The organism is Mesorhizobium sp. M1066, from assembly GCF_040318635.1.
Lineage (GTDB): Bacteria > Pseudomonadota > Alphaproteobacteria > Rhizobiales > Rhizobiaceae > Mesorhizobium.
On sequence record NZ_JAMYMR010000012.1, the window covers coordinates 1 to 115,343 of the forward strand.

Genomic DNA, 115,343 nt, shown 5'->3' on the forward strand with positions numbered 1-115,343 from the left:
CCTTGCCCAGCATGAAGGTTGAATCAGATTTGCACGCCTAAGGGAATCCCAAGCCGATTCAGTCTCATTTCATCCCGCTCTAGTCCGTTGCTGGCACCACATTGCCGAGCCTCATCGGCCTGGCAACTGACCGATCATGTTGCAATCGACCGTGGGGCCGGAACGCTCGGTGTACGCGGCGTAGATTACCTGATCCATGTTCATGGAGATTTCACGAACCAGCTTTCGACGGACCGCGGTGACGAACATTGCGGCATCGGTGACGCCGATTGCAAATGCGTCCGGTCCGCCGATGACGCAGCGCTCGAAATAGGATTGCAGCCTGGAGGGGTCGTACCGCGCAAACCCGTCGGCCTCGCCAATGCGGGGTAGTGCGATAGGCAGCCCGTTGATCGTCACACCTTCCGCGAGAAGAAATTGCCGGATGGGCTCAATGAGTGCTCCGGCATTGTTCGGTCCGTCGCCGGATACGTCAATAACACGGCGCGGGCTGCGCAAGCCGCTCTTCGCGAACAGTCCATTCGCGGCCTGCAACGCGCCGGAAATCGACGTTCCCCGGCCTTCAGTCAACGACAGAGCAGCGAGCCTGTCCGCCAAAGTCAGAGCATCCTCGCGGCTTTCGACAATTGTCCACGGCACGATGACGGTTTGCTGACTTGGCCCCGCCCACTCCAGATAGAGCAATGCGATTCTTCCCAGTTCTCCCGCCTTGATTGCCATCGCGACATCCGCGTGGCGGAAAGCATCAACATAGCCGTCGCGCTGCACTTTTTGCTCAATTCTGCTCATCGACGGCGAGACGTCCACGGCAAGGATCAATTGCAAATCGACTTCGGCCAGGCCGCGCGCGGGACGGTCCGTCGAGTGAGCCTGTGGCGCTGTCGCGAAGAACAGGGTGAGCAGGAAGGCGCCCGTTAGCCGCAGCACTGGTCTTGCACCCATGCTTCCAATCCGTACTAAGCAGTCCATAGCGAACCTCTCTCACCGACAATGGAATGTGGAATTGTCGGTCCGGGGCATTTGCCAAGTCACGAACGGCTTACGATCATTCGCCGAAATCAGAGCTCCCCGCACGGGCTGGATGATGATTAGTCTTCGCAGCGCGAAACCGTGCTAGTATGGACTGCGGCTTCGTGCTTGAGGGGAACCGGCTTGAATAGCTCGCCGCCCACAACGTTCGTACTCAACGGCGTCACCGCCGACGTGAGCAGGGAGACCTTGCGCGACCAGTTCAACAGGACAATCGCAGTTCGCCACCAGACCTTCGCGGTACTTCGCCACCTTCTGGAGAACGCTGATCGCGTCATCACCAAGGATGAGCTGATGAAGGCGGTCTGGAACGGGCTAGCCGTCACCGATGACAGCCTGGTCCAATGCATTCACGAGATCCGTGCGGCGCTCAACGACAGTCGCCAGGCCGTCGTGCAGACAGTGCCGAGGCGCGGTTACAGGTTGGTCCTTCCCTCAAATGCCCGACCAAGAATGATTACAATTCTGGCGGCAGAATTGGCCGCCGAGGTCCGGCCGGCAGGCAAGGATGAGCGGAGCATTGCTGCACCTACCCCGGCCTATAGGCAGGTCCTTGATCGGCTGCTGATAGAACATGCCGGTCGTGTCTTTGCGAGCGTCGATGAGACAGTCCTTGCGGAGTTTGCTGGCCCCGTCGAGGCGTTGCGGTGTGCGAACGAGATCCAGTATGAGGTCGATAGACGGAACTGCGGGGTTCCCGAGACAAAGCGGCTGCGCTTCCGCATCGGCGTTGACCTCGGTTACGTCGTCGCCGAGGGCGAGCACCTCAGGGGCGAGGCCGTCGAGGTCGCAGCTCATCTTCAAGCCTTGTCACGCCCCGGCGGGATTTGCATCACGGAAGCGGTCCGCTCCCAGGCTCAGGACCACCTCTCGCTGGAATTCATCGATCTCGGCGAGCACAAACTGAAGGATGTCGCCCGTGCCTTGCGCATCTACCGCGTATGTCTTGCGTCCGAGGAACCGGTCAGATTGCCATTTCGCGGTCTCGATGCCTTCGAATTCGAAGATGCCGATCTATTCTTTGGCCGAGCGCGGGCGATTGCCGCCTGCACTGCCAGACTGGAGCAGCAGACAGCAAGCGGCACGGCATTCCTGCTCATCTACGGAATGAGCGGTTGTGGCAAGTCTTCCCTCCTGCGCGCTGGCCTGCTGCCGTCATTGACGCGACCTGGAGCCGTGGCAGGCATATCCTTGTGGCGCCGCTGCCTGATCCGCCTCTCCGAAGGACCCGATGCATTCGCTGTGTTGGCTGCGGCGCTGCTTCACGGCGCCGCTGTGCCGGAGCTGTCCTCAGAAGCAACAGCCGCGGAGTTTGCTCGACTCTGCAGGAGCACGCCGGATCGAGCCCTGGCGATGGTCCGACAGGCACTTCGCAAGGCCGCCGGGCCGGCCCGCTCGCAGATCAGACTGCTTGTGGTCATCGATCAACTAGAGGAGCTGTTCACGACGGAGAAGCAGCCGGCGATGCGCGAAGCCCTTGTGCGGTTCATGGCGGTGCTGGCCGCGAGCGGACTGGTGTGGGTGATAGCGGCGATCCGTTCGGATTTTTTTCACCGCTGCGGTGAGGTCCAAGGTTTCTCAGCGCTCAAGGACGGCCTCGCCAGCTACGAACTTCTGCCACCAACCGGCCCAGAGATCGCGCAGATGATCCGCGAACCTGCGGTCGTGGCCGGGCTCCGCTTCGAGGAGAGTGCCGAGTTGGGGCGGCTCGATGACGTGCTGCAGGCGGCAGCAACTGCCGACCCCGGATCATTGCCGCTTCTCGAGTTTGTCCTCGACGCGTTGTACCAAGCCAGTGGCGACCGACGCGTTCTCACCTTTGCGCACTATCGTGCGCTTGGCGGGCTCGAAGGCGCAATCGCGCGCCGCGCCGACGAAGTCCTGGACTTGCTGCCGCCCGGGATCCAGGAGGCCTTGCCCGCGGTGCTGCGCGCCCTCACCACGGCGAACCTGGGCGATGAAACGGTCACGGCACGTGCGGCCCTGTATACCGAAGTCGCGGGCACTCCCGCGCGATCGGCCCTCGTCAGGGCATTAATCGACGCCCGGCTCCTCGTCAGCGACGAGGACGCCGCAGGGCATGTCTTCGTTCGTCTTGCGCATGAGGCACTGTTGAGCCGTTGGCCGCGTGCCGGTGACATTGTGAATACAAACCGCAACTTCCTCGCGACGCGCGAACGCCTGAGGGCTGACGCCCACCGATGGCACCTGGAAAGCAGGAACCGAGAGCTTCTGCTTCCGTCCGGCAAACGTCTGGCGGAGGGAGAAGAGTTGATGCTGTCAAGGCGGGAGGAGGTCGACGATGCCGTCCTTGAATACATCGAGGAGTCCTTGCGTGCCCATCGGCAGAAGGAGGAGAAGGACCGTCACGCAGAGCTGGCGCTGATCGAGGCCGCCGAAGAGGCAAAACGCGAGCGCCTGGAGCGCGAGGCCGAGCGCCGGAGCCTCGCGGCTGCCGCAGCAAACCGGCTTGCCCGACGGACACGGAACGCCGCTATCGTGGCAATAATGCTCGCTCTTATGGCGGGTGCAGGCGCACTGGTCGCGTTCAAAGCGCGGGAGGAAGCAAGAGACCAGCGCGATCAGGCGCTGCGCAATCAGTTCCTTTCGCTCTCGTTCCTCTCGGAGCGGTCCGCCGCGGCAGGCAACACCGAGGCTGCGATCCGGTTGGCGCTTGAGGCGCTACCCTCGAAAGAGCAACCCGAGCGGCCATATCTCTTCGAGGCGGAGGCAGCTCTCTTCAAGGCGCTGCTGGCGCACCGGCAGATCAAAATCCTCCGCCCTGGCGCCGGTGTGGCGCATGCGGCATTCAATCCTACAGGTGATCGCATCGTCACCACATCCTATGACAGGACTGCAGCAGTCTGGGACATCTCCAGCGGTGCCGAAACTGCAATTCTAAAAGGTCATGAAGGGGCCGTGGAGAGGGCCGAATTCAGCCCCGACGGGAGCCGTATCCTGACGGCCGCGAGGGACGGCACGGCACGTCTCTGGGACGCCGCCTCGGGAGAGCAGCTCTACATCCTGCGGCCGGTAGGCAATTACCCGACGGCAATCTTCAGCCCGGATGGCACCCGGGTGCTGACGGCGGGAGAGAACAGCGATGCAACGCTCTGGGATGCTCGGACCGGAAAGAAAGTCCTAGGTGTGAGCAGCGACGCATATACGCGTGCTGCTTTCAGTTCAGACGGCCGCAGCTTCGCGACGGCAGGCAAGCATTTTATTTCCATCTGGAATACCGTAGACGGCGTGCTGACGCGGTCGATCCGAGTGACCTCCTGGCCCTACACCTTGGCGTTCAGCCCAGACGGAAGCCGGATGGTGGCCGGCCCGTGGGGTTGGCATTCACACCGCGACACTTCCAGCCTTTTCGATTTGTCGAAACGAACGGAGATCGCAAAGTTGGCCGGCAGCAAGAGCGACACGCAATTGAACGGCGTGATTTTCAGCCACGGGGGTCAGCAGATCGCCACCATATCACTGGATGGCACTGCCCGGATTTGGGATGGAGCGTTGGGAACGCCGGATGATGTGCTCGGCCAGGAGGTTTCAGGGTTGAAACCTGACATCGACACAGATGAACGCGATTTGGAGATGAACGGTGCTTTCACCCCGGACGACCGCTTCCTTGCGACCGCCTCGATCAATGGGCCGATCCGCGTCTGGGACGTTGAACGCGCCTCGTTGGTCACGACCATCGCCGGTCATGAATCCTTGGTTGAGCATCTGGAATTCAGCCCGGTCGACAGCAACATTCTTCTCACTGCTTCACACGATGGCACCGCTCGGCTGTGGGATGTCGACGGTGCCCTGACGACGGCGCTCTCACATGAATATCGCCCGACTTTCGCGGTCTTCAGTCCCGACAACGTCCACCTGCTGACCGGCGGCGGCGACAGCGCAGCGCACCTGTGGGATGTCGTGAGCCGGCGCGAGATAAGCCGCCTCGACACGCACGAGATCATTCAAAGCGCCTCGTTCAGCCCAGATGGGAGGCGCGTCGCCACGGCGTCTCTTGAGGGCGTGGTCCGAATTTTTAACGTGGCCACGGGACACGAGACCGCCCAGTTCCGATCAGATGCCGGACTGATCAAGATCCAGTTTAGTCGCGATGGCAAATCGCTTGTTTGCGCATGGATCAACGGCACCGCCCAACTGTGGGACGCGACGACCGGAGCCGAACTGGCTGTCATCCATACAAGCATCAATCTGCCGCAAGCCATTCTTAGCCCTGACGGACGTCGGATCCTCTCGGCCAGGGAAGACAATGTGGGACACCTCCTCACGACGAGCGGAGCCGAACTACGTGCTCTTGTCGGGCATCAGGATCGCATCACGGCAGGGGCCTTCAACCCTGACGGTCAACTCGTCGCCACGGGCTCACTTGACCACACGGCCCGAATTTGGTCGACCACCGAGGGGACAAGCGTTAGAAGGCTGGAGGGACATACCGGCGCGGTGACGGTAGTCGCCTTCAGTCCCGACAGCCAGTCGCTGCTGACTGCTTCACGCGATGGAACCGCCCGGATCTGGAGCGTCGCAGGCGGTCCGGAAAGGGTTCTCAGGGGCCACAGCGGCGGCCTGGACAGCGCCGAGTTCAGCCCCAATGGCTTGTATGTCGTGACCGCGTCGACCGAAGATCGAACGGTGCGGTTGTGGGCGGCGCAATCGGGGCGCCAGATTGCCGTCCTTGGGAGCCAGGACGAAGCAACCTTTCGACCGGGCTTTACACGCGCAGCTTTCAGTTCCGACGGCACCCATGTCGCGATTGTTTCCGGCGAACAAAGAGTCAGCATCGTTCGCGTCTTCCAGACACCCGACGAGCTTATTGAATTCGCCCGGCGTACCGTCCCTAGCGAACTGACCCCTTGCGAGCGGCGAAGCTTCTTCCTTCCTGAAGTCCCTGCAAACGGCACCTGTCCGGGCTGAGGCGACAACGGTCAGACTTTGTGGCCTTCTGGGGCCGCCAGTCCGGCCCCAAACGTTACGACCGAGTGAATCAATCTGGATCCGGACGGCGTGGCGCATAAGCTTGGGATTTGGCTTGCCCGTCGGATTGGCTCGGGTCCGACCACGATCATAGCGTTCACTTGTGATGTCTGCTTTTGGAAAGCGACGGAGGCGACCTTGAAGGCTGCAACGAGGCGCGAACCTTTGCCAATTGTCGCCGCAGCTTTGACCCTGTCGCTTACCTCATTTCAAGCCGCTGCCCGGCCCTGGACCGCTTTTAATGCGCGCCACCAGGAACGGCGTGGCTCCGCTGACGTTCTCCCGGTGGCAAGGTGAGATTTTCAGTGAACAGGCATTTTTCGCGGACGAATGTCGAACAAGGCGGTCACACGGATGACAACGGGTTTGCGATAGAGCAGGGCGGCCCGCCATCATCAGCAATTGCGGCAGCGCTGGCCGGCGGCCTGGAAACCAGTCCTGACAAGCACATCGTCCACATAGCTGCCTCGGAACGCAGTGCCGAAGAGATCGCCGTGGCTTTGCGTCAGTTCCTGCCCCTCAGGGATATCACCTTCCTGCCCTCCTGGGATTGCCTCCCCTACGATAGGGTGTGGCCAACACGCGCAAATATGGGGCGGAGGCTTTGTGCGCTCCGTGAGATTGCAACGAGGCCCGATCGTGCGCGCATCGCTGTAATGTCGATCGAAGCCAGTCTGCAGCGCGTGCCGCCTCCTCGGGCCGTCGCTGGCGGTTTCACTGTTCTGGAGGTGGGGCAAAAGGTCGACCGGGACGATTTCAGAACCAAGTCCGAAGCAATCGGCTATGTCGTCGACGAGCGGGTTGACGAACCGGGTGAGATAGCTTTTCGCGGCGAGCTCATGGATATCTTTCCCGCCGGCGACGATGGACCCGTTCGTATCGTCGTCGGTTCGGACGGCTGCGTCCGCGAAGTCAAGACTTACGATCCCACCAGCCAGCTCAGCGAACAGATGCGTCGCTCGATCACCATCGGACCGGCATCCGAGCTGATTTTTGAAGCCGGGGACCATCTCGAGTTGGCAGCCATGCGCGCGGCCTCGATCGAAGAACGGCTCGTCGCGTTGTATGGCGGCATGCCATCGGTCTTCGATGCAACATCCAGCGCCTCGATCTCCTTCCTTGAAGGACTCGACGGTACGCCGCTCGATCGAATTTTGGATCTGATCGAGGATGCACGTCGTGCCAGGCAGGAGTTTGCCGGGCCGGCAAAACCCTTGCCGATGCAATTTTACCTATCGCGTGACGAGTGGGATGCTGCCGTGCGTGGCCGCCGTATGAGACTTGCCGCTTCTGCCTCTCGAGTTCCAAAATTCTTTCACCGAACTCGGCCCGGGCATGAGTTCGCGGAATTCGTGACAGCGCAAGCGAGCGCCGGGGTCACCGTGGCGTTCACCGGCGATGTCTCTGAACTGCAGCGAGCAGATCGCCTGCTCCACAGAAAGCTAGGCCGGCGGGCTGAGCAAGCGTCGGACTGGCCGCAAATCCTTTCGGCAGCGAAAGGCTCTCTTCTGAAGGCTGAATTCGTGCTCGACGAAGGGTTTGTCGATGCGCAATCCGGCATCGCGGTGGTGACCGCAACGGACCTATTTGGTCCCGCCTTGAACGTGGACGTCAGCGTGGCCACGACTATGTTCGAACCCGAGTTGCGCATTGGCGATGTCGTCGTTCATGAAGATCATGGCTTGGGCGTGCTCGCGGCAGTCGAACAGGTCGATCTGGCCGGCCAGCAACAGGATGTCGTCAGGCTGGAATATCATGGCGGGGCTTCCTTGCTGGTTCCGGTCGATGAGTTTGGGCGGATATGGCGCTACGGCTCGGAGCCAGATGCAGTACCGCTCGATCGTCTTAGCGGCGAAGGCTGGCGCAAGCGACGCGAAGCTGCATTGCACGAGATCGACAGGCTGGCCAAGCGCCTGGTGGACCTTGCCAAAGTCAGGTCCAGCCAGCCTGCCGAGATCATAAAGCCCTCCCGCGCCGACTTGGCCCGATTTGCAGCAAAATTTCCCTATACCGAGACTCGGGACCAGGCCGCAGCCATCCGCGCCGTACTCGACGACCTGTCGTCGAGCAAAACAATGAACAGGCTGGTCTGCGGCGACGTCGGCTTCGGCAAGACAGAGGTGGCCCTGCGCGCATGTGCCGCCGCCGCCCTCTGCGGGAAACAGGTTGCGGTCATAGCGCCGACAACGGTGTTGGCACGCCAGCACTACGAGACGTTCAGCCGACGTTTCACAGGAACGGGCCTACAGGTCGCCCACCTTTCAAGAATGGTCGGGGCAGCGGAAACAAGAGCGACGAAAGAGGGCCTGCAGAGTGGGCAGATTGCGGTCGCGGTGGGTACTCAAGCGCTGGCGGCCAAGAGCGTCAACTTTGCCAATCTTGGGCTGCTGGTGATCGACGAGGAGCACCGGTTTGGTGCCAGGTTTAAGCACGCCCTTCGAACCATCGCGCCCCGCCTTCACACGTTGAGCATGAGCGCCACGCCGATACCCCGGACGCTCCAATCGGCGTTGTCGGGCATCCAGGATGTCAGCGTTGTAAACTCTCCGCCCACCAAAAGGCGTCCGGTCCGCACGATCCTGGCAGTGTTCGATCCAGCATCGGTGCGCGCCGCCCTTTTGCGTGAATTCCACAGGGGCGGACAGAGCTTCTTCGTAGTCCCGCGCATCGAGGACATCGCCCCGGTCTTCGAGCAGCTCAACAGACTAGTGCCGGAACTCGGAGTTAAGACGGCGCATGGCGAAATGAAAGGCAGACAGCTGGACGAAGTCATGGTCGGGTTCGCCGACGGGGATGGCGACGTCTTGTTGAGCACCGACATTATCGAGAGCGGGCTCGATGTGCCGCAGGCCAACACCATCATTGTGTGGCGAGCGGATCGGTTCGGTCTTGCACAGTTGCACCAGCTTCGTGGACGGGTCGGTAGACGAGCAGTGCAGGCCATCGCATTTCTTCTGACCGAGCCTGGCGTTGAACTGGCCGACAGCACCAGGGCTCGGCTATCGACGATGCTTGCGCTCGATCGGCTCGGCTCCGGCCTTGCTATAAGTCAAAGGGACCTCGACCTTCGCGGTGCAGGAGATCTCTTCGGCGAAGATCAGGCCGGACATATGAAGCTGATCGGAACGAGCCTTTACGAGCACTGGCTTGAACGGGCGGTCTCAAGGGCTCGAGGAGGGGCCGATCCCGACTGGCAACTTGCCGACATCAATGGCCCAGGAAAAGGGGCTTTTCCCGAAAGCTATGTCAACGAGCCTACTGTGCGTGTCGGCCTTTATGCGCGGCTATCGCGTATGCGTTCGGAATCGAGCCTCGATGGATTCAGCGAAGAGCTTGAGGATCGCTTTGGAGACATGCTTGGCGAAGTAGCGGGTTTGCTCGAATTTACCAGGTTGCGAATAGCAGCATCGGAACTGGGCGTCAGCAAAGTCGATGTGGGTCCCAAAGCCATTGCGATCACCCTGCGAAAAAAGCCGGTGGCGTCCCAATGGCGCAATAAAAAGGCATTGGGCTTGGAGTACCGAAACGGCCGACTGATTTTCAGGCCGATCCAGCCACGCGTCTCAGCCATCGATGCCGTTCGCTCTGCGCTAGATGCGATACGCGCAGCCCAGCCAAAGGACGAGATCTGACGAGCCTTTAGTCTCAACCGGCGGCGGCACGACAATGCGACCAGCTTCATATCACCTCGGCCAGTCGCGGCAGCTTGGCTCGGACGATGGCAGCGGGTTGTATGGCTCAGCTGGGGATCGTTGCCGGCCCGCGCCAATTTTCATTTCGGCGGCACGGCGATCTCCCTGAACAGGTCAGCCAAGGTGTCCAGAGCTTGACGCATGCCAATGCCCGCAGCCGCCGCCTCATGTCCGCTGATGATCATCTGCGGTTTTAGCGCAGCCAATTGCTTCACAGATCTTCCGCCGCGTTCAGTCCGGCGTGAAGTAGCGCGGCGGACCGTGCATCTCGAGATCCTGAACGGCGACTTCGTAGGCCGACTGCTGACCCGTGGTGATGAACGCATCCCCCCACGATCAACGAGCGGTCTTCCTCGCGCCAGAGCGAGACATGCCCGGGAGCATGTCCGGGTGTGTGCAGCCATCGCCATCCAGGCATTTGCCGGAAGCGACCCGTCGGCCGGCAAGATTTGCAACCTGCTGCCAAGATCGATCGGCCCACGTGGAAAGCGCGGCGAAAGCAGTGCCATCAGTCCACCTCCCACCCAAGGATCCGGTGGCGAATAGAACTTGGTTCAGTTAAGAAAGGGGCGCTCGAGTGATGCGCGTAGACAGGTATAATGTATCTGCAAGGTCCAGGACCGTGCCCACATGGTCGAAAGTGCGTCAAGATGATCGCGGCAGGCCGCGCGCCGGGTCCTGAATCGCCTTTCCGCAGCCGCAACGAAGCTGCTTCGGGACATGGCAACCCCGTGTCAATCAGCACCCGGTTCCGATCTCGCTGCCTGGAGCGCCGAAGAACACGAAGTTCAAAATTGATAGCCGCAGATAGGCCAAATCGGGTGCGATGCTCCACCACCGTCGCCACGATCCTCTCGCCTGGCGTGGTCGATCTCGGAAAGTCGAATTTGAACAGTCATACGATCCCGTGCCTCTGTTGATTTGTACGGTACAGAGAACCCGGTCGATTGTTCGACGGGGTGAATATCGCCCCAAAGTTGGTTCGGCGCACTTTGTTCCTGCTCGCCATCTTGCCACGCGGCCGGGGCAACCGACCACCGGAACAAACGTTGGAACAACCGGTTCGGCGGCCGAGAATGGGAGGCAGCTTACCCGAGCGGATGCAGTTTTGCGCCACGGGGGGCGCCTTTCCGAACAAGGTCGAGGTCGCAGCGTCCGCCGATGGGACATTTCGAACTGACCGGAGTGCGGCACACGGACGGGCACGAAGTGGGACCTTCGGTTACGGGAGCGTCGCGCTTCGCCAGTTTTTGCGGGCGGCAAATGGCGATGCACGAAGTTCCGCGATCGCGGTGAGCAGCAATTTGAGGTGATTTGACATTAAGCTTCTTTGGTTGCGCACGGGAGAAGCCCATGGCCGTAGGCTATAGTGAGCAGCCGGAAAAATGATCGCGGTTTTAGAAAATCGGGATCGATTGTTACAGGCGATTTTGGTCAAGTGGCACTCGTCTTAAACGCTACTGTTGCTCTGCGCTCGATCGAGGATCTGGAGCGGAACTCCCCTGTCCACGGCAAAGTGTCAAAAAACGGTCGCGCACGACAGTCACGCAAGTGGAAAGCCGCATGACAAGGCGCCTCATTCAGCCCGCTATCCGCTCGCCTTGGCCATTGAAGAGATGAACGTTCTCAAGGTCTGGCGCCAGCCAGATGGATTGGCCGGGGACCACCTTCACTCGTTCGCGCAACAGTGCGCTCAGCGTGTTGTCGCCGGCTTCGGCAACGATCAGGGTTTCCGAGCCGGTGGGCTCGACCGCTTCGACCACGGCCGGCACGCCGCTGTCGGAGAGCCTGAGATGTTCGGGCCGGATGCCCCAAGCAAGCGCGCTTTCGCTCTTTTCCAACACCGGTGATGGAAACACGGTGCCGTCACTGGCCTTGAAGCCGGCTGACGTGGCCCGGCCTTGCAGGATGTTCATTGACGGCGAGCCGATGAACTGGGCAACGAACAGATTGGCCGGCCGGTCGTAGAGATCGAGCGGGGCGCCGACCTGTTCGACGATGCCGCCATTCATGACGACGATCTTGTCGGCCAAGGTCATGGCTTCGACCTGGTCGTGCGTGACATAGATGATGGTGGTTCCCAGCCGCTGGTGCAGCGCCTTGATCTCGGTGCGCATCTGCACCCGCAGCTTGGCGTCGAGGTTGGAGAGCGGTTCGTCGAACAGGAAGACTTTTGGGTCGCGCACGATGGCGCGGCCCATGGCAACGCGCTGACGCTGGCCGCCGGAAAGCTGGCGCGGATAACGCTCGAGCAGGTCCTGGAGTCCGAGGATCGTCGCGGCGCGCATGATCTTAGCGTCGATCTCGTGCCTGTCGGCCTTCTTGAGGATCAGCGCGAAAGCCATGTTCTCACGCACCGTCATGTGCGGGTAGAGCGCATAGTTCTGGAACACCATGGCGATGTCGCGCGATTTTGGCGCGATGTCGTTGATGACCTTGCCTTCGAATGCGATCTCGCCCGCCGTGATGTCCTCCAAGCCGGCGATCATTCTCAGCAAAGTGGACTTGCCGCAACCGGAAGGGCCGACCAGGATGACGAATTCGCCCGAGGCGATGTCCACCGACACGCCATGGATGACCTGCGCCTTGCCATAGGCTTTCTCAACGCCTGATATGGTGACCGCACTCATTCTGTTGCTCCGTTTGTTTTGCGACGAGTGGCACCGTCAGAAAGACACCTTGTCGCCGCCCTTGAGCTGCAGCATCTGCCGCGCGTCGTCAGGGGTGGCCACGGAGGCGCCGAGCCCCTCGATGATCTGTCTCACCTTGCGCACCTGCTCGGCGTTGGATTTCGCCAATTGGCCCTTGCCAATCCACAGCGAGTCCTCCAGCCCGACACGCACATTGCCGCCGAGCGCGATGGCCTGGGTGGCGATCGGCAGCTGGCTGCGCCCGGCGCCCAGCACCGACCAGTGATAGTCGTTGCCGAACAGGCGATCGGCGGTGCGCTTCATATGCGCGACATCCTCGGGATGAGTGCCGATGCCGCCGAGGATGCCGAACACGCTCTGGACGAAGAACGGCGCCTTGACCAGGCCGCGCTCGACGAAATGCGCGAGCGTGTAGAGATGGCCGATGTCGTAACACTCGATTTCAAAGCGCGTGCCGTTTCGCGCACAGGTGCGCAGGATGTGTTCGATGTCGCCAAAGGTGTTGCGGAAGACCCGGTCGCGCGACCCTTCGAGATAAAGCCGTTCCCAATCATGCTTGAATGTCTTGAAGCGCTCCAGCATCGGATAGAGGCCGAAATTCATCGAGCCCATGTTGAGCGAGGCGACTTCCAGCGCAAAGGTCGCCGCCGGCTTGACCCGCTCCTCGACGCTCATGGTTGCCGCGCCGCCGGTGGTGATGTTGATCACACAGTCCGAGCGCTGCTTGACCACCTGCAGGAAGGGCGCAAAGGCCTCGGTCGATTGATCCGGCCGGCCGTCGGCGGGGTTGCGCGCATGCAGATGGACGATGGCAGCACCTGCCTCGGCCGCGCCGATCGCGGCGTCGGCGATCTCTTGCGCGCTCACCGGCAGATGCGGCGACATCGACGGCGTGTGGATCGAGCCGGTAACCGCGCAGGTGATGATGATCTTGTTCTGGTTGGCCACTTGAAGGGATCCTCGTCTATTTTGACCGCGGCTTATTTGACCGCGCCTTGGGTGATGCCCGAGATGAACTGCTTCGACAGCATGATGTAGAGCAGGGTGATCGGCAGCGCCGCCAACGTCAGCCCGGTGAACAGCACGCCCCAGTCGGTGGTGAACTCGCCGACGAAGACGGTGAGGCCCTGCGGCAGCGTCTTGAGCTCATCCGAAGTGATCAGCACCAGCGGGAAGAAGAAATCGTTCCAGATCGGAACTGCGTTCTGGATCGCGACGATGACCAGGGCCGGGCGCGCCAGCGGCAACATGATCGAGCGCATGATGCGAAATTCGCTGGCGCCGTCCATGCGCGCCGACTCTTCCAGTTCGCGCGGCAAGGTCCGGAGAAAGCCGGTCATGATGAACACGGCCGAAGGAATGCCCATGGCGACATAGACCAGCACCAGGCCGGCATAGCTGTCGACCAGGCCCAGTGAATCCAGCTGGATGAACAGCGGGATGATCGCCAGTTTCAGCGGCACCGTCATGCCGCTGAGGAAAAACATCAGCACCAGCGCGCTCAGCCTGAACTGGTAGCGGGCAATCGCATAGGCGGCCATGGTGCTGAACAGAAGGATCAGGGCGACGGCAGCCATGGTGATGCCGACGGAATTGGCGAGGTAGCGGACGAAGTTCGTTTCGTTCCACACCCGCTCGGCATTGGTCAGCGAAAAGCTCGACGGCAAGGCAAAGGGGGAGCTGAATATCTCGGCATTGGTCTTGAAGGACGACATCACCATGACGAACAGCGGATAGATCATGATGACGGCGTTGATCGCCAGCATCAGCTGGATGGCGCCGTTTTTCAACAACTCGCCTGGTTCCCTGGTGCCGACGGTTGCGCTCACAGTTCAATCTCTCGACGGCGCAGGTAGCGAAGCGCGATTGCAGTGACGCCGGCAACGATGATGAACATCATCACGGCCAGTGCGCTGCCCTGGCCGAAATCCTGGATGCCTGTCGTCGTCGAACCGAAGGCGGTGCGGTAGAAATACAGGCCGAGCACGTCTGTCGCGCCGCCGGGCGAACCGGTGAGGCCAGCCATGACATAGGGGATTTCGAACCAGTTGAAGCTGCCGATGAAGGTCAGGATGGTGACGATGGTGACGCTTGGCGCAATCAGCGGCCAGATGATCTTGGTCATCAGCACATAGTCGCCGGCGCCATCGAGGCGGGCGGCTTCTATCACGTCTTTGCTGACGCGCTGCATGCCGGCCAGCAGCACCAAGGTCGGGAAGCCGAGCCAGTGCCAGATGTTGGCGAACAGGATACTGCCGAGTGCTGTGTGTTCGTTGCCGAGCCACGGGATGGCGCCGATGCCGACAAGTGCCAGCGTCTGGTTCACCAGACCGAACAGCGGATGCAGGAACAGCTTCCACAAGAAGCCGACGATGACCGCCGACAGCACGACCGGGAGAAAGACGATGACCTGGTGGATGCGGTGGCCGGGGAGTGCCTTCAGCAAGGCATAGGCGAGCAGGAAGGCGGTGCCGTTCTCGAACACCATCAGCGACAGGAAGGCGATGATGTTGTGCTTCAGCGCATTGTAGGTCCAGTCGCTATAAGGCTGTTCGAACAGCACCTTGCGGAAGTTTTCGAAGCCGATGAATCCGGTCGGCTGCAAGCCGTTGAATTCGTAGAAGGCAAGGCGAAAGGCCGACAGCAGTGGCCAGAGCACGAACAGCGCCATGACCACCAGTGCCGGGGTCAGCAGAGATGCGATCCAGAGCGACCGGCGCCACGGAAAGGCTTTTGTGGTGTGGCGCAGGCCGATGTCCATGTCACTTGCCCTGGAAAGGCTTGTACCATTTGGCGAGGCCGTCGGTCAGGTCGGCGGCCAGCTGGTCCGGGGTGATCGAACCCGACATCATCTTGGTGATTTCGCCCTGCAGCAGCTCCGATCCCGTCGGCTTCTCGAAACGGAAGTAGACGACATTGATATGCGGCATGGCTGTTTCGTTCAACTTGGCGACGTGGGCGAGCAACTCGTCCTTGATGACGACGCCCTTAATCGGCGAGATGTTGCCGAGGAGCGCAGAGAACTTGTCGCCGAACTCCTTGGTGCCCATCCAATTGACCAGCTTCAGCGCGGCCTCCTTGTTGGCCGACTTGGCGTTGACGGCATAACCGCCGTCGAAGAACTTGGTCACCTGCGGCACGTTGCCAGCCTTGGCCATTGGCGGCGCGACGAAGTCCATGTTGATGGCCGGGTTCTGCGTCCGGTAGCTGGCGATGTCGAAGCTGCCGCCGGCCAGCATCGCCGCCTTGCCGCTGATGAACAGCTGGCCGGCGGTGTCGTAGTCGATGCCTTCGAAACCGGGAGGCATGTAGTCGCGCAATTCGAGCAGCTTGCCGAGGGCCGCGACATAGCGCGGGTCCTTGAAGGTGGTTTTGCCCGATGTCAGGTCGCCGACAAAGTCCTGGCCGAGGAACGGGTTCGTGAAGATGGCCACGAACATCTCGTTGAACCAGCTGGTGCCCATGCCGTTGGCCAAGGGATAAATGCCTTTTTCCTTCAGCGCCTTGCTGACAGTTATGAACTCATCCCATGTGGCCGGCGGGGTCAGCCCGGCTTTTGCAAAGACTTCCTTGTTGATGAACAGGCCGAGCGTCTGCGAGGCGAAGGGCAGGGAATAGACCTTCTTGTCGGCGCGGTAGGTGCCGGCCACCAGCGCATCGGCGGGCTGGTTGGCGAGTGAAGGCACCGTGGTCAGATCCTGCGGCTCGAAATAGCCGGCCTTCACGAACTGCTCCAGCCAGCCATAGGCGTGGGTGTGGATGACGTCGCCGCCCTTGCCGGCGGCGAGCGCTGTCGAGACGATGGTCGGATAGTTCTCGTCCGGGAAGGACTCGAACTTCACATGAATGTCCGGGTTGGCCTTGGTGAAATCGGCGAAAAGTTCATTGTAGGCAGCCTTGTCTTCCTGGCGCCAGGTCCAGAACGAGATGTCGGTGGCATGCGCCACGCTGGCCGCCATTCCCCATGCGAAAGACGCGGCCGCGAGGGCCAGCCCAATCCTTCTCCTGCTCATGTTGCAATCTCCCAATGCGCTTGATGCGCTTTTTACGACCATTATCAAATCATAGTTCTTGCCGTCTGGAAAGATAGTTTGTAAAGTTTCCTAACTAACAGGGATTTGGACGCGGCAACCCGCTTCGTCCGGCGTGCGTGGTGGATATCGGTGACCCAGAAAATCATTGCAGGCGTGGATATAGGCGGCACCAAGACGCGTATCATGGCGTGCCGCGGCGAGCGTACGATCGCCGACGAGGTGCTGGTGACGGAGGCCTGGCGCATCCGCCGGATGGAGACCGATGCCGAGACGCTGGCTGGGATTGTGGACAGATTGTGCGGCGGCGTTGCGCCCGCTGCGCTCGCCGTAGGCGCGCATGGCTGCGACACGGGCGAACAATGCCTTCGCTTCCAGGCGCTGTTGGCCAGCAGGACCGGCGGTATGGTGCAGGTGGTCAACGATGCCGAACTGATGGTACCCGCTGCTGGCTACATCAATGGCATCGGCGTGGTCTCCGGCACAGGCTCCATCGCGGTGGCACGCACGGCCGATGGCAAGATGCTGGCGGCCGGCGGCTGGGGCTGGATCCTTGGCGACGAGGGCAGCGCGCCGGCCTTGGTGCGCGAAGCCGCGAAGGCGATCCGCCACAGCCTCGACCGGGGCCAGGATGGCGACCCGCTGATTGCTGCGCTGATGCGCGAACTCGATACCGACGACCAGACCAAGATTGGCATTCTGCTCAACGAAACGCGTGGTGCGACGGTCTGGGGCCGTTATGCCAATGCGGTGTTCGATGCGGCGATCGTCGGCTCGGCTCTCGCCATCCGCGTTATCAGGGAAGGTGGGGCAGGGTTGGCCGCATTGGTCGAACTCTTGATCGAACGCGGCGCCAATCCAGCCCTTGTCGTAGCTGGTGGTGGCGTCATCTCGGAGCAGCCGATGCTGATGACGGCATTCGTCGAGGCCATGGCAAAGGTGTCGCCGTCGAGCCAGGTGCTGCTGCTGCGCGAGCCGCCGGTGCTTGGCGCGGTCGCTTTGGCCCGGCGGCTGCTCGTCGGCCAAGGGCTGTCCTCGCAAACTGGAGTCGTTTGAATGATGAAGCGTATCGGCTATCGCCCGGCGGTGGCGCGCCAGACGGAAAGTCTCGAAATCGGCAGGCGGTCGGTGGCCGCGTCGCTGGACAACCTGGATATCAGCGCTTTTGCCGGCAAGACAATTGGGCTTGCCGGCATCGGCGCCAGTTACCAGGCGGCGCTAGCCGGTGCATTCTACCTCCGCGCCTCCGGCATCAAGGCTTTTGCCTATACGCCAACCGATCTTTACGGCCGCACGGATGCGGCTGCAGATGCCTTCATCGCACTTTCCGCCTCCGGGCAGAGCCGCGAGATTTTCGATGTCATGCGGGAGGCACCGGGCTCGCCGCGCCTGGCGGTCTGCCGTGGCAGCGACAATCCGCTGGCTCATCTCACCGGCGCGGTGCTGGCGACGGATTCGGGTGCCGACAATGGGGCCAGTTCGACCGGCTATACCGGGACCTTGCTGGCGCTCGGCATGTTGATCGACAAGCTCGCCGGCAATAGCTTCGACTGGGCGCGTTTGCCCAGCGCGGTCGCGACTGTTGTATCTGGTGCTCAAAGCGCTGCCGGGCAGGCGGCCGGGCTGCTGCAGGGCAGAACATCCATCGACATCGTGGGCGCCGGTGTCGGCTTCGTCAATGCCGGCGAGGCGGCGATGCTGATCCGCGAGGCGGTTCGGGTGCCGGCCTCGGGCTGGGACACGCTGAACTACCTGCACGGGCCGATGGAATCGCAGGATGCGGCAACAGGACTGATCGCCATCGGCGATGGCCGCGAGGTGAAAATCGCGCAGGATGTTGCGGGCTTCGGCTGCCCCTCCGTGCTGGTGACGCGGCGCAGCGATGTCGCTGTAGCCGACAGGCTGGTGCTGATCTCGATTCCGGCGCTCGGCAACGCCATCGCCGATGCCATACTGGAAATCGTCGCCATCCAACTCATAGTCGGCGACATGCAGGACGCGGCCGACCTCACCGACATTACGTTCCGCTACCGCCAGACCGATACCAAGCTGAAGCCGTGGTTGGCGACCGAAGTCTGACGCCGCTGTCCGATCGTGGAAATTGCCAAACCGCCTGGCAATGGGGCATTGAGGACGGGATGCGGCTTTTCGAGTCGGGGCGGCGATTGCGCTTTTACCGACTGGAGACAGGATTTCAGGCAAAAGGTCGAAGGGCTGAGATGGCGGCTGCGGAAATCCCCAATCTGACCGACAGCGCCCGCGCCGTGCTGCGTGTGCTCGCCGCACAGGGGCCGGTGACGCGGCCGAAGCTCGGCGCCATACTCGACCTGTCGAAGCCGACCATGTCGGCGGCGGTATCGGAGCTGAGCGCCCTCGGTCTCGTTGCCTCGCGAGGACTGGAGCGTGGCGCCATTGGCCGCACTGCGACGATCTATGGCATCGGCCCGGGTGCGGGCTACGCGATGGGCATCGATATCGGCGCCGCTCAGGTGCGCGCCGTCGCCTATTCAATGGATGCTGAGAAGCTGGCGTCGGTGGAAGAGCCGATACCGGAGCCGATGGCCGGCAATGCCGACGAGGTCGGCGCCGTGGTGCTGTCGGTGGCGCGTGCGACCATGGCCAGGGTGGCCAAGAGTTTTCGTGCGCTGCGCGCCATTGCGGTGGCGGTGCCGCGCATCGTCTCCAACGATCGTTTCGACCGGCCCGGCGGGCCGTCAGCCGTGCTTGGCCTGCTGCGGCGCAGTGTCAAAGTGCCGATCATCCTGGAAAACAACGTCAATTGCGCGGCCATCGGCGAGATGCACTTTGGCGCCGCGCAAGGCCACCAGACCTTCGCCTTTCTGCAGGTTGGCGTGCGGGTTGGCCTCGGCTTCATTACCGAGGGGCGTTTGTTTCGCGGAGCCGGCGGTGCTGCCGGCGAAATCGGCCGCATGCCGTTTCCGTGGTCGGCCAGCGAGACGCCCTATCGTGAAGGGCTCGAACATTATCTCGGCTCGCGGGCGCTCGTCGAGCGCTGTCGTGTAGACTGGCCCCCCGGGGAAGGCGCGCCGCCCGACTCGGCCAAAGATCTGTTCGCGCGCGCGCTTGAGGGCTCACCGCCAGCGGAAGTGGCCGTCGCGCGCCATGCCGCCGATATTGGCAGGTTGGCGGCCGGCTGCATCGGCATGCTCGATCCCGGGCTGATCGTGCTTGGCGGCGGTGTCGGCAGAAACCCGCTGATGACGGAAAACGTCGAACGCGTAGCAGCAGAGCTTGCATGGTCAACACCTATCGCTGTCAGTTCCTTGGGGGATGACGGGACCGCGCTCGGTGCCGTGAAGCTGGCGATCGATTACACTCTCGGGCTGATGCTGCGCGAAGGGCGTCACCCGGCTGTGGTGCTGCCCCCAGCGTCAAACGTGGAGCGTTAGAGGTGGTGTTGTGGAGCACAGTATCTCGTCGTCGCTGAGCAGTGCCTGCGCTCACCTTGCCAAAGAAACGCCTGATGGACGAGAACGACCGGGTCATATGGATTTCGCTCATTGCGGTGTTCGGGAACGTTCGGAGCAGGGATTCAGGTGGTTTGGGCCGACCGCGAGGCCCAGAACTTGCCCCAGACCAATAGTCGCCCTCGACCTCCTGGTTGAGATGCGGCGTCAGGCTCGTTTCAGACGATCAAGAGGTCGGCTTCGAGATTATGGTCGAAACTGATCTGCTCGAGGCTCGAAACTGCATCAGGATTGATTGGGGCCGCTTGGGCCTCTGGTCCTGAGGCAACGCCTATTTCATCATATCAGGCTGCGGAAGCGTCAATGTGGCGCTCGCGATGCCGAGGAGATATTGCTTACCAGCGTTGATGCACATGGGGCTTGATGTCCTGGTCGTAGACGTCCCGGATCTTGCCCATGAGTTCATCGGACAGCGGCGGGATGTCCGCGGCTTCGGCGTTGGAACGGGCCTGTGTGGGATTGCGGGCGCCCGGAATGACGACGCTCACCGCGTCGAACATCAGGATCCAGCGGAGCGCGAATTTCGCCATCGTCGTGTCGCCGGAAACCAGCGGCCGGATGTGCTCGACCGCAGCCAGGCCCACCTCATAAGGCACGCCCGAAAACGTCTCGCCGACATCGAAGGCCTCGCCATTGCGGTTGAACAGGCGATGGTCGGTGGTCTCGAATTTGGTGTCGGCCTTGAACTTGCCCGATAGCAGGCCGCTGGCCAGCGGCACACGGGCAATGATGGCCACGTCGTTCTTCTTCGCCTGGTCGAAGAACAATTCCGCCGGCCGCTGGCGGAAGGCGTTGAAGATGATCTGCACGCTGACGACGCCAGGATATTGCATCGCCTTCAGCGCCTCTTCGACGCGCTCGACGCTGACACCATAATTGCGGATCTTGCCTTGCTCGACGAGCCGGTCGAGGCGCTCGAAGACCTCTGGATGATAGTAGAGGTCGGTCAGGGGGCAATGCAGTTGCACGAGGTCGAGCGTGTCGGCCTCGAGATATTTGAGGCTGCGGTCGACCCAGTCAGCCAGGTTCTTCTGGCTGAAGCCCTCGACCGTTTGTGACGGCAGCCGCTTCCCGGCCTTGGTGGCGATAAACGGCCGCTCGCCGCCCCGTTCCTTCATCACCCTGGCGATCAGCTTCTCCGAGCGGCCGTCGCCGTAGACGTCCGCAGTGTCGATGAAGGTGACGCCGGCGTCGAGGGCGGCATGCAAAGCGGCCACCGCGTCGTCGTCATTGACCTCGCCCCAGGCGGCGCCGATCGCCCATGAGCCAAAACCGACTTCGCTGACTGATCTGCCGGTGCGGCCGAATTTCCGTGATTGCATCTTGCTGTTCCTGACTGCGGCTTGCCGGCGCTTCCGGCTCTGCGAATTCTGATTTTCGGGGAGCCTCTTATCGGATGGCAATGCGATTGACATCCCCGTTCGTAAGATTTACCAGATTACAGGGTTGTATGACAACCCGGTAAGACTGCAATCTTTTGGAGTCGGGAGGATCTCAAATTGAAAACCGTTCTTAAACTGGGCGCAGCCCTGTGCCTCGGCGCGCTTGCTCATCCGGCGTTCGCTGAAGACAACATTGTCAAGATCGGCGTCGTCGCGGCGGAATCGGGCTCGTTCGTGTCCGCCGGGCATACCTTGCCGGCGGGCGTCGGCCTTGCCGTCAAGCAGATCAACGATGCCGGCGGCTTCAAGGTCGGCGGCAAGACCTACAAGCTCGAAATGGTCAAGCGCGACGACCGCACCGACATCGCGACCGCTATCGCCGCCACCCAGGAGCTGGTGCGCGACGTCAAGGTGCAGGCGATCTTCGGCTCCGAAACGCATGACTTCACCCTGGCAATGGCCAAGATCACCCAGCCGGCCAAGATCATCCATTTCGCCGGCAATTCGACGCTGGCGAAAATCTTGACGCCGGACTCGGTCAAGCCCGGCGGCGAGGATCACTATCTCTTCCAGTCCGAACCGCAGGAATTCCAGCGCTCCGGCTCGACCGCGCGTGGCGTGCTGACTCTGCTCGAACCGCTGCTCGGCTTCAAGCCGAAGAAGTCGGTGATGATCGTCGGCAATGACGCCACCGGCCAGTTCCTGTCGTCCTACTATTTCAAGGCGCTGAAGGCCGAGGGCCAGGACGTTCCCGACATCATCTTCTACCCGCCTGACACGACCGACTTCTCGCCCTTCCTGACTCGGGCCAAGAGCCTCAATCCGGATGTCATCCACTTCTGGTACAATGGCGATTCAACGCTGACGGCGCTGCCGCAGGCTGTCGAACTGGGCGCGGCCAAGAGCTACTTCCTGTTCGGTGTCGACCCCGGCATCTGGAAGGAAAAGCAGTTGTCCGCCGATGTGCCGGTGGCGATGAGCTGCGTTCCTGTCTGCTGGGGCGAATCGTCCAACCCGAAGTCCAAGGCCTATTTCGACGCCTACTTCGCCGCCGGCGCGCCACACGGCGTGACCTCTTCGGTGTCGCTGCTCTACCACGACTATGTCCACTTCCTCGTCGAAGCCTGGCAGAAGGCCGACAGCTTCGATCCGGACAAGACGGTGGACGCGCTGCTCAGCCTGCACCATCAGGGCGTGGTTTCGGATGATTTGACCTTCAATCCGACGCATCAGGTCACCCATGCCACCGAGGTCTGCGCGGCGGCACCCGGCGGCGCCATCTCCTGCGCCATGCAGCAGCCGCCGGCCGAAGCGCCGAAGAGCTGATCCATCATCCCTGAGTTGGCGGCGTCATCCGCCGCCACTCCTTGTTCTTGCAGACAGGTCTCGATCGCCGTGGATATTTTCATCCAGCAAATCCTCAACGGCCTTTCCATCGCCAGCGTCATCACGCTCATCGCCATCGGCGTGACCCTGATCTTCGGCCTGACCGGCATCATCAACTTCGCCCATGGCGAATTCCTGATGATCGGCGGCATCGTTACCTGGCTTGCCGTCAGCGCCGGCCTAGGTTTCCCCTTGGCGGTGGTGCTGGCCATCCTCGCGGTCGGCCTGATGGGCTACATCCTCGAGCGCTGTCTGTTCCGCTTCACGCTGGAGCGGCCGACCAATGGCTTCATCGTGTCGCTCGGCCTCATCGTCGTGCTGCAGCATGTCGTCGTGCTGTTCTGGAACCCCAACCAGAAGAGCATTCCGCGTCCGCTGACCACGGTCTGGGAGGTCGGCGGCGTGCGCATCGCCTCGGTGCGCGTCATGGTCATCCTGATCACCATCGTCGTGGTGGCGCTGAGCTTCCGCATGATCACGGCAAGCCGCTATGGCCGCGCGCTGCGCGCCAGCGTCGAGGACCGCGATACGGCGGCGCTGATGGGCATTCCGGTGCGCCGCTACATCACCGGCGTGTTCGTGCTCGGCAGCGCGCTGGCCGGCCTCGGCGGCGCGCTGTTGATTGCGCTGTTTCCGATCACGCCGTTCACCGGCGGTACCATGGTGATGAAGGGCTTTGCCGTGGCGCTGATCGGCGGGCTCGGCAACATCTATGGCGCCGTCGCCGCCGGTCTCATCCTCGGCATCGTCGAAGGCTTCAGCGCCGGCTACGGCTTCTCGCAATGGACCGACGCCAACTCCTTCGTGCTGATGATCCTGGTGCTGATCGTGCGCCCGCACGGCCTGTTCGGCGGCACCAGCGGACCCCGGATGGCGTCATGAGCATCGCTCCGAAGGCGTTGCGCTCGCTGCTTCCCGTGCTGGTCATCCTGGCGCTGATCGCTGCCGTGCCGTTGTTCTCGCCCAGCAACCGCTTCCTGTCGCTGGCGATCTCGGCCGGCATCAACGTCATCGCGCTTTACGGCCTGTCGGTGCTGTTCGGCCAGACCGGCATATTGTCGATGGGCCATGCCGCACTTGTCGGCGTCGGCGCCTACGCGGCAGCGATCCTCGCGCGGGATTTTGGCGTCGGCTTCTGGGCTGCACTGCCGGCGGCAGCCGTTGCGAGCGCAATATTCGCCATGATCGTCGGCATTCCCTCGTTGCGCGTCGGCGGCCATCACTTCGTCATCATGACCTTCGCCTTCGGGCAGCTGCTTGCCATCGTGCTCACCAATGGCGGCGACTATACCGGTGCCGCGACCGGGCTTGACTTAACCGGCCACGTCACTCTGTTCGGCGCCGACATGACCGACCTCACCCGCTACTATCTGATGGTGGTTGCCTTCGTGACCGCAGCGGCGGTGGCGAGCTGGGCGATCATCCACTCCTCCTATGGCCGCACCCTGCGCGCCGTCCGGGAGAACGAAAAGCTGGCAGCGTCGCTCGGCATCAATGTCGGCCGGCACAAGATCGGCGCCTTCGTCGTCAGCGGCGTCTTTGCCGGCATTTCCGGCGTGCTGCTCGCCTATTTCCTCGGCCACATCTCGCCCTCGCAATTTTCCTCCTTCCCCAGCATCTATCTGGCGCTGATGGTGATGATCGGCGGCGCCAGGCGGATCGAGGGACCGCTCGCCGGCGGCATTCTCGTCGCCTTCCTGCCGGAGGTGCTCAACCTCGACCCGGTCCAGTCGCGCATTGTCTATGGCGTCTGCCTGATCGCGGTGATCATGCTGTTGCCCGACGGGTTGATCGGCGGCATCGTCCGAGCGCTCCGCGCGGCATTTTCGGGCAAGCCGAAACAGGAGACGGAAGAGCGCGACGCAGCGGAGGCGCGGCAATGAGCCCGATCCTGGCGATCAGCGGCCTCAGCAAACAGTTCGGTGGCGTCACTGCACTGGCACGCGTCGACCTCGCCATCGAAGAGGGCGAAATTCTCGGTGTCGTCGGTCCGAACGGCTCGGGCAAGACGACCCTGTTCAACGTCGTCACTGGCGTCCACAGACCGAGCGGCGGCAGCGTGGCGTTTCGCGGACAAGACATCACCGGTCTCAAACCGCATGCCATATCGCGGGCCGGCATCGGCTACACCTTCCAGCAGGCCATGGCCTTTGCCGGACTTGGTGTGCTGGAGAATGTCCAGATCGCCGGCGAGCATGCACGGGCAGGGGATACTGCCAATCCATGGCCGACACCGCAGGCGCTGCTCGACTTCGTGGGCTTGGGCGCGCTCGGCGGCGAAAAAGCTGCCGTGCTGCCCTTCGGCAGCCTGCGCCTGCTCGGCCTCGCGCTGGCGCTCGCCACGCGTCCGTCGCTGCTCTTGCTCGACGAGCCCGCCGCCGGCCTCAACGACCGCGAAACTACGGCCCTGGTCGGGCTTGTCCGCCAGCTTCCCGGGCAGGGGATCACTGTTTGCGTCATCGATCACGACATGAAGCTGATGCAGATGTTGTGCCGGCGCCTTGCCGTGCTCGATTTCGGTTCCAAGATCGCCGACGGGCCGACCGAAGCCGTGCTTGCCGACCCCAAGGTGCTGGACGTCTATCTCGGAGGCGAACTGTGAGCCTGCTTGCCGTCTCCGAAGTGGTCACCGGCTATGGCCCGACCATCGTCAATCGCGGCGTGTCGCTGACGCTGGAAAAAGGCGAGATCGTCACCATCCTCGGCCCCAACGGCGCCGGCAAGTCGACGCTGCTGAAAGCCATCGCCGGCTTGATCCGGCCACGCGCCGGCGGCATCACTTTCGACGACATCGATGTCACCGGGCTTGCCGCCGATGTCATGGCCAGGCGCGGCGTGGTGCTGGTGCCGGAGGGCCGCAAGATCTTCGTCGACATGACCGTCGAGGAGAATTTGCGCCTTGGCGCCTATGCGCGCCGCGACGAGGCCGCCGTCGAAGCCGATTTCGAGACCATGCTGGCCTTCTTTCCGATCCTGGCCACCAAGCGGCGCGACCGGGGCGGCTCGCTGAGCGGCGGCCAGCAGCAGATGCTGGCCATCGCGCGCGGGCTGATGACGCGGCCCAGGGTGCTGTTGCTGGATGAACCGTCGCTCGGCCTGTCGCCGCTCCTGGTCAAAGAGATCAAGGCGATCATCCTCGATATCGGCGCGCGCTTCGGCGCTTCCGTGCTGCTGGTCGAGCAGAATGCGGGCCTTGCACTCGCCGTCGCCTCGCGCGGCTATCTCATGCAGAACGGCCGCATTGTCGTCTCCGGGCCGATCGCTGAATTGCGCGACATGTCGCTGATGCGCGAACTCTATCTCGGCGGGGTCGCCGGATGAATCCTTCAGTCGTGTCCGGCCCCTCAGTCGTGGCCTGCTTTGTCGCGCAAATCCTCGAAGCGAGCATAGCTCTTGGTCAGATGGCTGCGCATGGCGCGCCGCGCCGCATTGACGTCTCTGGCTTCGACCGCGGTGAGAATGGCGCGATGCTCGCGCTGCATGCGGTCGAGATATTTCTCCCGCTCGGCCTCGGTCATCCGGTCGAGCCGCGTCCACTGGCGCGGAATCATGGCGCTGCCGAACGTGTCGAACAGCCGGGTGAAATTGCCGTTCTGTGTCGCCGCGAGAATGGCGCGGTGGAAACCAAAGTCCTCTTCCGAGCCGGAGCCGCCGGCACGCACCGCCGTCTCCAGCGCGTCAAGCTTCGCGCTCATCTGCGCCAGTGCTGTCTCGCTGCGTCGCTTGGCGGCAAGGCCGGTCGCTTCCACCTCGATGCCCATGCGCAGTTCCAGCACGCGCAGCACCTCATCGATCGATTCGAGATCGTCGGGCAGGACGGAAAACGTCTTCGGCAGCGGGTCCTTGGCGACGAAGGCGCCGAGGCCCTGACGCGTGGTGATCAGGCCGCGCGCGCGCAATGCCGCCAGCGCCTCACGCACCACGGTGCGGCTGACGCCCGTGGCCGCGACGATCTCCTGCTCGGTCGGCAGCCGCTGGCCGGGTGCCAGGCCACCGGATTCGATCTGCGCAATCAGCGTGTTGACGAGCCCGGTCCTGAGATTGGGCGCCTGCGGTATGGCATCGAAAGTCATGGGCTCCGCCATCGGCGCGACTCCGGTTCGATTCTTGTTCAAAGGATTGCATCGACTGGTGCCCGCCGCAAGGTGACGAAAGGTGAGCCCGCCAGCGCGGGACATAGGAGGATTGCATGAAGGAACGAATCGGCTTCATCGGCCTGGGCAGCATGGGCGCCGGCATGGCCGACAATCTGCTGCGCAAGGGCTGGCCGCTGACGGTGTACGTGCACCGCAGCCGCACCGCAGCCGACCGCTTGATCACAGCCGGCGCCACCGAAGCCGCAAGCCCGCGCGAGCTCGCCGGGGCCTGCGACATCGTCATCCTCTGCGTCACCGGCTCGCGTGAGGTCGAGATGCTGGTCAAGGGCCTGGACGGATTGGCGGCGGCAGCCAAGCCGCTGCTGATCATCGACTGCTCGACTTCCAACCCCTCATCGACGACAGCACTTGCCGCCGACCTCGCCACGCAAAGCATGACGCTGATCGACGCGCCGCTGGCGCGCACGCCCAAGGAAGCCGCCGAGGGCAAGCTCGACGTCATGGTCGGCGGTCCGGCCGAGACCGTCGCCCGTGCGCGGCCGGTGCTCGAAGCCTTCGCCTCGCGCGTTGTCCACACCGGCCCGACCGGCAGCGGACACACCATGAAGCTGCTCAACAATTTTGTCTCGATGGGCTATTCCGCCATCTATTCGGAAGCGCTGACACTGGGCGCCAAGGCCGGGTTGACGCCGCAGGTCTTCAACAGCGTCATCTCAGGCAGCCGCATGGATTGCGGCTTCTACCAGGCCTTCTTCGATTTCGTGCTCAACCGCAACGAAAACGCCCAGCGCTTCGCCATCGCCAACGCGCTGAAGGACATGACCTACCTTGCGTCGTTCGCCCAAACTGCAGGTGTCGCCAACCCGATCGGTGCGGCGGTGCGCAACGGCTTTGCCACTGCGGTCACGACAGGCCATGGCGAGAAGTTCGTGCCGGCGCTGTCGGATATTGTCGCGGGGTTGAATGGGGTGTCGTTGGTGGAGCCACCGGGGGCATGAAATCGCGTGAGGCTCCGGAGTGGGGGGGCTGCCCTAGACGCGCAATCGGCGTGGTTCAGGCGAGGCCGACTGGCCAGGACTTTATCCCCCAGCCCGCCCACGCACCGCCTTTCGCAATCTCGAATGCCGCACCGGAGATGCCATCTCCGGCACCAGCGCTGCCTTCGCAGCGATCTCCCCATCATGCAGCCCAACCCGCAGCGCCGCGCCGGCCAGATGGTCGCGCATCGCCGCTTGCGCGCCCTCCACATCGCCGGCGCGGATGGCGGACAGGATGCGCTCGTGCTCGCCGAGCGTGATGCGGGCCATGTCGTCCGATTTCTGCTGGTTGCCGGCGGCGAGGATGCTCTCTCGAACACGCTCGGAAACGAAGCCGAGGAACTGGCCCATGTAGCCGTTGCGCGTCGCCTGGGCGACGGTGCGGTGGAACTCAAGGTCGCTGCGCAGCCAGGCGACGCTGCCATAGGGTGCCGCACGCATGCCGGCCAGCGCTTCGCCCATCGCGGTGAGATCGGCCTCGGTGCGCCGCTTTGCGGCAAAGGCCGCCGCCTGCACCTCGAGGATGCCGCGCAGTTCGAACAGATTTCGGAACGAGTCGGCGCGCTGCAGCGCCTCATAGTCGATGGTCAGCACCGTTGGGTTGCTGCTCTCCACCACGAAGGCGCCGCGCCCCTGCTGCGACCAGATGCGGCCTTCCGAGCGCAGCCTTGCGATCGCCTCGCGCACCACGTTTCGGCTGACGCCGAAGGTCGTCGCCAGCGCCTGCTCGGTCGGCAGCTGGTCGCCGGGCTTGAGGCGCCCTTGCGCGATCTCGCGCGAGATGGAACTCGCTACCAGGGTGGAGAGATGCGGACCGCGGTTGACCTTGTCGAGTTTCAGCGTCATCGCTCACCTATAGTTGACGGCTGATGTGGACGCCAGAATGCGGCCGTTGCTCAAGATGTGGCGCGGATCGAGCGCCTCCTTGATGCCTGCGGCAAGCTCGAGCGTCACCGGATCGATGCGTTCGAGGAACGCCTTCTGCTTGACCCGACCAATGCCATGCTCGGCGCTGATGGAGCCGCCATAGCGGTCAACGACGGCAAAGATCTCCGCCTCCGCCTCCTCGAACAGATGCTCGATCGCTTCAGCGGTCATGCCCTCCGGCGGCACGACATTGAGGTGGATGTTGCCGTCGCCGACATGACCATAGGTGACGGCCAGCGCGTCAGGTCGTGTCTGTTCCAGCGCAACCAGCGCGTCGGTGACGAAATCCGCAAGTTTCGAGATCGGCACCGAAACGTCGGTGCGTAGATAGCGGCCGCCGCGCCCCTGGCGCTCGACCATGATCTCGCGATAGAGCCACAACCGTTCGGCCTGCGCCCGCGTCGAGGCGACGATGCCGTCCTCGATGATATCGGCAACGCCGCCGAGAAACCCCAGAAGCATGGCGGACAGGTCGATCAGCCCGCCGGAGGAAACCTCGATCAGCACATAGGCCGGATAGGGCTTGGTCAGCGGGTCTGGAAAATCCGCACCCTCGCGCATGGTGATTTCTATGCCGCCGCGCAGGATCAGTTCGAATGCGGTGAGCAGGTCGCTGCAGTCGCGCCGGGCGCGCGCATAAAGCGCCATCGCATCCTCGACCGAGCGTAAACCCACGAGTGCTGTTTCAATCTGCGTCGGCTTGGGAAACAGTTTCAGCGCTGCGGCAGTGACGATGCCGAGCGTGCCTTCCGAGCCGATGAAGATCTGCTTGAGGTCGTAGCCGCGATTGTCCTTGCGCAGCACCTTCAGCCCGTTCCAGATCCGGCCGTCGGCCAGCACCACTTCCAGGCCCAGCACGAGGTCGCGCGTCATGCCGTAGCGCAGCACGTTGAAGCCGCCGGCATTGGTGGCGACGTTGCCGCCGATGCGGCAGCTGCCTTGCGCGCCGAAAGTGATCGGCAGCAGGCAGTCGCTCTGCTCGGCGGCGCGCTTGGCATCCTCGAGGATGCAGCCGGCCTCGACCACCATGGCGAAGTCGATCGGGCTGATCGAGCGGATCCGGTTCATGCGCTCCAGCGAGATGACGATCTCGCCGCCATCCGCCGCCACGGCTGCACCGACGAGGCCGGTCAGGCCGCCTTGCGGCACGACGGGAATACGCTGCGCATGGCAATACCGCATCAGCGCCGACATCTCCTCGACCGAGGCCGGCCGCGCCACCGCCAGCGGGCGACCGAAATGGTCGCCGGACCAGTCGCGGCTGTAGCGCGCCAAATCCTCGTCCGCGGTCAGCAACCCGCCATTCGGCAGCACGCCGGCAAGGGCTGCGATCAGGGATGCGGAAGGGGGCGGCGCGGCATTCATGAATGGACTCTGGACCCCAGGGGAAAACGACTGGACAGCCACCGTTCTTGTCGTGTTATCATACAACCCTGATTTAGAACATCAAGCGAAGGCATGTTCCCGCCAGCCGTTTGATGTGGATGGTCAGACCAGCAAATCACCTGACACGGAGGACTTACCCAATGAGCGACGCCCCAGGCTTCCGCTATATGCACACCATGATCAGGGTGCTCGACCTCGACAAGTCGATCGCCTTCTACACCGAGGTTCTTGGCATGACCTTGCTGCGCCGGGAGGACTACCCCGGCGGCAAGTTCACCAACGCCTTTGTCGGCTACGGCCCCGAGGACAAGGAGGCTGTCGTCGAGCTGACTTTGAACTGGGGCAGGGAAGAGCCCTACGAGATCGGCACCGGCTTTGGCCATCTGGCACTCGGCGTCAACGACATCTACGCCGTCTGCGCCGAGTTGGAGAGGCGCGGCGCCAAGATCCCGCGCAAGCCCGGGCCGATGCAGCACGGCACCACCCACATCGCTTTCGTGGAAGATCCGGACGGCTACAAGATCGAACTGATCGGCCTCGACACGATGTGATCTCATCAGGCGGGGTCGCATCGAGCCTGTGATGCGGCCCCGTTCTGTCCGCGCTTGCTTGGGAGGCGTTGCGGATCGATCTGTCACTTGATGACCGCGATCTTGCTGCGGTCGATGGTGATGGCGACGGCGGCGATGAGCACCGCGCCGAACACCATATTTTCCAGGAAAATGTTGACGCCGACGAAGGTCATGCCGATGCGCACAATCGAGATGATCAGCGCGCCGACGGCCGTGCGCGCCACGCCGCCCAGCCCGCCGGTGATGGCGGTGCCGCCGACGATGACGGCGGCAATGGCCGGCAGCAGCAACTGGTTGGCGAGAACCGGCGAGCCGCTCGACAGCCGCGCCGCCAATACCACGCCAGCGACAGCGGCCAGCATGCCGGAGGCCGCGAAGGCGATGATCTTGGTGCGGTCGACATTGATGCCCGCCGCCCAGGCGGCCGGCTCGCCGGCGCCGACAGCAATCGCCTGGCGGCCAAAGCGCGTGTAGCGCAGCGCCAGGAAGGCCGCGATGCCGATAACCGCCGAAATCAGCACCACCACCGGCACGCCGCCGAGCGTGGCGTTGATCCAGGCGGTGTTTTCGCGGCCGCCTTCCTCGATGGTGATGGCGCGGCCGTCGGAGACCCACAGCGCGATTCCGGTGACCACGCCGCCGGTGGCGAGCGTCGCCACGAAGGACGGCACGCGCAGCTTGACATGGACGATGCCGCTCAAGGCGCCGAAGGCGAGACCCGACAGGATCGCCACCGGGAAGGCGGCGAGGCCGAGCGAGGGCAGCAATTGCGCCAGGATGACGCTGGCCAGTGAGGCGACCGCCTGGATCGACAGGTCGATGCCGCCGAGCAGGATGGCGAAGGTGACGCCGGTTGCCAGGATGAACAGCACGGCGGTGTTGGCGAACAGCAGGGCGACGGTTTCGCCCGTCAAAAAACCGGGCGCGGCGATCTCGATGATCAGCAGCAGCACAACAAGCAGGACCAGCGGAATGGCGCCCTGCGTCCACTTGCCTTCGAAGATACGTCTGAGGGAGAAAGCTTCATTCATCGGCTCACACCATCGCTCGCAACAGGTCGACCTGGTTCGGCTTACTGCCGGGACTGGCGTTGAAGCGCGCGGTGATCTCGCCGTCGCGCATCACCAGCACCTGGTGCGACAGGCCGATGGTTTCCTCCAGCGTGTCGGAAATCAAAAGGATCGCCACGCCTTGCGCGGAGAGATCGCGGACCAGTTCGTAGACCTCCTCCTTGGCCCCGACATCCAAGCCACGCGTCGGATGGTCGAGCACGAGGATGCGCGAGCCTGCCGTCATCCAGCGCGCCAGCACCACCTTTTGCTGGTTGCCGCCGCTGAGCTTGCGGCAGGCGGCATCGGGGCCGGGCGCCTTGATGCGCAGCCGTTTGATCCAGTCGGCGGCGAGCCGGCGCTCCTTGCCATAGTCGATGGCGCCATGGCGCATGACGCTGGAGAGATCGGCGAGCGAAATGTTCTCGGCAATCGACAGGAACATCACCAGCCCTTCAAGCCGCCGCTCGCGCGGCACATAGCCGATCCCCTTGCGCACCGCCGGCTCCGGCGAGGCGAAGCGCACGGCATCGCCGGCGATTTTCATCTCGCCGGCATCGTGCTGCAGGAAGCCGCCGATGGTGCGCGTGACCTCCTCGCGGCCGGAGCCGACGACGCCGGCAATGCCGACAATCTCGCCAGCCCTGATTTTCAGGTCGACGCCGTGATAGGCACCGTTCGCACCAAGCCCCCTGGCCTCGACCATGACCGTCTCACGCGGCGCCTGCTGGCGGGCCTCGCGATAATATTCCGCCTGCAGCCCGCGCCCGACCATGATCTCGTGCAATTCCGGCGCGGTGACCTCGGCCGCGCGGTGTTCGGCAACGACCGCCCCGTCCTTCATCGTGTAGACGCGGTCCGATATTGCCAACACCTCGTCGAGACGATGCGAGACGAAGACGAAGCTGGCCCGGGATTTGAGCGAGCGCACGCGGGCGAACAGCACCTCGATGTCGGCGGCGTTGAGCACCGAGGTCGGCTCGTCGAGCAGGATGAGCAATTGCCGTTCGACCACTTCCTCCAACGTCAGCGCCTTGGCCAGCTCCACCATCTGGCGGGCCGCGAAGGTGAGTTCGGAGGTGCGCGCCGTGACATCGATGTCGATGCCGATCTTGGCCAGTTGGCGACGTGCCGCGGCGTTCATGGCGCGCCAGTTGACGATGCCGAAACGGGTGAAACGGTCCTCCTCGCCGAGATAGATGTTTTCGGCGACGGTCAGATTGAGCACAAGCGACTGCTCCTGGAACACCATGCCGATGCCATGTCGGGCCGCATCGCGCGGAGAGCGCATGCGAAGCTGTTCGCCGTCCAGCGTCAGGCTGCCGCCATCCGGCCGATAGCTGCCGGCCAGCACGCGCATCAGCGTCGACTTGCCGGCGCCGTTCTCGCCGATCAGCCCGACCACCTCGCTGGGCCGGACCTCGATCGAAACATCGCGCAAGGCCTGGACGCCGGGAAAATTCTTGATGATGTGGGACGCCTGCAGCATGGCGCTCACTTGACGATCCTGAGGCGGACGCGGTCGAGCGACAACGCCACCGCGGCGATGATCATCAGGCCCTGTACCGTCTGCTGGATGTAGGGCGAGATGCCGAGCAGGATCATGCCGTTGGCAAGCACGGTGACGATCAGCACGCCGATCAGCGTGTTGACGACGCCGCCTTCGCCGCCGGTCAGCGCCGTGCCGCCGACCACGACGGCGGTGACGGCGGCAAACAGCCTGCCGTCGCCGATGACGGCATGCGACTGGCCAAGCTGGGCGGCGGCAAGCACGCCTGATATGCCGAAGAAGAAACCGGCCAAGGCAAAGGCGGTGATGCGCACGCGCACCACATTGACGCCGGAGAGCTTGGCGACGTCCTCGTCGCCACCGATCGCCAATATGTGGCGCCCGAGCTTGGTGTGGTACTGGATGACAGCGGCGAGCAGGAAAGCGCCAAACGCGACCCAGACCGCCACCGGCAAGCCAAGGAAACGGTGCAAGGCCAAGTCGCGGATCGAGGCGTTGTTGAGCCGGATCGCCGAGCCGCCCAGCATATAGACCGACAGGCCAAGGCCGATGAACCACATGCCGAGCGTGGCCATGAAGGAGGGGATGCGCAGCATGGTCTGGACGAGGCCGCTGACGAACCCCATCGCGGTGCCCGCGACGATCGCGGCGAGCACGGCCCACCAGCCATAATCATTGCCATTGCTGTCATTGGCAGCAAGCAGCACCACCACCATCGCCGACACCGACAGGGTTCCCTCGACGGAGAGGTCGATGCTGCCCATCAGGATGATGAAGGTCAGCCCCATCGCCAGCGTCAGCGGCACTGCGGCCGAATTGGCAAGCCGCACCAGATTGCGCAGTTCAATGAAGTTGGGATTGGCGATCGCGATGAGCACGCACAGCACGATCAGCACCGCCAGCGGCGCCAGGCTGCGCCAGCGCCTGCCACCGAACACAGTGGCGATGGGGCCGGGGAGAAATGTCATAAGCGTCGTCCGCTCGATGTCCGAAACGGACTTCAGGGGTTCTGTATGGATTGTCAAGAAACCGCTTCCCGTCTGCTGAAAAGGGGAGCGGGCCGCCAGGGAGCGGCGGCCCGCTCCGGCGGTCAGGTCCGGATGGCCCCGGTCACCCGACCCCACAGGTCGTTCCAGTCGATCTCCGGCTTCGCGTCGACATTGGTCTTGTAGTATTCCTCGACATTGTCGTGCGAGATCAGCACCGCCTTGCCGTAGAATTCGCGGTGTTCCGGCGGCTCCTTGACCGGGTCGAATTTGCCGATCTTGGCGTTGTAGCCGATGGCCAGTCCCATGCCGCCCTGCCAGAACGGATCCGAGGTGACGGTGCAGGCGAACTCGCCCGTGCGCACCGCGTCGACCGCAGTCTTGATGCCGTCGACACCCACGATCGGCACCTTGCCGGCAAGGTTTTCGGCGCGCAGCGCTTCGAGTGCGCCGGAGCCCATGTCGTCATTGGCGGCCCAGATGCCCTTGATGTCGTCGCCGAAGCGGGTGAGCAGATTGCCCATCAGGTCGAAGGCCTCGGTCGATTTCCAGTTGGCGACCTGGAAGTCGAGCAGCTTGATGTCGGGATTGGCGGCCAGCGCCGCGTCGAGACCCTTCTTGCGCTCGATCGCCGCCGTCGTCGAGATCAGACCGCCGAGCGCGACGATGCCGCCCTTGCCGCCGATGGTCTTGAACAGGATCTCGGCGATGGTCTTGCCGCTCTGGATGCCGTCGAACTCGATATGGGAAACGTAGTTCGGGTTGAAGTCCTTCGGGTGCAGATCCGGCGGCTTGTTCCACTGCGTCACGACATAGGCGCCGGCCTTGGCGCAGGCCTCAACGATCGGGCGCGCATCAGGCGTGTCGTTGGGGTCGGAATTGAGCACCATGTTGCCGCCGGTCTTGGCGAGCATTGCCTTGATGTCGGCGATGCCCTTCTCGCTGTTGCCTTCCGAAACCAGCGTGACATGTTCGAGCCCGGCCCATTTGGCATAGGCCTCGGCGCCGGTCTTCCACACCGCGTGGTAGGGGTTGGATAGCGAACGGATCGACGTCACCAGCGTCGGCTTTTCCTGCGCACGCAGCACCCTTGGCATGGCGAGCGCCGCCACGCCGGCGGTGGCGCCCATCATCAGCGTCCGGCGGCTGACCGAAAGCGTACAATCTGTCCTGACCTTCATTGTTCAAACCTCCCGATTGAAATCTGTTTCCCGCCCGGCGGCATGCGCGGGGAGCGCGGCCGGGCCTTCGATCGAAGTGTTGTCAAGTTCCTCCACTTGTACGACAACCCTTCAACACGATAACCATACCCTTTCTCTTGACGCGGCACAAGCGACTTGAGATCGTTATGCGCAGGAGGGCGAGGCAATGATTTTGCCTGCGCAAAGGAGTGAGAATGCCGGATTACATAATCGTCGGCGGCGGCTCGGCCGGCTGCATCCTGGCTGCCAGGCTGAGCGAGGATCCGGACCTGTCCGTCATCCTGCTCGAGGCCGGGCCGCCCGACACCGATCGCTACATCCATCTGCCGGTCGGCTTCTTCAAGATGACGGCGGGGCCGCTGATCTGGGGCTACGACACGGCGCCCGGCAAGGCGATCGACGGCCGCACCATGGTCTATCCGCAGGCGCGTGTGCTGGGCGGCGGCTCCTCGATCAACGCCCAGGTGTTCACCCGTGGTTGCCCGCAGGATTACGACGGATGGGCTGTTGACGATGGCTGCGCGGGCTGGAGCTACGCCGACGTGCTGCCCTATTTTCGGCGGTCCGAGGGCAACGACACCTTCGCCGGCCCGCAGCACGGCATCGACGGTCCGCTCGGCGTTTCCAGCGGCGCGCCGCATCCACTGACCCGCGTCTTCGTCAAGGCGGCGCAGCAGGCGGGTCTTCCGTTCCGGGCCGATTTCAATGCCGGAGAGCAGGAAGGCGCTGGCTTCTACCAGACGACGACGCGCCACGGTAAACGCAGCAGCACGGCGGTTGCCTATCTCAAGCCGGCGCTTGGTCGCAAAAATCTGACGCTCCGCACCGACGCCACTGTCAGCCGCATCGTGGTTGAGAATGGCCGCGCCATCGGCGTCGAGATCGTCGTCAACGGCCGCACCGAGCGGCTCGGCGCCGAGCGCGAGGTGATCGTCACCGCCGGCGCCATCGGCTCGCCGACGCTTTTGATGCTGTCCGGCATCGGCCCGGCCGCGCATCTCGGACAACATGGCATCAAGGTGGTCCACGACTCGAGTAACGTCGGCCAGAACCTGCACGATCACATGGATGTCGATGTCGTCGCCGAACTCAACGGGCCGCACGGCATCGACCGCTACAAGAAGAAGCGCTGGCAGGCGGTCGCCGGCCTCGAATACGCACTCTTCGGCAAGGGGCCGGTGGCCTCCAACATCGTCGAGGCCGGCGGCTTCTGGTGGGGCGATCGGACGGAGAAGACGCCCGACATTCAGTTCCACTTCCTGCCTGGCGCCGGCGTCGAGGAAGGCATCGGCTCAGTTCCCGGCGGCAATGGCTGTACGTTGAATTCCTACCATGTGCGGCCCCGCTCGCGCGGCAGTGTTACGCTGCGATCCGCCGATCTGCGCGATCCGCCAATCATCGATCCCAATCCCTTCGCCGAACGCTACGATCTGGAGCGCGCCGTCGACGGCATCGAGATCAGCCGCGAGATACTGTCGCAACCGGCCTTCGCCAAATACATCAGCCGCGAGCACCTTCCGGGCGCGGCAACGCAGGGACGTGCAGCACTCGAAGCCTTCGCCCGCGAGCATGGCCGCAGCGCCTATCACCCGGTCGGCTCGTGCCGGATGGGTGGCGATGCGCAGAGCGTCGTCGATCCGGAGCTTCGCCTGCGCGGGCTGCAGGGCCTGCGCGTCTGCGACAGTTCGGTCATGCCAAGCATCGTGTCGTCGAACACCAATGCCGCTGTCGTCATGATCGCCGAGAAGGCCGCCGATATGATCGTTGGGCGGAAGCTGCCGCCAGCGTAAATAGATCACTCGTCCGAGAACATCGAGCGCGGCGGAAAGTCGGCACGGCTATAGTCGACGACGATGAATTTGCCGCCCTGGTATCGCTCGACAACCGGGTTGTCCGTCACCTTGCCGCGGACGCGCTCGGCCTGGCCGTCGGAACTGTCGAGCGGCGTCCAGCCGATCTTGTGCCTGGCATCACGGCGCCAGAAACCGCGGCTGTTGTTGGACTGCCCCCAGATCACCGAGCAGTCGACGTGCTCGGCCTCGGCGCAACGTTCGATCAGGCGGACAAAGTCATCGTGAGATATCCAGGTCGACAGGATCCTTTCGTCCGGAACCTCAGGCAGTACCGAGCCGATACGGATCAGCACGCTTTCGACCGCATGCTTGTCGAAGTACAGGCGCGCCAGCATCTCGCCATAGGCCTTCGACAGGCCGTAATAGCCGTCCGGACGCAACAGGCAGTCCTGGTCGAGGATCTTCGTCCGCTCGTAGAGGCCGACGGCGTGCACGGAGGAGGGGAACACAACGCGTGCCCGCTGGCTGCGTGCAGCTTCGTAGATGTGGAAGCTGCCGCGCAGGTTGGGACCGAGCACCGTCTCGAAGGATTGCTCGGTCGATACGCCGCCGAAATGCAGGATCAGGCCGCAGCCTTGTGCCAAATCGTTCACCGCCTGCTGGTTCTCGAGATCGACAATGTCGAAACTTGCCTTGTCCGGCAGCGGGATGGGCAAGGGCACGACATCGGTGAGCCGCAAGGTCCAGCCCAGTGCCGCCAGCCTGACTGAGAGCAGGCGCCCGATCGTGCCGGAGGCGCCGGTCAACAGCACCGGTTTGTCGGAGAGAGCCAATCCATGTCCTTTCATGGTCGCGGCAGACATGGTCGCGCAGGCCTGCCAAGGCGAATGGAGATCGCGCGCGACCAGTGCGGCACAAATCTTATCATATCACCGTACAAATAATCGGTTGCCACCAACAGCGGTTCGTTTATTGCTGGATGGCGATGAAACGTTCCTTTGGCCTTCCCCCGCAGATCAGCCGCACGGCACAGGTAGCCGATTGGTTTGCGCGCGAAATACGCGCCGGCCATCTGACCAGTGGGGAGAAATTGCCGACCGAACAGGAGCTGATCGCGCAATTCGGGGTGAGCCGCACGGTGATCCGCGAAGCCATGGCCTCGCTGCGCTCGGAAGGGCTTGTGGTCAGCCGCCAGGGGTCGGGCGTGTTCGTCGCCGACCATGAGGCCAACACGACGTTTCGCATCGTGTCCGACGAGCTTCACTCGCTGACCGAAGTCCAGAACGTGTTGCAGCTTCGGCTCGCCGTGGAACTGGAAGCCGCCGGCATCGCCGCCGAGAAGCGCGGCGACGACGATCTTGCCCGCATGCGCGATTGCCTCGACGCCATCGATGCATCGATCGCCGCCGGCGAGAGCGCCATCGAGCCGGACTTTGCCTTCCACCGGGCGATCGCCTCGGCAACCGGCAATCCCTATTTCGAACGCTTCATGCATTTTCTCGGACCGGTCATCATTCCGCGCCAGTCGATCCGCCCAAGGGCCGAAACCCCTGAGCAGCGGCGGCTCTACCTCGAACAGGTCCAGATGGAGCACCGGCGGATTTATCAGGCCATCGAGCGGCAGAATGTCGAAGCCGCTCGCTTCACCTTGCGCGAACATCTCGAAGCCGGCCGCGAGCGTTATCGCCGCATGGTCGATGGTTCGGTCCGGTCGTAGCACCGGATCAGACCTGATTGTCGATGTGTCCCCGCGGCCCATCGGATTTCACACCAGCTCTCCGACCGGCATGTTGCAGGACTGCATGAGTGCCGCTAGCTGCCGCTCCTCATCCACTGTGAGGTCGAGAAGCGGTGACCTGATCGGGCCGCAATCGATCCCGGCAATGCGCGCGCCAGCCTTGACGATCGAGACGGCATAGCCGGCGCGCCGGTTGCGGATGGCGAGATAGGGCAGGAAGAACGACCGGATGATATCGCCGACCTCGGTCGTGCGCCCGGCGCGCAGAGCGTTGAAGAAACGCAGCGCCATTTCGGGCGCGAAATTGTAGATTGCCGAGGAATAGGTCGTCATGCCGATCGCTGCCGCCGCACTGGCATGAACTTCGGCCGTCGGCATGCCGCCGATGAAGATCAGGCGGTCGTCCATGCGGTAGCGCAGCGCGGTGAGCAGCTCGATGTCGCCGACGCCGTCCTTTAGGCCGATCAAGTTCGGGCAGTCCTGCGCCAGCCGGTCAAGGGTCTCGGGCGTCAGCACCGCATTGTCCCTGTTATAGGCGATCACGCCGATGCCGACGGAACGGCAGATGGCGGTCAGATGCCGGCGCAGGCCGTCCTGCTCGGATTTGACCAGATAGGGCGGCAGCACCAGCAGCCCGTCGGCGCCATTAGCCTCGGCGGCCTTGGCAAACTCTACCGCCATATGCGTGCCGTAGCCGACGCCGGCAAGCAGCGGCAGGTGATCAGGCACCTCGTCAGACGCTGCCCGCACGACGCGCTTGTATTCTTCCAGTGTCAGCGAAAAGAATTCGCCCGTGCCGCCGGCGGCAAAAAGCCCGCTTGCTCCGGCAGCGCCTTGGCTGGCGACATGGGCGCGATAGCCGTCCTCGTTGAAGCCGCCGTCATCCTCGAAGAAGGTCAGCGGAAAGGACAGCAGCCCGCGGCCAAGGGATCTGGTCAGTTCGGTGGGTGAGAACGTCAAAACAAGTACTCCGTGTATGGGCTTGGCGGACCGGCTCGGCCGGCAATGGTTTCGATCGTGGTGTGTGGTGGCGACAGGGTCATAGGATGCCCGGCCGTACTTCGGCCGCGGCGGCGTCGATCGCCTTGCGGCCGAGGCCCGACTTGACGATGCGGATCAGTTCTTCCTCGCTTGTGTCGGCCGTGGAGGCGTCAAGCGCGACCTCGCCCGAATGCAGGAAGTTGATGCGGTCGCAGACTTCGAAAATCTGGTTGTAGTTGTGAACGATCAGGATCACCGAGACCTGGCGCTGCTGGCGCAGGTTTTGGATCAGGCACAGCACATGCGCGCTCTCGCGCACGCCGAGCGCCGCCAGCGGTTCGTCGAGGACCAGGATCTTCGGCGACGAATAGATCGAGCGGGCGACCGCAATGCATTGCCGCTGCCCACCCGACAGGAGATCGACCGTGCTGTTGACGCTGGGGATCGTGATGCCCAGCGTATCGAGATAGAGCTGCGCCTGTTCGCGCATCTTCCTGTTGTCGAGCAGGTTCAGGCCCAGGAAGCGCTTGTGGTACTCGCGGCCCAGGAACATGTTGTGGAAGACGCTGAGATCGCCGATCAGCGCCAGGTCCTGATAGACGGTCTCGATGCCTTGGGCGCGGGCGTCGCGCGGCGAGGCGAAACGCACCTCCTTGCCTTGCGAGACGATGGTGCCGGTGTCGGGCTGGTGGAAGCCGGACAGGATCTTGATCAGCGTCGACTTGCCGGCGCCGTTGTCGCCGACCAGCGCCAGGACTTCGCCCTGGCGCAGCTTGATCGAGACGTCGACCAGCGCCGTGACGGCACCGAAACTCTTGGAGATGTTGGACATCTCCAGCACGACGGGTGCATCGGGGGCGAGCGGTGGAATGGCTGGCGAACTCATAGGCGCCTCCGTGTGCGCAGGCGGTCGACCTGGATTGAGAGGATCATCGCGGCGATGATGGCCGCGCCGAGATAAATGTCGGATACGGTGGCTTGGGCCCCGATCATCACCAGGCCGTTGTTCAGCGAAGCGACGACGAAGGCGCCGATCAGCGCGCCGATGACAGTGCCGGAGCCGCCGAGCAACGAGGTGCCGCCGATGACCGCGGCCGCGATCGCCTGCAATGTGAGAAACGGGCTGCCGGCCTGCGGGTCGGCCGAGGTGAACTGGGCGGTGTTGATGATGCCGGCAAAGGCGGCACAGCCGCCGGCGATCATGAAATTGTAGATCTTCATGCGGTCGGTGCGCACGCCGATCTCGCGGGCGCCGATGATGTTGGAACCGGTGGCGATGGTGTGCAGGCCGAAAGTGGTGCGGTTCAGCACCAGCGCCAGCACCAGCACGACCAGCACCGCCCAGAGGAAGGGCGTGAAGGCTGTCACGCCGTGCCACGACAACAGGCCATCGGCCGGCTGGTAGAGGCTCTGCCCGAAGATGGCATTGAAGGGCTGCTCGACCGGCGCCACGATCGGCTGGCTGTTGTAGATCGACACGACAATGCCTTGCAGGAAGAACAGCATGCCGACGGTGGTGATCAGCGATGGCACCTTGAAGCGCACGGTGATGATGCCGTTGATGGCGCCGACCAGTATACCGATCAGCACGCCGATCAGTGCGCCGACAGCGAGCGGCACACCGTATGTGACCGACAGCAGTGCCATGACATAGGGCGCGATCGAGAAGATGGCGCTGAGCGACAGATCGATTTCGCCGGTGATCATCAGCATGACTTCCGCCGCAGCGATCAGGCCGAGCCGGCCGGTGTCGCGCAGCACGACGCTCATGAATTGCGGTGACAGGAATCCGCCATCGCTGCCGAACTGGAAATAGACGACCAGGACGATGGCGACGACGGCGATGCTGGCCTCGCGATAACGGGAAAGCAGGATGAGCAGCCTTTCCGTCATCGTATGGGGGACCTTGACGCCGACGGTGGCCTTCCCGGCTTTTGCGGTTTCGCCCGTTTTTGAGGCTTGGACTGGCGGCACTCTTGTGTTCCTGGTTTCGAATTATGGGCGGAAAGGCGGATCGGCAAAAAGCGCGACGACTGCTGGCAGCCGGCGGGGCCCTCGCCACGTCATCGGAAGACGACGCGGCGAGGGCAGGGGTTTTGCCTGCTGGACAGCGTCAGGTCGGCTCGACGTCGCTGCGACCCTCGAAGCGGGACTTGCCGACATAGGCGTCGACATTGTCCTTGGTCACATAGGCCTGGCTGGTGTCGCTGTTGGCCGGGCCGACAAGACCGCCCGAAAGCTTGTAGAGATACATCTGCTGGACCGGCAGGAAGCCCTGCAGATAGGCCTGCTGGTCGGTGGTGAAGTTGACGTCGCCCGACTTGATGAAGTCCAGCGTCTGCGGGAACAGATCGAAACCGGCCACGGCGCCGCCGGCTTTCACCAGGCTGTATTTGTTGGAGATGAAACCGCAGGCATAGGTGTCGGCCCCACCGGTGCCGAACATGCCCTTCACGTCCTTGTGGCTGAGATAGTAGCTCTCGACGCGCGAGATTTCTGTTGCGGGATCGGGGCCGGTGTTGACGACATCGTAGGTGACGCCGCTCTTGCTGTCCTTGATCGCCTGGATGTAGCCGTCGAGGCGGGGCTGCGTGTTGAGCGAGCCGGGAACGCCGATCGACAGCATGACATGGCCGCCCTTGGGAATCAGCTTCAGCCACTTCAGCGCCGAATTGTAGCCGGACTGATAGAGCGGCTGGCCGACATAGGAGAGCCGCTTGTTGGGGCTACCGACCGGCACGTCGGCGTTGAAGGCGACGACCGGAATGCCGGCTTGCGCGGCCATGTCGGTGGCGGCGTCGAAGGCCGTCGGGTCGATCAGGCACACCGCAATGCCGTCCGACTTCTGCGCGATCGCGGTCTGCATGGCGCTGACCATTTCCGAGACGACGTTCTTTTGCGAACCCGTCCACTGGTAGCTGCAGCCGAAAGCAGCGCAGGCATCCTGCATGCCGTAAACCGTAGGCGTGAAGAACTGGTCCAGCGTCACATGGCAGACGAAGTGGAACTTGTAAGGCTTCTTCGGCAGCCCGGGCGATGAATCGGCGGCTCGTGCCGCGCTGATGCCGCCGGCAAGACCCGCTCCCAGTCCGCTGGCGAGCCCTGCGGCACCGAGGCCGAACTTCCCCGCCACTGCGAAAGCACTGCGCCTGGAAATGGCGGCATTCGCCATCTCCATCTGATTTTTCGTTTCGTCGTCCATGCGTTCCTCCCTATTCGTTTGCGAGCCTGCACCTTTGTCGTCTTGTTACATTGTTATATGACAAATTTTATGTCAATGCTTTTTGGACCCCGGTGCTGCGACGCCTTCCCGCCGCCTGAACACGGCGCGGGAGGGCCGCCGCTTCGCCGGCACGATGGAAGACCAAAGATCCCAGGAGAGAAAATGGCTGAAATCGAATTCAGGACTGTTAGCAAGGGGGGCCTAAAGGTGACGACGATCGGGCTCGGCGGCACCGGGCTGGGCAACATGTACCGCGCCGTCAATACCGATGCGGCGGTGAAGACCGTGCAGGCGGCCTATGACAACGGCATCCGCTATTTCGACACGGCACCTGTCTATGGCTTTGGCGTCAGCGAGACCCGGCTCGGGCTGGCCATCAAGTCGTTGCCGCGCGCGGACATCGTCATCTCGTCGAAGATCGGTTACGACCTTGTGCCGATCCCCCCCGAAGAGCTGAAGCTGGCGCTGTGGGATCAGCCCGGTTCCTTCCGCGCTGAGTTCGACTATTCGCGCGATGCGGTGATGCGTTCGCTCGAAGGCACGCTGAAGCGCCTCGACACCGACTATGTCGACATGGTCTCGATCCATGACCCGGACGAGGCCATTCATTTCGGTCCCGGCGAGGATCCCTATGCCCGGAGCCGCTTCCGGGAAGCGATGGACGGCGCCTATCCGGCGCTCGACGAATTGCGCTCGCAAGGCGTCATCAAGGCGGTCGGCGTCGGCATCAACCAGTGGCAGATGCTGTCTGACTTCGTCGTCGCCGGAGCCTTCGACTACTTCCTGCTCGCCGGCCGCTACACGTTGCTGGAGCAGGAGCCGCTGGCGACCTTGCTGCCGCTCTGCGAACAGCGCGGCACCAGAATCATCATCGGCGGCCCCTACAATTCCGGCATCCTGGCAACAGGTGCGGTGAAGGGCGCCACCTTCAACACCAGGCCCGCACCCGAGTCGGTTGTCGAACGCGTCCGTCGCATCGAGGCCATCTGTATCAGCCACAAGGTGTCGCTGCCGGCGGCCGCCATCCAGTTCCCGCTCGGCCACCACCTCGTGTCGAGTGTCATCCCGGGTGCAAGGTCTGCCGATGAGCTGAAGGAGAATATCGGCTATCTGCGAGAGGACATCCCCCCGGCCCTATGGGTGGATCTTAAGCGCGAACGGCTTATCGAAGCTGGTGCACCTGTTCCTTGATACAACGAGCGACTGAAATGGCGTTGTCCGACGCACAGTAGCGAGAGGAAACGTAACATTGAAATGCTAACCATTCTGGTTCGTGGCGCGCGTAAAAGCGGGTCTACCTTGCACCCGTATCTCCGAGAGTTGAGGTCTTGTGGGGATCACAAGCCCACCAGAGGGCCTGCAGCTCCTCTGTGGCGACCAAAACATGATCAAGTCACGCCCGCGCCGGCCGGCGAGAGGACCCGCGTTCCATCATCCTTGCGATACGGCTGTCCTGCGGGTCGGCTGAGATTTAGAAGCATGCGCCGATACGATGGGCCGCATCCTGCTTGAACTGGGAGGAACACGATGTCGGACAGTGCGGCGCGACGCCTGAGCGGGATGTTCTATCGCATCTCCATTGCGATCGAGGCGGGGAAGGATGACCTCTCGGACTTGGATGGCGCCATCGGCGACGCAGACCATGGCATCACCATGTCACTCGGCTTCCTGGCGGTGAACGCCGAGTTGGCCAAGCTCGACCTCGACCACATGCTTGCGTCGGAAATCTTCTCCGCTGCCGCATCGGCCTTTCTCGATGCCGTAGGCGCCTCCACGGGCCCGCTTTATGCGACGGCGTTTCGAAAAAGCGGCACAAGCCCTGAAACAGGATGAACGGCTTTCAGCCGCCGGCCAGGCCGCCATCATTGAAGCCATCACGACCGGCATCAAGAAGCGCGGCAAAGGGCAGCGAGGCGACAAGACGATGCTGGATACCTGGATCCCCGCAACGGAAGCAGCCGTCAATGCACGTGCCCGCGCTGTCGGAAGCCGGGAGATGTGGAATAGCATCCTGCAGGCTGCGGAAGCCGGTGCAAATTCGACACGGTCCATGGTCGCTACCCGCGGAAGGGCGGCCCGGCTTGGGGAGCGATCCTAGTCTAAACATGCAGCATCGTGCCGATCGCGCACCTGTCAAGCTAAACTGCAATCAGTCATTTTCCCGCCTAGAGTCTTCCCCATTTTACGGAACATATCCGTCGCTTGTGAAGTAGTTGTTGCATTCGGCGGGCTCGATCGTTGTGACGAGGTGGCCAATGTGGCGCCAAGTGTCCTCAACGGTACGTTTCTGAGCTTGGCGCATCCAGTGTTTGATCGTAAGCGGTGTTCTGACGTTGACTATCCTAGTGAGGACGTCGGTGAGGTAGCCGAGGAGCCCTCGACGCCGTTGGGTTTGCAGGTTTCGATCCGTGAGGTGACCACGGCCCAATGCTCGGCGCCGGTTCCGCCCCCGAAAGGTGCCCCGGAATACCGCTTACGTCCAAGCAGTCTTGACCTCTCAAACGGCGGTAAGGTGTGCAAAAAGGATGGTCGGACACCAAATCGCCGCCTCACACCCTCAGCACTAGCGCGCCGGTAGTTCGCCGAGACACCAAATCGCGATGGGCGGCCGCAGCCTGAGCAAGATCGTATCGCCTCGGCGAAGCGACCCTGACAATCCCCTGTCGTAACACGGCAAAGAAGCGGTTTACGTGCGATGCGAGTTTCTGCGGTGTGTCGGTATAGTGCGCATAGTTGGGCCGCGAAAGTGTGATTGACTTGGTGGCGAAGCGGCCGATGTCCCAATTGCCGACCGGCCCCGAAGCCTGGCCGAAACTGATGAGATGGCCACGCACGGCAAGGGCTGCGAGCGAGCCCGCGAAGGTGTCGTTGCCGACCGCGTCATAGGCGATATCGGCGCCTGCGCCATTGGTCAGCCGCATGACCGCCTCGGCGAAATTTTCGCGGGAGTAGACGATGAGATGGTGCGCGCCGAGACGCTCGACGATGCGCGCCTTGTCATCGCTCGACACCGTGGCGATCACCGTCGCGCCGAGATGACGCGCCCATTGCACCAGCAACTGGCCGATGCCACCGGCTGCCGCATGGATCAGAACGATGTCGCCGCGCTTCACGGCATGGACATCATGCAGCAGAAAACTGGCGGAAACACCCTTGAGTAGGCCGGCTGCCGCAATTTCGTCGCTAATGTCGTCGGACAGATGGATCAGCAATTCGGGCGCCATGTTGCGCCGCTCGCAATAGGCGCCGACCGGCGGACAGGCATAGGCGACACGGTCGCCAACCGCAAACCCCGACACCGCCGAGCCAATTACCTCGATGACGCCGGCGGCCTCCATGCCCGGCACGCCAGGCGGTTGCAGAAGATCGAAGAGACCGGTGCGGCAATAGACGTCGATGAAATTGACGCCGATCACCGTATGACGGATCTGCACCTCGTTCGGCGCGGGCGGCGGTAGTCCGATTTCCTTGAGCTGCAACTCCTCCGGGCCGCCATAGCGCTCGACGACGATCGCCCTGGTTGTCGCGGCCTGGCCAGATGATGCAAGGGTTGGGGCGAAACGCGGCACGCTTGCGGATGGCATCTGGGTGACTACTGCTGCCGGAGATGGTCTTGCATCGACCGGCGAGCCCACACTTCCACGTCGCAGGAGATTGCGCACGGCCGCGAAGCCGGCCTGATAGATGCCTTCGCTGACCAGCTTGACCAGTTCGTCGCGGCGATGCGCGGGCGGGTCGAACTCCGAGCGCCATTCCCAGAAGGTGGCGTTGCCGTCGGTCACCGGCTTCAGCCGCACCGAGGCGACATAGCCCATCAGCGGCAGCGGCGCCTCGAGCAGGCAATAGCTCAGCCGCCGGTCCTTGTCGGACAGCGCCAGCAATTGTTCACGCAGTTCGCCACCGTCGGCCAGCCGGAAATGCCGAACCGAGCCGACCGCATCGACCGGCTCACCGCCCTCGATCTCGCTGAAGGAGATTGCCGGGTGCCAGCGGTCATGGCTGTTGAAGTCGCGCAGGATCGCCCAGACTTCTTCGATCGGCGCATCGATAATCGTGCTCTGGCGAACCTGAACCATTGGCAGATATCAGCGCCCGAACCGATGTTTCAATGCGGTCAAGGCTGTCTGGAACACGCCATTACCGATCTGGTGCATCAATGCTGCTTCGCGATCGGGCGCGCAGTCGAACTCCGCTTGCCATTCGGCCAGCGTCAGATTGCCGTCGGTGATCGGCGTCAGCGACAGGGTGGCGACATAATTCTCCACTGCCATCGGGCTTTCCAGTATGGCGTAGCTGCAGGACAGATCGTAGTCCGACAGCGCCAGCAGTCTTTCGCGAATGCGCCCGCCATCCCTGAGCGTGAAACTTCTGATACAGCCGATCTGGTCGGCTTGCGCATTCTGCTCGATGCGGCTTTCGGCAGCGAACGGCGCCCAGCCCGGCAAGCCATTGAAGTTGCGGACGAGCTTCCAGACTTCCGCCGCTGGCGCGGGAATGACCGAGGATACATAGACCTTGGTCATTTCACGCCGCCGCCGGCATCATGGAGAACCTGGCGCGGGGGGCGACGCATCGCTGACTGCGCGGCAATCCCGTCAGCGGTCGCGATCGTCATCATCAACTTCCTTACCCGTCTTGCCCTTGCTCTTCTTGTCGCGCGTCAGGCTCGAAATGTCCTTGGCATCGCGCAGCACGTCGGTCATGCGGCCGAGCGAACCGCCCTCGATGCCGATCTCCTTCATCAGATTGTCGATCATCGGCGCCTGCACCCGGTAGCGCAGCGCCGAGTCGATCACTTCGTCGGTGACGTTGCGGTTGCCGCCCTGGCCGCTATTGATGCCGTCGACATGCAGGATCTTGATGCCCTCGATCTTTTCCATCGGCTTGACGCTTTCGCGGATGATGCCTTCCATGTGGTCGAGCAGCTTGCCGCGCAGGCGCCCGGCCCGCGCGCCCTCGGAAAGAATGTTTTCAGCCTCGTTGAGCTGGCGATGGCCGGCGGCGTCGACCTCGTAGCGCTGGGCCGCGGCAAGGGCGTGGATCTTCTCCGCTTCCGCCGAGGCGACGGCGGCGATCTTCTGCGCTTCGGCGAGGCTCTTTGCCGCCTTCATCTCGGCATCAGCGGCTGAGACGATGCGCAAGGCCTCGCGCTCGGCCTCGCGTTGCGCACCGATCAGGTCGGTCAGCTTGCGGCGCTCGGCGATCTCGCGTTCACGCGCGGTGAACGCCTGCTCCTCGGCCTGGACGGCCTTGGCACGCACGGCTTCGGAAGCCGCGATCGCCGAGGAGCGCTCCTGCGTCTTCTTGGCAATGTCGATGGCCTTCTGGATCTCAGCGATCTCGATCTTCTGGTCACGGTCGACACCAAGTTGCCTGATGTCGCGATCCTTGATCAGGCGCGCTTCCTCGATGCCGCGCTCGGTGGTGATGCGGGCGCGCTCGACCTCCTCGCCGGCCGAAATCTCGGCCTCCTCGAAAGCCTGGCGCTTGGCGATCTGCAGCGCTTCGAGATGGCGCTCCCGTTCAATCCGGACCTCGTCGACGACCCGTTCCTGGGCAATCCGCGCGGTCTCGGTCGCCTGGTTCTCGACGATCTCCGCACGACGCTTTTCCGCCTCGGCCCTGGTCACTTCAAGCGCCTTTTCGGCGAGCGCGATCTGGCGTTCCAGCTCGGCGACTTCGAGCTGCTTCCTGCGTTCAATCTCGAGCTGGCTCTGCGTGCCTTCGCGTTCGATCCGCGCCTTTTCCAGCGACAGCTCGAGCGCGATCTGCTCGCGCTCGGTCAGTTCGCGCATCTTCATCTCGGTCTCGTCGAGCGAACGGCGCCGCGCGATCTCCCGGCGCTGCGTGTCCTCCTCGCTCTTGATGCGTTCTTCGGTGATGTTGCGCTCCTGGTTGAGACGCGACTTTTCCACGGCTTCGCGCGACGACAGTTGCGCCTGCTCCGATTCCTGGTCGCGCAGCGCGCGCTCGATGGCAAGTTCCGAGCGCTGCGAGGCACGGCGGATCTCGACTTCGCGCTCCTGTTCGAGGCGGGCATATTCGGTGTCGCGGTCGATTTCCAGAACCTTGCGCTGGGTGTCGAGGTTCTGGTTGCGGATATCGACCAGCGTGCGCTGCTCGATCTCGTTGCGCATCCGGCGCCGCGTCTCGATCGACTCCGTCAACTGCGTCAGGCCTTCGGCATCGAAAGCGTTGGACGGGTCGAAATATTCGAGGCTGGTCTGGTCGAGGTCGACGATGGCGACGCTCTCCAGTTCCAGCCCGTTGGCGGCAAGCGATTCCGAAGCGAGCTTGCGCACTTTGGCGGCGTAGTCGCCGCGCAATTCATGCATCTCTTCAAGCGTCATCTGGGCGGCAACCGTGCGCATGGCGCCGGCGAACTTGCCTTCCAAAAGTTCGCGCAGACTGTCCGGCTGCAGCGTGCGCCGCCCGAGCGTCTGTGCGGCGGCGGCGACCAGCTCGCGGCTGGCGCCGACACGGACGAAGAACTCGGCGATCAGGTCGACCCGCATCCGGTTCTTGGTGATCAGCGCAAAGCCATCCTCGCGGCGCACCTCGATGCGCAGCACGTTCATGTTGACCGGCGTGATCTCGTGCAGCACCGGAATGACGAAGGCGCCGCCATTCACCACCACCTTCTCGCCCATGAAGCCGGTGCGCACGAACGCCGTCTCCTTGGTCGACCGGCGATAGAGCCATCGCAAGACGTAGACGGCGATCACCACGACGACCGCGACAATGATCAGCCACAACAGGAAAGCGCCAAAGGTTTGCGCGTCCATGATCTATCCTCCCCAAGACAATGCGGTCGGCGCGAGGCGACCGATTTCAAACATCCACCCGCAGGGTGGTGAAGTCCAATTTTTCATGCCCGCCTCTGCAGCTTCGGCGTGATCGCGTGGAATGCAGCGATCGCCGCGTCGACGAAGGGCGCGTCGTTGATGTTGGCCCGCACCCGTTCGACATGGCGCAAGGGCGTGCGGCGAACCGTCTTCTCGATCGCCTCGAACAGAGCGTTGTCGGCTTCCGGATCATGAAAGAGCTGGCCTGGCGCATCGAGCATCGAGACGCCGCCTTCGGGCAGCAGGAAGCGCACCGGGCCATTCATGGCGTTGAGCCGGGCGCCGATCCATTCGCCAAAGGCGCGGTTTTCGTCGCGCGTCGTGCGCATCAACGTCACGTTTGGATTGTGGATGACGAATTTGCGGCTGCGAAATTTCTCCGGAACGCTGTCGCGCGGGCCGAAATTGACCATGTCGAGCGCGCCGGTCGAGCCGACATAGGGCAGTCCGGTGCGGATCGCAGCACCAAAACGATCCGCCGTCGCCGGGAAGACACCGCCGACGATCATGTCGGCGACTTCCGTGGTGGTGAGATCGAGGAAGGCCGACAGCAGTCTGGAATCGCCAAGATTCTCCATGGCCCGTCCGCCGATGCCGGTGGCGTGGAAGACGAGGCAGTCATAGTCGGCCTCAAGGCGTTTGGTCACCGCTTGCACGGCGGGCGTGGTGACGCCGAACATGGTGATGCCGACAGCCAGCCGCGCCAGCTTGCGCTTTGCCTCCCACGCCTCGGCATTGGGCAGTTGCGCGACCATGCCGGCCATCGCATGCGCGGCGTTGGACAGCACCTGTTCGGTGATCGAGTTCAGCCCCTGCACATCGGCAACCGAATGAAACATCATGATGTCGGCGCCGCCGACATATTTGGCAACATCGCCGGCCGCCACCGTCGAGACCATCAGCTTGGGGATGCCGACGGGCAGCACACGCATGCCTGCCGTCGCCAGCGTGGTGCCGCCGGAGCCGCCGGCCGAGATGACGCCACCGATGCGCGGCTCGCGCTCGGTCCAGCGCGCGAAGGCGTCGGCCATGGCGCTGACCGAGCCGCCGCGATCATTGGTGAAGACGGCGGATGATCCGCGCGGGTGCATGCCGGCGACCTGCATGGCGGGCACATCGGCGCTGGTCGGTTTTCCCGATGTCGACAGGTCGACGGTGCGCACCGGGATGCCGAGCGACTTCAACCTGTCGGCGACGAAGCGCAATTCCTTCCCCTTGGTGTCGAAGGTGCCGACCACCAGCACGGTCCGGCCGATACGCTCGGCAAAGGGGATGGCGAAGACCTTCTTCAAATCGTCCTGCGGCGCCGTCTTGTCGACCGCCGCCTGCCGCAATTCGGTGACCGGCACATTCCAGCGGTTGGGCAATTCGGTGACCGGACGATAGACGCCACTCTGCGGCATCGGCTCGGCCGCGCCGGCGCCAGTGCGATCGACGCGGTAGACTTCTGCCAGTTGTTGCTCTGCCTGCGCGGCCTCCGTCGGCGTGACGGGCGCTTCCTCGGCATGGCGGCCGACACCGAGCAGCCGCTGCTGCAGCTCACGATCAGCGGCAAGTGCCTTTGCCTCCATCAGCCGGTTGATGCGGCCGTTGACCATGATGGCGACCTGGTTCGACACCGCGGTCGCCACGCCGATGTTCTGCTCGATGACCAGCACCGCCATCTCGCCTTCGGCGGCGAGGTCGACCAGCATCTGCTCGACCTGGTCGACGATGATCGGCGCCAGGCCTTCGGTCGGCTCGTCCATGACCAGCAGCTTCGGATCGCTGAGCAGCGCGCGTGAAATCGCCAGCATCTGCTGTTCGCCACCCGACAGCTGCGAGCCGCCATTGACACGGCGTTCTGCCAGGCGCGGAAAGGTCTGGTAGACGCGCTCGACGGTCCAGCGGGCATCGCGCCTGTTGCCGGCGGCAAGCCGCAGATGCTCGTCGACCGTCAGGCTCGGCCAGACGCGGCGGCCCTGCGGCACATAGCCGACGCCGAGGCGGTGGATCTCGTGCGGCTCGAGCGCCGATATCTCGCTGCCATCGACACGGATCGAACCGGAGCGCGCCCGCTTCAGCCCGACAATGGTGTTGCACAGCGTTGACTTGCCCATGCCGTTGCGGCCGACCACGGACAGCACGCCGCTTTCCAGCGCTAGCGAAACACCCTGCAGCGCATGGCTTTCGCCGTAGAAGACCTGCAGGTCTTCTATCCTGAGAATGGCCTTGGTCGGTTTGCCTGAAGGGCGATCAGCCATGCTGGCCCCCGAGATAGATCTCCTGGACCTCTGGATCGGCCTCGATCTCTTGCGGCGTGCCTTCCTTGAACAGCCGGCCATTGTGCATCATCGAGACATATTCCGAGACGCGCAGCGCGACGTCGAGATCGTGCTCGATGATGATGTAGCCGATGTGCTTCGGCAGCGCGTTGAGGATGGCGACGAGGTCGCGGCGTTCGGTTGGTGAAAGACCTGCCGCCGGCTCATCGAACAGGATGAAGCGCGGTGCGCCGGCCAGCGCCAGCGCGATCTCCAGCTGGCGTTGCTGGCCGTGGCTCAGCGTCGCCACCAGCGTGTCGCGATAGGCTTCCAGATGCACGGCGTTGAGGATCGATTCCGCCTGCACCATGTTGACGTCTGATATGGCCGGACGCAACAGCGAAAACCGGCGGCGCGAGACGCCGCGGCAAGCGAGAAAGACGGAATCGAGGACCGACAGGCCCTTGAACAATTGCGAAATCTGATACGTGCGCCGCAGGCCGCGCCGGATGCGCTCATGCGGCGGCAGGTCGGTGATGTCCTCGCCGAAGAAGCGGATGCGCCCTGATGTCGGCAGAAAATCGCCGGTCACGGCGTTGAACAAAGTGGTCTTGCCGGCGCCGTTGGAGCCGAGGACCGCGCGGCGTTCACCGGCCGCGATCCTCATATTGATGCCCGAGAGCGCCACCAGTGCCCCGAAATGCCGCGCCACGCCATCGAGCTCCAGCGCATAGGCGCCGGAGCTCTGGAGACGGTTTGCTGCGAAGCTTTCGGTCACTGGCGACTACACTCGAAGTCCGATGTTACGGGCAGCTCGGATTGTCGCGGTTGACCGCGCCGAGCTTCATGAACTCGTCTTCGGGAATCCCGAGCGTCTGGTTGACCTGCGGCACCACCTTGACCAGCTTGTTCATGAGATTGCCGTCGGCACCTTCGGTGACCTCGGTCAGGAAGATGTCGGCAATCGCATTGCGGTTCTTGTCGAGCGACACTTTGCCGGTTGGCGTGTCGAAGGACAGCTTCGACAGCGCATCGCGCAGCTTCTTGCCGCCGTCGGATACATCGCCACCGACCTGGTCGAGACCGAGCAGCGTCGCCTTCATGTCGACATAGTAGCCGTGCGCGAAGAGCGAGGGCGAGGGAAAGGCGCCCGGCTGCTTTTTGTAGGCCTCGACAAACGTCTTCCATGCCGGCGCGTCATTGGTGTCTGCGGTCGGCCCGGCCGACGGCGTGCCTTTCAGCACATCGCGCAGCTTGCCCTTCGAGGTCAGCACCGTCTGGTCGACGGTGATCGAGCCACCGATCAGCGGTGCGGAGCCGCCACCCTGCTGGTACTGGGTCAGGAAGTTGACGGCGTCGGCGCCGCCGAGCGCGACGTAGATCGCATCGACGTCTTCAGGAATGGCAGCGATGACTGACGAAAAGTCCTTGTTGCCGATCGGCACCCAGGACTTCGACGGCACATGGCCGCCGGCCTTGCAGAATTCGGCCATGAAGCCGAACACCTGCGTGTAAGGGAACGAATAATCCTCGGCGACGGTGGCCACTTTCTTGTAGCCCTTGTCGTTGAAGGCATAGGTGCCGAGGCCGGCCATCCACTGGGCGCCGTCGGTCGAGAAGCGGAAGAAGTTTTCCGCCGGATCGCGCAGCGTGGTGTCCTGCGCGGCCGATGTACCGTTGATGAAGGTCACGTTCGGCTGCGTCTTGGCATAGTCCTTGACGGCGATGCCTTCGTCGCCCGAAAGCGGGCCGACCAGCACCTTGACGCCGTCCTGCTCGACCAGCTTGCGCGCCGCGCGCACGGCGCTGTCGGGCGAAGCGTCGGACGAGCCCTTGACGATCTCGATCTTCTTGCCGGCGACGGTGCCGTTCATCTCGGCAACCGCTGTCATCGCGCCGCGCTCGCCGTCCTCGCCGAGCACCGTGAACGGCCCCTCGAAGGTGGCAAGCAGGCCGATCTTGATGGTGTCGTCGGCAGCCAGCGCCATCGACGGCGCGGTCAGCCCAGTGAACACCGCCAGGGCCAGCAATGTGCGTCTATGCATCTTCATGATTTCCTCCCGTTGATTTCGTTTTGCAGTGGTTCATTCCATCCCGGTTGCTATTGGCCGGGACGCAAGGACTCTTGGGCAAGATGTGGCTTGATCCTCCCCCACAGCCCAAGAATTCCATCCGGTGAGACGAAGACGATCACCAGGAACACCATGCCGATCAGCGTGTTGAAACGCTCGGCGCCGACGATGTCGATGGCGAAGGTCTGCATCAGGACGACGACAACCGCGCCGAGGAATGGCCCGATCGGATGGCGAAGGCCGCCGATGACGGCGATGATCAGCACGTCGATCGCGGCATCGACACCGATGGTGCCGGGCGAAACGCGGCCGTTGAACCAGACCAGCAGCACGCCCGCCAGTCCGGCGATAACGCCGGCCAGCAGCCAGGCGAAGACCTTGTGCGCGGTGACGTGATAGCCGAGCGCGCGCATGCGGCGCGGGTTGTCACGGATCGCCTGCAAGGTCATGCCGAAGGTCGAGCGCGAGCCGTAGAGCACGGCTGCGTAGGACAACACCGCCAGACCGAGGCAAAGGTAGTAGAAAGGCCGGGCGTCACGCCAGCCGATGCCCCAGAATGCCGGAGCGCGAATGCCGGCATAGCCCGAATGGCCGTTGAAGATTGCGTAGTTCTGCTGGGCAAAATAATAGGTCGCGGTGGCGATCGCCAGCGTGATCATGATGGTGTAGATGCCCTCGGTGCGCACCGAGATCCAGCCGATCAGCGCCGACGCCAGTGCCGCAGCAAGAACGGCGAACGGCACGGCGAGCCACCACGGCCAGCCGAAGCCCAGAATATTGGAATTATTGTTGCCGAGGATGGCGATGGCATAGGCTGATATGCCGGCCACCGTGATCTGGGCCAGGCTGACCACGCCGCCATAACCGGCGAGCAGCATCAGCGACAGACCCAGCATACCGAAGATCAGCGAATAGCCGCCGATCTGCGTCAGGAAGAAATCGGAAGCCACCAGGGGATAAAGGACCAGTGCCGCGCCAAGGATGACGTGGCCGGCGCCGAGCTGCTCCAGCCAGTTCTGTTGCGATGTCGTGCCGTCAGTGGCGATGGTCAGGCTCATCTCTCTTTCCCCATGATGCCTTGCGGCCGCACCGCCAGCGTCACCACCATGATGACGAAGGTCAGGACGATTCCGTAGGTCGGGAAATAGACGAGGCCGATCTGCTCGGCGAGGCCGATCAGCAATGCACCGATGGCGGCACCCGTGATCGAGCCCATGCCGCCGACGATGACCACGACCAGCGAGGCAAGGAGATAACGGACATCCTCGCCGGGTGCAACGGACAGGGCCGAGCCGCCGACGACACCGGCAAAGCCGGCGAGCCCGGCACCGACGGCAAAGACGATGGCAAACACCGCGTGCACATTGACGCCCGAGGCCTGCAGCATGGCTCGGTCGTCGACGCCGGCGCGGATCATCATGCCGACGCGGGTCTTGTGCAGCATCAGCCACAGGCCGACACCGATGACGATCGCCGCCGCCAGCACGACGACGCGGTAGAGCGGATAGGTGATGAAGACGGAGGCGCCGTTGGAGCGGACCGCGGTAATGATTGGGAAGGTCAGGGCACCGTCAAGCCATTCCGGCGTCGCGATCTGATAGGTGCCGCCGGCCCAGACCGCCAGCATCAGGTCGGCGGCGACGATCGAGATGCCGATCGAGACCAGGGTCTGGCGCAAATCGTCGCCCTCCAGCCGGCGGAAGACCAAGACCTGCATGATGACGCCGACGATGGCGAGCACGGCAAACCCGGCGGCGACGCCGAGCAGCCAGTAGCCGGTGCGGTTGGTGACCTCGTAGCCGATATAGGCGCCGAGCAGATAGAGCGAGCCATGCGCCAGATTGACATTGCGCATCAGGCCGAAGATCAGCGTGAAGCCACTGGCGACGAGGAAATAGAGGCCGGCCAGCGTGATGCCGTTGAGGATGGCACTGACGAAGGCCTTCTTGGAAATCAGGATCGCGTTCAGCCAATCCGGCCAGACGGCGAAGACCAGCCACGCGATGACGGCGGCGGCAAGCAGGCCGACGAGGCTCCAGGCCTGCCGGCGCGTCCTGCCGCCACCCGAGAGCGCCCGAGATGGCTGGTCGAGCAGGCTCATGCAGTCAGCCGCCGGCGCTGCTCGTTCATGCGCGGCGCCTTGTGGAACTTGCCGTCCTTCATGATGGCGAGGATGCGGTTCTTGTCCTGCAGGATGCGCACGTCGGAAATCGGATCGCCGTCGATCAGCAGGAGGTCGGCGAGGTAACCCTCCTTGATCATGCCGAGCTCGTCGCCCATGTTCATGATCTGGCCGCCATATTTGGTGCCGGCCTGGATGGCCTCCATCGGCGAGAAGCCGAGCATCTCGACGAAGGTCTGGATGTCCTTGGCGTTGGTGCCTTGCGGCGTCCACGCAAAGCCATAGTCGCCGCCGATGCAGACGCGGATGCCGCGCCTGTGCATCTTCTTCATCGTCTCGATGCACATTTCTAGCTCGCGCTCATATTCGAGCGACAGCGGCGAGCCGGGCTTGATGCCCCACTGCTCGGCATGGCGCGCGGTGTTGATCAGCCAGGCGATGCCGGGTGCGACGAAATGCTTGTCCTTGACCGCCTCGAGCATGTCGAGTGCTTCTTCGTCGGCGAAGGACGCGTGGTAGATGTTCTGGATACCATGGCGAACGCACTGCTTGACCGAGCCGGACGAGCGCGCATGCGCCGACAGCACCTTGTTGCGGCAGCGCGCCTCGGAGGCCGCCATGGCGACCTCCTCTTCCGACATCGGCGTTTCCTCGGCGCCCATGCCGGTGATGCTCTCGCCGGACAGGTTGAGCTTGATGGAATCGACGCCGTACTTGATCAGCTGGCGCACGGTGCGGCGGATTTCCTCGGGGCCGGAGACGACGATGCCGAGATTGAGGCCTTCATGGGGGATATGGGAGGGCGAGGAGTCGCCAAGCCCGCCGACCGTGGTGATTTCCGGCCCCGCCGCAAGATAGCGCGGCCCTGGGAAGCGGCCCTGGTTGATGAATTTTTTCGCGACGACGTCGAGACGCGGCTTGGCGGCGGCAGCACCGCGGCCGGCGGTGAAGCCGGCGTCGAGCACCAGCTTGGCCATCTCCATGGTGACCAACATATGTTCTTCGATTTCCATCATCTGGATGGGGTCGATGCCGGGTGCGTTGTTCCAGGACAGATGCAGATGCGCGTCGATCATGCCCGGCATCAGCGTCGCGCCCATGCCGTCGATGGTCGTGACACCCCCTGGGGCGCCAGCGCTGTAGGAGGACGACGAAGGCGAGCCGAAGCGCGACGAGCCCTTGGTGATCTGCTTGATGCGGTTGCCCTGCACCAGCACCTCACCGGTGTATGGATATTCACCTGTCGCGTCGAGCACGCGCACATTGGTGAACAGCGTGCTGCTCGAACCGTTGCCGTTCCAGCTGTCGTCTGCCATCACAAGCCTCCCAATCTGCCGAGCGCGTAGTTCTACGCCCGATCTGAAATCCTCACCTATCAACCCGTCTCAAAAAATCGGCGAGCTTCTGGCTGCTCTCGCGCGGGCTTTCCACCGTGGCCCAGTGCCCGCACCGATCCAGTGAGGAGAATACTGCGCCCTTGATCCTGTCGGCAAGCGCCTGGCCGACACCCGCCGGATTGACCGTGTCGGCATCGCCGGTGACGAGCAATGTCGGCGCCGAGATCCGCCGCGCATCGACCGAGGTTGCCTTGGCCAGCGCCTCGCAGGTGCGGGCATAGGATTCCGGGTCCTGGCGGGTGATCGATTCACGCACGAAGGCGACGGCGGCCGGCGAAGTCTCCCTGGTGTGCGCCGAGATCGCGTTGGCGACGATCTGGTCGGCGATATCGGCAATGCCGCCCGAGCGCGCCAGCCGCGCCCGGTTGGCGAGGCCTTGCCTGGTCGCCTCGGCCGGTTCCGCCAGCGCGCCAAACAGCGCCAGCGAGGCGACCAGCGCAGGCTGCGTTGCCGCAATCTGCTGGCAGATGATGGTGCCCATCGAATGGCCGACGAAATGTGCAGTGGTGACGCCCATGCCGGCCATGGCGCGGATGACGGCTTCACTCATTCCTTCGATGGTCAGCGGCTCGATCGGGCGCGGCGAACGGCCGGAGCCCGGCAGGTCGATCCGGATGACGCGATAGCCGGAAAGTGCTGCCATCTGCGGCTGGAACATGTTCGACGTGCCGCCGAGGCCATGGATCATCACCACGGCCGTGCCTTCGCCGACAACCTCCGCGACGACCTGGCCAACCGTCACCGTCGTCATCGCGCATGCTCCGCAAAGCGGTTTTCCAGTGTGCCGATGCCGTCGATCTCGATGCGCACGACGTCGCCGGCCTTGAGGTACTTTGGCGGGTCAAAGCCGATACCGACGCCGACCGGCGTGCCGGTGGCGATGATGTCGCCGGGCTTCAACGTGATGCCTTGCGACAGGGTCGCGATGATTGTCGGGATGTCGAAGATGAGCAGCGAGATTCTGGAGTCCTGGCGCAGATCCTCGTTGACGAAACACCTGATACCGGCGGTCACCAGATCCAACTCATCCTTGGTCACCGCCCACGGCCCCATTGGGCAGAACGTGTCCTGCGACTTGCCGATCAGCCACTGGCTGTATTTGCCCTGCAGGTCGCGGGCGGTGACGTCGTTGACGATGGTGTAGCCCCAGACGTGATCGAGCGCGTCCGTCTTCGATATGCCACGGCCGCCCTTGCCGATGATGACGGCAAGTTCCGCTTCGTAGTCGATGGCCGTCGAGACCGAGGAATCGATCAGCACGATGGCATGGTTGGCGACGACCGATTCCGGAACCTTGGAAAAGATGATCGGATGTTTCGGGATCGCCCCGGCGCCGGCGCTGGAATCGAAACCGCTGCGGGCGAACTCATGTGCGTGTTCGTGATAATTCTTGCCGACGCAGAAGATGTTACGGCGCGGTTGCGGGATCGGCGCTTCGATCTCGACCTGCGCCAGCGGGATCGGGGACAGGGTGCGCGGCACGCCGGCGCCATTGCGCTCGATCAAGGCCAGGATGCCGTTCCTCGCCTGATCGACGGCGAAATCGAAGGGTGCGACGGTCTGGGCATCAAGATCGACAAGACCTACGCGACGTTCGCCGGCGATCGAAAAAGTCGCGACCCGCATTCGATTCCTCCCTGAACCTTTTCTGAACCAATGCTAGCTCTTTCACTACACGCTATCGCCGATTGGTTCACGCTGCAAGAGGGCTTCGGTTCAAAATTCAACAAAACATGGGCGGATCATACTTGTCTTTCTGGTGGACACTGGACCGAATCTTTCTGGTGGACACTGGACCGAACGGCAATCGCTTGATAAGATTGGTTCAACATTGGATCAGATAAAAGACCCTCAGCGAATGCCAAAGCTCGTCGCCAACGATATCGCCACAATGCTGAAGAAGCGGATTTCCTCGGGCGAATGGCTCGAGGACGGCCGCATGCCGCCCGAGCGTGACCTCGCAACCGAATTCGGCGTCGCGCGCAACACCGTGCGCCGTGCCATTGGTTTCCTGGAGGATGATGGAACTGTCGTCCGGCATGTCGGCCGGGGCACTTTTCTGACCGCGACCAACCCGGCATCGATTGCATCGACGGTGACGCGGATGGAAGGCACTAGCCCAGCCGACATGATGGAGATCAGGCAACTGCTCGAACCGGCAGCGGCGGCTTTTGCCGCGACCAACGCCAGCGCAACCGAACTCAATGCCGTTCGCGAAGCGCACCAGACCGCTTGCGTCGCCAGGGACATGCCGGAGTTCGAACATTGGGATGCCGAGTTCCATCACCGCGTGTTCGCCTGCTGCCGAAATGACTTCCTGAAAGAGATACACAATCTCATGCGGGCCATTCGCAACCAGTCGCCTTGGTTTGAAATGAAGAAGCGGTCATTCTCTGAAGAGCGGCGTCAGGTGTATTGTCAGGAGCATCAAGCGATTTTGGAATCGCTGCTCCACCGCGATCCGGAAGGGGCTGAGACCGCGATGCTCACCCACCTTAGAACAGTTGAAAAGAACTTGCTGGGCAGGTGATCAACCGCCTGCGTGGCGGGACAAAGAGGATAAAAAAATTTAAAAAGAAGGTTCCTGATCGGCCGTTGCAGCATCGACGATGGTTTTGGTGAGCTTGATTCTAGGCATTCCTAACCTCCCGACGTCAAGCTCGTGGATCCGCTGGTCCTGGCACGAGCCGAGCAGGCCGTGGACCAGTTCGCCGGCGGCCCTGATCGCACGACGGAGGGCCGCGGAACGGAGTTCCATAAGATATCTTATGCGACTTTCACCAGTGTAAGTTAATATTTCTCCACTATTCAAGTTATGAATAGCTCGCGTTTATAGGATTCCAGCGAACACCTAGAGGAACTTGTTCAAGTGTTCTGGCAGTCACTCTTACTCTAAGTCTCGGTACGACGGATCGATATTACCAACCATCACCTCACCGCCCGATAAAACTGGACGGAAGACTCTGAACGCTTCTGAGCGGCGCGGGATTGCGGAGCAAATGGGCGTCCGGAGCGAGACGTCCGGACAGGGAGTCGACGCACGAGCAAACTCGGGCCGAGCGCCAGGCGCAGCGGCCGAGCATCGAGGCCGAAAAAATGGCCGAGGATCCACGCCAAGTTTCATCGTCAGACCATCGGGCACATACATTTCGCCTGTCTGCTCGCGATCTCGCGCGCTTCGGCTTGTTGTTCCTCAATGGTGGCCAGTGGCTCGAAAAGCAGGTTGTTCCAGTCTCATGGATCAAGATATGGCTATCTATGGTGGATTGCACCGTCTGGTGGTCCGTTCGGGGCGGATGCTTATTTCGCGTTGGGATCGGGGACAAGGGCTAGCAGTGATGCCCATCTATAATTTGGTCGTTGCCCAAATTATAGATGTGCACAAGGGGGGTGGACGTCTTGGTTCCAACCATTTCGCGCAGCTTCTTAGGCAGATCGTTGCTACCTCGCATAATTCCTAAAACCTGCGACAGATCGGCCGTCCCCTGAAAATCAGAGGTTTTTGTGCCGCATGTCTTTGTCGCAAGTGGTAATTGCCCTTGCGACATAGGCTCCTCGACCATTTGCGCCCCGGCGACGTGGTGACGGTCACCAGGCTAGACCGCCTCGCCCGATCGACGCGCGACCTTCTCGATATTGCCGAGCGGATCAGCGAGGCCGAGGCCGGCTTGCAATCTTTGGCCGAGCCATGGGCCGACACGACGACGCCGGCCGGCCGCATGGTGTTGACCGTGTTCGCCGGCGTTGGGGATTTCGAGCGATCCTTGATCGTGGAGCGCACCCGCGCTGGCAGGATCGCGGCCAGGGCACGTGGAGTGCGGTTCGGTCCTTCCCCTGCCCTATCGGCCGACCAGGTCACGCACGCCCGTCAGCTCATCGCCCAAGACAAGCCAGTGACTGAGGTTGCACGGCTCCTGAAGGTGCATCGAGCAACCCTTTATCGGGCGCTAAATAGTGTGGAGGGATGTCCAGCCGCCTTTGTCGAGTGAATGAAGTACGGCGGGACTTGAGCATTGGCTTTATGATGATAGGTTTCCGACCTGCCAGAAAGGAGAGAAAATGTTCCGTTATCTAGCGCGCCGTTATGATCGTAAGCACGTTCTGAGATCATTAGAACGCCAGAGGCGTATTCATGATAAGGCGATTCCATTTTCTCGCGATGGCTCTGACGCATTGGTCTTCAATGAAATTTCCAAGGGCGAGATGTTTTTCGCGCCGATATTTCCAGCTGTTCCATTAAGGGAAGAAGCGGATAGTGTTATCTTCCAATCTGATATTTCAACTGAATATCAGGCGAACAATACGTTCGAATGCGTTGTTACCAACAGTGGATTTAAACAACATGCGCTTGTTGTATTTCATCATTGGTATGCTCGGAACCGGTATCCGCGATTTTCCAAATACTTTGCTAGAAATGGCATAACGGTTATTGAAGCTACACTTCCGTATCATTTTGGGCGAGCTTCGAATGACTATTCGGAGGAAAAACTTTTCAACGCGAATTTAGGGCGCACCGTCCAGTCGATGAGACAGGCTGTCCTAGATGGTCGTAAGATTGTTCGTTGGCTTTATAGTCAGGGGTATCAGAAAATCTCGGTTGTAGGGATGTGTTTGGGTGGCACTGTTGCGGGTCTCGTTGCTGCCCAAGAGAAGAAGGTTGATAAGGCGGTTCTCATGGTATCGCCGGGAAGCCCTGCTGATCTCGTCTGGACTGCGGAGACCATGACGGCCTTACGTGGTCGTATTGAATCGTCCATGTCACTGGAAGGGCTAAGAACCGCTTGGGGTCTCATTGATTTGGAGAAGCATCTTTTCGGCCTTACACGTCCTCGTCTGGATTTGATGTTCTTGCTCGGTAAGGACGATACGGTTGTGCGCCCAGGAGGCTCTGAGCGTCTCATTGAGTTGCTGGCGAAGTGCAATCTTCCACCTGAGGTGGTGCGGCTGAATTGTGGGCACTCATCTATTGGAATGTTCCCCTTCAATTTGATCGCGGCTCGGAAGGTTCTTCGTTTTTTGAAAGAAACCCCGACCCTGTCAGGGCTTTGGGAGATTCGCGGGTTTCGCTACGACTTTAGCGAAGTTTGAGCTATTTGATGGCTCCGCGCCGGATCGCGGCCAGGGCGCGCGGGATGTGGTTCGGTCCCTCCCCAACCAGGTCGCGCATGCGCGACAGCTCGTCAACGACGATTTCAAGCCCGCCGAGGTCGCCCGGCTCCTGAAGGTGCATGGCGCGACCTCAGCCCTCTCGGCCGAGAGTACAAGAGCATCTTTGGCAACTCCCCGAATGCTGATCTGCAGCTCTGAACTGTACCGGGCCCATTTGTGACAATGAACGACCACCTTGCTTAAAGAGTAGTCATTCGCCGCGGCCTGCGACGCCGACGGGATAACGCAGCCGGCCCCACGGCGCTTCCCTACTGCTTCAGCCGTGTCGACTGAGATTCGCGCGCTGCAAGACGTTCAGTTTCGGCCTCTTGTCTGGACGCGACTTCACCCGATCGGGCTGCGGAATAGAGAGCCGCGGCCTCACCCAACCTGACCTGATCGGATTTCCGCACGGATGGATGTTCAAACGATTTGCCCGAGGCTGTCGCACGAGCGATTTCGCGTGCGCCGTCTTCACCGAAACGGACTTCAATCGATTTCTTGAAGGTGGCGATCTCCCGTCTGACCTCCTGATCGGCTGACACCGCCTTGAAGGCTTCGGCCCGCTCGCGATCATCCTTGGCCATTGCAATTTTTTCCAGGGCAGCTTTCGCCTGATCAGAAACATCTCTCACCTCAACCGCGTCAGCCTTGAGCTGCTTTTCGACCTGGGTGCGATAGGATCGTTCGGCTCGGTTCTCGAACTCGGCGGTCCGGACAATGTTCGGGCCAATCGCGGCGGCAGCCTGTTCAGCGGCGGTCCGCTCTTCCCGCGCCCTGGCACCGGCGAAGAACCCTTCCCTGCCCCGCAGCTCGCCGACCAAGCTGGTGTCCGCCGATATCCGTTGTGCAGCACTTGTCGGACCGTCTCGAGCAATGATCTCGTCGAGACGCTGCGCCGCCGATTTCGGATCACGGTAGGCGGCCTCCAGATAGATTGAGCGAGCCTCGCGCTCGCGCTGTACATCCGCATCGCGACTGACAGCAGCGGCAATGCTTTTTTCGTCGATCGATCGCCCAAGGCTGTCGCGGCGCACGCCACCAGCAGCCACATCCTGGAATGCAGCTATCAGTACCCTGGCGTCCGCTGGCCGGTCGGCTGCGGTGCTGCGCGACCGCTCTTCATTTCTGCCATCTGGAACAGCCTGCCGATCTTCGGTTCTGCTTGCCACGACCCGATCATCGGCTGGCCCGGGACGATCGCTGCCTCCTGCCTCTTTTGACTTCTGCGCCATGACGGGCTCAGGCGTCCCGCCTCGACGCTCGGGCCGACGCTGGCTCTCCGCGTCCTTGGCAATGGCGCCGGACTGCATCTCCGGTGTGCGCGGATCTGCCTGACGCATGCCCACGCGTGTCTCTTCGACAACTGAAGCCATCGGCTGCTCCTCTTGTTCCCTGCCATCCTGAGCTTGCCCAACATGCGACGCTGGCCGGGCATTCTCTGCCGCCCGTCCCTCGTCCAGCTTCGCCCGTTGTTCCGCGCTGAGCTCGTCGCGTGTTGCATAAGCCACTGACGCCGACTTGATCTCGTTGCGACCGATCTGCCGGGCGAGCTGCCGCAAATCCCGGGCGGTCTGCGTCGCTACGAAGATCGTCGCGCTCTCACGCTGCCTAGTCAGCGCGACATAGCTCGAGGCGGCGCGCCAGTGATGCGTGTGCATGAGATAGGTGTGGTCAAGCGTCTTGCCCTGGCCCTTGTAGATCGTGCCGGCATAACCGTGCCGGAAGCCATTGAACTCCGAAGCATACCATTCGACCTTCCTGCCCTCCCGGCCCGCAGCTGCATCGAGCGAGACACTGATGCGGCCAAAGTTCCGGTCAATGCTGGTGATCACGCCGGCATTGCCGTTGTAGATGCCGGCGCCCTTCAGCGTATCCGTGAACTGCACCCGGTCGCCCACAGCGAATGCAGCCTCGCCGTGCTTGGTCGTAAACACAGAATCCTCACCGAGCTCACCACGCTCGCGACGCACCGCGCGCAGATCCTTGTTCAGCGCATCGACATCCTTGTTGGTGTAGGCGAACACGAACCGCGATGCCGACGGATTCGAAGCAGCATCCCTGGCCCACCGCTCGACCAGTTTTTCTCGCAATTCATCCTGCTTCGACGTCCACACCACCGCCTTGTTTCGCGCGAAGGCTCGCAGCGCGTCTTCGAAGCGACCGTCCGAAAGATCGCGCGCCGCCTCTCTCTGCCAGTCGACCTTCTGACGCGTGACCTGGGTGATCTCGGACGATCCGTGCTCCTTCTTCAGCTCTGTGAACAGCCCGCCGCGCTCGATCGAGCCGAGCTGCCGGTCGTCGCCGGCCAGCACAACCTTGGCGCCCGAAAGCCGCGCTTCCCGCAACACCTCGCCGGTCACCTTGGCGTCCATCATCGCTGCCTCGTCGACAACAACCAGCGTACGATGGTCCCACTGCGCGCGGCCGTTCTTCAATCGGAACAGTTCGGCATGAACGGTCGATGATCGAGCAAACCCGTCCTCCTTCATCGTCTGCGCCACCGCGTTGGTCGGCGCGAGGCCGACCACGCGATAGCCGGCCGCTTCATGCGCATCGCGGATCGAACCAAGCGCAAAACTCTTTCCCGTCCCGGCACGCCCCTCAATTATTTTTAGCCCCCCGGACCCCGTCGCATGATCGAACGCAGACAACTGATCCGGCCGCAATTCCTGCACGGACACGAGCCGCTTGCGCGCCCTTGCCCCGACATCGCGATGGGACCCTCCGGCCACGCGCCGTGCATCGGCAAGCGCCAAAACCTCCTGGTCGCGCACCGCCCGCGTTGTCCAGCGTCCTGCACTCTCGCCTGTATCCCGGTCATGCAGCGCGAGCACATCGTCACGCCCGAGCACTTTGCCCTTAACCTCCGCCCGTTCGCCCTCATCGCGAATGTGCTTTTTCAGATGCCGGTCGAGATCGTACTCGGAAAAACTCGCCTGGTTGCGCGTGAGCACTGTGAGCACATGTTCAGGATCGCGCGCCGCTTCTTCGTTCGCCCGCCTGATATGCTCGGCCCGCACATTGACCTCCGCGCCCGGCGTGCGCATGCGGATTGGTCCGATGTGTTCCTGTGGCACCGCGCTGGTCGCATCCACCCGGATCGAAAGCCCCTGTTCGGCAAAATAGCGGTTCTGATGATCGCGCCACAGCGCGCCCCACGCTTCGCCCTCCGCCACGATCGCCCGTCCCCCGCCCCGCTTGATCACCGGATCGAGATCGCGCGCCTTCTTCGCCGCAAACCCGCCCTCGCCCAGCCGCCGCGTCGTGATCAACAAATGCGCATGATAATTGGCCCGCTCGCCCTCGCTCTCCGCCCCATGCGGCGCATGGACGTCAAGCTGCACCGCCAGCCCCTTCGAGACAAAATGTTCCTGCGCAAACGACCGCGCCAGCTCCACCCGGTCGTCGTGATCGAGCTCTTGATTGGCCGGCAACGCCAAGACGAGTTCCCGCGCCAGTTGCGCGTCCTTGCGCTTTTCCATGGCCTCGGCCGCGTTCCATAGCGCATCGCTCGACGCCAGCTCTGACGGCGCGCCTTCCGGCAACAGCACCTCATGATGCTCCGGCGCCTCGCGGTGCTTGAAGTAAAACACCTCGCCGGTGCGCTGCGCCTTGATTGCCTCGCGGCCGTTATAGGCGGCCGAGCGCACCGCGCTGCCGCCATCGGAGCGTGAGATGTATCGGGCACGTGCGAAAGCGATGGCCATTGCCGCAGAATGCCATCACCAGCGCGCCGCCGCAAGCAAGCATTCGAAGAATGCATATTGCGTCTGCAAGAATCCAACGACCGTGCATCGACGATCAATTGGCGATGTGGCAGAACCCATAGCGGCGGAACACGCCGAAGGTCCTGGTTGCATCCGCCGGCATATACAAAAGGGGGTTGAAGAGACGCGCCACGGCTGGCAAAGTCCCCTCGGGCTTGGCGGACGGAGAAAAGACGGAGATTCTCGTCATGGCCCGCACCTCGCTTGCCGAACGCATGAGCCGCTTGGAACAGCAGCGGGCGAAACTCGCCGAGCAGGAAGCAAAACTCAAGGCGGACGAACGCAAGCAGCGCACCCGCCGCCTCGTTGAAGCCGGAACCCTCGTCGAACGGGCCGGATTATTGGACCTAGAGGAAGCGGCCCTTTATGGTGGCTTGTTGTCGCTTGCCAATGACGAGGGCAACAGCGCAATAATTACCGAGTGGATCAAGGCTGGCAAAACCGCGCTCGCTGGAGAAACAATCGGCAATGGCGCAACAAACGAACCGTTGACCCTCACCTTCCCCGCTCCGCTGCCGACCCCATTCGCGACCCGCCTGCGCGGCGCCGGCCTGCGCTGGAACAAAGTCATGCAGCACTGGGAAGGACTGGCGGAACACGACGCCGTCGCAGCATTGGCCGCCGAGCAGAACGGCACCCTACACCGCGTTCATTCCACCGCGCCGTCCAATCGGGAGCCGGATCGCGGCAGGAAGTCTGAACGCTCATAGCGCCGACGCCGAGGAGCCAAAAAAATGTTCGGGCGGCTGTCCTATGATCTCGTCAAGACACTGTTCAAGGCAACCTTCGCCATCCTGCCGCTCGTCATCTGGTACCCGGCCTGGCGCTACGCGCATGCTCTGTGGGGTGGCGCCTTGCTCGACTGGCATCGCACGGGTCTGTCGCCGGCATCGGTGATTTACAGACTTGGTTACGCGGCATGGCCATCGATCGCGCTGCTCGGGCCGGCCATTACAATGGCGGCGGCTCTGCTGCTGCGTCGATCCGGCATGGTGCTGCCCCTCACTGCCATCGCCGGCGTGTTGGGCATGGCCGCGGCAACGGTTTTCACCGTCTGGCCGGAAGCGACACGACTGCTCGGCTACCGATCAGACTTTGCCTGGTCCGCCATTTTGAACGCAGCCGACATGGCCATCTTTTATGCCGGGGTTGTCGGCTTTCTCGCGACCACGGCCGGCGTCAGGATGCTGATGGGAAAATCGCTGCACGCCCAAAGCGTCAAGCCGGTTGAGCGTGCCTCCTCTGACATCTTTGGCCACGCGGACTGGATGGACATTCGCGAGTCACAAAACCTGTTCGGTGGTTCGGCCAAGTCGACAGCCAATCCGCGCGGCGGCGTCGTCATCGGCGAAGCCTACCGCGTCGATCAGGATGCGCCGGCCCGGCGCGGACAAAAGTTTGATCCGCGCGATCCAAAAACATGGGGCAAGGGTGGCAAGTCGCCTTTACTCACCTTTGACCTCTCCTGGGGCGGCACCCACGGCCTCGTCTTCGCCGGTTCGGGCGCCTACAAAACCGTCTCCGTCTGCGTGCCGACGCTGCTCACCTGGCGCGATTCAATTGTCACCCTCGATCCCTCCTCCGAGCTGGCGCCGATGCTGACGGGCGCACGCAGGGCGATGGGCCGACGTGTCATCTCAATTGATCCGATGACGGGCAGCGGAGCCTTCAACGCGCTCGAGTGGCTGACAAAAAGTTCGCCGCTCATCGATGGCGACATCCGCTCGGTCGTCGACTGGATCTGCGGCGAGAAACACACCGCCACCCGTGATGCGCCGCACGGCGCCTCGGGCAAGGCCTTCTTCGAGGGCCGTGGCAAGGCCATCGTCGAGACCCTGCTTTCCGACATCGTCTTCGACAAAAATCTGTCCGACGACAAACGCAATCTCGTCACTCTGGCGCAACGGCTCGCCTTGCCGGAGGCAAAAATGCGGAACGAGCTAGCACGCATTTTTGAACACTCCTCCTCGCATCGCGCCCGCCATCTCGCAGGCCAGTTGATGGGGCTGGTCGCCGAGACGTTCTCCGGCGTCTACGGCAACATGAGCGAGCAAACCGAATGGCTCGCCAATCCCGCCTACGCAAAACTGGTGTCGGGTAACAGTTTTCGCACTGCTGATCTGGTCGCCGGCAAGCTCGACCTCTTTATCAACATCCCGATGAAGGTGCTGGAATCGACGCCGGCGCTCGCCCGTGTCGTTGTCGGATCCCTGCTCAATGCCCTCTATGAGGCCGACGGCGTCTTGCCGGGCGGGCGTATCGTCTTCCTACTCGATGAGGTCGCCCGCCTCGGTTACATGACCTCACTGGCCCGCGCCCGCGATGCCGGCCGCAAATACGGCATTACGCTGGTCATGCTCTATCAGTCCGAAGGCCAGCTGCGCGAACAATGGGGCGATGGCGGCAAGAGCGCCTGGTTCGAAAGCGCTTCCTGGCGATCCTACGCCGCGATCGGCTCGCTCGAACAGGCCCGCGCTGTCTCCGAAGCGCTGGGCGAACATGGCGTCGTGCTGAACTCCGAGACAAAAAACCGGGGAAAAAGCGCAAAGCCGCTCGAGATCGGCACCGCCTCGACCGGCGCCTCGGAACAGCGCTCCGAGCGTGGCAGACGGTTGGCGACCGTCTCCGAAATTCTTGCCGATACCAGAGCCGACGAGCAGTTCGTCTTCGTCCAGGGCCGAAAGCCGTTGCGCTGCGGCAGAGCGATTTATTTCCGCAGGCCGGAAATGGTCGCCAAGGTCGAGCGGAACCGTTTCGCGCCCCAAGCCGCGTCGGGTTGAGGAGGCAAGAGATGCAGCGCATTCTGGCCCCGATTATCCCTGGCCTTGCCGTCCTGATCGTCGTGCTCGCCCTGCTGGAAACCTATTCCGGCGTCATTCTTATCGTCGCGGTTATCGTCATGGGCTGGCGGCTGGCGCATGCTGCAAAGCATGGCGTGCCGGTATCGCCGAAATTCTCGAAGGGTGAATGGGACGCGCAAGCAGGCGTTGAACGGAAACCGGCTCTGCCGATCCGTGCAGCAAGACATCGGCCGCTCGATGACGTGCTGGCCGAACTCGACGCCATGACCGGGTGGCGCTCCGTCAAGGATGAGGTCAAGAAGCTGGTCGCGGTGCTGCAGGCCGAGCAGGAACGTCGGCGCCACGGCATCAACGCCGTACCCCCAAGCCTGCACCTGACCTTCCTCGGCAATCCAGGGACCGGAAAAACAACGGCGGCGCGTCTTATGGGCGAGATTCTTTTCGCACTCGGCCTGCTCAGATCCGGCCATGTCGTCGAGGTCGACCGCAGCCAGCTTGTCGCCGGCTATATCGGACAGACCGCAATCAAGACACGGGAGGCGGTCGAGGCGTCGCTCGACGGCGTGCTGTTCGTTGACGAAGCATATGCATTGGCCCCCGAGGGCCAAAATAACGATTTTGGCCGCGAGGCGATCGACACGCTGCTGAAGCTGATGGAGGATCATCGGGATCGATTGTGTGTCATCGCCGCCGGCTATACCGGTGAAATGCGCCGCTTCCTCGAAGCAAATCCCGGCCTGCGCTCCCGCTTCACCAGGACAATAATGTTCGAGGACTATTCGGCTGAAGAGCTGGCGGGGATTTTTCGCAACCTCGCCAACCGTGAAGGCTTTGTGCTCGACGCCGCGGCCGAGAACTCGGCTAACCTTGCCTGCGTCCGCATCCAACCAGAGCGTGGAGACGATTTCGGCAATGCCCGCGCAATCCGCACGCTTTGGGAAAGCACGCGCGAGGCGCAAGCCATGCGTCTTGCTACCCACGGCATCGGCAGTGCTGGCCGCGACGCCATCATGACCATCGAGCCAGGTGACATTGCGGCGGCGATAGCATCACACGAGCGGCAGGGATCAACTACATGACGGCTCAAACCCTCCTCTCATCTGTGCGAGCCACGCTGGTGCGCTGGCTCCAACTTGTTCCCGCCCTGTTCCGGCGCGATCCGCTGTTCCGCTATGCCACGATCGCCGCCGTTCTGGCTTTGATCTTTCTGGCTATTAGTATTGTTCGGGATGTCGCCGGCAATCGCGACGGCCCCGTTGCCGGCGCTGGAAAGAACGCCGGCACGCCGACGTCGACTTCGGAAAAATTCGAACAGGGCAATGCATCTACAGCCGCAGGGTCGCGGACCCAACCGCCCGCGCCTGGATCAACCTCGGAGCCGGCTCAAGACCATACGCCTGCTGTCGCTCCAGGCCGGCCGCTGCAAGGAATAAAGGTGGCGCCCGCGCCGCACGACGATTTTGGAACCGTACCGTAGGAAGGATCATCCCCATGATGCAAAGGAAAAGCGTGGGCAGGCTGGCGCTCGGCATTGCAATCGCAGCGTTGAGTTTCGTTGAGGGCTCCGGCTTTGCGTTGGCGCAAGACCAGCAGGCAAACCAGCAGCAATTGGACCGCATCGAGCAAAAGCTCGATCGAATTATCGAGCATCTCGGCATCCCCGGACAGGACGGTGCGTCGGCAAAGAGCAACGGCAGCTTGCCCGCCACCGGAAACGATGGCGCGAAGAAGCAGGCTTCCTCCGAAGCAGGTGCCAGCCAAGGTTACCAGCGGGGCGCGCTCGCCATCGCCCGGGTTGCGCCGGCCAAAAAAGACGATCTTCCAGAGATCCCTGCCGACAGCGTCGGCAGCTTTGTCTATATCGGCGGCGCCATTCCCCTCAATGAACTGTCGCGCAAAGGTGTGCTCTACACCGGCCTCACCTCAGTCGAACTCCAGGGCTGGCTGAAGGTCGCAGAACCCGGCCGCACGCAACTCGCCGTCGAATACCGCGCCACCACGGGATCCAACGTTTTTGTCAATGCCGGCTGCATAGCCTCGCTGTGGCTCGAAGATCGCTCGATCGGCTCCCAGCATGGTGAAATTCCGATGCCGGCCAGAGAGCAAAAAAGCGTCTCCTTCATCTTTGGCGCCGATCTTCACCCCGGTCTTTACAAGCTTCGCGCCTGGCTGGCCTGCACCGAGCCGCGTGACCTGCATGTTCTCAATGCCCAACTGCTCATCAAGACCCCCGCCGACATGAACCTGCGCATGATCGACAGCGGCGAATTGCTGCACCAGGGGTAGCAAAAGGTCATGGCGAGAACCAAAAAGCACCACAGCCGCCGTCAATCAGGGTCCGTCGAAACGGATGAACGAGGTTTTGAAAAGCCGATGTTCCGCAGGCCTGGCTTCAACGGGTTGTGTCTTTCGGTGAAATGGAAAAGAAACTCAGCAAGCAACCGCCCAAAAGCCGCGAGATGCGCGGGCTCGCCGCGAACAGCTTGCCGCCATGCTGGGTCTGTCGACGGGCGTTCTCGCAATTCCGCGATCGCGGAAATCTCGGTTAAGCGCTCCCGCCCTTCTGCCTGTCGACCGTCCGCACCGGCCGATAGGCATTGGTCTTCAGCCACGCTTTGCATAAGAAAACGCCGGCGACGGAGCGATCCGTCGCCGGCCTTTTGGGCGCGTTCGCCTAGCCGGGCTCATTGAGGCGTTTCAGGAATTCAGCCAGATCTCCTTCGCGGGGCGCCCGGGCTAGCAACAGCCACCTTGTCTTTGATGAGTTTCGCCGCGACAACCGCCGGCAGTGGCATGAAGCAATAGCCGTGAGCGACGGCTGCGTCGTGAAGATCTTGCAGCGTCTCGAACGCGTGATCGTGGGTGCCGAGCCAGAGCGCCGGGTCGTCGGTCACGTCGTGGGGGAACGCCTGCAGGAAATAGGTCCGAAGCGGCGGGTCGTAACCGATGACAGCGTCTGGATCCGAGCGGCCCTGTCTGGTGGCGGTGCCAGTGACGGTGATGGTGTAGCGGCTCATTGCAACCTCCTTGTGCCGGTGGCGAGCCGACCCCTTGCGGGGCCGGCCACCGATGCCTCACTGGGGGTTGTTCCAGAGGATGACCTTCTTGTTCTCCTCGCCGCCCGGGGCGGGTGCAAGATTGCCGAAGATCACGCCGATCTCGGGGGCTTCCAGCTTGACCGAGAGGTACTCCTCGCCCGAACGCTGGGAGATGCGGTGCCAGCCGGCTCCGATCTCGAAGCCTGTGCGCTTGTTGACGATCCGGTAGTCGGGCGCGTCCTCGCGCGACTTGTTGGTGTTCGGGATGAGGGTGATCGGGGCGTTGACCCGGAGCGTGGCAAAGACGCCTTCCATCGAGCCGTCGGCCTTGGTGGTGAGGTTTGCGATCGTTGTGGCCATGGTAGTTCTCCTTCGGTTGCATCGGGACCATTCCCGATGGCGCCAAAGGAGAGGGCCGTCCTGCTGCGGTCATCTCGGCGAAAATTCTGGAAAATTCTATTTGCCGAAAAATAGCGGACAGGCCCTTCGCCTGTCCGCAGACAAAAAACAGAAATCGAATTTTCCTGAATATTCGCCGAGTGTACCCCCAACGGGGGTTGACCGCACAAAGCAGGCGGTCGTCTACAAAGGCGACATGAAACGGGAATGGCCCCGGATGCGACCGAAGGAAAAGAACTCAGGCCGCCATCGCTAGACCGCCGACGCAACGCTGCCGGATCGCAGGAACATGCAGCAGCCTCTCGGGTCATGTCGTCGGCATCGCCAACACATCGAACGGCAGCCCGGCGAGTGACCGCCTGGCGTGTTCGGTATGGCGGCACAGCGGTTTCGAGATCGGAGCCGACTGGCAGCGAAGTTCACGCCCCTCGGGGACGAGCCTCGCAGCCAGGTTGGATGACCCGGCACGCCAGGATGTCCGGCACGCTTGCCCCCGCCTCAGAGGCGAGAAGCGTCAAGATGATCATCCTGCACAACGCCCCGCGGCTCTGCGCGGGCCGGCTTCGAAAGGGGTCGGCTCCGGCCGTTCATAAAAGTGGAGTAGGCGGCGCGGGGCCGGACAAAGCGTATCGGATCGGACCGCCGGGCTGTCGGGGCAACGCGCGTACATCATCCCGGCAACGCTAGACGCTCGTCCGGCATCATGCGGGCTTCGGCCTGGCGGCGAATGTCCGGACCGGCATGGCGGAGCATGGCGCACCAGTCTTGCACATTGTACGTCGTCGCCACGCTGCCCCTTGCCAGATCGTAAATGACGCACGGCTTGTTCGCGATGGCGAGCCGAAGCACGTTGACGGCCGTGCCGGGTGATGCGCCATCCCAGACCATCATGCCAAAGTCGGCGCGCCGCGCCATCTCCCGGTCTTTGGCGGCGTGGAACCAGTATCCTTCGGCGCCCTCAGGAGAAGGAACATGGTAGGCGGCCCAGTCGCCCAGATTGTTGCGGGGTTCCTTGCCGGTATGGAAGACCCCGACATGCTCGTAGCCGTAGCCCGCGAGCAGGCCCTGCGCCTCGGCATCGGCTCCAGACTCGTCGCCAATCAGCACGCCGTGCTCGGCAGCGACGATTGCGCCGATCCGAGCGATGGCAGGTTCCGGCAGCTCGAATATCTCGCGCGATCCACCTATGAATATCATCGCCATCGTGACTTTCCTTTCTCTCCAGCGCCCCCGCCTCGCTCTGGCCGCCCTTTCCCTCCGGCCCTTCGCGAGGGATCGTCACCCGAAGGCCGAGACGGCGAAGCCGGCTCGGGGAGCGGCGGGAGGCCGCGACGAGAGCCCGGCCGGCCGTAGGCCGGCGCGCCGGCCCCTGCCGCTGCCGGAGGCGCTACGCGCGTGGAGCTAGTGGCCTTTGTCGGCCAGCCAGAGGCTCACGTCCTGGATCGAGCGCATGAGCACCGACGGATTGTCCCGCGCGGGAACGAAGCCCGAGTTCTACCAGTAGCGCTCGGCCTCGGCGTCGATAGCCCGCACCACCACCGCGCGGCCGCCGACGATGTCGGTGCCGGCGACGCAGCGATGCAGCGCGTCCTTGACCAGACCGCTGCCGACGCCTTGCCCGGCATGGCGGTGGTCGACGGCGAGTTGTCCGATTAACAGGGTCGGATCGGTCCGCCGGCCGGTGCGGAGGCGCGCGGTTTGGCTGGATCACGCCTGGCGCGAGGCCGTAATAGCCGACGACTGTGCCCTCGTCGTGAACGATCAGGACGCGGGTAAACCGCGGGCCTGGTTCGTTCGCGCGAAGCCAGCCAGCCAGGCGTTGAGTACCGGCTTGCCGCAATCGAAGCTGTCGAGGCGGTGCGTGTCATCGAGGAGTTCGATGCCTGAAAGCGCCACCTAACGGTCCCAAGGCGGGGACCGGCGCAGCCGCTCGGCCGCCTTCGGCGGAGGCGCAGCGGCGGGGGCTGAGATCGCCTGCATGAAAGCGTCATAGGCTTCCGGGGACACGATGGCGGTTGTGTTGACGATGGCCGCCTGCGCCTCGTGCAGTGCTGCGCGCCGCATGAACTCGGTGCGCGACAGGCCGAGCAGCTCCGCGCCGCGGTCGATGATCGTGAGATCGTCGTCGCGAAACCGCATCGAGACGGATATCTTCTTATTTGCGGCGGCGGCCATGGTACGTTCCTGTGTCGAATGGACATACGTCCGTGCAATGCAGCATGACACCGGATTTGCGTGACGCAACATTCCTGTTCCTGCGACCGGCGTACAGGCATGCGGAAACGGCGGACTGATCCGATCCGTGGTATGCTCCCTGCCTCGAAAGAGAACGTCAATCCAGACGGCTGACGCGGCGGCCCTCGCTGCGCGCTTCGATAAAGGCGCCTGCGATCTTCATCATGAATGCCTTGCTGAAACGACCGAGGGGCTTACCGTCGGATTCTATGTACCAGGAGCGTTCGGCAATAGACCGGCGCGCCGGCACTCGATAGCGGAGACTTCCAAACCGACCCGATCGCTGGGCGGTGGCTGGGTGGTTATCGCCAGGAGCGCGAGATGGGTCAGGCCATCTCTTGCGCCGCGGACAGCGATGACCACGCAGGTCGGCCGGCTCTTGCGGCTTCCGTTTCGCCGCGCTCATGTTGCCATGCCCAAAGATACGGGTAGGAGATCACCTGACCAGGCAGAAATCTACCGCTCATCATCGTATCCTTCCCCGCGCGCCAATCGGTCGATCTCGGCGGCGAAGAGTTCCGTGTGTTCCTCCGGCATCTCGGCGACATGGTATGCGCGGCGGGGATCGCCGCCGATGCGCATCCGTTCGTAGTGCTCGTAACTCATCAGCACGAACCGGGGTTTCCGGTGCTTGGTAAGAATAACGGGTTCGCGGCTGGCAACGTCGGTGACGTCGCCAACCTGCTTGTTGAGATCCCCCGTCGTGAACTGGCGCATGGCTAGACTCCTTGATCGATCTCCATATTATCTGGATTCGCCAGATTTGCGAGAAAACGGCGCTCACGCGCCGCCCTCCGCGAACCGCCAGACGGGGATGCCGAGCCGACGGGCCTTGTCGGCGAGGTTGTCGGTTATCCCGGAGCCGGGAAAGACGATGAGGCCGTAGGGCACCACGGAGAGAAGCTGGTCGTTGCGGCGGAACGGAGCCGCCTTGGCGTGCCGGTTCCAGTCCGGCTTGAAGGCGATCTGGGTGACCTTCCGGTTCTCGGCCCAGCAGGCGGCGATGCGCTCGGCGCCGCGCGGGCTGCCGCCGTGGAGCAGGACCATGTCGGGATGCTTCTCGCGGGCCTTGTCGAGCGCGTCCCAGATCCGGTCGTGATCGTTGCAGTCGAGGCCGCCGGCGAAGGCAATCTTGGTGCCGGCCGGAACAAGCACCTCGTTTTCGGCGTGGCGGCGGGCGGCGAGGAAGTCGCGGCTGTCGATCACCGCTGCGGTCATCGCCTGGTGGCTGACCTTGGAGCCGGTGCGCGGCCGCCATGCCGATCCGGTTTGTGCCTCGTAGAGCTCGGCGGCCTCATCGCGCATGATTTCGAGCACGTTGCGGCGCTCGATATAGCTGATGCCTTCCGCGGTCAGCCGCTCCAGCTCGACCGACTTCACCTCCGAGCCGTCCTGCTCCTGCTGACTCGAGCGCTGCGCCTCCTCGTTGCGGTCGAGGCTGCGGGCGACACGCTCGGCGGCACGGTGGAAGACGTTTGCGAACGACCAGAGCAGGTCGTCGAGATCGGGTTCGAGCCTGGTGTCCCCGAGCATGCCGGCGAAGGTTTCTACGATCCCGGCGAGGCCGGCCCGGATCACCTCGTCGTCGGGAAGCGGCCGAGGGTCAGGTTCGTCCTGATGCGGGCGATGGCCGTACATCTGCAGTTCGAGGATGACGCGGTCGGTCGGCGAGGAGGCGTGGGAGGGCTCGTAGGCGTCGTCGAGAGGAATGTCGTAGGTCATGGCGGTGTCTCCGTCGGTTGTGGCCGCGCCTATCGCGGCCTGACAGCGCATCCCAGCCGCGCGCCGGGCGCGGCCGCACCGAAGGCCGAAGCGCGAGCGGAGGACGGCGAAGCCGTTGCGGCCGTGACTGGGGGTGGCAGGGGTCGCCTCTCAGGCAGGCCGCGGGCGCGGCCTCTCCGGTGGACCCCCGCCATATCTGCAGGCTGTCCGACGCCGCGCCGAGCCGCGTGCCGGCCCGACCCATTCATCCGGGCGGCAGGAAGAGACGGGCATCCTCCGGGACGAGTTGATCGCGGAGCCATGCCGCGAGGTGGGCTTGGCCGAGATGACGCAGATCGTCGTTGAAGTCGCCGAGCTGCGGCCGCAGCACCAGCGCGAGAATCCCTGCCTCGCCTGCGCGCTGGCTGAGACGCTCTATGCCGTGCCGGCCGGCGGCGTCGGCATCGGCCGCGATGTAGAGGCGGCGGCAGCCGGGGGGCAAGATCAGGCCGGCGAGGTGATTGGCCGAGGTGGCCGCAGCCACCGGCAGCGCCGGCATCACCGTGCGGAGCGAGGCCATCGTCTCGAAACCCTCGCCGGCGGCCATGACCGGAACGGGCGTGCCGGGATCGAGGCCGAGCCAGATGCCATTTCCCAGGAGATGACCGAGCGAGCGTCGAGGATCGGCGATCTGCGCCTTGCCGTTCCCGTCCGGAGCGAGCCAGGTGCGCTGGAGGCCGGTGATGCGCCCGTCGATGCCGGTGACCGCAGCGATCAGCGCGGGCAGGGTCCGCGTCTCGCCGGTCACGAGATCGCGATAGTAGCAGCCGGGGTGGAAGCGCAGGGCGCGTTCGCGGGCGGCAAGCAGAATGCCGCGGCCGGTGAGGTAGCGTTCGGCCAGCGTGCCGGCGATCGGCTGCGACATGGCGAACAGGCGGCGGGCGGCGTCAGGGGAGCCGCGTGCCGCGGCAGGCTGGCGCTGGATATCGGATGGGCGGGACTGGGGTTCTGGCCGTGGGATGGCGAGGAAGCGACGCGCTTCATCGGCGACCTCGCGGAATCCGACCAGGCCGCAGCTCGCCTCGATGACGTCGAGCAGGTCGCCATATTCGGCCGTCGCCTCGTCGACCCACTTGCCGGCAGGGCCTTTGGCATTGGCTTTCAGCCGCACATGCATGGAGCGGCCGCGCGCGTTGCGGACATCACCGACGATCCAGTGATTGCCGGAGCGATGGCCGTTGGAGAGATATTCGCGGCACACCGCCTCGGCATGTTCGCCAAGGCGGCGTGCCAGCTCGGTGGCCGAGGCGGTCATGATCGCCTCCCCTTAAGCCGCTGCGGTGCGGTCGGTGACCCCGACCAGCGTATGGCGATCGAGGAGTGTCGCGAGGATGGCGGAGCCTTCGTCGCCTGTCGGGACGAACAGCCTCAGCTTCCAGGAGATGATTTCGGAGATCAAACCCAGCGCTTTCAGCCGCGGGACCATCGCTTCGGTGAAGCCGACCAGCTCGACGCGGTAGTCGTTCATGACGCGGCTGCGGCGCAGGACCAGGCCTTCAGCAAGCTGCAAGCCGATCTTGCCTTCGATCAGGCCTGTCCATGCCGCCTCCGGCGCAAGCGTCGGCACATGGTCGATACCAAGATTGCGTAGCATGGTGGCCACCAGCGTCGGCGCGATGTGACGGCCGATGATGCGTTCGCCGGCATCGGTCTGGATCCGGTAGACCTGGCAATCATGATCGGGCAGCCGCCGCCAGATCGGCAGCAACAGGCCGGCGACGATGTAGAAGGTGCTCGTGGTGAACTCGGGGACCGTGGTGACTTCTGCCTGCCACAATTCGCAGAACAGCTTCCGGTCGGCAGGCTGCCAGTGGGTTTCGGCGAGGGCGTCAAGACCAAAGCGCAGCTCGTCAATCGGCCGAAGCAGACTGACGCGATGTTCGAGCGTTCCGTCGTCGAGCATCAGACTGGCGGTCGGCAGCTGGATCGCCGCTCGATTGGAACGCGTGTTGACCAGCAGGACTGACTGCGGCTCGGCGCGTACGATCGCCAGAGCGTCTACCAGGCCGAGTGGCCGGATGCGGTCTTTGCGCGCAACAGTCAGGACATGGGACTGCGCGCCGGAGACCGGATGCGTGTAGACCGTCCGGCGATCGGTAACGACGGTGCTCTCCGCCGTGATCGTCTCCAGCCCCTTGTCGTAATTGCCGGCGGCAATGGCGCCTTCGACCTTCGCCGCCATCAACTGCTCGAACACCTCGAACAGCAGGTTCTGGGTTTCGATGCGCAGCGCCAACAGTCGGTTGAGCCAGGTCGTGATCGGCGGCAGTTCGTCGCGAAGGCCGCCCTCATCGGTGGTCAACGACAGGCCGGTGACGGCCTCGAACGTCGTTAGCGAGCAGCCCTCGATCTTCCCCTGGTGGAGCAGATAGTAGAATTGGCGCAGTGCTGCTCGGGCGTAGGGGCTTTCGAGATTGTCCTCGGAGCGGAACAGCCCTGCCCCGCCGGTCTGGCGCTGGCCGCGCGTGATCGCGCCCAGCGTGTCGAGCCGTCGTGCGATCGTCGACAGGAAGCGCTTGCCCGCCTTCACATTGGCGGCCATCGGCCGGAACAAGGGCGGTTGCTTCTGATTTGTGCGGTGCGTCCGTCCGAGACCCTGGATGGCATTGTCGGCGCGCCAGCCGGCCTCGAGCAGATAGTGCTTGCGCAGCCTCTGGTTCCTGACCCCGAGATCGGCGTGGTAGGAGCGGCCGGTGCCGCCGGCGTCGGAAAAGATCAGCACGCGCTTGTGGTCATCCATAAAACTCTGGGTCTCGGCGAGATTGGCCGAGCCCGGGCGGTTCTCGACGGCAAGCCGGTCGATACCGTCGCGGCCGGTCTTCTTGACGATGCGCCGCGAGCGGCCGGTCACCTCGGCGACGGTGTCGGTGCCAAAGTGATGGATGATCTGGTCAAGGGCACCGCCGACCGGCGGCAACGACGCAAGCCGCTCGACCATCTCGTCGCGCCGGCGAACGGCCTCCCGGCACTGAACCGGATTGCCATCTTCGTCGTGAACGGGCCGCGAATAGACATTGCCATCGGCGTCCGAGTATTCCTCGAACAACTGCGTCGGGAAGGAATGCATCAGGTACCCGCCGACATATTCCCGCGGCGTGACGTCGACATGCAGGTCCGACCATTCCTCGGTCGGGATTTCGGCAAGGCGTCGTTCCATCAACGCTTCGCCGGTCGAGACGATCTGCACGACTGCCGCATGCCCGTCGGCGAGGTCCTGTTCGATCGCACCGATGAGCGTCGGCGTCATCATCGACGTGATGAGATGGCTGAAGAAGCGTTGCTTGGTGCTCTCGAAGCCTGAACGCGCCGCCGATTTTGCGTCGCGGTTCAGCGTGCCGGCCTCGCTGGTGATGTTGGTCGCCTCGAGTGCCGCGGTCAGGTTGTTGTGAATGACCTGGAATGCATCTGCATAGGCGTTGTAGATGCGGATCTGTTCGTCGCTCAGCGCATGCTCGAGCAGGTCGTATTCGACCCCGTCATAAGAGAGCGAACGCGCTGCATAGAGACCGAGCGATTTGAGATCGCGGGCGAGCACTTCCATCGCAGCCACTCCACCGTCCTCGATCGCGGCGACGAACTCGGCGCGGTTGGCGAATGGAAAATCCTCGCTGCCCCAAATACCGAGACGCTGCGCATAGGCGAGGTTCTCGACTGCGGTCGCACCGGTCGCGGAGACATAGACGATGCGGGCGTCAGGCAGTGCATGCTGCAGCCGCAGACCCGCCTTGCCTTGTTGCGAGGGCGCGACGTCGCCACGCTCGCTTTTGCCGCCAGCGGCATTGGCCATGGCGTGGGCCTCGTCGAAGACGATGACGCCATCGAAAGATTTTTTGGCCCCCGACAGGTTTTCTCCGGCCCCCGTCTGGCTTTCTTTAATCCCCGTCGGGCTTTCGGCCCTTCCCGTGTCTTGCCCAACCCAGTCGAGGATCTGGGCGATCCGGGATTTCTTGCCCTCCCGTTCCTGCGAGCGGAGCGTCGCGTAGGTCGTGAACAGGATGCCCTCGGCAAGGCGGATCGGTGTGCCCTGCCGATAACGTGACAGCGGCTGCACGAGAAGTTTTTCCTGGCCAAGTGCTGCCCAATCGCGCTGGGCGTCTTCCAGCAATTTGTCGGACTTGGAAATCCAGATCGCACGGCGGCGGCCCTGCAGCCAGTTGTCGAGGATGATGCCGGCGACTTGCCGTCCCTTGCCGCAGCCGGTTCCGTCACCCAAAAACCAGCCACGGCGGAAGCGGACAGCGTCCGCAGCCCCTTCTGGCGCGGCCGAGACGACATCGCAGGTCTCGTCAACCGTCCAGGCGCCGGTGAGATGGCCGCAATGGGCTTCACCCGCATAGACGACGCTTTCGAGCTGGGCGTCCGACAGCAGGCCTTCGTCGACGATCGCATCAGGTAAAAGCGGCCGATAGGAAGGTTTTGGTGGCGCGACGGCGGCCATTGCGGCCGACTGCACGAGCGGCGTCGGATGCGGCTTGGCGCGGGGAATGTCGATCGACTGGAGCGCGTACGGTTCGTAGATCGTGTCGGTGAGCCGGCCGCCCTCCTCCGGCATCCAGTCGCGCAGCTCATAGGCGAGCGGGACGGCAGGCGCGCTGCTTGCCATGACCCGGCCAGCGGGCTTCGCCCGCACAATCGGACGGACCGATCGGATGGCCTTCGGAGCAGCCGTTGAGACACGGAGGGGTGCGGCTCTCGCCCCCGATCGGGCGCCCATGTGCATGGCGGCATTGCGCAGGATGCCGCTTAACAACGCACCGATCGAGTCCGGAAAGCCGCCCGGTGCCCGGGGCGGCAGGGCGGAGATCCAGGAGAGCAACGTCTCGACATCCATGGCCTTGCCCGGCGAGCCGGAGAAGCTGGTTGGGTCGGTAGCAGGAACTTTGTCGATGATGGTCAAGCGGGTCTCAGTGGTGGTGCCATGGCGGGCGTAGACACGGCCGTCGATCGCCGCGGTGAAGAGAATGGTGCCCCGCTGCTGCAGGCGTTCGAAGGCGGGCCGCCATTTGGGGTTTTCGGAAGACAGGCCGGTGCCGGTGATGGCGACCAGGCGTCCACCCGGACGCAGGCGTGCGAATGCGGAGGAGAGATGCCGCCATGCCGCGTCAGTGACGTGGCCATCGACATAGGCGCCGACGCTGAAGGGTGGATTCATCAGCACGACGGACGGCTCCATGGCCGCGTCGAGATGATCGTCGATAGGGGCGGCGTCGTGCCGCGAGACGGAAACCTGTGGAAACAGCAGGCCGAGGAGATCGGCCCGCGTCGCGGCAAACTCGTTGAGGGCGATCGAGGCGCGCGCCATTTCGGCATGGACGGCGAGCAGACCGGTGCCGGCCGAGGGTTCGAGAACGAGGTCGCAAGATGCGATCGCCGCGGCGTGCCCCGTGACGAAGGCCAGCGGCAAGGGTGTGGAGAGCTGCTGCATGGCCTGGCTCTCGTCGGAGCGCCGTGTGTGGGTCGGAACGAGTTCCGCGATGCGCTTCATCATCGCCAGCGTTGCCTGGGGCGTGGTGGACCGGGACAGGATCGCAGGGCCGAACCGGCGCAAGAACAGCACCTGGGCGACTTCGAGCGCCTCATAGGCCTCCTTCCAGACCCAGAACCCTTGCGCATCGCTGCCGCCAAAACCTGTCGTCATGGCGGTGCGCAGTGCGGCGGTGGTGACAGGCTTGCCCTGCTCGAGGAAAGGCAGAAGCAGCGTTGCCGCTTGATAGATTGCCTGGGCGTTGTTGATGGAGGCCGGCGTCGGCGCGTCGAGGGGAGCGGCGGTCCGGGTAACGGCAGCTGTGGCGGAAACGATGTTCATGGAAATGTCCTTCGCGAGGGGGGGAATGATGCCCGCGCCGGCACTCTCTCCGCGCCAGCGGGGCCACACTCCTCCCGGCTCCCCTCTGCCTCTGGCGCCGATGCACCAAAGGGGTTGCGCTCTGTGCAAACCCATGACTTGAATGCGCGCACAGGGATGCGGCGGCGACCTGGAGCTGTGGAGGTGATGCGACGGTTCAGAATTGGCAGTGCGGTCTACGAGGAGGCAGCGCCTGACCTGCAGGCGGCGCTGGCGAGCGCTTATGCCCGCACCGAGCGTCCGCTATGCCTGTGCCGCGAGCCAGGTTGTCCGATGTACATCGCCCGCATCGGCGACCTTCACCTGATCAAGCGCATGCCGCTGAGCGGCGGCGGGCATGATCCATCCTGTGAATCGTATGAGGCGCCTTACGAACTGTCCGGCCTGGGCGCCTTGATGGGCAGCGCGATACAGCTCGATCCGCAAAATGGCTTGGCGGCCCTCAAGTTGGACTTCAGCCTGTCGAAGACGGGGAGCCGGGCCGCGTCCGTGCCTGCTGGCCAGAGCTCCGCCAGTGTAACCGGCGACCCCAGAAGGATGTCGCTGCGTGGCCTGCTTCATTATCTCTGGCACGAGGCCGAGCTGACGGTCTGGACATCGCGATGGGCCGGCAAGCGACATTGGTGGAATGTCCGCTGGCATCTGCTCGAGGCCGCCGGGCAAATGACCGTGAGAGGCGGACCGCTCGCGGATATCATGTTCGTGCCCGAGCCGTTTCGCGCCGAGAACAGGCAAGCGATCGAAAATCGTCGCAACGCGGTTCTCGGCACGGCGCTCCCGCCGAAATCAGGCCCCCGAAAGTTGCTCGTCCTGGTCGGCGAAGTGAAGGAGATCGTGCCCGCCCGCTCCGGTCAGAAACTCGTCATCAGGCACCTGCCCGGTTTTCCCTTCATCATCGACGATGCATTGCATCGCCGCTTGCAGGCGCGTTTTGAAAAAGAATTGTCGTTGTGGGCAGCGGATCCCAGCTCGCATCTCATGACGATCGCGACGTTCGGACTGAACCCGGCCGGCCTCGCCCTTGTCGAGGAGGTCGCGTTGATGGTGGTGTCCGAGAACTGGATTCCCTACGAGACTGTCCCGGAGAAAAGGCTCGTCGACGGGCTCGCCCGCCTTCGCGAGAAGAGCGTGAAGGGATTGCGCTTTGACCTGCAACCCGACCAGCCGATCGCCAATGCGTTGCTTCAGACCAGGGACGAGCCGATTGCACTCTTTGTCGTTCCGGCCGGAGCGGACCAGAACTTCGAAGTGTCGCTCGACGAAATGATCGCCGCACGACCGGAGATCGGCTCCTGGGTGTGGCGGGTCGGCGAAGGCGATATGCCGCCGCTACCGCCTTGAGCGTCGGCGGAATTTCCGTCGATGCTTCAGTATGCCTTAGGCCAGGCCCAGCTTCTTCTTGAGCTCGGCATTTTCCTTGCGCAGACGGTCGGCAAGTAGATTCTTAAGGCGCTTGTTTTCTTCTTCGAGTGCGACAAGATCGCGGAGATCGCCGCTGTCTAAAGAAGGTGCGGCAGACCTCTTCCACTGATAGTAGGTCTGCTCGGATATGCCGGCCTGGCCGACCGCAATCTTGCTGGTCGAGCCGCCAGCGATCGATTTCTCGATCTGCTCAAGCTTCTGGGTGCGTTCCTTCTCTGAATATGTCTTGCGGGTGGTCTTGACTGCCAACGGAGCTTTAGCTTCCTGGGGCGCTGGCTTCGCCCCGTTCTTGCCGGCCGGCTTTGCGAGCTCTGACTTCGCTTTCTTTGCTCGCGGGACTTTCTTCTTGGATTCAGGCACTTCCACTTTGGCTGGCGCCACCCTCGTCTGAACAGTTTGAGCGTCCTGAAAATCGGCCATGATATGCTCCGCTTGTGGTTTTTCCCCTTCAGCATCAAGGGGTCTTATACTGAAGTCAATCACCTGGGAATTTGGAAGCTGAGCAGCATGAGCCGGCTGCGTCATCTCCGTGGCAATTTTGGACAGGTCAAGATCGCCCCAGATCGAATGGCTAGGCTTCTGCTTACCGCGCCTCTGTTTCAGTTCCACGATGAATGGCCGGATCTGGCGCTTCATAGTCTGTTCCTTGATGTGAGCATGACTTGCTAGCCAAGTCGCAGTTTGGGTTAGCGAGTACCCGACGTATCGCTTTCGCCGTGCTTTATCGGAGAAGCCCCGCAACGAGCAAGCGGTGTGTCATGGGCCTAGGGCAATCGGCTCAATCAACGGGGCAAACATGCCTGCCGAGAGAGAGCTGCCTCATACACGCGATGCTCAGGCGTCTAGCCGGCGGAGTGCGATGACTGTGCACAATCCGGCTGGAGCGATTGCAATCCTTATATTCTTGGGAACTAATCTTCTCATGGCGGCGGATGAGCTGGACGCGCTTGTTTTCGGGATGGCGGTCGACAGCGTTCGTGCGCTTTCTGTTCCTTTCGCGGAAAAAGTCGCAGAAATCGCCCACAGAAGTCACGGCGTCCTGCTTTTCAATTTGCGCATCGATGGCGACATGGAATTTCAGCGCGTCGCCGCCATCCGGTATCCAAGCAATCAGACAGGCGTTCTGGTACTGGATAGGCAGGGCTTGTTGACCAGCCATTGCATGGTCAATGGCACTTTCTCCTGCTTCATCGCTCCCTTGAAGGACTGGAACACGCTGCCGCTCGCAACGCAGGCCAGGACGAGTATCGCCGGCCCGGCCAGCCTGTTCATCGGCGCTTTACGCAATGCCGGATACCTTACGCGTGGCAGGCACTGACCCCAAGTTATGCTGGGGGCCGGATGCTTATATCGTCGGGGCAGTTGGCCATACGGTCTCGCATGTCTCAACAGCTTGAGGATGGGCCGTACGCGGGTGCATCCATTGAGCGAAAGTCGGTCACCGTGATGGAGAGGTTTCGCCGCCGAGGCGCAGTTCGTATAGATTGCCCATCGTCGTCTTCCTTCATCAGCTCCGACGCAATCGGACTTTGGACAGGAACTCGTCGATCTCGAGCTCCGACAGATCATCGAGCAGCTTGAAGACAGCACCATGCCTTCCGGCGTTAACGAGAATCGTGCGTTTGCCGCGATGTTCGGCCCACCCGGTCTCGGGATCTGCATTGCGGGCGATCCCCCTGACTTCGACAGGGGTCATGTTCCAGATCGCCTCGAGCTTTTCCGCGCGGGTCATGCTGTCGCTCGCGCCGGTCTCGTGGGCGATGATGGCGGCGCGCATCTTGTCTGGCGCCTGCCGATCCGTGAGATCGCAGAACCCGTGAAACCAGCGCTCGCGCCCGCGGATCCGGATCGCGAAGAATACGCTGGTCACGTAGCCGGCCTTGAACTCCGACATGCCGAACATGCCGGTGCGCATGAAGAGCGGCGGCAGCAAATCGAGCATGAAGTGATATTCTGACGCGTTGATCTCGAACCACTCGGCTGAATAGGGAGTGCCGGAAAGCGGATCGATGCCGGGAGTGTCTTTGTGACGGCTGAACAGTTGGAACATCTGCTCGCGGGTGGCGACGCCGTCGAGCACCTTCCTGAACAGTGGATGCGCGGTCATGGGGTTCTCCTGAAGGCAAGTCGGCCACGCGCGGCATCGCCGCGCCATGGCAACTGCCTGTGTTGTGGCTGGCGACGGGCCAAGCCTGCGGCCGGCACGTGCACTGGCGATGATGGGGTTTGCAGGAGTTTAGGCGGCGCGTCGCTCGCAGGAACACGAAGCGTCTCGACCAACCCCGGTGATGGCACGGACGGCGGCGGCGAGCGCCGGGATATCGTCGAGCATGCCGAGTGCGACGAAGTGGTTGGCCCCGCCGATGTAGTCTTTACGGCCCTTGCAGGTGCGGATCAGGATACCGTGACCTGAGGACAAACCGAACTGCCGACCTGGATGTAGGCGTCGTCGTGGTGCAGGGTAATTTCACCGGAAACGGCTATGCCCGCCTTGTTCGAGCGCAGGTCAAAGCTTCCCTGCGGCAGGGCAAGTTCGGCGGCGAGTTTCTTCAGCCGTGAACGGGCTATCGTGTGGAAACGTCTCTTCTGCCGCTCGTCGTAGGAGCAGCTTCTGTTCCAGTCGAACATGTCGATCTCCATGAAACGAAAGCCCCCGGGGTCGCGATGGCGATCCCGGGCTCGAGAGTGAGTTGGAACTGAAAAGGGCCCGGCGGGAGTGCCGGGCCCTGTGCGAGTGTGAGGCCGGTTATTCGGCGGCCTGGAGGTGGTCCGCCTCGTCGCTGTCTATCGTCACCGGCTCATCGGAGGACGGATCCGCATCGTCGGCGAGGAAGGCCGGCAGCTCCGCGGCATCGCCGTCGAGAGCCGCTTCCTCCGCCATGTCGCCGGCGGCCGCGTCGCCAGCATCGGCAGACCCTTCATCGACCTCAACGCGCAGCGGCTCTGGCAGCCAGTTCGATCCTTCGAGAAGACGGGCGGCTTCACGGGCCATGATGTCCTTCTTCATGTGGTCGATCAGCTGCGCGGAGTCTGCGCCACGCGCTTCACGGACAGCCTGTAGAATCCGCGCCTTGGTGAGCCTCCCGAGGAACTCGACCGTGGGCGTCCAGCCCGCGTCGACCATGTCGAACTGGAGCGAGCGGCCAAGCACGTCTGCATGCTCGAGCGCCTTCGCTCGCCTGTTCCAGGGTTCGACCACCGCATTGAGGGTCAGCGAGACGCAGTGCGCGAACAGCGCCTTGCGGCTTGCTTCATCGAGGCCGAGAAGGAAGTCCCACAGGCTTTCCGCCTCATCGGGCAAATCGCGGTCCCAGGCTTCGTGCCGCTCGGCGATCTCCTTGGCCCAGGATGTCTCGGCAAGACCATCGACCTGGCTGAAGCTGCCGCTCTTCAGACTGATCTCCAGGCACGTGTCCGGCGCGAAGCGATAAAAGACCTGCAGGACGAAGGCATGGAGCGCGGCGACGATGGCGATGTCGACGTCACCGGCGAGCGCGTTGCGCAGCGCCAAGGTCCGCTGCGCGGTCAGGTCGAAAACGAGCCGATCGGGCAGCGGCTTGATGCCATCATCCTCGCCATCGTCATTAGCGCTGTCATTCACCGGCCTGCCGTTGACGACAACACCGTCGCCACCGTCGTCGCCATTGGATCGGGTTTCGCCGGCGGCGCCCCCTTCCTCGCCCTCATCGACGTCGCCGGCTTCGGTCCGCGGCTCGTCCTCGGACCGCACGAAACCGCCCTCGATCTGGAGCTTGCCGTCCGCGGCAAGCGTAACGAATACACCGGCATTGGCCTTCTGGGCGGGATCGTAGCTTTGAGGACGATCATCGATCGCATCGAGCTCGGCGCCCAGTTGGTCGAGCTTCGCCTCGATTGCTTCGTCAGCATCCTCGGCCTGGGCATAGTCCGCATCCAGCTTGTCGTATTCGGCCTTCAGTGCGTAGTAGCGTTCGATCTCCTCGGCATTCAGTTCCTGCGCCTCGGAGTAGATGCGCCGCATGCCGGAGGTGTGGCCGTAGGGAAAGCTGATCGCCGCTTCGACCCACTTCCAGCCATCGGCGCGGATTGCCTCGGCATCCACCTTCAGCCTGTCGAAGACAAGCTGCTCGAGGAGCGCCGCATCTTGGAACCAGCCGCCGGAATCCTGCTCGAACAGGTCGCGAAGGATGACCCCGCCGGCAGCCTCATAGGCTTCGGCACCGACATAGACGGCCCGGCGATCGTCGGCGCGAACGGTGGTCTCCGTCAGCAGACGCCTGATGTAATAGGGTTCCTGCGTGTGGGAGCTCGCAATCCGCTCCCAGACCTGCTCCTGGCGGCCGTGATCGTCCGAGATAGAGAAGGCCATGATTTGCTCAAGCCGGATCTCGTCATTCTCGTAGAGGTCGAGCAGCTTCGGCGATACCGATGCCAGCCGCAGGCGCTGCCTCACCGTCGCAGGCGATACGAAGAAGCGGGCACCAATCTCCTCCGGATCCAGGCCCTGATCGCTGAGCGTCTTGAAGGCCCGGAACTGGTCGAGCGGGTGCAGGTCGGCGCGCCGCAGGTTTTCGGCAAGCGAATCCTCCTCGGCCGAGGTCTCCTGCCCGCGGTTGACGATGCAGGGGATTGGCTCGTTCTTCGCCAGGCGCTTTTGCTTGATGAGGATGCCGAGCGCGAGATAACGCCGGCCGCCGGCGGGCACCTCGAACGTGCCGGTCTCCTCGCCCTCGCCGTCGAGCACGGGACGGATGTTCAGGCTCTGGATCAGCTTTCGCCGTCCGATGTCTTCGGCCAGTTGCTCGATCGACACGCCGTCCTTGATGCGCCGAACATTCTTCTGCGACAACATTAGCTTGTCATAGGGAATATTCTCCGCGGCGTTCATCGCGATCTTCTGAATGGCGTTCTTTGCCATGGTCAGGTTCTCCATAACGGGCGGCCCGGGGCCTCTCCCCGAACCTCCAAGCCCGTCAGCAACCCTCCCCTCCCCCCTCTGCCTCCAGGCCTCACGCCAGCGCCGCCTCCCGACTTGCAGGCTCGACATGAAGCGCTGCTGGTTTCGGCTCGCGGATCTAGACGCGGCCGAGCCGCGCCCGAGGCGCCTTCAGCATGTTGGCGTCACCGCGTCCTCCCACGAGAAAAGGGCCGTCCACTTGTTCGAAGGACCGCGCTGGGATTGATGGAGACGGCCCGGAGGCAGGCCGGCGACGAGAGTTTTCGTTGCCGGCCTGCGCAGGATCAGGCGGCGAAGTCGAGAAGCTTCTTGGCTTTGCCCTCCATGTCCAGGCGGACATCCTGATGCGGCTTGTCGCGCGCGACCCGCGTGATGCCCTGCACGAAATCAAAAATCGATTCCGGTGGTCTGCCTTCCTCCATGAGAACAGTATCGATGATCTTCGTGATCTCGGACTTGGAGAAGCCGCGCTTGCGCAGGAAACCCTGGCGATCTTCGTCGTCTCTGGCAACGATCCGTTGCCGCGCCGTCTTGATGCCGTTGACGAATGGCATGGGCGAGGAATCGGCAAACTGGATCAGCGCCGGCTCGGCTTCCAGGGCGAAACGGGAGGCCGCGTATTTTGAGTGGCGGATGGTGATTTCCTCGAAATCTTCCACGCCCCACAGATTTCGATTCTGACACACTGCGCGCAGATAGAAGCTGGCGATCCCGAGGGTGCGGGCGCCGACTTCGGAATTCCAGCAGTAGAAGCCGCGGAAATAGAGATCCGGTTCCCCATTTGGCAGCCGCCCGGCCTCGATCGGGTTCAGATCGTCGACGAGGAACACAAAGACATCGCGATCTGACGCGTAGAGCGTCGTGGTGTCGCGGGAGATGTCGACGTGCGGATTGTAGATACCTGTCGACCAGTCGAGCACGCCGGGTACCTTCCAACGCGTGTCGCCGGTACCATTGCCGGCGATCTTCTGCACGGCGTCCACCAGTTCTGAGTCAAATATTCTGCCATAATCAGGGCCTGTTACCGCCCGCAGCTCGAGGCGTCCGTTCTCGATTTCCAGCGTCTTCACCTGCTCGGCGCGGTGGTTGAGGAGACCATGCTGAAGGTTGATCGCCGCGAGCGGGGCCGGGAGCTGGCGCAGATAGGTGGCCGGTGCGCCGACCAAACTGGCGAGTTGGCCAAAACTCCAATGCGTGGGGGCAACAGGGGCAGGCGCATCGGGCAGCATTAGCCTTAGGCGCTCCGGATCGTCGCGGCTGGCCTCGACGCGGATCAGCTCACTTTCGACGATGCGGGTCTTGCTGCGCTCCGACCGGCTCTTCACCGCCTTTCCAAGGTCGTTGAGCGACAGGTATCGCTCGTCCGCCGGCCGGTTGAACCATTCTGACGACACGCGGCCAATACGCTGGCCGCGGCTGGGGTCGACCTTGTAACCGGCACGCTCGTTGCGCTTGGGCGCAAGAATTTCCATCTGGGTCATGGGTGTTGCTCCTTGGCGGGCGCCGGGAGACTCTCTCCCGGACCTTTACCCGCCACCGCAACCCGCCCGCCCCCTTCCTCTCGGGCACCGGCGCGCCACTATCAGCGACGCCATAGCGGCAGCGGCCGCGTCACGGCTGGCACCCAGGAAGGAAGGCTCGGCCTTCAGGAAAGCTCGCGCCTGGGAGCAAGCGCCGCTCACCTTCCGGTCGCGACAGAATTCTGCGGTGCTTTCTTGCGCAACAAGACCAGAACCCCATACGAATTCAGGTAGCGGCCTGCTGAAATTGGACAGGCAACTTGGCTTGAGATTGGCAACTGGCAGTTCTGTTCTGGCCCTAGCTAGAAATGTATAAATTGACCCCACGTCATGATACGGGAAGACCGTGTCATGGTCGGAATTGAGAGTGTAATTGCATGTCGAGCAGGTTCGTCCGGCCCGTGGTGGTGCAAGTTGGCCGGCATGACCGTGAGCGCATCATATTCGATGTGAACGACGCAGCGACGATCCTGCTGCGGAGTTTCCCTCATCAGACGAACAAGCGAAAACTGGCTATGGATGCATGTCTTCAGGTTCTGCGTGGTGAAGCCCGGACGCCGGTAGCGAGACGGGCCTTTGTTACAGCGGCGTTAGAAGCGAAAATCCTACGCAGCGACTGATAGCCAAATGGATAGTAGGCTCAATGGCTCCCAGAGTGACTGGGGAAGCAGAGCTTCACGCTGTCGCACAGCGATGACCTGGATTTGTGCAGTCGAAGCAGAACATCGAGTCCTGCCATCATGGGAAACAACCCGACGTTCATCTGCTTGACTCGACAACGATCAGGAAGAGGGCAATATTTTCGTTGATCGGAGATGGCATATGCGAGATTTGCCGAGCGACATCATGCTGACGTTGTGATCGAAGTCAGTCGGCTTCTCGATGACGCCGAGGATCTCTCGCCTTTGCCGGTGCATGAACTGGTCAAACGAATCCGTACGACCCTGCAGACCCGCCTTTCCGATCGAGCAATCGAGGAACTGGTCGTCGAGATGGCGTCGAACCGTGGTTTGCCTATGGTCTTCGACAAGCCTGCAGCATAGTCAATTCTTCCACATCGCTTTGAAATATCGGCGACAGCTGGCGGCGAATTGCCATTGCCCTTCGAATGACCGGCAAGAATGGCAGGTCGAGAAAACGGCCTTAGATCAGTTTTTCGCCTGCCGGGCTGGCGACGTTAAACCGTCGGCTCGACAGCTCTCATCATGGTTCTCATTTCACCCGGTGAAGTGGCAACGCGATACTGCACAATTCTGGCAGCGAGATCGCCCAAGCGGCGCCGGGCGTCGTCGCCTCGGTTTTCCCGTTTCTCGCGCGCAAAAAAAGGCCGGACCAATGGTCCGGCCAGGGATGAAGGTTAAAACCTCCAGAGGGGAACGCGCCGGACGAATGGGAGGAAACATCCGACGCACAGCGCATGCAGGTCAGCAAAGGTGACACTTCAACCACATGCCAGTAGGCCACCAGACTTGATCATCTTGGTGCACTGAAGCTTGCGTGCCTGATGCGCCTGCCGAAATCACATGGCTGGTTCAGCCAGCCTTGCTCAGGTTGCCGGCCGACGATTTGCCGGTCCGCCGGTCCTGTTCTATCTCATAGTTGACCTTCTGGCCGTCAACGAGCGTCGACAGGCCAGCGCGCTCGACAGCAGAAATATGGACAAAAACGTCCTGTCCACCACCGTCAGGCTGAATGAAGCCAAAGCCCTTAGTCGCGTTGAACCACTTTACCGTTCCAGTCGCCATATAGGTGTTTCCTTGCCGCAGGTGTCTACATGTCCGTTTGGCTGGCCGTACCGGCCGCTGCCATCAGAAAGGATGCAGCAAATGGCGGTAATGGCAAGCCTTTGCCCTGTCTTAAGCCATTGGCGCCAAGCGGCGATCCGCTGAACGCCGACGCCACCTCGGTAATTGACCAGGCAACACCAAGTCGCTGTTCTCACCGCTAAAGCAGCACATTCACGCCATGCCGACCACAGCGGCCGGCCCATGCTGCCACAGCGTGTGCAGACCTACCCAAACTCCCTCGCTCGAGTCACGGCCCGGGCGCGGACAACGCGACGCGACGCGATGGAAAATATCATGCTGGCGTAGAGGAAGACGTCATGTGACTGGATAGCGACATAGCCCACCCCGATCTGCGAGCCGATCAGCGCGACGCGGTTGAGGAATCTGCCAGCCGTGGCGCGCTGATCAGCCTAGCCAATGCGGGAGGGCGCCTCGACCAATGCCGCAAGCTCAACCACACCGCGGGACACGATTGTTTCCGGCGTAGGTCGAATGGCTGTTTGGCTTTGTGGGAGCATCTAAATTAGCTGACGCGAGAACTGAGCCCGAGCTCTACGCCCAACCCAAGTGATCCGATTTTGCGAGCTTTACAAACAGGGTCAAACCAAAACCGATGCTCGGGTCCGCCTCGATCGCCAAACGTCTCGAACGCACAGTACGCGACCGACGTCGTCGGGTCTTTGCCGTATTTGTCGATCGCAGCGTCAATCGCCTCGCCCTCGGCTAAGAACTCCCATCCTGGAACTACGCTATCGTGAGTTCTCACGTTGACCTCCTCAACCCACCCAGGAAAAATTAATACTTGGAGGCCCCTACGTCACCCCTGCATTTCGAGAAATCACATCAATCGTAATGGAGACTCGATCAGTTCAGCGCAGTACCACGCACCGCAATCCGCACCACTGATTAGGCGGGACCGCCTCGAAACCAAATTTGTGCTGTGGCGCCCGACGGTCTGGCGTGGATTGTTTACGATTATCCCTTCCTCATCGAGGCGGCGAGCAGCGGCAGCTTTATGAGGACCGGGTCTGCTCCCACCGGATCAATGCCCGCAAAAGGCGGGATGCATCGCATTAACCGCAGCATCGCAATAGTCCTGCCGGGGCTTTATTGCTTTCACCGACAACCGCCACTATGAAGCAAGACTTCGCGGACTGTCTTCAAGCCATCCCGGAGAGTTTTCATGACAGAAGAAGCCGACAACAACACCGACGTCCTCATCGAACTCACCGCTGATGTCGTCTCAGCCTATGTCTCCAACAATCCGGTCCCTGTGGGAGAGCTCCCTGCCCTGATCGGCCAAGTGCATGCAGCACTGAAAGGCACGGTCGGCAACATTTCCGCAGAAATGCCGGAAGCGCTAAGGCCTGCGGTACCGATCAGGAAGTCGGTAACACCGGACTACATCATCTCCCTTGAGGACGGGAAGAAATTCAAGTCGCTGAAGCGCCATCTGTCGACCCACCACGGGCTTACGCCGGATGAATATCGCGCCAAATGGGGTCTGCCGGCTGATTATCCCATGGTCGCGCCGAATTACGCCGCCGCGCGCTCGGCATTAGCCAAGACGATGGGGCTCGGCCGCAAACCGAAAGCGCCGGAGCCGGCGGCACCGACGAACCGGACCCGCAAGAAGGTCGCAGCTTGATTTCGGCAACGAGCTTCGTTTCTAAACCGCTGCAGCCATCCGCTTAATTTGCGGGGAACATAAAAGGCGGGGCCATCCCGCCTTCCCTTTTCAAAAAAATGATTTCATGGCTGGTATCCGCGGACCCGGTGACTCATCGCCGCCGCGCCATCTGGTTAGAACGTTTTCGATACTCGATGAATTTGACGAGTTGGACGTCAAGTACACCTGCAGTCGAATATCATCTTTCGGCTGCTTTGGCCCGCAAGGTAGGAAGCGGTGCTCAGCTAGATACGGGTGAAGTGACCTGAGTTCCGAAGCTTGGCTAGCAGGATGATGGCCGCTCCGCAGTGGTCACCCTTCGCTTGCTCACTCAGCGGAGACGCATACCAGGCAGCCAATTCGCCATCACGATTATTGCTGTACCGGTGACGCCATACCCAATCGCGGCCATCCGCTGAACGCAGCTATCGCCGTCGACACGAACATCGAAAAGAACTGATCCTGCGGTTTTCTCCGCAGCGTCAGCCACACGATCACAGAACGGCCGATGCAGGCCTTCGATGTTGCCGAGTGACTGCTCAAACAACACCAATTCCACATGCTCTGCCACCAGGGCTGCGAAAATGCGCGCCGGCTGGCACAATCGGCAATAGGCCAGGTCTGACTATCCACACACCAACCGCCCGCTCGATCGTTCCACGTTGCCATTTTATGCGACTTTTCGAGCACAGACCGGGAACATCTGACCGTCTCCACTCATCGCCCAAGGCCAGTTGCGCTGGTACCGGAGTTCAGAAATGGCCGCAACGGGGCCGAAGCAAGCGGACCGCTTCTTGCTTACGCGGAGCGAATTCCTGACAATCAAACGGATTGAGGTCCGATCTCGGATTAGCTCAAAGCGGATCTTTCACACCACACTTCTATTGCCTCCAATCTTGTACATTGTCTTTGGCCAGCTCCTCAAGCAACTCGCCGCGATCAATCGAGCACGTTGGACCCAGCCGTCATAGGTGTGAAGGCCAAAGTGCAGCTGGTCACGTCCTGCGATCTCGGCCGTCGGCGCCACTCATTCATTCTTAGAACAACCATTGCACACCTGGCGTGATCAGACTATAAACTAGATGGATCAAATAACTGGTTGCGAGTCGTGGGAAAAGCGATCGTTGATAAACCTGGAGCGAGATGGGGTGCTGAGCGCCGCATAGAGTTCATTGACTTCAAGCTCAGATGGGAGGGAACGGTTAACCGCGCTCAGTTGGTCGAGTTTTTTGGGATTTCAGTTCAGCAAGCTTCGGTCGATCTGGCAGCATACGCGGAGAGGTGGCCTGCGAACCTCGTCTATGACCGTAGTGCCAAAACCTATCGAGCCGCTCCCAATTTTGTTTCTGGCCACGCTCGCCTCGGGGCGGAGTACTACTTGGATCAGCTTGTCGCAAAGAAAGCGGGAGGAGACACTGTTCCTAGTTTCATTGGATGGGAGCCCCCCTCTGAAGTCCTCAGCTATCCATCACGACCGGTCAAAACCGACGTCCTCAGGGAGGTTTTGGCAGCAATTCGGCAGGGCAGAGAGGTTCAGGTGACCTACCAGTCGATGCGAAGGCCCGACAGCTCGATCCGTTGGATAGCACCACACGCATTGGCGAACGATGGGGCGCGATGGCATGCGCGCGCTTGGTGTTTTGAGGGCGCAGAGTTCAGAGACTTCGTGCTTGCTCGGATAGACAGCGTGCGGGCATCGCGCCCACTCACGATCGACTCGCTTCTAGATCAAGAGTGGCACACATCAATAGACATCGTTCTGCGGCCGAGGGCGGGATTGTCAAAGAGCCAGAGAGGCACTGTCGAGGCGGAATACGGCATGAAAAGCGGCCGGCTCCTGCTCAAATCACGCCGAGCACTGGCGTACTACGTGTTGCGTCAGTTGCATCTCGAACCGCCAGCTGAGGCGAACGTGGCTGAGCAGCCAATTGAAGCCGCGATTACCGAAGACCTGGCCGGCCTTATCGAGGCTGGGAGAAAACGCCCTTACAGCGCCCACCGGAATCACCAAGGAGAACTATAGTGAGCGACAATGAGCACGACGACAAGAATCATGATAGGCACGATGACAAATTCGAATTCCACGTCGACGGTAAACTCTACACGACGGACCAACGACATCTGACTGGCCTTCAAATCAAAACGATCGGCCAAGTCCAAGGGAACTATCTCCTCTACGAGGAGGAGGAAGGCGACAAGCCCGATATCGCCGTCTCAGATGGCCAAACGGTCACATTCAACCGTGGACATGTGAAGCACTTCTTCTCGGTCCCGCCTGCTACATTCGGTCGGAATTGAGCATATGATTGAGCAACAATTTGCCGACTTGCAGCTGCGGGTCGCTGAGCTCAGTCCCGCCTCCAACGTCACAATGACCGCGCTACCGGGAGGCAGCGCGCTCATCAAGGTTACCGGCATCGCCATTGAAGGCTGGAACCGTCCGGCGGCCGACATATTGTTCGTCGCGCCAGTCGGCTACCCAGGAGCTGTTCCTGATTGTTTCTGGGTAGAACCCACCGGACTGCGGGTTGGCGAGGCCGAAACCCCTCAAGCTTCAAATGACTCCAACGGCATTCCGGGCGACATCATGCCAAATCGTAGTACCACGTGGTTTTCGTGGCATATGCAGGGATGGAATCCTAATAGGGATACGCTCTACAGTTTTTTCCTCGTCATCCTCGATCGATTGCGGCCGGCCCGATGAGCGATTTGTGCTTCGTCGATCAGGATCTCAAAGAGTTGCGCGAGCGCTTGTTGCCTTCGGACCAAGAGCATTGTGCAGTGCTCTATGCCGCCGAAAGCAAGTTGGATGACGGTCAGTTTCGGCTCCTCGTTCGGGAGATCGAGTACCCGGCGGAGGAAGACTACACAGTTCAATCCATTGATGGGGCTGAGTTGTCGCCCCACTTTGTGGCGCGCGTCTCAAAACGTGCCCGCACCCGGAATCTGACCTTGGTTTTTGCTCACACCCACCCGGGTGCGGCGCCTCCAGTGTTCTCACCCATTGATAACGGTGGCGAACGGCTATTGGCTGACTTTTTGGTCTCTCGAGGTCAGAACCGAAACCATGCGGCGTTGGTGCTAAGCGAGGGCGGTTTGCGCGCAAGGCGGTTGGGAACGCAGGAGGAACTGCGGGTACTCGCGCTTGGCGCAAAGCGAAAAGTCGAGTTCGAGCCACGTGTGGGCGCGCTCAACTATTCTCACTTGTTCGATCGGCAAGTGCGTGCCTTTGGTGCCGCGGGGCAACGACGGCTGGGCGACCTGCGCGTCGGCATTGTTGGACTTGGCGGCACGGGCTCCGTCGTCTCCCAACAGCTCGTCCATCTGGGCATACGTCGCTTTCTGCTCGTTGATCCAGATATCCTCGAAGAGACCAATCTCAATCGCGTGGTTGGTGCGACACCAGGTGATGTTGGGACGGAAAAAGTCGCTGTCGCCGCGCGCTACATTAAAGACTTTGATGCTGCTGCCAGCGTCGAAGTCGTTACGGGTGACGTGGTCTACGATGCAGTTGCTCAGAAGCTTGCACAGGTTGATCTCATTCTCTGCTGTACCGATTCCCATGGCAGCCGTTCCGTCGTGCAACAGGTGGCGTACCAACACTTGATTCCGTGCATCGATGTCGGTTCAACCATCATTCAGCGAGACGGCGAAGTCACCGGCATCTATGGCCGGGTCCAACTCCTCTCTCCGACCCTCCCGTGCCTCTGGTGCAGTGAGCTTCTAGATGCCGGCGAGGTCCGGCGTGACATGATGAACGAATCGGAACGTCGGCTCGACCCGTATATTGTCGGGTCGCGGGAGCCTGCTCCATCCGTGATCTCCTTGAATGGCACCGTCGTTTCACTCGCGGTGTCAATGATCCTGGGCATCGTTGCCGAAGCACCGCTCGACTCCACTCACCTAATTTACAGCGGCATGGCACCATCACTACGATCGGTAAAGGGCTCGCCAAACCCCGACTGCTTCATCTGTTCTAAGAATGGCGCTTTGGCATGGGGCCATGATCGGCCTCTCTTCACGAGGCGTGACTAGCGATGCCCATCTTAGAATTCCCAACGAGACAACTCCGCAAACGGATCGCCTTTGTACGAAGCGGACCACCTGACGATGTAAAAGCGGCACTAGAGTCGTGGGGCTATGAGTGTTTCATGCTTAGCGAAGCGTCTTTGCAGACGCGTGGAGAGATGGAAGGGACCGAGGCTGTTGTCATTCAGCAAAAACCTGGCAAGCCCAGCACGCTCCGTCGAGATCTAGAGACCTTCGCTCCCGTCCTTGACTACGACTGTCGTCTATACCTCTTCGCTGCCGGCGACGGGCAATCTCAGGACAGTTTGTTCGGTGTCATCAATCAGCTGGAATTGCCCACATTTGGTCTCCCCCCTAAAGCGATGGCTCAATTGTTTGGCGAATGGTACGACCCATCACTTATGGTATTCGGACCCGCTGTACACATTTTATATGAGCAAGATCGTGGTCGTCTACCCGAACTGATTGCGCGCAATCCCGCAGGGCGAGCCCCCAACGCGGATCTTATACCTGAGGGCGCCAAGCTCGACGCGGAGAGAACCAAGCTGCTGCAGCGCGCATTCGCTGACTGCTCCTCAATTCTACTTTTCAGAAAGACTGACGGGCTATCAGGAGTTGATGCGTATGAGGCCTTCGCGCGGTTTGCGGAAAATACGGTGGGAGGACCCGCCTTGTATCACTGCTTCGTTAAGGTGGGCCCGCGCACAAAGGTAGCTCGAGAATTTCAAAGTTATCAAAATACCGCACTTGAAAACATCCCGTTCCACCTCGGACCCAGGCTCCGTGTCGAACGGTGCGTTTTAGGACACTCGGCGGGTCTGATAACGAGCGACTTCGTTGTGGGGGCCGAAACGCTGCGGGATTGCGTCCGGGACGGGAGAGGCGTTCATGCTATTGGACATCTTTTCAACCAGACTCTCATAGCGTGGAGGCGGGCCGCTAAAATCGAGGATAACTGGCCGCTTGCCGAGTTTCTGGTCGACCGCCTCGCACAACGGAACCACATTCCAGCGCATCGCGAACCGCTGATTGAAAGCTGTGGCGCCACGCGCTCCATTGAGGAACTGAAGCAAGGGCTCGTCCGAGGACTTGCAAAAGAACCTGTGCTAATTGGTGTCATTCATGGAGACTTGCACGCCACGAACGTCCTCGTTCGGATGAACGACGCGATCATCATCGACTTGGAACGTGTTGAGGTCGGAAAGCCCCTCCTGTTTGACGCTGCGTCTTTAGAAGCCGGCCTGTTCATCGATGGGTTTGTCACCGACAAACGAGCGGAGGGGGAAATACTGAAATCTGTGTCCTCCCTGTATACAATCGAGGCGTTTCGCCACGACGATCTTCATTGCTCCGCGTCGGACAAATCCGCTTGGTTTTTCGATAGCGTGCGTCAAGTGAGGATGCAGGCTCGGCAGATGGAGACTAGGCCGCTTCAGTACGCGCGTATCTTAGCCGCAGTCTATCTAAGCAAGGCATGTAACCCGGACAATCTTGACCTTGCCGGAATTCCGGACGGAACTGTAGGGCGAGAGAGGATTCGCGCGGCGGCTTTCGCTATTGCCGAAACGATTATTGCGGCTTTGCCGTAGAACGGGGACCTCTATGAGCCGCCAGCTTATTTCACTTAAAGCCGAGGTCGCCTCACGAATAGGAGCTGCTGAGCTACTCAAAGAACCTGGCGACGCCGTGCTCGTGGCGCGCGGGAGACCACGGTGGCTGCTGCTGCGCTGTCCATGTGGTTGCGGCGAAGAAATCCCCCTCAATTTGGACAACAGGGCAGGGAAGGCTTGGAGGCTTTACGACGCGCAGTCGGAAGGGCTCACTGTCTTTCCGTCAGTCTGGCGCGACACCGGATGTAAGAGCCACTTTGTCATCTGGCGCGGCCACATATTGATGTTCGGCCTCGGCAGAAAAAGATATTCGCCCCGCCAAGAACTCGATCTTGCGACTTTGGGGAGGCGGGTGTTATCCGCTTGGCCAGCTTCGGGCTTCACCTCCTATGTTGAGGTGGCAGACAGACTTCGAGAGATACCCTGGGATGTCTTGGAGGCGTGCAGAGATCTTGTTGCCGCTGGCGAGCTCACAGAGGGCATAGACGACCAACGCGACACTTTTAGGCGTCGATAAGCCTTCGGCGATCTATGCGTTAGGTTAGGTCATCTTGATAAGGTTGCCTGCTGTTTGCCGTGACCGGCTGTTAATGGTTCGGACGGACTATTCTATTCACGAGATATTTCAGTGACAATCATCCTTGCTTCTGGATTGGGAAAGGTGACGAGGGTCGGGTGCTGTCGCGCCGGGTTGCCGGTCGTTGATTGATAGCGCGGAGGGAATGGGGGCCAGACGTCCACTTGCAGACGATGGCGAAGCTAATCCTAACGGCAGTTTTGGGCGCAAAGCCGCCGTTCACCTCTCCTTCGAGTCAGCGCTCCGGCCGGCAAAAATCGTCGAGGCCTCCAACCAGGTGAAATGGGTATTTCACACTGACACGCAACCAGGGTGATGAAGGTATGCCACAACTCACCGAGCCCGATTGGCGATCCAGCGTTAGCCGTCTCAAACTGAAATCGCGGCAACGTTTGCCGACGACTGATCCAATGCCAACCGCAATCGCTCCATTTCCGGGCGACTATGTTCACGGGCGGCAAGAATCTGGGCTCTTGTCTGCTTGAGTTGCTCCAGACCGAGAATCAAGGCGCCCTGCAGCCGCTTGCGGTCGCCGAGAATATCCTGGTCAATCTGCGCGATGTCGCGTGGATCGATCGCGCGTGAGGTATCGAAGACAAAGCGGGCTTCGATGGACCTTCGCCAATTCAACAACTTCTGCGCGGTTTTGGGTCCGAATCCGGGCACGCTGTAGAGCTTGTTCCTCTCGACATCGAGCGCAGTTTCGACGCCATACGACTCCAGGACCTGTTTCTTGCCCGGTCCGATGCTCTCGATCTTTGCCGATGAGATTTCAAAGTTGTCCAGGAACCGGTGCAGTTGCGCCTGGCGGCGGTTGCGCTCGAGCTCCGAGATCCTGGCTACCCGTTTGGAAGGCAAGATGTCCCATTCGCGCCTGAGCCCGGCGAGGACCGCTTTTTGCCTGTCGAAAGCATCCGACCCGGCCCTCTGCGTCCATGTGGTTTGGGCGTTTTTCCATTGGGTGGCGGCTTCGGCGGCGACGCGCCGGTATTCCGCAGCCTCACTGTCCCTGTTTAGGAGACCTCTCAGCCCCAGAAAGACCCCCAAGGCGATGCCCAGCACCCAGATCTGCGCCATTATCAAGCCGACGACACCGACCACTGCGGCCGCTATTCCTGCTCTGAAGTTGGTGCGGCGCGCGTGCCCCTTGAGCTTCAAGGCGTTGGGATCTGGTATCACATTCTTCTCAGGGACGGCCGGCACCGGCCCGGGATGCGCGATGGCGTCCACCTGTCGCTGGAATCCGGCTATATCGAAAAGCGTCGCCCCGCCGGCGGATACAACGGTTGAGAACAGTGGGACGCCCGTGGCGCCTTCCATTTTGCACCAAGGGCACGGCGCTGAGCCAAGTGACCAATGGCTGGAATTGGCGGAGCACTGTTTGAGGTTCGCTTCAAGTTCCGCCAGGGCAGCCACCCAGTCCCGGGCCACGGGCCTGCCAGCCGACGTTCCCCTTTGCGAGAACGCATCCTCAACCATCTTTGCAAGTCGTGGGCCCACGATGGCGAGTTCGGGCGAACTCGGAGGCCTCGCCATTCCGACTGCGGCGGCGTTCGCCCCGTAGGGAAAACGGTACTCTTCGATCGCCTTCGAAATCGGCATGTCGCCGGTTCCCGCGTATCGGCCGGCAAAAGGGTGTTTTCCCATGAACAGCAACAGGAAGGCCATCACGGCCAAACCGAAATTGTCGTGATTGGGCGTCCTCACGATGCCCGAAAACGATCTGCCCTGCAGCTCCGGCGGTGTGAAGGTCTCGATGCCCACCTCGCAAAGATATTGCTGGCCCAGATAGGAGACCTGGAAACTGTCGCAGTCGATCAGGCGCACGGTAGCGTCCTGCGCCACGAGCACACCGCCGTGGTTCACATCGCCGATGACGCAGGCGTTGTCGTGAACGGCCGCAAATGCTCTCGCGGTGTTTGCCGCCACACGTGTCAGAAATCGCCAATCAACCCTCTGAAAGTCGGTTCTGCGGCTTTTGGGGCTGTAGAGCTGATGGATGCTCTTGCGACCGCTGATCTTCGGCATGATCAGCCCGATGGGCTTGCTGTCCTTGGAGCAGACCAGCCCCGTCGGCCAGGCCGTCAGCTTTTCGAGTGAATCGGTCTTGATCTTGCCCATCGCACGGATCTTGTCGATCCGCTGCTGCTCGAGCGGCCGGTGGTAGATTTTGGCGACATGGTTCTTGTGCGCAGCTAGGTCGTAGACGGCGCCCTCGCCTCCCTGGCCGACGATCTCGCCAAGTTTGAGGGCTTCCCCTCGCAGGGTGAACACCTCGCGGACCTTGGCATTCATTTTGCGGCCACCATCGCTTCAACTGGCGATCTCGTGGCCAGGATCAACGACTTGTCATCATCGGTCCTGTCGCAGATCTGTGGCGACAATAGATAAGCCCTCAGTCCATCCGAAAGCGTAGAGTCCTCGCCCGCCACTGCCGATCGTCTGACCGCCTGGAACATAGAATCGAAGAAAGGCTGATGGACGCTGCGCGAAGCCTGGTGCAAGACCAAGTTCTCGATACCGTCCGAGAACAACGCAACCTCGTCAATGCGCCGGGGCGCGAACTCGAATTCGAGGACATCCGCGACATTTGACGACGTGACGAAGTTCGTCGTGTTGGCAAACTCGCCGTGCTGTGGCCAGAACACGTAGGACCATCCGTCTTCACTGCCGTGTGAAACGACCATTGCGCCGTCGCCGACCTGGATGAACACGGTGCTTGTAGGACCGAGGATGGCAACCAGCAGCGTGCATGCATAATCGCGCACCTCATGCCCGAGTGCGCGCGCATGAGCGGCGATGCGCTCGGCAATTTCGGCCACCCAGCCCAACGCTTTTGGCCGGTCGATCTGATCGAGCGCACCGTTCTCTGTGAAGTGCACGAAAATGAGCTCCAGCAGGTTCTGCCCGGCCAGCCAAGACCCAACCTCGGAGTGCGCCGCACTGCCGGCGCCGTCGCAGACAGCGGCCGCGAGGATAGGACCTTCCCTGCCCTCGATCAGGGCATGGACCGAATTATCCTGACAGGGCTTGCCGGCCGTGACATGCGACGTGCCGATGGCGCTAGCCGACGCTACGCGCCAAGACATCACACCTCAGCCCAACCTGCGGGAGATTGGAGCGCCACGGTCTGTCCGACCTGCGACTGCGAGACGCCTGACAGCGATGCGGAGAGCCATGAGAACAGCTCGCGGAATTTGAGGCCACTTAGCTTCAGCGGCTGGCGTGTGGAGAGCTTGGCAAGGATGTCCATGTTGGCACCCTCGACGCCAACGGCGAAGAACGAAAACGCCTTTGCCGCCTCGCCGGATTTGATGGCGTGTTCGGCAGCAACGATGCTGTCCGTGGGTGCGCCGTCCGTCATCAGAAAGACCCAGGGGCGATAATAGGAGATGCCGTTCGCGCGGTACTCATCTTTGCGACGTCGCAACAACTCCAGGCCTTGCTCGATCGCCGCACCCATTGGGGTGTCGCCGCTGGTCACCAGCGTGCTGGGCGTAAACAGGTCAGCGGTCTGGAAAGGCGCGACGATGTTGACCGGTCCGAAGGTGACGATCGCGACCTCGACGCGTTTCATCGCCAGGCTGTCGGCCGCGAGCTCGTCCTTAAAGGCGACAAGGCCCTGGTTCAGCGCGTCGATCGGCGCTCCGTTCATCGAATAGGACGTGTCGAGCAGAAGGAGGCATGGACAGCGAGGTTCGGGGTTATCCGCGAACTCTGCAGCCCCAAACGGTATCTGATCAAACTGGTTGGACATTTTACTCGCCTTTTCGCCGAAATATCGCTTCCCGCAAGCCCGGGTCTCCCGGCATTCGGCAGGTAGCATTCAAAAATTATTGAAACCGGAATTGCAAAGCGCGTCGATGCGCTTGCCCGCCCCAATTTTCAATCCCCTTCCCTATCTACAGATGCTCGGTTTCTGCTGTCAATTGACTTGAGATTTAGCCACCCAAAAGTCGATTCGACTTTCGCGGACCGCTCTGTTTTGTATTGTGCAGGGAGGGTGAAATGGTCAGCCAACAACGGATCGGCTGGGGCATCGCGGTTTTCTGCGCTATCGGATGGGCCATGTCGAGCATAGACGCCCGATCGCCACCCCCCGCCCCGCCCGCGGTCCCCGCACCACCCCCCGCCGTCGCGCCTCAGGCACAGCCGAACAGTAGTTCGATTGCCTATGCAAAGCCCGACGCGGTGGCTACCCAGAAGCCCAACCCCGCCACGTTGGTTCGCTGGCTGTACACCACCAAAAAAGTCCGTGTCAGGGTCGCGCCGGACACCGGGGCGCGTATCATCACCACGCTTCCGCTGGGCGACCTCGTCCAGACCAATGGTCAACAAGGTGACTGGTACAATGTGACGGTCTCCGCACGAATCGGATGGATCCATGGCGACTACCTCAGCCAGGCGGAGCCGGTCGAGCTGACTTCGACCACACCGGTTGCGCCAGCGGCTGCATCAGATGACGGCACCGTTTCGGAGCATGCTGCGGGCGATCCTGTCAGAGCCCCCGTGGTCGGCAGATGCGACTGCCCATACGATCTGATGCGAAACGGGCGTTTGTGCGGGGGTCGGAGCGCCTACAGCAGGCCAGGCGGCAGGAGCCCGGTGTGCTACTGGTAGGCAGGCTGCGCTGCCAAGAGCGAGCGGTTGATCCACCCCAACGGCACTTCGTCCTTGCTGACCCGCGCCCAGCGACCGTTGATTTCGACCACTGCCAGAGTCGTGCCCGCCGGCACCTGACTCATTACGGCGGCGGCCATGGAAGGATCCGAACGGATATTCGCGGTCCTGGTCACGACTGCCGTTGGAAATTGCTCGCTTTGCGGCTGCTCGGCCGCTGCCGAGGAACCCAGATGGGTTCCCGATGACGTGCTTGGCGGTTTCTGATCACCAGCGGAGGTGGGCCAGCTATCGCCAACGGGAGCTTCCTGCTGAACCGGCGCTTTGACTGCTTCCACAAATGGCGGCGGATTCGAAGGGCTGATGTAGCGGCTTGCCGGCGGCAGCGGTTGGGTCTGTCCTGGTTCATGGCGGTCGGTTCGGGGTGCCAATGTCAGGCTTGGCGCAGCGCTGGATTTTGTGTCGGAATTCTGGGCCATTAAGGCCGCCCCCACACCGACGACACCGATGGCAAGCAAGGACACTTGCGCCGCCCGGCTTCCCCTGGCGGCGTGGTAGATCAGGGCCACGAGTGCTGCGATCAATAAACCCACAAAAAGAGCGGATTTGCCGCTGCGCTTGGAAGAATAGGACATGCCCGAACCGGGAAGACCAACAGTGCTCTGAATGCCGCCACGGCCCATGTTCAATGTCGAGCCGGGCTTGCCAAAGGAGGCACTGCTGAGCCCCTTCCCGGTGACGTTCAGGCGAACGCCGGGAATAAGCCTCAATGACTTTCTGTATCTAAACCCCACTGCGCCCCCGCGCGTATTTTGAAGCGAACACTAGCGTTGGGGCACTTGCGAAGCAACTTCCGTTTCATAGAACTCGAGGCCAAGTAGTCTATCGATTTGAAAGTTCCGTTCGCGCTTACCGGCTTCGCCGCAACGGCCTCCACTTTGGCCGAGCCTTGATCTTAAGGTGTCCCGACATCGATCTGCAGCACCGGAAGCGCTATCTCCTGTTGTGCAAGATATGATTTGAGGGTCTCCTGGAAACGCTCAATGTCTCGCAATACCTTGCGGCCCACACGGATGATTTCATCACCCTTTGGCTCTTCTCGAATACAACGTTGATCTGAAGATCGGCCAGCGACGGGTTCAACACGAGAAACCGATCGAGGCTGCTGTTCAGAGCGGTGCGCTCCTCGGACAGCAATTGATCCAGAAACTCATAGCCCTTCATCCGCGGTCAGCACTTTTGCTCCCCTCCCCGCCACGGTTCGGTCGAAGAGGTGACCAAGCAGGTACCCTCTCCGGGGGATAAGTGGCAAGTTCACTCTTTGTTCTATTCGGCAGCCCTGCAATCCTGTATGCTTTGAGGCGTTCTTTTGCACCACGTTCCCTTGCGAGGATCTGCCTGATGACTGTCCAGCCCAGGACTCTCAATGAGCCGACAATCAGCTGCCCGAGCTGCAAGACCGACATCAAGCTCAATGAGTCGCTCGCGGCGCCGCTGATTGCGGCCACGCGCGAGGAATATGAACGGCGACTGGCGCAGAGCAACGCCGCCATGACGGCCAGGGAGGAGGAGGTTCAACGCAAGCAGGCGGCTATCGACGCCGCCCGGGATGACATCGACAGCCAGGTCGCCGAAAAACTCAAGCTCGAACGTGCCGCCATCGCCGCTGAAGAGGCCCGCAAGGCAAAACTTCTCGTCTCGACCGACCTTGAGGACAAGGACAGGAGGCTGGGCGAGATGGAGACGACGCTGAGGGCGCGGGACGAAAAGCTCGCTGCGGCGCAGTTGCAGCAGGCCGAATTTATGAAGCAGCAGCGGGCGCTCGACGATGAAAAGCGCGAAATGGCGCTTACCATCGAAAAGAGGATCCAGGAAGGGTTGGACGCCGTCCGCGTCAAGGCCAGGACCGAAGCCGAAGACGGCCTCAAGATGAAGGTGGCCGAGAAAGAGGAACAGATTGCCGGCATGCAGCGCCAGATCGAGGAGCTGAAGCGCCGCGCCGAGCAAGGATCTCAGCAGCTTCAGGGCGAGGTCCTTGAGCTCGAGCTGGAGTCGCTGATCGCCAGCCGGTTCCCGATGGACATCATCGAACCGGTCGCCAAGGGTGAGTTTGGTGGTGACGTGCTGCAACGCGTGGTGGGGCCGGCCGGCCAGGCGTGCGGCGCTATCCTGTGGGAATCAAAACGCACCAAGAACTGGAGCCAGGGCTGGCTGGGCAAGCTGCGGACAGACCAGCGCGCCGCCAAGGCAGACATCGCTTTGATGATCTCCGAGGCGCTGCCTGCGGGAGTCGAAACGTTCGATCTGGTGGATGGCGTCTACATCGCCCATCCCAAATGCGCGATTCCGATCGCGATCATGCTCAGGCAGTCCCTCATCGAGCTCGCCAACTCCCGCCTCGCCCAGGACGGCCAGGCCACCAAGATGGAGCAGGTCTACGGCTATCTGACTGGCCCCAGGTTTCGCCACCGGGTCGAGGCGATCGTCGAGAAATTCTCCGATATGCAGGACGACCTTGCCAAGGAAAGGAAAGCCACAATCCGCCTGTGGGCAAAGCGGGAGGCTCAGATCCAGGGTGTCATCGAGTCGACCATCGGAATGTACGGCGATCTGCAGGGCATCGCCGGCAAGGTGATGCAGGAGATCGCGGGCTTGGAGGTCTTGGCCATAGAAGCATCCGCGTCCATCCCAGATTGAGAAGGCTAATCTAACTGGATATCGGATTTGAGAACGAGGGCAAGCTGCTCCTTGTGACGGATGATCCGTCAAAAGCGGAACGCAATGCCAAGAAGCCGCCGCGCTCAACCCCCTCGCCCGGCCGGGTCATCAGATTGCTATGCAGCCTGCGGTTTTTGCGCCAAGCTGTGCGGACAATGAAAGCCTGCCCGTGACGGACCGTGAAATCCACCTTTACCTCGATGATAGCGGCAGCCGCGAGCCAGACCGACAACCAAAGGAGAAGCGGCGGGACGAGATGGATTATTTCGCCCTCGGCGGCATCCTCATCAACGAAGAGGACGTCGACGAGCTCTATGCCCGCCACGAGGCCTTCTGCCAGAAGCACGGCATCACCTACCCGCTCCACTCCTGGGCGATCCGGGGCGGCCGTGGCGACTTCGGCTGGCTGAAGAAGCCGGAGTCAGCTTTTGAATTCCTGGGAGACTTGCAGGGAATGCTACTTGGGCTGCCCGTGATCGGCATCGCAGCAGTCATCGACCGACCGGGCTATGTTGCCCGCTATCGCGACCGGTACCGGGACCAGCTCTGGTTCATGTGCAAGACCGCCTACTGCATCCTGATCGAGCGCGCCGCCAAATATGCCCGCAGCCAGGACCGCAAGCTGCGCGTGTTCTTCGAGCGTGCCGGCAAAGCCGAGGACCGCGACTTGATAGCCTACACGCGGATCCTGAAGACGCAGGGGATGCCGTTCGACGGTGCCAACTCCGCCAGCTACGGGTCGTTAACCGCCGAGGAGTTCAGGGACATCGTGCGCGGGGAGCCTCGCGGCAGAACCAAAGCTACACCGATGTTGCAGATCGCCGATCTCTACCTCTATCCGATTGCCAAGGGCGGCTATGACCCGTCCTACCGGCCCTACAGGGCCCTGATGGACCACAAGCGTCTCATCGACGCGCACCTGCCGCCCGAGGACCTGGCATCCTGCGGCATCAAATACAGCTGCTTTGAACGGATAAAAAACAAAGACCCGGACTAGCCGGGCCTTCGTTTTGAAAAGTTCGGCTGGCGCCTAGCGCCAACCCCGGAGCGATGCTCACGTGCAAAGTATGGGTATTGACGCTCTCTTTGTCAACACCCCGGGTGAACCTCTGGTCGGGGGGCCTATCTTATCGCTTGCGTATAGCACGGTTCGTCTGATCGACACTTCCTATTATCAAGTCCTCTTTTTTGGGTGCAGCGCGGTTCCCCCGCCCCTGAATCGAGGGACATAGGCCGGGCGAACCTTGAAACACCCTCCCCCTGAATGCAGAACCGTCCCCAATGCCCTTGCGTCATCACGGGAAACCACCATATCTAGGCGCAGTTCATCACAGGGAGCCTCAGATGGCCCAGCCAGAAACCGCCAAGGCAGACGTCGACAAGCTACGCACCAACGAGAAGAAGTGGACCAAGGCACTCATGGCCACAGGCTGGAGCGCTTTCCCCAACATCATCATCGAGAAGCAGCAGGCTCTCGGCCTCGATGCGCTGGACATGAACATCATCATCCACCTGGTCCAGTACTGGTGGCTTCCCGACAACCTGCCCCACCCCTCGGTCGAAACCATCGCCAAGGCGATCGGGGTGACGCCCCGCACCATTCAAAAACGTATTGCCGCCCTTGAGGCCCTTAAACTTCTTGGCCGGGAAGAACGACGCAACACGCCCAATGGCAGCATGACGAACCGCTATCACTTCGACGGCTTGATCGAGGCCGCCAGGCCGTTTGCCTTGGAAAAGGCCGCCGAGATCAAGAAGGCGGCCGAGGAGAGATCGGACCGGCTGAAGCGCAAGAAGCCGGTCCTGGTCGTCGACAACGGGGTGTAGGCAGATCGTGACGTAGCTCAGAGGATAGAGCGCCTCGCTTTCGACCTGGGTGGTGCGTGACACCGCTATCTAGGGGCGAGGAGGTCGCAGGTTCAAGTCCTGCCGTCACGCCCATCGTTTCTCACGCCGCGCCTGGGCCTTGCCTACGCGACTGGAAAGGTCGCGAGATTGCCAGCGTAAGATCGCATTTCCAAACGCCGATCCTGGTATTTTCCGCGGTAGTTGAACAGCGCCAGGAGCTGCATTTCAAGAAGCCATTGTGAGGCGTCCCAGGCGTGGAAAATGTCCATGTCATAATTGAAGGGCGACGAATGCGTGACGCCGTTGCGGAATTCGGTCAGCAACGAGAACCCATCGCGAGCCGGCTGCCCCTTCTTAGCTTTCAAACGTTTGCGAAGCAGGTCGGATTGATCTGCCGGATCCCCTTCGATTTTGAGCAGGCGGGTACAGGCTCTGATTTGTTCGGCAAGACTGACGTTGCGCAACATCGAGACGCTCCACCCGCCCCGTGTCCCCAGAACATAGGCTGCGAGGGTTTCTAGGCCGGCTGCCGACATGATGACCGCCGTCTCCACCGAATTGTAGCGGGAGAGGTTCGCTATCCTATAATAGGCCAACGCGCGCCCGACGCCGCGCTTGGCCTCCGGGGTCTGAAGGACCGCCATGTAGCTGGCAAACAGCGCCGGCAACCCGTCGGCCAACGCCCAATGATACCAGTTTCGCGGCGCCTCCAGCCTGTCGGCCCGGGTGAATCCCAGAGATCGGAACCCGTTGTGAGCAGCATTGCGGACCTCACCGTATCCAACCTTCGTTCCTTTTATGAACCCAAGGAAGGAGCATATATGGCCGAGAAATTCATACAGCTTGGCGGCTTTCAGGGGTTTGCCATCCAAGGATCGAAGCAGCGCCCGATGTGAAATCGTGGATACCAGCGGAAGCCGAACACCCCCGCCGCCCAAGGCCAGGAAGTGATCGAATGGCTGTACGGTCACCGCCAGACTGCCGAACTTCAGTGTGATCCCGACCTTCTTTGGATGGATTGCCGGACCGCACGAAATGACGGCTTCCGCCAATCCCTTGGACTTCCCGGCGAGTTCCAAAGGCGAGAATCGCGACGTCGCCGAGAATTCTTCATGCCCGACAAAGTGATATTTATGGGAAAGCATCAGGAACTCGGCCGTCGTCCCACCCTCGAAGGTGACCTTGAGATCCTGATCAATCCTAACAACCCCCGGCCTGAGAGGCCCTGTCCAGCTCAGCTGGAGGTCAAGGTGGTCATCCAGCCGCAGCGAAACATCCCTGAACTCACAAGGCTTGCCTTGAAGATGGATAGCAACAACCGTGTCGGCGAGCTCAATGGGGCCATGCGCCTTGCCCTCAAAGGAAGAAACTACCGAATGCTCTGCGCTCAAACCAGCCCCCTGCCCCGTCCTCACCGGTCGGAAAACAGGCGGCGTTTGAGCCGATCTGCCGACGTCATTTCGGCTTCCTCGTCAACATCGTCCTCTTCGCTCGAGACTGCGTCCTGCGACAACATGATCAGCGCATAACCTTGCCGTTGCAGGAGGACCTGCTCATGGAGCGGCGCGGGTTTGCGACCCCTTTCGATAGGGAGCCACACGCCGGCGTCAGTCTCATCGATCTCACTCGGCACGCCGATCTCATGCTTCCGGCGCTGCAGAAGCGAGTGCGCGGGAACCATGGCCCCGGTCGGACGCCCCCAACTTTTTCATGCTCCCGTCCATTACTCGCGCGGCAAGTTCTGTTCGCGCAACTTTTGAGACATCAGCACCTCTGGTTTCATCTTCTTGATGCAAATCGCTCCGTCGAAATAGTGCGTTGTCCTACAAATCTCCGGCGTGGCACCCTGCATGGCACCGTCTTTGCAGGCAAAACACATCCTTTCGATGGCGGCTCTTATTTGAAGCGAATAGTCCACCGCGGCTACCGCCGGCGGGTTACTCGGCTGAAACAGCTCACCCGGCTGGATGTCCTGGAACCAGAGCTTGACGTGATCCTCGACCTCCTTTTGGTTCTTGAGATTGACAGGAAACTTGCCGGGACGCGCGATCCCGTCTTTCGCAAGCGGGAGACGGGCGGCAGCATGGCATGACAGACAGGAAGAGTTGAGGTTGTCCGCGGGGCCGTTGGCCCGTCCATTGAAGCCGAGGAACGGCCGCTCATCCCAGCCTGAGAATTCCGCCACTACTGCGGGATTGATCCAACTTTCCTTGATCTTGTCGTCGAACACATCCGCGTCGTTTGCCCACATCAACACGGCAGGCACGAGGTTGTCGTATAGACCATCGCCTTTCGATGGGCCCATCCAAACGAAAGTTCCGAATACCCAGCCCGTCTTAGTCGCGTTCGGATCGCGAACCGCGAGGTCGAGCTGAAGCATGTTCACATCGCGCTTGCCACGAGCCTTTGTCTCGGCGGGCCAATATGTCCCCTCGGGGTCGATATACGCCTCGTATTTTGGTGCGCCGTCCAGATACCCGACCTGGCCTGCGGACTTGCCGAGATTGGCGTCGGTGAACAGGAATTTGATCGCCACAGTTCCCTCGGCGAACAGCAACTCTTTCGGAATGGTCGGCGAACAGGGGTCCGCGAACACCTGATGCAATGCCACTGCGCCAGGTTCATTGTAGAAATTCACTGCCCAGACCTGCGAGCCTGATTCCGAGGTCCTGGAAAGCTGTCGCGTGCGAGGCGCCAGTTCCTTCGTCAGGCCCATTAGCGGTTCGCGCCCAAGCTTGTCGTAGTCCATCCAGAGCGACAGCCACCACGGCCCGTCGCCGGCACCGACAAGCGTCTTGTCCTTGCGCACGAAATATGGCCGGACCTCGTCGAGCACCGCCTTCATGTAGCGCTCGGGTTCGTCGGCAAAGGATATACCACTCCACGGTGCCGGAGTGGCTGATAGGCGGGAGGGATAATCGGTCCTCCATGTTGCGACTGGCGAGACGCCAGCGTGATGCATGGTGCTTTCCGTGAACGTGCTGCACAGGTCAACAGCCCCGGCGGGCGCGGCAGTCAGTAGCCAGGCGGCGAAGAAGGCGAGCGTGACGAACCGCATATCAGCAAGACTCCAGTGTAGCCGCGCGACGTACGCGCCCCTCGACGATGTCGATGAGCGGCATTCGCCGCATGGTGTTGACCGGGTAACTGCCCTCCAGCAGAAGATCCAACTCGAAGGAGGGCTCGAGTGCCTTCAGCCCCTGGATGGCGCGGCGGAACCCTCGCTGATCCTCGGCCGAGGCCTTCAGCGCCACCATGTAACGCTGCGGCGGGGCGAAACGGGGCGAAGACAAGCGCGATGCCCGCGCGTGCTGAGCGGCCACACCGTACGCGCCGAGCCCGGCCGCGGCCATGCATCCGTAGAACTCGAAGAAGTAAGAAGCCGGGGTTCCCGCACTGAGATCGATGGCGCGACGTGCCGACCGATAGCTGGCACGGTGGTCGGACGTCGCCGTCTGGAGATTTGACAGAGCTGCCCAAGCCAAAGGATCCAGCGCATTGGCGGTGATGGCGTGTCTCGCGAGGCGCAGCGCCGATGAGGTGCTGTTACCAAACAGATACTCGGCATGGGCACCCAGCGACAGAACGAGTGAATCGTCCGGGAACCGGTCGAGCGCATTGGTCGTCAGATGTCCGCTCGACTGACGATCGCTTAGGAAGTCGCAGGTTAGGTGGTGGAAGTGGCTGATCTGACGGATGAACGACCTCCACGCGAGCAGGCTCCCGCGCGGACACCGCTCGAACGCTGCCATGCATTGTTGGTCTGCAAGCTCCAAGTTTTCCTTGCCCAGGGTGAAGGTGAGCATGCGGGCGCTATTAAACAGCCTCAGCGCCATGACCCGGTCGTCTGCGGCCGGCTCGGTGCCGCGCATCAGTGCATCCAGCGCGGCCTTCGCAATGCGGTTTACCATCCTGACGAAATGCGGCAGGTAGGCCGGGTCCACCTCCCCTGAAGGGAGCGTAATCTCCTCTGTGTAGACGACGCATTTGCTGGCGAGATCACTGACGGCAACCGCGATTGAGACGAGTCCCGAGAAATCGCCGACCCTTGCTTTTATCACCACGGCTTGATCCGTTTCGGGATCGCGCGAGGTGACCTTAGAGTCGTATGAGTAGATAAATTCTGCGTCGATATTCGGACGGATGGCGTCGGCCGCAAGGCTGAATGCCAGGCGCGCCATGCGTTCGCCACTGCCGCCCCGACTGGAGCCTGTCGTGACAAAAAGGACCGCGCGGCGGCGGTTCGACAGACGTACGCCGGCCGGCTGCTGGCAGTTGCTGTTGCTCGCTGCCAGATGTGTCTCCACTGCCTGGCGTTGATATCGGATCCATGCTCGAAACTGCGGGTCGGCTATGTCTAAGTCCTCGAACAGATCTGCCTCCAGCTCCGCTGGATCGGGTCGTATAGGGGGCTGAAACGATACGTCCAGCAGCACTCCGTCCAGTGAAACCGACACCCGGTCGCTGCGCAGGATGCCGCGGTGAACTCCCAAGTGCCGACGGATGTCGCGCAACGCTTGGCGGAGGCTCGCCGCGGCCTGCTCGCCACCGCGGTCGCTCCACAGCTTCTCCTGCAACCATGACCTGCTCCGACGCAGCCCGGGTGACAGCGCCAGCAAGGCAAGGACACCACAAGCTTTCCGGGAACTGGGACTGTGATCCACGCAAGCGGCATCCAAAAGCTCGAATCGTCCGAGTGCGCGCAGTGTAAGCATTTCTTCTCCCCCGCCCGTTCTACTTTAAACCGAAACAATCGAAGAAGCTACTGATTGCACGAAACTTGGATGATCAAAGTCTGAGCACGACTGTTCTCACAAAGAACGCCGCGAATTTGGCACGTGTGCAAGCCAGTCTTCATATGGCAGAAAGTTCTTGAGCCTCACTTCTCCGGGGACAGTGACCGGTTTGATGGCGACGATCACCGCATGTCTTTGGTGTCTTTGTCGGCAATCCGCAGGCCGGCTTTTTTCACGGTTTATTCACGCGCGCCCATCCGTTGAAGTAGCTACGCTGCAAACCCATTACGGTGCGAGAAACGAAAATGGGTGTGCGCTGGGGATCGACGCGACTCGCAGGGCGGAAGAAGATGCCTGGCATCACCCGTCGCGATTTTCTCGGCGGCGCCGCAGCGGCGCCGATCATCGCCGCGACCGCCAATCTGGCGTTGGGGGCCGTTCTGCCGGACCCGGATACTGGGGCGGATCTAATCTTTATCCTGTCTGACGACGAAAAGAGCGTCGCCGTCCGCCGAGTCTCCACTGATACTTCCGTGACCTACCGCGACTGGACGCTGGAAGTGGCGTCATTCGGGCCCGACGCTTGGTTCGACATGCACCCGGAAGAGTACGCGAGCTGGGATTCCAAAGCTCAGGCGTTGCGGACAGTGGATGGAGCGCTCCGCCGCCAGTTGAACGTACGCGGCGCGTCTTGGGGACGGCATGTCAAGGACGTCCGTGACCAGCTGCTGGAGGTAACATTCGTCTTCGAACGTCGAGATGACAAGCCCTGGACTGTCGGCATCGAGACGAACGTCTGGTCGAGCGTAAGCGGGAACCCAGCCTTTCGTAAGGAGGCCAACAACCGCCTTGACCTGCACTCGTTCATCATCGACCGAACAAGGCTAGTCGAAACGTTGTCGCAGGGAAGCATCCAACAAACGCTCGGCTCCATGTTTGACGGGCAGGTTGCGGTCAGGGATCGCATGAAGGTCGGGTTCAATGCAGACCTTCAATGGGTTGTAGAGCCGAATAGCCAAGGCGACCGTCCGATTACGGCCCTAGAT

At 62.1% G+C, this 115,343-nt stretch carries 97 protein-coding genes, 1 tRNA gene and 4 pseudogenes (1 of these 102 running past the window's edge); 41 read left to right on the forward strand and 61 right to left on the reverse strand.

Features of this window, described 5'->3' with window-relative positions; all coding sequences use genetic code 11:
• Window positions 1-111 precede the first annotated feature (111 nt).
• Window positions 112-942, reverse strand: coding sequence for a DUF1194 domain-containing protein (locus NKH52_RS17305; RefSeq protein WP_352731862.1), 831 nt, complete (start codon window positions 940-942; stop codon window positions 112-114).
• Between the two features lie 210 nt (window positions 943-1,152).
• On the opposite strand from NKH52_RS17305, the gene NKH52_RS17310 reads away from it, so the two are divergent.
• Window positions 1,153-5,958 (forward strand): nSTAND1 domain-containing NTPase, encoded by a 4,806-nt coding sequence (locus NKH52_RS17310; protein WP_352731859.1) that lies wholly within the window; start codon window positions 1,153-1,155, stop codon window positions 5,956-5,958.
• Between the two features lie 365 nt (window positions 5,959-6,323).
• A complete protein-coding gene (locus NKH52_RS17315; RefSeq protein ID WP_352731856.1) occupies window positions 6,324-9,650 on the forward strand; it encodes a DEAD/DEAH box helicase in 3,327 nt (1,108 codons plus the stop codon).
• 140 nt (window positions 9,651-9,790) lie between these two features.
• Here NKH52_RS17315 and NKH52_RS17320 read toward each other — a convergent pair whose 3' ends face one another.
• The 6 genes from NKH52_RS17320 to NKH52_RS17345 all read right to left on the reverse strand — a co-directional run bounded on the left by NKH52_RS17320 (window position 9,791) and on the right by NKH52_RS17345 (window position 16,374).
• A complete protein-coding gene (locus NKH52_RS17320) occupies window positions 9,791-9,925 on the reverse strand; it encodes a hypothetical protein (protein WP_352731853.1) in 135 nt (44 codons plus the stop codon).
• 1,365 nt (window positions 9,926-11,290) lie between these two features.
• On the reverse strand, window positions 11,291-12,340 hold the full coding sequence (locus NKH52_RS17325) for an ABC transporter ATP-binding protein (protein ID WP_352731850.1): 1,050 nt from the start codon (window positions 12,338-12,340) through the stop codon (window positions 11,291-11,293).
• 36 nt (window positions 12,341-12,376) lie between these two features.
• On the reverse strand, window positions 12,377-13,309 hold the full coding sequence (gene kce, locus NKH52_RS17330; RefSeq protein WP_352731847.1) for a 3,5-dioxohexanoate:acetyl-CoA acetone transferase: 933 nt from the start codon (window positions 13,307-13,309) through the stop codon (window positions 12,377-12,379).
• A 32-nt stretch (window positions 13,310-13,341) separates the two neighbouring features.
• Window positions 13,342-14,190 (reverse strand): carbohydrate ABC transporter permease, encoded by an 849-nt coding sequence (locus tag NKH52_RS17335; RefSeq protein ID WP_352731844.1) that lies wholly within the window; start codon window positions 14,188-14,190, stop codon window positions 13,342-13,344.
• On the reverse strand, window positions 14,187-15,122 hold the full coding sequence (locus NKH52_RS17340) for a carbohydrate ABC transporter permease (protein ID WP_352731841.1): 936 nt from the start codon (window positions 15,120-15,122) through the stop codon (window positions 14,187-14,189). The genes NKH52_RS17335 and NKH52_RS17340 overlap by 4 nt, the downstream gene beginning before the upstream one ends.
• Before the next feature lies 1 nt (window position 15,123).
• Entirely contained in the window at window positions 15,124-16,374 is a 1,251-nt protein-coding gene (locus NKH52_RS17345; protein ID WP_352731838.1) for a sugar ABC transporter substrate-binding protein, read from the reverse strand.
• 150 nt (window positions 16,375-16,524) lie between these two features.
• Between NKH52_RS17345 and NKH52_RS17350 the strand changes: the two genes are divergently transcribed.
• The 3 genes from NKH52_RS17350 (at window position 16,525) to NKH52_RS17360 (ending at window position 19,802) form a co-directional block, all read left to right on the forward strand.
• Window positions 16,525-17,448 carry a BadF/BadG/BcrA/BcrD ATPase family protein gene (locus NKH52_RS17350; protein ID WP_352731835.1) on the forward strand — a complete coding sequence of 308 codons (924 nt, stop codon included), beginning with the start codon at window positions 16,525-16,527 and terminating at the stop codon, window positions 17,446-17,448.
• Window positions 17,449-18,471: an SIS domain-containing protein gene (locus NKH52_RS17355; RefSeq protein ID WP_352731832.1), complete on the forward strand. Its 1,023-nt coding sequence runs from the start codon at window positions 17,449-17,451 to the stop codon at window positions 18,469-18,471. It abuts the gene before it with no gap.
• 140 nt (window positions 18,472-18,611) lie between these two features.
• Window positions 18,612-19,802 (forward strand): ROK family transcriptional regulator, encoded by a 1,191-nt coding sequence (locus NKH52_RS17360; protein WP_352731829.1) that lies wholly within the window; start codon window positions 18,612-18,614, stop codon window positions 19,800-19,802.
• A 413-nt stretch (window positions 19,803-20,215) separates the two neighbouring features.
• Here NKH52_RS17360 and NKH52_RS17365 read toward each other — a convergent pair whose 3' ends face one another.
• The gene (locus tag NKH52_RS17365; protein ID WP_352731826.1) at window positions 20,216-21,202 is read right to left on the reverse strand and encodes an aldo/keto reductase; all 987 of its coding nucleotides are present in this window, start codon (window positions 21,200-21,202) and stop codon (window positions 20,216-20,218) included.
• A 177-nt stretch (window positions 21,203-21,379) separates the two neighbouring features.
• Here NKH52_RS17365 and NKH52_RS17370 point away from each other — a divergent pair, with 177 nt between their 5' ends.
• The 5 genes from NKH52_RS17370 (at window position 21,380) to NKH52_RS17390 (ending at window position 25,969) form a co-directional block, all read left to right on the forward strand.
• Window positions 21,380-22,588, forward strand: a complete 1,209-nt coding sequence (locus NKH52_RS17370) for an ABC transporter substrate-binding protein (protein WP_352731823.1) — start codon at window positions 21,380-21,382, stop codon at window positions 22,586-22,588.
• Between the two features lie 69 nt (window positions 22,589-22,657).
• Complete coding sequence (locus tag NKH52_RS17375; RefSeq protein WP_352731820.1) at window positions 22,658-23,530, forward strand: branched-chain amino acid ABC transporter permease; 873 nt, start codon at window positions 22,658-22,660, stop codon at window positions 23,528-23,530.
• Window positions 23,527-24,531, forward strand: a complete 1,005-nt coding sequence (locus NKH52_RS17380; protein ID WP_352731817.1) for a branched-chain amino acid ABC transporter permease — start codon at window positions 23,527-23,529, stop codon at window positions 24,529-24,531. The genes NKH52_RS17375 and NKH52_RS17380 overlap by 4 nt, the downstream gene beginning before the upstream one ends.
• Window positions 24,528-25,250 (forward strand): ABC transporter ATP-binding protein, encoded by a 723-nt coding sequence (locus NKH52_RS17385; protein WP_352731814.1) that lies wholly within the window; start codon window positions 24,528-24,530, stop codon window positions 25,248-25,250. The genes NKH52_RS17380 and NKH52_RS17385 overlap by 4 nt, the downstream gene beginning before the upstream one ends.
• A complete protein-coding gene (locus tag NKH52_RS17390; RefSeq protein WP_352731811.1) occupies window positions 25,247-25,969 on the forward strand; it encodes an ABC transporter ATP-binding protein in 723 nt (240 codons plus the stop codon). Before NKH52_RS17385 ends, NKH52_RS17390 begins: the two co-directional genes overlap by 4 nt.
• Before the next feature lie 23 nt (window positions 25,970-25,992).
• Here NKH52_RS17390 and NKH52_RS17395 read toward each other — a convergent pair whose 3' ends face one another.
• Entirely contained in the window at window positions 25,993-26,733 is a 741-nt protein-coding gene (locus tag NKH52_RS17395; RefSeq protein WP_352731808.1) for a FadR/GntR family transcriptional regulator, read from the reverse strand.
• A 104-nt stretch (window positions 26,734-26,837) separates the two neighbouring features.
• Here NKH52_RS17395 and NKH52_RS17400 point away from each other — a divergent pair, with 104 nt between their 5' ends.
• The gene (locus tag NKH52_RS17400) at window positions 26,838-27,743 is read left to right on the forward strand and encodes an NAD(P)-dependent oxidoreductase (protein ID WP_352731805.1); all 906 of its coding nucleotides are present in this window, start codon (window positions 26,838-26,840) and stop codon (window positions 27,741-27,743) included.
• A gap of 81 nt (window positions 27,744-27,824) precedes the next feature.
• On the opposite strand, the gene NKH52_RS17405 is transcribed toward NKH52_RS17400, so the two are convergent.
• Window positions 27,825-28,628, reverse strand: coding sequence for a FadR/GntR family transcriptional regulator (locus NKH52_RS17405; protein ID WP_352731802.1), 804 nt, complete (start codon window positions 28,626-28,628; stop codon window positions 27,825-27,827).
• 3 nt (window positions 28,629-28,631) lie between these two features.
• A complete protein-coding gene (locus NKH52_RS17410; RefSeq protein ID WP_352731799.1) occupies window positions 28,632-30,074 on the reverse strand; it encodes an FAD-binding oxidoreductase in 1,443 nt (480 codons plus the stop codon).
• Window positions 30,075-30,235: 161 nt separating this feature from the next.
• Here NKH52_RS17410 and gloA point away from each other — a divergent pair, with 161 nt between their 5' ends.
• Window positions 30,236-30,646: a lactoylglutathione lyase gene (gene gloA / locus NKH52_RS17415; RefSeq protein WP_352731796.1), complete on the forward strand. Its 411-nt coding sequence runs from the start codon at window positions 30,236-30,238 to the stop codon at window positions 30,644-30,646.
• Window positions 30,647-30,729: 83 nt separating this feature from the next.
• On the opposite strand, the gene NKH52_RS17420 is transcribed toward gloA, so the two are convergent.
• The 4 genes from NKH52_RS17420 to NKH52_RS17435 form a co-directional block, all read right to left on the reverse strand.
• On the reverse strand, window positions 30,730-31,698 hold the full coding sequence (locus tag NKH52_RS17420; RefSeq protein ID WP_352731793.1) for an ABC transporter permease: 969 nt from the start codon (window positions 31,696-31,698) through the stop codon (window positions 30,730-30,732).
• Window positions 31,699-31,702: 4 nt separating this feature from the next.
• Window positions 31,703-33,205, reverse strand: coding sequence for a sugar ABC transporter ATP-binding protein (locus NKH52_RS17425; RefSeq protein WP_352731876.1), 1,503 nt, complete (start codon window positions 33,203-33,205; stop codon window positions 31,703-31,705).
• A gap of 5 nt (window positions 33,206-33,210) precedes the next feature.
• Window positions 33,211-34,194, reverse strand: a complete 984-nt coding sequence (locus NKH52_RS17430) for an ABC transporter permease (RefSeq protein WP_352731790.1) — start codon at window positions 34,192-34,194, stop codon at window positions 33,211-33,213.
• Window positions 34,195-34,316: 122 nt separating this feature from the next.
• Window positions 34,317-35,393 carry a sugar ABC transporter substrate-binding protein gene (locus NKH52_RS17435; protein ID WP_352731788.1) on the reverse strand — a complete coding sequence of 359 codons (1,077 nt, stop codon included), beginning with the start codon at window positions 35,391-35,393 and terminating at the stop codon, window positions 34,317-34,319.
• 215 nt (window positions 35,394-35,608) lie between these two features.
• Here NKH52_RS17435 and NKH52_RS17440 point away from each other — a divergent pair, with 215 nt between their 5' ends.
• Window positions 35,609-37,204, forward strand: coding sequence for a GMC family oxidoreductase (locus NKH52_RS17440; RefSeq protein WP_352731785.1), 1,596 nt, complete (start codon window positions 35,609-35,611; stop codon window positions 37,202-37,204).
• Window positions 37,205-37,209: 5 nt separating this feature from the next.
• Here the strand turns inward: NKH52_RS17440 and NKH52_RS17445 are convergent, their stop codons facing one another.
• Complete coding sequence (locus tag NKH52_RS17445) at window positions 37,210-38,040, reverse strand: NAD-dependent epimerase/dehydratase family protein (RefSeq protein ID WP_352731782.1); 831 nt, start codon at window positions 38,038-38,040, stop codon at window positions 37,210-37,212.
• 152 nt (window positions 38,041-38,192) lie between these two features.
• Between NKH52_RS17445 and NKH52_RS17450 the strand changes: the two genes are divergently transcribed.
• Window positions 38,193-38,924, forward strand: coding sequence for a FadR/GntR family transcriptional regulator (locus tag NKH52_RS17450; RefSeq protein WP_352731780.1), 732 nt, complete (start codon window positions 38,193-38,195; stop codon window positions 38,922-38,924).
• Window positions 38,925-38,972: 48 nt separating this feature from the next.
• Here the strand turns inward: NKH52_RS17450 and kdgD are convergent, their stop codons facing one another.
• From kdgD to NKH52_RS17470, 4 genes are all read right to left on the reverse strand, one after another.
• Window positions 38,973-39,905 carry a 5-dehydro-4-deoxyglucarate dehydratase gene (gene kdgD / locus NKH52_RS17455; RefSeq protein WP_352731777.1) on the reverse strand — a complete coding sequence of 311 codons (933 nt, stop codon included), beginning with the start codon at window positions 39,903-39,905 and terminating at the stop codon, window positions 38,973-38,975.
• Window positions 39,906-39,984: 79 nt separating this feature from the next.
• A complete protein-coding gene (locus tag NKH52_RS17460) occupies window positions 39,985-40,812 on the reverse strand; it encodes an ATP-binding cassette domain-containing protein (protein WP_352731775.1) in 828 nt (275 codons plus the stop codon).
• Complete coding sequence (locus NKH52_RS17465) at window positions 40,809-41,900, reverse strand: ABC transporter permease (protein ID WP_352731772.1); 1,092 nt, start codon at window positions 41,898-41,900, stop codon at window positions 40,809-40,811. Before NKH52_RS17465 ends, NKH52_RS17460 begins: the two co-directional genes overlap by 4 nt.
• Window positions 41,901-42,039: 139 nt before the next feature.
• Entirely contained in the window at window positions 42,040-43,128 is a 1,089-nt protein-coding gene (locus tag NKH52_RS17470; RefSeq protein ID WP_352731770.1) for a sugar ABC transporter substrate-binding protein, read from the reverse strand.
• Window positions 43,129-43,311: 183 nt separating this feature from the next.
• Here NKH52_RS17470 and NKH52_RS17475 point away from each other — a divergent pair, with 183 nt between their 5' ends.
• Window positions 43,312-44,340, forward strand: coding sequence for an aldo/keto reductase (locus tag NKH52_RS17475; RefSeq protein ID WP_352731767.1), 1,029 nt, complete (start codon window positions 43,312-43,314; stop codon window positions 44,338-44,340).
• A 336-nt stretch (window positions 44,341-44,676) separates the two neighbouring features.
• Window positions 44,677-45,244: pseudogene (gene dhaL / locus NKH52_RS17480) on the forward strand (dihydroxyacetone kinase subunit DhaL); the annotation flags it as partial.
• 87 nt (window positions 45,245-45,331) lie between these two features.
• Here the strand turns inward: dhaL and NKH52_RS17485 are convergent.
• From NKH52_RS17485 to NKH52_RS17540, 12 genes and pseudogenes are all read right to left on the reverse strand, one after another.
• Window positions 45,332-45,463: pseudogene (locus NKH52_RS17485) on the reverse strand (IS630 family transposase); the annotation flags it as partial.
• Between the two features lie 235 nt (window positions 45,464-45,698).
• The gene (locus NKH52_RS17490) at window positions 45,699-47,225 is read right to left on the reverse strand and encodes an SRPBCC family protein (protein WP_352731764.1); all 1,527 of its coding nucleotides are present in this window, start codon (window positions 47,223-47,225) and stop codon (window positions 45,699-45,701) included.
• A gap of 9 nt (window positions 47,226-47,234) precedes the next feature.
• The gene (locus tag NKH52_RS17495; protein WP_352731762.1) at window positions 47,235-47,672 is read right to left on the reverse strand and encodes an SRPBCC family protein; all 438 of its coding nucleotides are present in this window, start codon (window positions 47,670-47,672) and stop codon (window positions 47,235-47,237) included.
• Between the two features lie 72 nt (window positions 47,673-47,744).
• Complete coding sequence (locus NKH52_RS17500; protein ID WP_352731760.1) at window positions 47,745-49,934, reverse strand: flotillin domain-containing protein; 2,190 nt, start codon at window positions 49,932-49,934, stop codon at window positions 47,745-47,747.
• A gap of 83 nt (window positions 49,935-50,017) precedes the next feature.
• Complete coding sequence (locus tag NKH52_RS17505; protein ID WP_352967477.1) at window positions 50,018-52,237, reverse strand: ABC transporter permease; 2,220 nt, start codon at window positions 52,235-52,237, stop codon at window positions 50,018-50,020.
• A complete protein-coding gene (locus NKH52_RS17510; protein ID WP_352731756.1) occupies window positions 52,230-53,015 on the reverse strand; it encodes an ABC transporter ATP-binding protein in 786 nt (261 codons plus the stop codon). The genes NKH52_RS17505 and NKH52_RS17510 overlap by 8 nt, the downstream gene beginning before the upstream one ends.
• Before the next feature lie 25 nt (window positions 53,016-53,040).
• Window positions 53,041-54,288: an ABC transporter substrate-binding protein gene (locus tag NKH52_RS17515; RefSeq protein WP_352731755.1), complete on the reverse strand. Its 1,248-nt coding sequence runs from the start codon at window positions 54,286-54,288 to the stop codon at window positions 53,041-53,043.
• A 50-nt stretch (window positions 54,289-54,338) separates the two neighbouring features.
• Entirely contained in the window at window positions 54,339-55,367 is a 1,029-nt protein-coding gene (locus NKH52_RS17520) for a branched-chain amino acid ABC transporter permease (RefSeq protein ID WP_352731753.1), read from the reverse strand.
• Window positions 55,364-56,410, reverse strand: coding sequence for a branched-chain amino acid ABC transporter permease (locus tag NKH52_RS17525; protein WP_352731751.1), 1,047 nt, complete (start codon window positions 56,408-56,410; stop codon window positions 55,364-55,366). Before NKH52_RS17525 ends, NKH52_RS17520 begins: the two co-directional genes overlap by 4 nt.
• On the reverse strand, window positions 56,407-57,747 hold the full coding sequence (locus NKH52_RS17530) for a metal-dependent hydrolase family protein (RefSeq protein ID WP_352731750.1): 1,341 nt from the start codon (window positions 57,745-57,747) through the stop codon (window positions 56,407-56,409). The genes NKH52_RS17525 and NKH52_RS17530 overlap by 4 nt, the downstream gene beginning before the upstream one ends.
• A gap of 52 nt (window positions 57,748-57,799) precedes the next feature.
• Entirely contained in the window at window positions 57,800-58,579 is a 780-nt protein-coding gene (locus NKH52_RS17535) for an alpha/beta fold hydrolase (protein WP_352731748.1), read from the reverse strand.
• Window positions 58,576-59,454 (reverse strand): fumarylacetoacetate hydrolase family protein, encoded by an 879-nt coding sequence (locus tag NKH52_RS17540; protein ID WP_352731746.1) that lies wholly within the window; start codon window positions 59,452-59,454, stop codon window positions 58,576-58,578. The genes NKH52_RS17535 and NKH52_RS17540 overlap by 4 nt, the downstream gene beginning before the upstream one ends.
• Window positions 59,455-59,686: 232 nt before the next feature.
• Between NKH52_RS17540 and NKH52_RS17545 the strand changes: the two genes are divergently transcribed.
• The 3 genes from NKH52_RS17545 to NKH52_RS17555 all read left to right on the forward strand — a co-directional run bounded on the left by NKH52_RS17545 (window position 59,687) and on the right by NKH52_RS17555 (window position 62,916).
• Window positions 59,687-60,358 (forward strand): FadR/GntR family transcriptional regulator, encoded by a 672-nt coding sequence (locus tag NKH52_RS17545; protein WP_352731744.1) that lies wholly within the window; start codon window positions 59,687-59,689, stop codon window positions 60,356-60,358.
• A 1,009-nt stretch (window positions 60,359-61,367) separates the two neighbouring features.
• On the forward strand, window positions 61,368-61,817 hold the full coding sequence (locus tag NKH52_RS17550) for a recombinase family protein (protein WP_502908049.1): 450 nt from the start codon (window positions 61,368-61,370) through the stop codon (window positions 61,815-61,817).
• Between the two features lie 70 nt (window positions 61,818-61,887).
• Window positions 61,888-62,916, forward strand: coding sequence for an alpha/beta hydrolase family protein (locus tag NKH52_RS17555; protein WP_352731742.1), 1,029 nt, complete (start codon window positions 61,888-61,890; stop codon window positions 62,914-62,916).
• A 1-nt stretch (window position 62,917) separates the two neighbouring features.
• Here the strand turns inward: NKH52_RS17555 and NKH52_RS17560 are convergent, their stop codons facing one another.
• Entirely contained in the window at window positions 62,918-63,058 is a 141-nt protein-coding gene (locus tag NKH52_RS17560; protein ID WP_352731740.1) for a hypothetical protein, read from the reverse strand.
• Window positions 63,059-63,245: 187 nt separating this feature from the next.
• Window positions 63,246-66,686, reverse strand: a complete 3,441-nt coding sequence (locus tag NKH52_RS17565; protein WP_352731738.1) for an AAA family ATPase — start codon at window positions 66,684-66,686, stop codon at window positions 63,246-63,248.
• A 248-nt stretch (window positions 66,687-66,934) separates the two neighbouring features.
• On the opposite strand from NKH52_RS17565, the gene NKH52_RS17570 reads away from it, so the two are divergent.
• Genes NKH52_RS17570 through NKH52_RS17590 form a run of 5 tightly spaced genes read left to right on the forward strand, consistent with a single transcriptional unit; the run spans window position 66,935 to window position 71,833 of the window.
• Entirely contained in the window at window positions 66,935-67,456 is a 522-nt protein-coding gene (locus NKH52_RS17570) for a conjugal transfer protein TraD (RefSeq protein WP_127296799.1), read from the forward strand.
• 24 nt (window positions 67,457-67,480) lie between these two features.
• A complete protein-coding gene (locus NKH52_RS17575) occupies window positions 67,481-69,526 on the forward strand; it encodes a type IV secretory system conjugative DNA transfer family protein (protein ID WP_352731737.1) in 2,046 nt (681 codons plus the stop codon).
• Window positions 69,527-69,537: 11 nt separating this feature from the next.
• Entirely contained in the window at window positions 69,538-70,626 is a 1,089-nt protein-coding gene (locus NKH52_RS17580) for an AAA family ATPase (RefSeq protein ID WP_352731734.1), read from the forward strand.
• Window positions 70,623-71,024 carry a hypothetical protein gene (locus NKH52_RS17585; protein WP_352731731.1) on the forward strand — a complete coding sequence of 134 codons (402 nt, stop codon included), beginning with the start codon at window positions 70,623-70,625 and terminating at the stop codon, window positions 71,022-71,024. Before NKH52_RS17580 ends, NKH52_RS17585 begins: the two co-directional genes overlap by 4 nt.
• 32 nt (window positions 71,025-71,056) lie before the next feature.
• On the forward strand, window positions 71,057-71,833 hold the full coding sequence (locus tag NKH52_RS17590) for a hypothetical protein (protein ID WP_352731729.1): 777 nt from the start codon (window positions 71,057-71,059) through the stop codon (window positions 71,831-71,833).
• Between the two features lie 419 nt (window positions 71,834-72,252).
• Here the strand turns inward: NKH52_RS17590 and NKH52_RS17595 are convergent, their stop codons facing one another.
• The 11 genes and pseudogenes from NKH52_RS17595 to NKH52_RS17645 all read right to left on the reverse strand — a co-directional run bounded on the left by NKH52_RS17595 (window position 72,253) and on the right by NKH52_RS17645 (window position 82,786).
• Entirely contained in the window at window positions 72,253-72,564 is a 312-nt protein-coding gene (locus NKH52_RS17595) for a hypothetical protein (protein WP_352731727.1), read from the reverse strand.
• A 57-nt stretch (window positions 72,565-72,621) separates the two neighbouring features.
• Window positions 72,622-72,945 carry a DUF736 domain-containing protein gene (locus tag NKH52_RS17600; protein ID WP_006205585.1) on the reverse strand — a complete coding sequence of 108 codons (324 nt, stop codon included), beginning with the start codon at window positions 72,943-72,945 and terminating at the stop codon, window positions 72,622-72,624.
• A 708-nt stretch (window positions 72,946-73,653) separates the two neighbouring features.
• Window positions 73,654-74,187: a hypothetical protein gene (locus tag NKH52_RS17605; RefSeq protein WP_352731725.1), complete on the reverse strand. Its 534-nt coding sequence runs from the start codon at window positions 74,185-74,187 to the stop codon at window positions 73,654-73,656.
• Window positions 74,188-74,478: 291 nt separating this feature from the next.
• Window positions 74,479-74,643: a hypothetical protein gene (locus NKH52_RS17610; protein WP_352967505.1), complete on the reverse strand. Its 165-nt coding sequence runs from the start codon at window positions 74,641-74,643 to the stop codon at window positions 74,479-74,481.
• A 102-nt stretch (window positions 74,644-74,745) separates the two neighbouring features.
• On the reverse strand, window positions 74,746-74,880 hold the full coding sequence (locus NKH52_RS17615; protein WP_352731723.1) for a hypothetical protein: 135 nt from the start codon (window positions 74,878-74,880) through the stop codon (window positions 74,746-74,748).
• Window positions 74,881-75,159: a type II toxin-antitoxin system TacA family antitoxin gene (locus NKH52_RS17620; protein WP_352731720.1), complete on the reverse strand. Its 279-nt coding sequence runs from the start codon at window positions 75,157-75,159 to the stop codon at window positions 74,881-74,883.
• A gap of 157 nt (window positions 75,160-75,316) precedes the next feature.
• Window positions 75,317-75,686: pseudogene (locus NKH52_RS17625) on the reverse strand (hypothetical protein).
• The gene (locus NKH52_RS17630; protein WP_352443212.1) at window positions 75,676-75,936 is read right to left on the reverse strand and encodes a type II toxin-antitoxin system prevent-host-death family antitoxin; all 261 of its coding nucleotides are present in this window, start codon (window positions 75,934-75,936) and stop codon (window positions 75,676-75,678) included. Before NKH52_RS17630 ends, NKH52_RS17625 begins: the two are co-directional and overlap by 11 nt.
• 63 nt (window positions 75,937-75,999) lie before the next feature.
• Window positions 76,000-76,941: a DUF2493 domain-containing protein gene (locus NKH52_RS17635; RefSeq protein WP_352612321.1), complete on the reverse strand. Its 942-nt coding sequence runs from the start codon at window positions 76,939-76,941 to the stop codon at window positions 76,000-76,002.
• Between the two features lie 244 nt (window positions 76,942-77,185).
• Window positions 77,186-78,235 carry a DUF7146 domain-containing protein gene (locus tag NKH52_RS17640; RefSeq protein WP_352731717.1) on the reverse strand — a complete coding sequence of 350 codons (1,050 nt, stop codon included), beginning with the start codon at window positions 78,233-78,235 and terminating at the stop codon, window positions 77,186-77,188.
• Between the two features lie 12 nt (window positions 78,236-78,247).
• Entirely contained in the window at window positions 78,248-82,786 is a 4,539-nt protein-coding gene (locus tag NKH52_RS17645) for a strawberry notch-like NTP hydrolase domain-containing protein (RefSeq protein WP_352731715.1), read from the reverse strand.
• Between the two features lie 186 nt (window positions 82,787-82,972).
• Here NKH52_RS17645 and NKH52_RS17650 point away from each other — a divergent pair, with 186 nt between their 5' ends.
• Window positions 82,973-84,166 (forward strand): DUF1173 domain-containing protein, encoded by a 1,194-nt coding sequence (locus tag NKH52_RS17650; RefSeq protein ID WP_352731713.1) that lies wholly within the window; start codon window positions 82,973-82,975, stop codon window positions 84,164-84,166.
• A 36-nt stretch (window positions 84,167-84,202) separates the two neighbouring features.
• On the opposite strand, the gene NKH52_RS17655 is transcribed toward NKH52_RS17650, so the two are convergent.
• On the reverse strand, window positions 84,203-84,883 hold the full coding sequence (locus NKH52_RS17655) for a transposase (RefSeq protein WP_352731712.1): 681 nt from the start codon (window positions 84,881-84,883) through the stop codon (window positions 84,203-84,205).
• Window positions 84,884-85,106: 223 nt separating this feature from the next.
• On the opposite strand from NKH52_RS17655, the gene NKH52_RS17660 reads away from it, so the two are divergent.
• Window positions 85,107-85,565, forward strand: a complete 459-nt coding sequence (locus NKH52_RS17660; RefSeq protein WP_352731710.1) for a hypothetical protein — start codon at window positions 85,107-85,109, stop codon at window positions 85,563-85,565.
• Window positions 85,566-85,754: 189 nt separating this feature from the next.
• Here NKH52_RS17660 and NKH52_RS17665 read toward each other — a convergent pair whose 3' ends face one another.
• The 4 genes from NKH52_RS17665 to NKH52_RS17680 form a co-directional block, all read right to left on the reverse strand.
• Window positions 85,755-86,402 (reverse strand): DUF1419 domain-containing protein, encoded by a 648-nt coding sequence (locus tag NKH52_RS17665; RefSeq protein WP_352731708.1) that lies wholly within the window; start codon window positions 86,400-86,402, stop codon window positions 85,755-85,757.
• A gap of 239 nt (window positions 86,403-86,641) precedes the next feature.
• A complete protein-coding gene (locus NKH52_RS17670; protein WP_352731706.1) occupies window positions 86,642-86,875 on the reverse strand; it encodes a hypothetical protein in 234 nt (77 codons plus the stop codon).
• A 118-nt stretch (window positions 86,876-86,993) separates the two neighbouring features.
• Window positions 86,994-89,144, reverse strand: a complete 2,151-nt coding sequence (locus NKH52_RS17675) for a ParB/RepB/Spo0J family partition protein (protein ID WP_352731704.1) — start codon at window positions 89,142-89,144, stop codon at window positions 86,994-86,996.
• Between the two features lie 323 nt (window positions 89,145-89,467).
• Window positions 89,468-90,664, reverse strand: coding sequence for a DUF932 domain-containing protein (locus tag NKH52_RS17680; protein ID WP_352731703.1), 1,197 nt, complete (start codon window positions 90,662-90,664; stop codon window positions 89,468-89,470).
• A gap of 416 nt (window positions 90,665-91,080) precedes the next feature.
• Between NKH52_RS17680 and NKH52_RS17685 the strand changes: the two genes are divergently transcribed.
• Entirely contained in the window at window positions 91,081-91,323 is a 243-nt protein-coding gene (locus NKH52_RS17685) for a DUF982 domain-containing protein (protein WP_127298076.1), read from the forward strand.
• 237 nt (window positions 91,324-91,560) lie between these two features.
• Window positions 91,561-91,746: a hypothetical protein gene (locus NKH52_RS17690; protein ID WP_352731701.1), complete on the forward strand. Its 186-nt coding sequence runs from the start codon at window positions 91,561-91,563 to the stop codon at window positions 91,744-91,746.
• A 489-nt stretch (window positions 91,747-92,235) separates the two neighbouring features.
• Here NKH52_RS17690 and NKH52_RS17695 read toward each other — a convergent pair whose 3' ends face one another.
• Both NKH52_RS17695 and NKH52_RS35510 read right to left on the reverse strand, forming a co-directional pair.
• Window positions 92,236-92,448: a cold-shock protein gene (locus tag NKH52_RS17695; RefSeq protein WP_292862605.1), complete on the reverse strand. Its 213-nt coding sequence runs from the start codon at window positions 92,446-92,448 to the stop codon at window positions 92,236-92,238.
• A gap of 565 nt (window positions 92,449-93,013) precedes the next feature.
• Complete coding sequence (locus NKH52_RS35510) at window positions 93,014-93,256, reverse strand: Y4oE-related protein (protein ID WP_502908051.1); 243 nt, start codon at window positions 93,254-93,256, stop codon at window positions 93,014-93,016.
• A gap of 417 nt (window positions 93,257-93,673) precedes the next feature.
• On the opposite strand from NKH52_RS35510, the gene NKH52_RS17700 reads away from it, so the two are divergent.
• Entirely contained in the window at window positions 93,674-94,138 is a 465-nt protein-coding gene (locus NKH52_RS17700) for a Ros/MucR family transcriptional regulator (RefSeq protein WP_352731699.1), read from the forward strand.
• A 266-nt stretch (window positions 94,139-94,404) separates the two neighbouring features.
• Here the strand turns inward: NKH52_RS17700 and NKH52_RS17705 are convergent.
• Window positions 94,405-94,733, reverse strand: a pseudogene (locus NKH52_RS17705) (hypothetical protein).
• A gap of 534 nt (window positions 94,734-95,267) precedes the next feature.
• Between NKH52_RS17705 and NKH52_RS17710 the strand changes: the two are divergent.
• From NKH52_RS17710 to NKH52_RS17735, 6 genes are all read left to right on the forward strand, one after another.
• Entirely contained in the window at window positions 95,268-96,182 is a 915-nt protein-coding gene (locus NKH52_RS17710) for a BrxR family helix-turn-helix transcriptional regulator (protein ID WP_352731694.1), read from the forward strand.
• On the forward strand, window positions 96,182-96,457 hold the full coding sequence (locus NKH52_RS17715) for a hypothetical protein (RefSeq protein ID WP_352731692.1): 276 nt from the start codon (window positions 96,182-96,184) through the stop codon (window positions 96,455-96,457). The genes NKH52_RS17710 and NKH52_RS17715 overlap by 1 nt, the downstream gene beginning before the upstream one ends.
• A gap of 4 nt (window positions 96,458-96,461) precedes the next feature.
• Window positions 96,462-96,863: an E2/UBC family protein gene (locus tag NKH52_RS17720; RefSeq protein WP_352731690.1), complete on the forward strand. Its 402-nt coding sequence runs from the start codon at window positions 96,462-96,464 to the stop codon at window positions 96,861-96,863.
• A complete protein-coding gene (locus NKH52_RS17725) occupies window positions 96,860-98,194 on the forward strand; it encodes a HesA/MoeB/ThiF family protein (protein WP_352731687.1) in 1,335 nt (444 codons plus the stop codon). Before NKH52_RS17720 ends, NKH52_RS17725 begins: the two co-directional genes overlap by 4 nt.
• Before the next feature lie 116 nt (window positions 98,195-98,310).
• Window positions 98,311-99,777 carry a phosphotransferase gene (locus NKH52_RS17730; RefSeq protein ID WP_352731685.1) on the forward strand — a complete coding sequence of 489 codons (1,467 nt, stop codon included), beginning with the start codon at window positions 98,311-98,313 and terminating at the stop codon, window positions 99,775-99,777.
• 13 nt (window positions 99,778-99,790) lie between these two features.
• Complete coding sequence (locus NKH52_RS17735) at window positions 99,791-100,315, forward strand: ubiquitination-like system serine protease family protein (RefSeq protein WP_352731683.1); 525 nt, start codon at window positions 99,791-99,793, stop codon at window positions 100,313-100,315.
• 429 nt (window positions 100,316-100,744) lie between these two features.
• Here NKH52_RS17735 and NKH52_RS17740 read toward each other — a convergent pair whose 3' ends face one another.
• The 3 genes from NKH52_RS17740 to NKH52_RS17750 are packed head-to-tail and all read right to left on the reverse strand — an operon-like array spanning window position 100,745 to window position 104,201.
• The gene (locus tag NKH52_RS17740) at window positions 100,745-102,670 is read right to left on the reverse strand and encodes a helix-hairpin-helix domain-containing protein (protein ID WP_352731682.1); all 1,926 of its coding nucleotides are present in this window, start codon (window positions 102,668-102,670) and stop codon (window positions 100,745-100,747) included.
• Window positions 102,667-103,464, reverse strand: coding sequence for a PP2C family serine/threonine-protein phosphatase (locus NKH52_RS17745; protein ID WP_352731871.1), 798 nt, complete (start codon window positions 103,462-103,464; stop codon window positions 102,667-102,669). Before NKH52_RS17745 ends, NKH52_RS17740 begins: the two co-directional genes overlap by 4 nt.
• Window positions 103,464-104,201 (reverse strand): vWA domain-containing protein, encoded by a 738-nt coding sequence (locus tag NKH52_RS17750; protein ID WP_352967494.1) that lies wholly within the window; start codon window positions 104,199-104,201, stop codon window positions 103,464-103,466. Before NKH52_RS17750 ends, NKH52_RS17745 begins: the two co-directional genes overlap by 1 nt.
• A gap of 242 nt (window positions 104,202-104,443) precedes the next feature.
• On the opposite strand from NKH52_RS17750, the gene NKH52_RS17755 reads away from it, so the two are divergent.
• Window positions 104,444-104,995, forward strand: a complete 552-nt coding sequence (locus NKH52_RS17755; protein ID WP_352967508.1) for an SH3 domain-containing protein — start codon at window positions 104,444-104,446, stop codon at window positions 104,993-104,995.
• Here NKH52_RS17755 and NKH52_RS17760 read toward each other — a convergent pair.
• Window positions 104,986-105,789, reverse strand: coding sequence for a DUF4236 domain-containing protein (locus NKH52_RS17760; RefSeq protein ID WP_352731676.1), 804 nt, complete (start codon window positions 105,787-105,789; stop codon window positions 104,986-104,988). The two genes, NKH52_RS17755 and NKH52_RS17760, sit on opposite strands and share 10 nt — an antisense overlap.
• A 607-nt stretch (window positions 105,790-106,396) precedes the next feature.
• On the opposite strand from NKH52_RS17760, the gene NKH52_RS17765 reads away from it, so the two are divergent.
• From NKH52_RS17765 to NKH52_RS17780, 4 genes are all read left to right on the forward strand, one after another.
• Complete coding sequence (locus NKH52_RS17765; RefSeq protein WP_352731673.1) at window positions 106,397-107,692, forward strand: DUF2130 domain-containing protein; 1,296 nt, start codon at window positions 106,397-106,399, stop codon at window positions 107,690-107,692.
• A gap of 139 nt (window positions 107,693-107,831) precedes the next feature.
• Complete coding sequence (locus NKH52_RS17770; RefSeq protein ID WP_352731671.1) at window positions 107,832-108,710, forward strand: DUF3800 domain-containing protein; 879 nt, start codon at window positions 107,832-107,834, stop codon at window positions 108,708-108,710.
• Between the two features lie 347 nt (window positions 108,711-109,057).
• The gene (locus NKH52_RS17775) at window positions 109,058-109,540 is read left to right on the forward strand and encodes a helix-turn-helix domain-containing protein (protein WP_352731669.1); all 483 of its coding nucleotides are present in this window, start codon (window positions 109,058-109,060) and stop codon (window positions 109,538-109,540) included.
• A 6-nt stretch (window positions 109,541-109,546) separates the two neighbouring features.
• Window positions 109,547-109,654, forward strand: a tRNA-OTHER gene (locus NKH52_RS17780).
• Between the two features lie 29 nt (window positions 109,655-109,683).
• On the opposite strand, the gene NKH52_RS17785 is transcribed toward NKH52_RS17780, so the two are convergent.
• From NKH52_RS17785 to NKH52_RS17800, 4 genes are all read right to left on the reverse strand, one after another.
• A complete protein-coding gene (locus tag NKH52_RS17785; RefSeq protein ID WP_352731667.1) occupies window positions 109,684-110,952 on the reverse strand; it encodes a hypothetical protein in 1,269 nt (422 codons plus the stop codon).
• A 20-nt stretch (window positions 110,953-110,972) separates the two neighbouring features.
• A complete protein-coding gene (locus tag NKH52_RS17790; RefSeq protein WP_352731664.1) occupies window positions 110,973-111,194 on the reverse strand; it encodes a hypothetical protein in 222 nt (73 codons plus the stop codon).
• Window positions 111,195-111,284: 90 nt separating this feature from the next.
• Entirely contained in the window at window positions 111,285-112,619 is a 1,335-nt protein-coding gene (locus NKH52_RS17795) for a hypothetical protein (protein ID WP_352731662.1), read from the reverse strand.
• A 1-nt stretch (window position 112,620) separates the two neighbouring features.
• Window positions 112,621-114,138: a hypothetical protein gene (locus NKH52_RS17800; protein WP_352731659.1), complete on the reverse strand. Its 1,518-nt coding sequence runs from the start codon at window positions 114,136-114,138 to the stop codon at window positions 112,621-112,623.
• Between the two features lie 509 nt (window positions 114,139-114,647).
• Here NKH52_RS17800 and NKH52_RS17805 point away from each other — a divergent pair.
• Window positions 114,648-115,343, forward strand: the 5' end (the start) of a protein-coding gene (locus NKH52_RS17805; protein ID WP_352731658.1) for a twin-arginine translocation signal domain-containing protein. 8,463 nt of this gene lie beyond the right edge of the window; the window shows 696 of its 9,159 coding nt (coding positions 1-696); it begins with the start codon at window positions 114,648-114,650; the stop codon falls past the right edge of the window.

Coding starts and splice junctions, on each gene's coding strand:
- NKH52_RS17305 (WP_352731862.1), bottom strand. CDS start 942: ATGGGTGCAAGACCAGTGCTGCGGCTAACGGGCGCCTTCCTGCTCACC.
- NKH52_RS17325 (WP_352731850.1), bottom strand. CDS start 12,340: ATGAGTGCGGTCACCATATCAGGCGTTGAGAAAGCCTATGGCAAGGCG.
- NKH52_RS17340 (WP_352731841.1), bottom strand. CDS start 15,122: ATGGACATCGGCCTGCGCCACACCACAAAAGCCTTTCCGTGGCGCCGG.
- NKH52_RS17345 (WP_352731838.1), bottom strand. CDS start 16,374: ATGAGCAGGAGAAGGATTGGGCTGGCCCTCGCGGCCGCGTCTTTCGCA.
- NKH52_RS17355 (WP_352731832.1), top strand. CDS start 17,449: ATGATGAAGCGTATCGGCTATCGCCCGGCGGTGGCGCGCCAGACGGAA.
- NKH52_RS17360 (WP_352731829.1), top strand. CDS start 18,612: ATGGCGGCTGCGGAAATCCCCAATCTGACCGACAGCGCCCGCGCCGTG.
- NKH52_RS17365 (WP_352731826.1), bottom strand. CDS start 21,202: ATGCAATCACGGAAATTCGGCCGCACCGGCAGATCAGTCAGCGAAGTC.
- NKH52_RS17380 (WP_352731817.1), top strand. CDS start 23,527: ATGAGCATCGCTCCGAAGGCGTTGCGCTCGCTGCTTCCCGTGCTGGTC.
- NKH52_RS17385 (WP_352731814.1), top strand. CDS start 24,528: ATGAGCCCGATCCTGGCGATCAGCGGCCTCAGCAAACAGTTCGGTGGC.
- NKH52_RS17395 (WP_352731808.1), bottom strand. CDS start 26,733: ATGGCGGAGCCCATGACTTTCGATGCCATACCGCAGGCGCCCAATCTC.
- NKH52_RS17400 (WP_352731805.1), top strand. CDS start 26,838: ATGAAGGAACGAATCGGCTTCATCGGCCTGGGCAGCATGGGCGCCGGC.
- NKH52_RS17405 (WP_352731802.1), bottom strand. CDS start 28,628: ATGACGCTGAAACTCGACAAGGTCAACCGCGGTCCGCATCTCTCCACC.
- NKH52_RS17410 (WP_352731799.1), bottom strand. CDS start 30,074: ATGAATGCCGCGCCGCCCCCTTCCGCATCCCTGATCGCAGCCCTTGCC.
- gloA (WP_352731796.1), top strand. CDS start 30,236: ATGAGCGACGCCCCAGGCTTCCGCTATATGCACACCATGATCAGGGTG.
- NKH52_RS17420 (WP_352731793.1), bottom strand. CDS start 31,698: ATGAATGAAGCTTTCTCCCTCAGACGTATCTTCGAAGGCAAGTGGACG.
- NKH52_RS17425 (WP_352731876.1), bottom strand. CDS start 33,205: ATGCTGCAGGCGTCCCACATCATCAAGAATTTTCCCGGCGTCCAGGCC.
- NKH52_RS17430 (WP_352731790.1), bottom strand. CDS start 34,194: ATGACATTTCTCCCCGGCCCCATCGCCACTGTGTTCGGTGGCAGGCGC.
- NKH52_RS17435 (WP_352731788.1), bottom strand. CDS start 35,393: ATGAAGGTCAGGACAGATTGTACGCTTTCGGTCAGCCGCCGGACGCTG.
- NKH52_RS17440 (WP_352731785.1), top strand. CDS start 35,609: ATGCCGGATTACATAATCGTCGGCGGCGGCTCGGCCGGCTGCATCCTG.
- NKH52_RS17450 (WP_352731780.1), top strand. CDS start 38,193: ATGAAACGTTCCTTTGGCCTTCCCCCGCAGATCAGCCGCACGGCACAG.
- NKH52_RS17460 (WP_352731775.1), bottom strand. CDS start 40,812: ATGAGTTCGCCAGCCATTCCACCGCTCGCCCCCGATGCACCCGTCGTG.
- NKH52_RS17470 (WP_352731770.1), bottom strand. CDS start 43,128: ATGGACGACGAAACGAAAAATCAGATGGAGATGGCGAATGCCGCCATT.
- NKH52_RS17475 (WP_352731767.1), top strand. CDS start 43,312: ATGGCTGAAATCGAATTCAGGACTGTTAGCAAGGGGGGCCTAAAGGTG.
- NKH52_RS17490 (WP_352731764.1), bottom strand. CDS start 47,225: ATGGTTCAGGTTCGCCAGAGCACGATTATCGATGCGCCGATCGAAGAA.
- NKH52_RS17495 (WP_352731762.1), bottom strand. CDS start 47,672: ATGACCAAGGTCTATGTATCCTCGGTCATTCCCGCGCCAGCGGCGGAA.
- NKH52_RS17500 (WP_352731760.1), bottom strand. CDS start 49,934: ATGGACGCGCAAACCTTTGGCGCTTTCCTGTTGTGGCTGATCATTGTC.
- NKH52_RS17505 (WP_352967477.1), bottom strand. CDS start 52,237: ATGGCTGATCGCCCTTCAGGCAAACCGACCAAGGCCATTCTCAGGATA.
- NKH52_RS17515 (WP_352731755.1), bottom strand. CDS start 54,288: ATGAAGATGCATAGACGCACATTGCTGGCCCTGGCGGTGTTCACTGGG.
- NKH52_RS17520 (WP_352731753.1), bottom strand. CDS start 55,367: ATGAGCCTGACCATCGCCACTGACGGCACGACATCGCAACAGAACTGG.
- NKH52_RS17525 (WP_352731751.1), bottom strand. CDS start 56,410: ATGAGCCTGCTCGACCAGCCATCTCGGGCGCTCTCGGGTGGCGGCAGG.
- NKH52_RS17530 (WP_352731750.1), bottom strand. CDS start 57,747: ATGGCAGACGACAGCTGGAACGGCAACGGTTCGAGCAGCACGCTGTTC.
- NKH52_RS17535 (WP_352731748.1), bottom strand. CDS start 58,579: ATGACGACGGTGACGGTTGGCCAGGTCGTCGCGGAGGTTGTCGGCGAA.
- NKH52_RS17540 (WP_352731746.1), bottom strand. CDS start 59,454: ATGCGGGTCGCGACTTTTTCGATCGCCGGCGAACGTCGCGTAGGTCTT.
- NKH52_RS17545 (WP_352731744.1), top strand. CDS start 59,687: ATGCCAAAGCTCGTCGCCAACGATATCGCCACAATGCTGAAGAAGCGG.
- NKH52_RS17555 (WP_352731742.1), top strand. CDS start 61,888: ATGTTCCGTTATCTAGCGCGCCGTTATGATCGTAAGCACGTTCTGAGA.
- NKH52_RS17560 (WP_352731740.1), bottom strand. CDS start 63,058: ATGCACCTTCAGGAGCCGGGCGACCTCGGCGGGCTTGAAATCGTCGTT.
- NKH52_RS17565 (WP_352731738.1), bottom strand. CDS start 66,686: ATGGCCATCGCTTTCGCACGTGCCCGATACATCTCACGCTCCGATGGC.
- NKH52_RS17570 (WP_127296799.1), top strand. CDS start 66,935: ATGGCCCGCACCTCGCTTGCCGAACGCATGAGCCGCTTGGAACAGCAG.
- NKH52_RS17575 (WP_352731737.1), top strand. CDS start 67,481: ATGTTCGGGCGGCTGTCCTATGATCTCGTCAAGACACTGTTCAAGGCA.
- NKH52_RS17580 (WP_352731734.1), top strand. CDS start 69,538: ATGCAGCGCATTCTGGCCCCGATTATCCCTGGCCTTGCCGTCCTGATC.
- NKH52_RS17585 (WP_352731731.1), top strand. CDS start 70,623: ATGACGGCTCAAACCCTCCTCTCATCTGTGCGAGCCACGCTGGTGCGC.
- NKH52_RS17595 (WP_352731727.1), bottom strand. CDS start 72,564: ATGAGCCGCTACACCATCACCGTCACTGGCACCGCCACCAGACAGGGC.
- NKH52_RS17600 (WP_006205585.1), bottom strand. CDS start 72,945: ATGGCCACAACGATCGCAAACCTCACCACCAAGGCCGACGGCTCGATG.
- NKH52_RS17605 (WP_352731725.1), bottom strand. CDS start 74,187: ATGGCGATGATATTCATAGGTGGATCGCGCGAGATATTCGAGCTGCCG.
- NKH52_RS17620 (WP_352731720.1), bottom strand. CDS start 75,159: ATGGCCGCCGCCGCAAATAAGAAGATATCCGTCTCGATGCGGTTTCGC.
- NKH52_RS17630 (WP_352443212.1), bottom strand. CDS start 75,936: ATGCGCCAGTTCACGACGGGGGATCTCAACAAGCAGGTTGGCGACGTC.
- NKH52_RS17635 (WP_352612321.1), bottom strand. CDS start 76,941: ATGACCTACGACATTCCTCTCGACGACGCCTACGAGCCCTCCCACGCC.
- NKH52_RS17640 (WP_352731717.1), bottom strand. CDS start 78,235: ATGACCGCCTCGGCCACCGAGCTGGCACGCCGCCTTGGCGAACATGCC.
- NKH52_RS17645 (WP_352731715.1), bottom strand. CDS start 82,786: ATGAACATCGTTTCCGCCACAGCTGCCGTTACCCGGACCGCCGCTCCC.
- NKH52_RS17650 (WP_352731713.1), top strand. CDS start 82,973: ATGCGACGGTTCAGAATTGGCAGTGCGGTCTACGAGGAGGCAGCGCCT.
- NKH52_RS17655 (WP_352731712.1), bottom strand. CDS start 84,883: ATGAAGCGCCAGATCCGGCCATTCATCGTGGAACTGAAACAGAGGCGC.
- NKH52_RS17660 (WP_352731710.1), top strand. CDS start 85,107: ATGACTGTGCACAATCCGGCTGGAGCGATTGCAATCCTTATATTCTTG.
- NKH52_RS17665 (WP_352731708.1), bottom strand. CDS start 86,402: ATGGCGCGGCGATGCCGCGCGTGGCCGACTTGCCTTCAGGAGAACCCC.
- NKH52_RS17670 (WP_352731706.1), bottom strand. CDS start 86,875: ATGTTCGACTGGAACAGAAGCTGCTCCTACGACGAGCGGCAGAAGAGA.
- NKH52_RS17675 (WP_352731704.1), bottom strand. CDS start 89,144: ATGGCAAAGAACGCCATTCAGAAGATCGCGATGAACGCCGCGGAGAAT.
- NKH52_RS17680 (WP_352731703.1), bottom strand. CDS start 90,664: ATGACCCAGATGGAAATTCTTGCGCCCAAGCGCAACGAGCGTGCCGGT.
- NKH52_RS17685 (WP_127298076.1), top strand. CDS start 91,081: ATGTCGAGCAGGTTCGTCCGGCCCGTGGTGGTGCAAGTTGGCCGGCAT.
- NKH52_RS17695 (WP_292862605.1), bottom strand. CDS start 92,448: ATGGCGACTGGAACGGTAAAGTGGTTCAACGCGACTAAGGGCTTTGGC.
- NKH52_RS17700 (WP_352731699.1), top strand. CDS start 93,674: ATGACAGAAGAAGCCGACAACAACACCGACGTCCTCATCGAACTCACC.
- NKH52_RS17720 (WP_352731690.1), top strand. CDS start 96,462: ATGATTGAGCAACAATTTGCCGACTTGCAGCTGCGGGTCGCTGAGCTC.
- NKH52_RS17725 (WP_352731687.1), top strand. CDS start 96,860: ATGAGCGATTTGTGCTTCGTCGATCAGGATCTCAAAGAGTTGCGCGAG.
- NKH52_RS17730 (WP_352731685.1), top strand. CDS start 98,311: ATGCTTAGCGAAGCGTCTTTGCAGACGCGTGGAGAGATGGAAGGGACC.
- NKH52_RS17735 (WP_352731683.1), top strand. CDS start 99,791: ATGAGCCGCCAGCTTATTTCACTTAAAGCCGAGGTCGCCTCACGAATA.
- NKH52_RS17740 (WP_352731682.1), bottom strand. CDS start 102,670: ATGAATGCCAAGGTCCGCGAGGTGTTCACCCTGCGAGGGGAAGCCCTC.
- NKH52_RS17745 (WP_352731871.1), bottom strand. CDS start 103,464: ATGTCTTGGCGCGTAGCGTCGGCTAGCGCCATCGGCACGTCGCATGTC.
- NKH52_RS17750 (WP_352967494.1), bottom strand. CDS start 104,201: ATGCTACCTGCCGAATGCCGGGAGACCCGGGCTTGCGGGAAGCGATAT.
- NKH52_RS17755 (WP_352967508.1), top strand. CDS start 104,444: ATGTCGAGCATAGACGCCCGATCGCCACCCCCCGCCCCGCCCGCGGTC.
- NKH52_RS17765 (WP_352731673.1), top strand. CDS start 106,397: ATGACTGTCCAGCCCAGGACTCTCAATGAGCCGACAATCAGCTGCCCG.
- NKH52_RS17770 (WP_352731671.1), top strand. CDS start 107,832: ATGCAGCCTGCGGTTTTTGCGCCAAGCTGTGCGGACAATGAAAGCCTG.
- NKH52_RS17775 (WP_352731669.1), top strand. CDS start 109,058: ATGGCCCAGCCAGAAACCGCCAAGGCAGACGTCGACAAGCTACGCACC.
- NKH52_RS17795 (WP_352731662.1), bottom strand. CDS start 112,619: ATGCGGTTCGTCACGCTCGCCTTCTTCGCCGCCTGGCTACTGACTGCC.